Source organism: Streptomyces sp. NPDC059009, assembly GCF_042740175.1.
In the GTDB taxonomy this organism is placed as follows: Bacteria; Actinomycetota; Actinomycetes; order Streptomycetales; family Streptomycetaceae; genus Streptomyces.
The window spans coordinates 112,428-227,770 of the sequence record NZ_JBHYJB010000004.1; the positions used below are offsets into that span (position 1 = coordinate 112,428).

Annotated in this window: 87 protein-coding genes, 2 tRNA genes, 2 pseudogenes and 2 CRISPR repeat arrays (2 of these 93 cut by a window edge); of the genes and pseudogenes, 34 read left to right on the plus strand and 57 right to left on the minus strand. The window is 67.9% G+C overall.

Features of this window, described 5'->3' with window-relative positions; translation table 11 throughout:
• From ACFWYM_RS05685 to ACFWYM_RS05705, 5 genes are all read right to left on the minus strand, one after another.
• A protein-coding gene (locus tag ACFWYM_RS05685) for an ABC transporter substrate-binding protein (protein ID WP_384830440.1) crosses the window boundary here: on the minus strand, nt 1-303 show its 5' end (the start). 909 nt of this gene lie to the left of the window's left edge; 303 of the gene's 1,212 nt are visible here — the first part of the coding sequence; its start codon is at nt 301-303; its stop codon lies beyond the left edge, outside the window.
• A 23-nt stretch (nt 304-326) separates the two neighbouring features.
• Nucleotides 327-1,490, minus strand: a complete 1,164-nt coding sequence (locus ACFWYM_RS05690; protein ID WP_384830443.1) for an ABC transporter ATP-binding protein — start codon at nt 1,488-1,490, stop codon at nt 327-329.
• A 92-nt stretch (nt 1,491-1,582) separates the two neighbouring features.
• Nucleotides 1,583-1,831: a hypothetical protein gene (locus ACFWYM_RS05695; protein WP_384830446.1), complete on the minus strand. Its 249-nt coding sequence runs from the start codon at nt 1,829-1,831 to the stop codon at nt 1,583-1,585.
• Nucleotides 1,832-1,856: 25 nt separating this feature from the next.
• A complete protein-coding gene (locus ACFWYM_RS05700) occupies nt 1,857-4,367 on the minus strand; it encodes an ATP-binding protein (RefSeq protein ID WP_384830449.1) in 2,511 nt (836 codons plus the stop codon).
• A gap of 140 nt (nt 4,368-4,507) precedes the next feature.
• Entirely contained in the window at nt 4,508-5,239 is a 732-nt protein-coding gene (locus ACFWYM_RS05705) for a Crp/Fnr family transcriptional regulator (protein ID WP_384830452.1), read from the minus strand.
• 194 nt (nt 5,240-5,433) lie between these two features.
• Between ACFWYM_RS05705 and ACFWYM_RS05710 the strand changes: the two genes are divergently transcribed.
• Both ACFWYM_RS05710 and ACFWYM_RS05715 read left to right on the plus strand, forming a co-directional pair.
• Complete coding sequence (locus ACFWYM_RS05710) at nt 5,434-6,255, plus strand: hypothetical protein (RefSeq protein ID WP_384830455.1); 822 nt, start codon at nt 5,434-5,436, stop codon at nt 6,253-6,255.
• 10 nt (nt 6,256-6,265) lie between these two features.
• Nucleotides 6,266-6,706, plus strand: a complete 441-nt coding sequence (locus tag ACFWYM_RS05715) for a hypothetical protein (protein ID WP_384830457.1) — start codon at nt 6,266-6,268, stop codon at nt 6,704-6,706.
• A gap of 400 nt (nt 6,707-7,106) precedes the next feature.
• Here the strand turns inward: ACFWYM_RS05715 and ACFWYM_RS05720 are convergent, their stop codons facing one another.
• The 9 genes from ACFWYM_RS05720 to ACFWYM_RS05760 all read right to left on the minus strand — a co-directional run bounded on the left by ACFWYM_RS05720 (nt 7,107) and on the right by ACFWYM_RS05760 (nt 23,461).
• Nucleotides 7,107-9,251 carry a glycosyltransferase gene (locus ACFWYM_RS05720; protein ID WP_384830831.1) on the minus strand — a complete coding sequence of 715 codons (2,145 nt, stop codon included), beginning with the start codon at nt 9,249-9,251 and terminating at the stop codon, nt 7,107-7,109.
• Nucleotides 9,252-9,549: 298 nt separating this feature from the next.
• On the minus strand, nt 9,550-9,891 hold the full coding sequence (locus tag ACFWYM_RS05725) for a hypothetical protein (protein ID WP_384830460.1): 342 nt from the start codon (nt 9,889-9,891) through the stop codon (nt 9,550-9,552).
• On the minus strand, nt 9,884-13,714 hold the full coding sequence (locus tag ACFWYM_RS05730; RefSeq protein WP_384830834.1) for a polymorphic toxin-type HINT domain-containing protein: 3,831 nt from the start codon (nt 13,712-13,714) through the stop codon (nt 9,884-9,886). Before ACFWYM_RS05730 ends, ACFWYM_RS05725 begins: the two co-directional genes overlap by 8 nt.
• Before the next feature lie 158 nt (nt 13,715-13,872).
• Complete coding sequence (locus ACFWYM_RS05735; protein ID WP_384830463.1) at nt 13,873-15,987, minus strand: glycerophosphodiester phosphodiesterase family protein; 2,115 nt, start codon at nt 15,985-15,987, stop codon at nt 13,873-13,875.
• Between the two features lie 122 nt (nt 15,988-16,109).
• On the minus strand, nt 16,110-19,226 hold the full coding sequence (locus ACFWYM_RS05740) for a LamG-like jellyroll fold domain-containing protein (protein ID WP_384830466.1): 3,117 nt from the start codon (nt 19,224-19,226) through the stop codon (nt 16,110-16,112).
• A gap of 886 nt (nt 19,227-20,112) precedes the next feature.
• Nucleotides 20,113-20,778: a DUF2637 domain-containing protein gene (locus ACFWYM_RS05745; protein WP_384830469.1), complete on the minus strand. Its 666-nt coding sequence runs from the start codon at nt 20,776-20,778 to the stop codon at nt 20,113-20,115.
• Between the two features lie 457 nt (nt 20,779-21,235).
• Nucleotides 21,236-22,546 carry a tyrosine recombinase XerC gene (gene xerC / locus ACFWYM_RS05750; RefSeq protein WP_384830470.1) on the minus strand — a complete coding sequence of 437 codons (1,311 nt, stop codon included), beginning with the start codon at nt 22,544-22,546 and terminating at the stop codon, nt 21,236-21,238.
• 19 nt (nt 22,547-22,565) lie between these two features.
• The gene (locus tag ACFWYM_RS05755; protein ID WP_384830473.1) at nt 22,566-22,805 is read right to left on the minus strand and encodes a helix-turn-helix transcriptional regulator; all 240 of its coding nucleotides are present in this window, start codon (nt 22,803-22,805) and stop codon (nt 22,566-22,568) included.
• A complete protein-coding gene (locus tag ACFWYM_RS05760) occupies nt 22,805-23,461 on the minus strand; it encodes a hypothetical protein (protein WP_384830476.1) in 657 nt (218 codons plus the stop codon). The genes ACFWYM_RS05755 and ACFWYM_RS05760 overlap by 1 nt, the downstream gene beginning before the upstream one ends.
• A 312-nt stretch (nt 23,462-23,773) precedes the next feature.
• Between ACFWYM_RS05760 and ACFWYM_RS05765 the strand changes: the two genes are divergently transcribed.
• The 11 genes and pseudogenes from ACFWYM_RS05765 (at nt 23,774) to ACFWYM_RS05815 (ending at nt 37,609) form a co-directional block, all read left to right on the plus strand.
• On the plus strand, nt 23,774-24,736 hold the full coding sequence (locus ACFWYM_RS05765) for a hypothetical protein (RefSeq protein ID WP_384830479.1): 963 nt from the start codon (nt 23,774-23,776) through the stop codon (nt 24,734-24,736).
• Nucleotides 24,737-24,817: 81 nt separating this feature from the next.
• Nucleotides 24,818-25,204: a pilin gene (locus ACFWYM_RS05770; protein ID WP_384830482.1), complete on the plus strand. Its 387-nt coding sequence runs from the start codon at nt 24,818-24,820 to the stop codon at nt 25,202-25,204.
• 56 nt (nt 25,205-25,260) lie between these two features.
• Nucleotides 25,261-27,051, plus strand: a complete 1,791-nt coding sequence (locus tag ACFWYM_RS05775) for a hypothetical protein (RefSeq protein WP_384830485.1) — start codon at nt 25,261-25,263, stop codon at nt 27,049-27,051.
• Entirely contained in the window at nt 27,048-28,148 is a 1,101-nt protein-coding gene (locus ACFWYM_RS05780) for a PrgI family protein (protein ID WP_384830488.1), read from the plus strand. The genes ACFWYM_RS05775 and ACFWYM_RS05780 overlap by 4 nt, the downstream gene beginning before the upstream one ends.
• Before the next feature lie 41 nt (nt 28,149-28,189).
• Nucleotides 28,190-30,061 carry a VirB4 family type IV secretion system protein gene (locus ACFWYM_RS05785; protein ID WP_384830491.1) on the plus strand — a complete coding sequence of 624 codons (1,872 nt, stop codon included), beginning with the start codon at nt 28,190-28,192 and terminating at the stop codon, nt 30,059-30,061.
• A 55-nt stretch (nt 30,062-30,116) separates the two neighbouring features.
• Nucleotides 30,117-32,546: a type IV secretory system conjugative DNA transfer family protein gene (locus tag ACFWYM_RS05790; protein WP_384830494.1), complete on the plus strand. Its 2,430-nt coding sequence runs from the start codon at nt 30,117-30,119 to the stop codon at nt 32,544-32,546.
• Nucleotides 32,543-33,610, plus strand: coding sequence for a replication-relaxation family protein (locus tag ACFWYM_RS05795; RefSeq protein ID WP_384830497.1), 1,068 nt, complete (start codon nt 32,543-32,545; stop codon nt 33,608-33,610). Before ACFWYM_RS05790 ends, ACFWYM_RS05795 begins: the two co-directional genes overlap by 4 nt.
• A 6-nt stretch (nt 33,611-33,616) precedes the next feature.
• Entirely contained in the window at nt 33,617-34,549 is a 933-nt protein-coding gene (locus ACFWYM_RS05800; protein WP_384830500.1) for an NlpC/P60 family protein, read from the plus strand.
• 57 nt (nt 34,550-34,606) lie between these two features.
• Complete coding sequence (locus ACFWYM_RS05805) at nt 34,607-35,128, plus strand: winged helix-turn-helix domain-containing protein (protein WP_384830503.1); 522 nt, start codon at nt 34,607-34,609, stop codon at nt 35,126-35,128.
• A gap of 203 nt (nt 35,129-35,331) precedes the next feature.
• Nucleotides 35,332-35,757: pseudogene (locus tag ACFWYM_RS05810) on the plus strand (transposase); the annotation flags it as partial.
• 502 nt (nt 35,758-36,259) lie between these two features.
• Nucleotides 36,260-37,609 (plus strand): lipase family protein, encoded by a 1,350-nt coding sequence (locus ACFWYM_RS05815; protein ID WP_384830506.1) that lies wholly within the window; start codon nt 36,260-36,262, stop codon nt 37,607-37,609.
• Between the two features lie 49 nt (nt 37,610-37,658).
• Here ACFWYM_RS05815 and ACFWYM_RS05820 read toward each other — a convergent pair whose 3' ends face one another.
• The 11 genes from ACFWYM_RS05820 to ACFWYM_RS05870 form a co-directional block, all read right to left on the minus strand.
• Nucleotides 37,659-38,447, minus strand: coding sequence for a hypothetical protein (locus ACFWYM_RS05820; RefSeq protein ID WP_384830509.1), 789 nt, complete (start codon nt 38,445-38,447; stop codon nt 37,659-37,661).
• Nucleotides 38,448-38,616: 169 nt separating this feature from the next.
• Nucleotides 38,617-39,243, minus strand: coding sequence for a hypothetical protein (locus ACFWYM_RS05825; protein ID WP_384830511.1), 627 nt, complete (start codon nt 39,241-39,243; stop codon nt 38,617-38,619).
• Nucleotides 39,244-39,302: 59 nt separating this feature from the next.
• Entirely contained in the window at nt 39,303-39,782 is a 480-nt protein-coding gene (locus tag ACFWYM_RS05830) for a hypothetical protein (RefSeq protein ID WP_384830514.1), read from the minus strand.
• A gap of 39 nt (nt 39,783-39,821) precedes the next feature.
• Nucleotides 39,822-39,893: transfer RNA gene (locus ACFWYM_RS05835), tRNA-Ile, on the minus strand.
• 61 nt (nt 39,894-39,954) lie between these two features.
• Nucleotides 39,955-41,079, minus strand: coding sequence for a DUF932 domain-containing protein (locus tag ACFWYM_RS05840; RefSeq protein ID WP_384830517.1), 1,125 nt, complete (start codon nt 41,077-41,079; stop codon nt 39,955-39,957).
• Between the two features lie 27 nt (nt 41,080-41,106).
• Nucleotides 41,107-41,180, minus strand: a tRNA-Ile gene (locus tag ACFWYM_RS05845).
• A gap of 96 nt (nt 41,181-41,276) precedes the next feature.
• Nucleotides 41,277-41,522: a hypothetical protein gene (locus ACFWYM_RS05850; protein ID WP_384830520.1), complete on the minus strand. Its 246-nt coding sequence runs from the start codon at nt 41,520-41,522 to the stop codon at nt 41,277-41,279.
• A 154-nt stretch (nt 41,523-41,676) separates the two neighbouring features.
• The gene (locus ACFWYM_RS05855; RefSeq protein ID WP_384830523.1) at nt 41,677-42,240 is read right to left on the minus strand and encodes a hypothetical protein; all 564 of its coding nucleotides are present in this window, start codon (nt 42,238-42,240) and stop codon (nt 41,677-41,679) included.
• Nucleotides 42,241-42,328: 88 nt separating this feature from the next.
• A complete protein-coding gene (locus ACFWYM_RS05860; RefSeq protein WP_384830526.1) occupies nt 42,329-42,523 on the minus strand; it encodes a hypothetical protein in 195 nt (64 codons plus the stop codon).
• A 201-nt stretch (nt 42,524-42,724) separates the two neighbouring features.
• Complete coding sequence (locus tag ACFWYM_RS05865) at nt 42,725-43,327, minus strand: hypothetical protein (protein ID WP_384830529.1); 603 nt, start codon at nt 43,325-43,327, stop codon at nt 42,725-42,727.
• A 668-nt stretch (nt 43,328-43,995) separates the two neighbouring features.
• Entirely contained in the window at nt 43,996-44,856 is an 861-nt protein-coding gene (locus ACFWYM_RS05870) for a hypothetical protein (protein ID WP_384830532.1), read from the minus strand.
• 90 nt (nt 44,857-44,946) lie between these two features.
• Here ACFWYM_RS05870 and ACFWYM_RS05875 point away from each other — a divergent pair, with 90 nt between their 5' ends.
• Complete coding sequence (locus ACFWYM_RS05875) at nt 44,947-46,185, plus strand: MFS transporter (protein WP_384830535.1); 1,239 nt, start codon at nt 44,947-44,949, stop codon at nt 46,183-46,185.
• Between the two features lie 50 nt (nt 46,186-46,235).
• On the opposite strand, the gene ACFWYM_RS05880 is transcribed toward ACFWYM_RS05875, so the two are convergent.
• The 3 genes from ACFWYM_RS05880 to ACFWYM_RS05890 are packed head-to-tail and all read right to left on the minus strand — an operon-like array spanning nt 46,236 to nt 47,766.
• Entirely contained in the window at nt 46,236-46,661 is a 426-nt protein-coding gene (locus ACFWYM_RS05880) for a hypothetical protein (protein ID WP_384830538.1), read from the minus strand.
• Between the two features lie 20 nt (nt 46,662-46,681).
• Nucleotides 46,682-47,374, minus strand: coding sequence for a phytanoyl-CoA dioxygenase family protein (locus ACFWYM_RS05885; protein WP_384830540.1), 693 nt, complete (start codon nt 47,372-47,374; stop codon nt 46,682-46,684).
• Entirely contained in the window at nt 47,371-47,766 is a 396-nt protein-coding gene (locus tag ACFWYM_RS05890) for an ATP-binding protein (RefSeq protein WP_384830543.1), read from the minus strand. Before ACFWYM_RS05890 ends, ACFWYM_RS05885 begins: the two co-directional genes overlap by 4 nt.
• 221 nt (nt 47,767-47,987) lie before the next feature.
• On the opposite strand from ACFWYM_RS05890, the gene ACFWYM_RS05895 reads away from it, so the two are divergent.
• Together ACFWYM_RS05895 and ACFWYM_RS05900 are read left to right on the plus strand one after the other, a co-directional pair.
• Nucleotides 47,988-49,250, plus strand: a complete 1,263-nt coding sequence (locus ACFWYM_RS05895; RefSeq protein ID WP_384830546.1) for a helix-turn-helix domain-containing protein — start codon at nt 47,988-47,990, stop codon at nt 49,248-49,250.
• A gap of 12 nt (nt 49,251-49,262) precedes the next feature.
• A complete protein-coding gene (locus ACFWYM_RS05900) occupies nt 49,263-49,736 on the plus strand; it encodes a hypothetical protein (RefSeq protein WP_384830548.1) in 474 nt (157 codons plus the stop codon).
• An 18-nt stretch (nt 49,737-49,754) separates the two neighbouring features.
• On the opposite strand, the gene ACFWYM_RS05905 is transcribed toward ACFWYM_RS05900, so the two are convergent.
• The 4 genes from ACFWYM_RS05905 to ACFWYM_RS05920 form a co-directional block, all read right to left on the minus strand.
• A complete protein-coding gene (locus ACFWYM_RS05905) occupies nt 49,755-50,333 on the minus strand; it encodes an oxygenase MpaB family protein (protein WP_384830551.1) in 579 nt (192 codons plus the stop codon).
• Between the two features lie 304 nt (nt 50,334-50,637).
• A complete protein-coding gene (locus tag ACFWYM_RS05910) occupies nt 50,638-50,943 on the minus strand; it encodes a hypothetical protein (RefSeq protein ID WP_384830555.1) in 306 nt (101 codons plus the stop codon).
• Nucleotides 50,944-51,736: 793 nt separating this feature from the next.
• Nucleotides 51,737-52,147 (minus strand): hypothetical protein, encoded by a 411-nt coding sequence (locus ACFWYM_RS05915; protein ID WP_384830558.1) that lies wholly within the window; start codon nt 52,145-52,147, stop codon nt 51,737-51,739.
• Nucleotides 52,147-56,616: an RICIN domain-containing protein gene (locus tag ACFWYM_RS05920; protein WP_384830561.1), complete on the minus strand. Its 4,470-nt coding sequence runs from the start codon at nt 56,614-56,616 to the stop codon at nt 52,147-52,149. The genes ACFWYM_RS05915 and ACFWYM_RS05920 overlap by 1 nt, the downstream gene beginning before the upstream one ends.
• A 1,049-nt stretch (nt 56,617-57,665) precedes the next feature.
• On the opposite strand from ACFWYM_RS05920, the gene ACFWYM_RS05925 reads away from it, so the two are divergent.
• From ACFWYM_RS05925 to ACFWYM_RS05940, 4 genes are read left to right on the plus strand one after another with little or no spacing between them, the layout of a single operon-like run.
• Nucleotides 57,666-58,205 (plus strand): helix-turn-helix domain-containing protein, encoded by a 540-nt coding sequence (locus tag ACFWYM_RS05925; protein ID WP_384830564.1) that lies wholly within the window; start codon nt 57,666-57,668, stop codon nt 58,203-58,205.
• Nucleotides 58,206-58,265: 60 nt separating this feature from the next.
• Nucleotides 58,266-58,847 (plus strand): hypothetical protein, encoded by a 582-nt coding sequence (locus ACFWYM_RS05930; RefSeq protein WP_384830566.1) that lies wholly within the window; start codon nt 58,266-58,268, stop codon nt 58,845-58,847.
• Nucleotides 58,835-60,046, plus strand: a complete 1,212-nt coding sequence (locus tag ACFWYM_RS05935) for an MAB_1171c family putative transporter (protein WP_384830569.1) — start codon at nt 58,835-58,837, stop codon at nt 60,044-60,046. Before ACFWYM_RS05930 ends, ACFWYM_RS05935 begins: the two co-directional genes overlap by 13 nt.
• Complete coding sequence (locus ACFWYM_RS05940) at nt 60,018-61,463, plus strand: NAD(P)/FAD-dependent oxidoreductase (RefSeq protein ID WP_384830572.1); 1,446 nt, start codon at nt 60,018-60,020, stop codon at nt 61,461-61,463. Before ACFWYM_RS05935 ends, ACFWYM_RS05940 begins: the two co-directional genes overlap by 29 nt.
• Nucleotides 61,464-62,394: 931 nt before the next feature.
• Here the strand turns inward: ACFWYM_RS05940 and ACFWYM_RS05945 are convergent.
• From ACFWYM_RS05945 to ACFWYM_RS05995, 11 genes are all read right to left on the minus strand, one after another.
• Nucleotides 62,395-64,074 (minus strand): hypothetical protein, encoded by a 1,680-nt coding sequence (locus ACFWYM_RS05945; RefSeq protein ID WP_384830575.1) that lies wholly within the window; start codon nt 64,072-64,074, stop codon nt 62,395-62,397.
• 953 nt (nt 64,075-65,027) lie between these two features.
• Nucleotides 65,028-65,465 (minus strand): pilus assembly protein TadG-related protein, encoded by a 438-nt coding sequence (locus ACFWYM_RS05950; protein WP_384830578.1) that lies wholly within the window; start codon nt 65,463-65,465, stop codon nt 65,028-65,030.
• Nucleotides 65,462-65,896, minus strand: coding sequence for a TadE family protein (locus tag ACFWYM_RS05955; protein ID WP_384830581.1), 435 nt, complete (start codon nt 65,894-65,896; stop codon nt 65,462-65,464). Before ACFWYM_RS05955 ends, ACFWYM_RS05950 begins: the two co-directional genes overlap by 4 nt.
• Entirely contained in the window at nt 65,893-66,414 is a 522-nt protein-coding gene (locus ACFWYM_RS05960; protein ID WP_384830837.1) for a TadE/TadG family type IV pilus assembly protein, read from the minus strand. The genes ACFWYM_RS05955 and ACFWYM_RS05960 overlap by 4 nt, the downstream gene beginning before the upstream one ends.
• Nucleotides 66,321-66,515, minus strand: a complete 195-nt coding sequence (locus ACFWYM_RS05965) for a hypothetical protein (protein WP_384830848.1) — start codon at nt 66,513-66,515, stop codon at nt 66,321-66,323. Before ACFWYM_RS05965 ends, ACFWYM_RS05960 begins: the two co-directional genes overlap by 94 nt.
• A 39-nt stretch (nt 66,516-66,554) precedes the next feature.
• The gene (locus tag ACFWYM_RS05970) at nt 66,555-67,463 is read right to left on the minus strand and encodes a type II secretion system F family protein (protein WP_384830583.1); all 909 of its coding nucleotides are present in this window, start codon (nt 67,461-67,463) and stop codon (nt 66,555-66,557) included.
• A complete protein-coding gene (locus ACFWYM_RS05975; protein ID WP_384830585.1) occupies nt 67,460-68,371 on the minus strand; it encodes a type II secretion system F family protein in 912 nt (303 codons plus the stop codon). Before ACFWYM_RS05975 ends, ACFWYM_RS05970 begins: the two co-directional genes overlap by 4 nt.
• Nucleotides 68,371-69,849 carry a CpaF family protein gene (locus tag ACFWYM_RS05980; RefSeq protein ID WP_384830588.1) on the minus strand — a complete coding sequence of 493 codons (1,479 nt, stop codon included), beginning with the start codon at nt 69,847-69,849 and terminating at the stop codon, nt 68,371-68,373. The genes ACFWYM_RS05975 and ACFWYM_RS05980 overlap by 1 nt, the downstream gene beginning before the upstream one ends.
• Nucleotides 69,846-70,673 carry a MinD/ParA family protein gene (locus ACFWYM_RS05985; protein ID WP_384830590.1) on the minus strand — a complete coding sequence of 276 codons (828 nt, stop codon included), beginning with the start codon at nt 70,671-70,673 and terminating at the stop codon, nt 69,846-69,848. The genes ACFWYM_RS05980 and ACFWYM_RS05985 overlap by 4 nt, the downstream gene beginning before the upstream one ends.
• A complete protein-coding gene (locus tag ACFWYM_RS05990; RefSeq protein ID WP_384830593.1) occupies nt 70,670-71,257 on the minus strand; it encodes an SAF domain-containing protein in 588 nt (195 codons plus the stop codon). The genes ACFWYM_RS05985 and ACFWYM_RS05990 overlap by 4 nt, the downstream gene beginning before the upstream one ends.
• Before the next feature lie 1,188 nt (nt 71,258-72,445).
• Nucleotides 72,446-72,730, minus strand: a complete 285-nt coding sequence (locus ACFWYM_RS05995; RefSeq protein ID WP_384830596.1) for a hypothetical protein — start codon at nt 72,728-72,730, stop codon at nt 72,446-72,448.
• Between the two features lie 923 nt (nt 72,731-73,653).
• Here ACFWYM_RS05995 and ACFWYM_RS06000 point away from each other — a divergent pair.
• Nucleotides 73,654-74,586: a GGDEF domain-containing protein gene (locus ACFWYM_RS06000; RefSeq protein WP_384830839.1), complete on the plus strand. Its 933-nt coding sequence runs from the start codon at nt 73,654-73,656 to the stop codon at nt 74,584-74,586.
• Nucleotides 74,587-75,024: 438 nt separating this feature from the next.
• On the opposite strand, the gene ACFWYM_RS06005 is transcribed toward ACFWYM_RS06000, so the two are convergent.
• The 4 genes from ACFWYM_RS06005 to ACFWYM_RS06020 all read right to left on the minus strand — a co-directional run bounded on the left by ACFWYM_RS06005 (nt 75,025) and on the right by ACFWYM_RS06020 (nt 81,825).
• Nucleotides 75,025-75,441, minus strand: coding sequence for a hypothetical protein (locus ACFWYM_RS06005; protein ID WP_384830599.1), 417 nt, complete (start codon nt 75,439-75,441; stop codon nt 75,025-75,027).
• A 10-nt stretch (nt 75,442-75,451) separates the two neighbouring features.
• Nucleotides 75,452-80,068, minus strand: coding sequence for a putative adhesin (locus tag ACFWYM_RS06010; RefSeq protein WP_384830602.1), 4,617 nt, complete (start codon nt 80,066-80,068; stop codon nt 75,452-75,454).
• Between the two features lie 63 nt (nt 80,069-80,131).
• On the minus strand, nt 80,132-81,178 hold the full coding sequence (locus ACFWYM_RS06015; protein WP_384830605.1) for a hypothetical protein: 1,047 nt from the start codon (nt 81,176-81,178) through the stop codon (nt 80,132-80,134).
• Entirely contained in the window at nt 81,166-81,825 is a 660-nt protein-coding gene (locus ACFWYM_RS06020) for a hypothetical protein (protein ID WP_384830606.1), read from the minus strand. Before ACFWYM_RS06020 ends, ACFWYM_RS06015 begins: the two co-directional genes overlap by 13 nt.
• Nucleotides 81,826-82,694: 869 nt before the next feature.
• On the opposite strand from ACFWYM_RS06020, the gene ACFWYM_RS06025 reads away from it, so the two are divergent.
• The 3 genes from ACFWYM_RS06025 to ACFWYM_RS06035 are packed head-to-tail and all read left to right on the plus strand — an operon-like array spanning nt 82,695 to nt 84,709.
• On the plus strand, nt 82,695-83,186 hold the full coding sequence (locus ACFWYM_RS06025; protein ID WP_384830609.1) for a hypothetical protein: 492 nt from the start codon (nt 82,695-82,697) through the stop codon (nt 83,184-83,186).
• Nucleotides 83,173-84,195 carry a terminase large subunit domain-containing protein gene (locus ACFWYM_RS06030; RefSeq protein ID WP_384830612.1) on the plus strand — a complete coding sequence of 341 codons (1,023 nt, stop codon included), beginning with the start codon at nt 83,173-83,175 and terminating at the stop codon, nt 84,193-84,195. Before ACFWYM_RS06025 ends, ACFWYM_RS06030 begins: the two co-directional genes overlap by 14 nt.
• Nucleotides 84,196-84,202: 7 nt before the next feature.
• Nucleotides 84,203-84,709: a hypothetical protein gene (locus ACFWYM_RS06035; protein WP_384830615.1), complete on the plus strand. Its 507-nt coding sequence runs from the start codon at nt 84,203-84,205 to the stop codon at nt 84,707-84,709.
• 79 nt (nt 84,710-84,788) lie between these two features.
• Nucleotides 84,789-85,241: a CRISPR direct-repeat array (repeat unit 26 nt; unit sequence CGGAACACCCCCGCGTCGGCGGGGAG).
• A 3-nt stretch (nt 85,242-85,244) separates the two neighbouring features.
• On the opposite strand, the pseudogene ACFWYM_RS06040 reads toward ACFWYM_RS06035, so the two are convergent.
• The 7 genes and pseudogenes from ACFWYM_RS06040 to ACFWYM_RS06070 all read right to left on the minus strand — a co-directional run.
• Nucleotides 85,245-85,421 (minus strand): annotated as a pseudogene (locus ACFWYM_RS06040) (IS5/IS1182 family transposase); the annotation flags it as partial.
• Between the two features lie 221 nt (nt 85,422-85,642).
• Entirely contained in the window at nt 85,643-86,308 is a 666-nt protein-coding gene (gene cas6e, locus ACFWYM_RS06045) for a type I-E CRISPR-associated protein Cas6/Cse3/CasE (RefSeq protein ID WP_384830618.1), read from the minus strand.
• Nucleotides 86,305-87,129 carry a type I-E CRISPR-associated protein Cas5/CasD gene (gene cas5e / locus ACFWYM_RS06050; RefSeq protein ID WP_384830621.1) on the minus strand — a complete coding sequence of 275 codons (825 nt, stop codon included), beginning with the start codon at nt 87,127-87,129 and terminating at the stop codon, nt 86,305-86,307. The genes cas6e and cas5e overlap by 4 nt, the downstream gene beginning before the upstream one ends.
• The gene (cas7e, locus tag ACFWYM_RS06055) at nt 87,126-88,301 is read right to left on the minus strand and encodes a type I-E CRISPR-associated protein Cas7/Cse4/CasC (protein WP_384830624.1); all 1,176 of its coding nucleotides are present in this window, start codon (nt 88,299-88,301) and stop codon (nt 87,126-87,128) included. Before cas7e ends, cas5e begins: the two co-directional genes overlap by 4 nt.
• Nucleotides 88,302-88,325: 24 nt before the next feature.
• Entirely contained in the window at nt 88,326-89,000 is a 675-nt protein-coding gene (casB, locus tag ACFWYM_RS06060) for a type I-E CRISPR-associated protein Cse2/CasB (protein ID WP_384830627.1), read from the minus strand.
• Nucleotides 89,001-89,028: 28 nt separating this feature from the next.
• Nucleotides 89,029-90,666: a type I-E CRISPR-associated protein Cse1/CasA gene (gene casA, locus ACFWYM_RS06065; protein ID WP_384830630.1), complete on the minus strand. Its 1,638-nt coding sequence runs from the start codon at nt 90,664-90,666 to the stop codon at nt 89,029-89,031.
• Between the two features lie 36 nt (nt 90,667-90,702).
• On the minus strand, nt 90,703-93,435 hold the full coding sequence (locus ACFWYM_RS06070; RefSeq protein WP_384830633.1) for a CRISPR-associated endonuclease Cas3'': 2,733 nt from the start codon (nt 93,433-93,435) through the stop codon (nt 90,703-90,705).
• A 4,151-nt stretch (nt 93,436-97,586) separates the two neighbouring features.
• Between ACFWYM_RS06070 and ACFWYM_RS06075 the strand changes: the two genes are divergently transcribed.
• The 5 genes from ACFWYM_RS06075 to ACFWYM_RS06095 all read left to right on the plus strand — a co-directional run bounded on the left by ACFWYM_RS06075 (nt 97,587) and on the right by ACFWYM_RS06095 (nt 107,596).
• On the plus strand, nt 97,587-98,807 hold the full coding sequence (locus tag ACFWYM_RS06075; protein ID WP_384830636.1) for an IS701 family transposase: 1,221 nt from the start codon (nt 97,587-97,589) through the stop codon (nt 98,805-98,807).
• A 1,529-nt stretch (nt 98,808-100,336) separates the two neighbouring features.
• Nucleotides 100,337-100,912: direct repeats of the CRISPR family, unit length 26 nt; unit sequence TCTCCCCGCCGACGCGGGGGTGTTCC.
• 32 nt (nt 100,913-100,944) lie between these two features.
• Nucleotides 100,945-101,124, plus strand: coding sequence for a DUF6233 domain-containing protein (locus tag ACFWYM_RS06080; protein WP_384830842.1), 180 nt, complete (start codon nt 100,945-100,947; stop codon nt 101,122-101,124).
• Between the two features lie 3,727 nt (nt 101,125-104,851).
• Nucleotides 104,852-106,171 carry a hypothetical protein gene (locus ACFWYM_RS06085; protein ID WP_384830640.1) on the plus strand — a complete coding sequence of 440 codons (1,320 nt, stop codon included), beginning with the start codon at nt 104,852-104,854 and terminating at the stop codon, nt 106,169-106,171.
• 438 nt (nt 106,172-106,609) lie between these two features.
• Nucleotides 106,610-106,915: a hypothetical protein gene (locus ACFWYM_RS06090; RefSeq protein ID WP_384830643.1), complete on the plus strand. Its 306-nt coding sequence runs from the start codon at nt 106,610-106,612 to the stop codon at nt 106,913-106,915.
• Nucleotides 106,916-107,122: 207 nt separating this feature from the next.
• Nucleotides 107,123-107,596 carry a hypothetical protein gene (locus ACFWYM_RS06095; protein WP_384830646.1) on the plus strand — a complete coding sequence of 158 codons (474 nt, stop codon included), beginning with the start codon at nt 107,123-107,125 and terminating at the stop codon, nt 107,594-107,596.
• Nucleotides 107,597-109,428: 1,832 nt separating this feature from the next.
• Here the strand turns inward: ACFWYM_RS06095 and ACFWYM_RS06100 are convergent.
• Nucleotides 109,429-109,551: a hypothetical protein gene (locus ACFWYM_RS06100; RefSeq protein ID WP_384830649.1), complete on the minus strand. Its 123-nt coding sequence runs from the start codon at nt 109,549-109,551 to the stop codon at nt 109,429-109,431.
• 385 nt (nt 109,552-109,936) lie between these two features.
• Between ACFWYM_RS06100 and ACFWYM_RS06105 the strand changes: the two genes are divergently transcribed.
• The 3 genes from ACFWYM_RS06105 to ACFWYM_RS06115 all read left to right on the plus strand — a co-directional run bounded on the left by ACFWYM_RS06105 (nt 109,937) and on the right by ACFWYM_RS06115 (nt 111,719).
• On the plus strand, nt 109,937-110,245 hold the full coding sequence (locus ACFWYM_RS06105) for a hypothetical protein (RefSeq protein WP_384830652.1): 309 nt from the start codon (nt 109,937-109,939) through the stop codon (nt 110,243-110,245).
• Between the two features lie 248 nt (nt 110,246-110,493).
• Nucleotides 110,494-111,000 (plus strand): two-component system response regulator, encoded by a 507-nt coding sequence (locus tag ACFWYM_RS06110; protein ID WP_384830655.1) that lies wholly within the window; start codon nt 110,494-110,496, stop codon nt 110,998-111,000.
• A 419-nt stretch (nt 111,001-111,419) separates the two neighbouring features.
• Nucleotides 111,420-111,719 carry a YciI family protein gene (locus ACFWYM_RS06115; protein WP_384830657.1) on the plus strand — a complete coding sequence of 100 codons (300 nt, stop codon included), beginning with the start codon at nt 111,420-111,422 and terminating at the stop codon, nt 111,717-111,719.
• 29 nt (nt 111,720-111,748) lie between these two features.
• Here ACFWYM_RS06115 and ACFWYM_RS06120 read toward each other — a convergent pair whose 3' ends face one another.
• The gene (locus tag ACFWYM_RS06120; RefSeq protein WP_384830659.1) at nt 111,749-112,933 is read right to left on the minus strand and encodes a WD40/YVTN/BNR-like repeat-containing protein; all 1,185 of its coding nucleotides are present in this window, start codon (nt 112,931-112,933) and stop codon (nt 111,749-111,751) included.
• A gap of 229 nt (nt 112,934-113,162) precedes the next feature.
• Between ACFWYM_RS06120 and ACFWYM_RS06125 the strand changes: the two genes are divergently transcribed.
• Nucleotides 113,163-113,579, plus strand: coding sequence for an SsgA family sporulation/cell division regulator (locus tag ACFWYM_RS06125; RefSeq protein WP_384830662.1), 417 nt, complete (start codon nt 113,163-113,165; stop codon nt 113,577-113,579).
• Between the two features lie 109 nt (nt 113,580-113,688).
• Here the strand turns inward: ACFWYM_RS06125 and ACFWYM_RS06130 are convergent, their stop codons facing one another.
• The gene (locus ACFWYM_RS06130) at nt 113,689-114,387 is read right to left on the minus strand and encodes a GPP34 family phosphoprotein (protein ID WP_384830665.1); all 699 of its coding nucleotides are present in this window, start codon (nt 114,385-114,387) and stop codon (nt 113,689-113,691) included.
• 301 nt (nt 114,388-114,688) lie between these two features.
• Between ACFWYM_RS06130 and ACFWYM_RS06135 the strand changes: the two genes are divergently transcribed.
• On the plus strand, nt 114,689-115,343 hold the 5' end (the start) of the coding sequence (locus tag ACFWYM_RS06135; protein WP_384830668.1) for an ABC-F family ATP-binding cassette domain-containing protein. It continues 980 nt past the right edge of the window; 655 of the gene's 1,635 nt are visible here — the first part of the coding sequence; its start codon is at nt 114,689-114,691; the stop codon falls past the right edge of the window.

Here is a 115,343-nt window from a genome sequence, read left to right on the forward strand (position 1 = left end):
CATCTCGTCGGAGGTGCCCGCGACCTTGGTGCTGACCTGGCAGCCCGTCTTCTCCTCGAACGGGCTGACCCAGTCCACCTTCGGGTCGTTGGAGCCGTCCTCGGCGTAACCGGCCCAGGCGATGAGATTGACCTTGCCCTCGCCCTTGCCGAGGGACTTCTGGGCCGCGAGCTTCGGCGGCGTGAAGCCCTGCCCGCCGGGCTGCTTGCCACCGCCCCCGTCGTCGGAGGAGCCACAGGCTGCGACGAGGGTCAGGGCGCTCAGCGCCGCCGCGGCCATGAGGGTGGTACGGGTGAGACGCACGTGAACTCCCGAGGGGTGGAGGGTCAGGGCGCTTGCGTCAGTGCGAAGTTGTGCCGCCGGTGCCAGCGGAGTCGTACGCGCGAGCCGCGCAGGGCGGACAGGTCCTCGAAGGAGGTCTCCAGGTTCTGCCGTACGACGGTGAGGCGGGGCCCGGCGTCGAGGTCGACGAGGATGCGGGTGAGGTCGCCCAGGTAGACGGTGTCGGCGACGCTGCCGGTGGCGGTGCAGAGGTCGGGGGCGGCCCCCAGGGGGTCGCTCTCCGCCGCGGCATCGAGGCTGATCTTCTCGGGCCGGACACTGTAGGTGCCGGGCTTGCCGACGATCCGCTCGGCGGCCGCCCCGGTCAGCAGGTTCGAGGTGCCGACGAAGCCCGCGACGAAGGGGGTGGCCGGGCGTTCGTAGATCTCGGCGGGCGTGCCCGTCTGTTCGATGCGGCCCTGGTGGAGGACGGCGATGCGGTCGCTGAGGGTGAGGGCCTCCTCCTGGTCGTGGGTGACGAGGACGAAGGTGATGCCCACCTGCCGCTGGAGCGCGGCGAGTTCGGTCTGCATCTGCTCGCGCAGCTTGAGGTCGAGGGCGCCGAGTGGCTCGTCGAGGAGCAGCACGCGCGGTCGTACGGCGAGAGCGCGGGCGAGGGCGACGCGCTGGCGCTGACCGCCCGAGAGCTCGCCGGGCCGCCGCCCACCGAGCCCTTCGAGCCGGACGGTCCCAAGCAACTCGCCCACCCGCTCGGCCTGTTCACGCCGCGAGACGCGGCGGACGCGCAGCCCGTACGCGATGTTCTGCGCCACGCTGAGGTGCGGGAAGAGCGCGTAGTCCTGGAAGACGGTGGTGACGTCCCGCTCGAACGGGGCGCTCCGGGTGACGTCGCGGCCGCCGAGCGAGACGGTGCCGGCGGTCGGCGGTTCGAAGCCCGCGATCAGCCGCAGGACGGTGGTCTTGCCGGAGCCCGAGGGACCGAGGAGCGAGAAGAACTCACCGCCCGCGATGTCGAGATCGATCCCGTCGACGGCGTCGAGGCCCCCGAAGGTCTTGCGCAACCCCCGTAACGCGATGGCGCTTTCACTCTTGTCGCCACCCGATCTGCCGCCGGCCGACGTGTCGCCGCCCGGCTTGTCGACACCCGACTTCTCGCCACCCGACTCGTCGCCGCCCGGCTCGTCGACATCTGGCTCGGCACGCTCCATGGGCGCCCCCTTCCACCCCGTAGATCATGCACACTTCAAAGTGACCCACAAGACCCCGAGGCAACCCCGACAGGACCCGCCCATGCCGTTCTCTAGTCCCCACCCCCGCCCTCGTTCTCGTCCTTGCCCTGGTCCGAGGCGCCGGAGCCGTCCTGGTGCACGTGCAGATCGCCCTTCATGACGGTGAAGAGGGTGCCGTGGTCCTTGGCCGTGTTGTTCTGCGTCGGCCCGCTCTCGGCCGGTGCGGGCTCGGGTGCCGCGTGATGGATCTCGACGTGGTTGCCGTCACCGGCCACGACCGGGCCCGACGCCTTGCCGATGCGGACGTTGTTGTGACTCATGGGGGCTCCTTCGCGTTCCGGCGGGCTATGACTGGCGGGTCAGGGTGGCCGTCCCGCAGTACTCACACGGCCCCTGGTCGTCGCTGCCGGGCGGCAGCTCGTTGGAGAGCTCGGCGGTGTCCCCTCCGGAGCCGAGCGTGATCGTGACGGTGACCTTGCCGATGAGCGAGCCGCAGGAGCCGCTGCTCAAGTCGTACAAGGGGCCGTCACCGCTGTACGTGCCGTCGCTGCCGGTGAACTCCTCGTTGTAGTCGTTGCCGCAGATGTCCGTGCTGTTCAACGAGTAGGACCCCGTGCCCGTCTCCTTGAACTCGTACGTGCCGCCATTGCTGTCCCGCCACACCCCGGCGAGACCGGTTCCCGAGGACGTCGACCCGTTCGAGTCGCCGGAGTCCTGCGCCTGTTGGACGGCGATTCCGCCGATGACGACGGCGACGATGACCGCTACCACCTTCAGCACCGCGGCGGCCGCGACGGACGTCCCCGCGGCAGCCGTTCCCGCCGCTCCGGCGGTGCCGGTGGCCGCCGCGGCACTCATGTGCGGAGCAGCCGCGTGGGCGGCGGCATGGTGGATACCGGCGGAGTGCGCCGCCGTTCCGGGGTCGACCGGTGTCCCGACACTGTGCACCGCTGTACTCGGATCGACCGGAGACCCGACAGTCTGCGCCGCCGTACCAGGATCGACCGGTGTCCCGACGCTCTGCGCCGCCGTACCAGGATCGACCGGTGTCCCGACGCTCTGCGCCGCCGTACCAGGATCCACAGGTGTGCCTGCGCCGTGTGCCGCCGTACCCGGATCCACCGGCGACCCGACGCTCTGCGCCGCCGTACCAGGATCGACCGGTGTCCCGACGCTCTGCGCCGCCGTACCAGGATCCACCGGCGCGCCTGCGCCGTGTGCCGACCCTGCGTGTGCCGACCCGGCATGCGCCGAAGCCGGGTCGGGTCCTCCCCCCGGGGTCAGACCCTGTGCCGCCCCTCCGTCCGTGTGGGGCGGCGTGGGCGGCGTGGCCCCGGACGGCGGCGGCGCGTACTGCTGGGCGCTCGCCGCGGCATGCGCTCCGTGCAGATCACCGAGCTGGCGCCACAGGACGACGGCCTGCCCGAGCAGGACGGCCGCGATGACCCGGTTGCCGGTGAGCAGCTTGCGGATGCCCTGTTCATGGGTGAAGTACGCCGCGGCCTGCCGGTCACCGGCCCGCTGGGCGGCGGGCAGCCCGAGGTCGAGAAGACGGCCCCAGACACCGAAGCGCAGCGAGCGGGCCAGGGCGGGGGAAGCGGCTCGGACGATCCGTACCGCGAGTTCGGGCCGCCCGGCCTGCTCGGCCAGTTCGGCGATCAGTTCCAGGGCCCGCGCGTGCTGGGCGACCTGGTCGGCCGTCGTGGCGGGACGGGCGATCCACTCGGTGAAGTGGTCGGAGATCCGCTCGAGATCGAAGGGTTCGAGGCCGCGCTCCTGCAGCGCGGGGACGACGTCGGGCACGACGCGGTAGCCCGCCTCCGTGCGCTCGGCCAGGCCGAGTCCGGCGAGCCGGGCGCACACGGCCGCCGCGTCGGGTGCGGCGCTCAGCGCACCGACGTGGTCGGGGTCCAGCACCGCGTCCCGGAAGGTCGCGAGGAGATACAGCGCACGCAGCGGATCGCCGTCGAGCCGGTCGAAGAGCAGCGGAAGCAGGTCCGCGACCTCCCCGGGACGCGGCAGGACCGTCTCGCCCGCCGGGCCGAGCCGGGACAGGGCCGCGGCACGCAGCAGCAACAGCGGGCAGCCGGACGCGGCCTCCCACAGCGCGGCCGCCCTGTCCCGCTCGGCCTCCGGCGCCGGCCCGCGGCCCAACTCCCGCGCCAGCAGCTCGAGCCCGGCCTCCCGGTCGATCCCTGCCAGGCGCAGCGCGCTGCCGTCGCCGAGCAGCGTCCTGCGCCGGCCGCCGAGGACGAAGGTGGCGTCGGGGGCCGCGTCCATCAGGGTGCACAGCCCTTCGGCGGTGAGATCGGCGCTGTCGATGTACGCCGTCACCGTGATCCCGCTCATGAGGTGCCGCAGTTCGGGTCCGGACGGGGCGTAACCCCGTGTCTCGTAGCAGGCCTCGAAGATGTCCTGGGCGAGGTCCTCCGGTTCCCGCCGGGCGGCGTCGAGGAAGAGCACTCCGTCCGGTCCGGGTGTGAGAGTGCGGGCGGCGTGCCGCAGGAGGGCGCTCTTGCCGACGCCCGCAGGACCCCACACCTGCACCACGCCGCCGTCCCGGATACCGGCCGCGAGCTGTTCCAGTTCCGCGTCCCGGCCGAGGGGTGCGGTCTGGCGCCGGGGCAACAGGGCCACTTGGGGGCGGCGCACCGGGCGGGGGCGCTCGCCCTCCACGAGCAGTGTCACCGTCGACCCGCGGTCGGCGTCCACGACCACGTTGTGGTTGCCGGCGATCACCGGGCCCGCGGCGTCTCCGTCGATGTCGATCCGGTTGCCCGAACGTCCTTCACCGGGCGGCGTTTCCCGTTCCTCGTCCGTCGTCGCTGCCGCTCTGTTCTCGTCCTCGTGTGACATCGGGACCCCCCGTCGTGGCGGTCGGGCCGTACGTCCGGCCTCGCGGTGTCACGCTAGCCACGGGCGCGTGCCGGGATTTCATCAAAGTACGGCTTCCGGAATGCTGATGGACCGTCAACACAGCTTCTGCACAAGCGGGTTCACATGTCGAGGTGGGCGGCTGCGTGCAGCAGGGACAGGTCGTCGACCCGGACGCTGCGGTAGCCGGTGGACACGGCGCCGAGGGCACGCAGCCTGCGCAGGGCCTTGTGCACGCTCGGTTCCGCCGCACCGCACAGGGTGGCCAGTTCCGGCTGGGTGATCGGCCAGCGGATCACCGCTCCCGCCCCGGTTCGCTCCCCGTACGTCATCGCCAGGTGGTGCAGTACCCGGGCCAGCCGGGTCGCGACGTCGCATCCGGTGAAGTTGACCCGGTGGGCGTTGGCCGTCCGCAGCTTGGCCACGATGGACCGGTTCACCGCGTCCGAGGCGCGCGGGTCGCGTCGCATGCGGTCGAGGAAGTCCGCGCGGGTCAAGCGGCGGGCCATGACGGGCCCGCAGGTCGTGACCGTGGCGGAACGGGGCCGGGTGTCCACCGCGGCGAACTCGCCCACCAGGTCACCGCCCATCCGGACGGCGAGAAGCGCGTCGCGGCCGTCCTCGGTGCGTCCGGTGGCCTTCACGACCCCGTCGAGCAGGATCAGGACGAAGTCGGTCTCGTCCGCCTCCCGCATGAGGACCCGGTCCGCGGGATAGCGGGCCAACACGCCTGGTTCCCACAGCCGTTCACGGGCGTCCGGGCCGAGCCCGCCGAGCAGACTCGCCGGCGGCCAGGCCCACTCCTGGCGCGGCCGTCGCCCGGCCGGTGCGCGCGCCGCACGTTTCGTGTCCATGGCCGAACCCTCCCTCGCGCAGGCGACACACCCGCTCTCAGTGTGCGCTGCGGCTCCTCGTGCCGCACCGGCTTCACCGGCCTCATTTTCCGCCGGAGCCCGTATTCCTACGGGTTGTGCGCCAAGTGCGTGGTGGACACTGAACTCAGGTCCGGGCTGATCCGGTTGCCCTCCGCCGAGCCGAAGAGGGGCGCATGGAAGCAGAGTTGGAGTACCGAGCGATCCTGGCCGTGGACATCGAGCGGTCGGCGGAGCGCGGCGACGCGGCCCTGATGGAGATCCGCGCGAAGTTGTCGGAGATGCTTCGTGCGGCGTTCCTCGCGAGCGGCATCGACTGGGAGGCGTGCCGACGGCACGACCTGGGTGACGGCCTACGGGTGACGGCGCCGGCCGGTACCCGCAAGGCGGCGCTGATCCACCCCCTGGTCCATGAACTCGCGCTGCGTCTGCGCACGCACAACCGGGGCGCGGCAGCGCGGACGAGGATCCGGGTCCGCATCGCACTGCACGCGGGCGACGTGCACCTCGCACCGTCCGGGGAAGTGGCCGGCAGCACCTTGGAGGCGCTGGCCCGGCTGCTCGACGCTCCGCCCGCGAGGCGGGCTCTGGCCGCCGCGCCCCGGACGGTGCCCGCCGCGCTGCTGCTGTCCCGCCACTTCTACGAGGAGACGGTGCGCAACGGCTGTCACGGCCTGTACGCCGAGGACTTCCGCAAGGTCACCTTCACGGTGAAGGAACACACCGCCGACGCATGGCTCCACCTGCCCGGCCGACCCGTGCCTCAGGAAAGGGAACAGGAACAGGAACCTGCGCAGGAAGCCGCACAAACACCGGCACCGGCACCAGCACCAGCACCAGCACCAGCACCAGCACCAGCACCAGCACCAGCCGGGGAATCCCCCGCGGTCCAGGAGCTGCCCGCCGGCGCAAGGATGATCAACAAGTCGTCGGGCCACGGCGTCATCTACGCGACACAGAACGGCACTCAGCACATCAACATCACCGGCAAGAGGTGAGGGGAAGCCCGTGAGCGACGAATTGGCCATGCTGGCCGAGGCGGGTGCCGCCGCCGTGGTCGCGGCGATGGCCACCGACATGTGGCAGGAGACCCGGAACGCGTTCGTCAGACTGTTCCGCCGGTCCGGTCGCGAACGCCGGGCCGCCCTGGAGACCCAGCTCGACGCCAACGCCGCGCTGGTGCAGGGCTCCGAGACCCCGGAGGACGTACAACGCGCGCTGTTCGCCTACTGGACCCTGGAACTGGCGGAGCTGCTGCGGCACGACCCCGCCGACCGCGAGGCCGTCGCCCGGCTGGCCGCCTCCGTCGACACCGGCCGCGGCCCGGGCCGGGCGCCCGCGCCCACCCAGACGAACGCGGCCCGGGACTCCGCGACCGTGAACGCCGTGCAGTACGGAACCCAGTACGCCTGCGGACCGGCGCATCCCGCGTCGCAGGACCGGGAGTGACCCCGAACCGACCCCGACACGACCCTGACTTCCCCCTGAGATGTGTCAGAACAGTGCAGGCACGCCGTGGAACGGGCCCTGAACTGCGGTCATGGGCAGGACGGCCGCCACCCGTGCACATCGCGTGCACTTCCTGGAGGCCGCGGTGAACCGCGGTGGCACGACCCAGCGCGAGGGACCTGAACCCTTCGTCCGCTCGGACGGCGACGCACCCATCACCAGCTTCGCCTCGTCGACAGCGCGAAGTAGCGGGCGGCTACCGAGTTGTCAGGCTCGTACGGCAAGTTCGCACAGAGCCAGTCCCACTGCAGGGGCTGCACCACCCTCAAGCCGCCGGGCAGCACCGTCTATCCGATGGCCGACTGGCGGCTCCCCCCGGCCGCGCACCGGGCTTCGTGGGTCACACCCCCTCACCCGTGTCCCGCAGGCTCAGGGCCAGGTCGTTGGTGACGGTGAAGAAGGGTTTGGCGCGCGTCTCGCCGCGCACTTCGTGCGGCAGCAGGACAGCAGGAACGACATCGGTCTTCTTGCGGTCGACGATGTCGCCACCGATGCGACCGATCGGAATGGGTGAATTGGTAGGCCCCATCTGGAGGCGCAGGTCCCACAGGTCGTGTGAGCCGCTCCGCAGCGCGAGGGCCCGTGAGTAGGGCAGCCTGAAGGTGAAGTGCTGGGGGGCCTCGGCGAATTGAGTGACGGGGACCGCAAAGTCGTATGCCTCTCCCTGTCGCGAGACCGCGACCACCGTTGCAGCGCCCAGAGAGCCAGGGACTCGGGCCGAGAAGAGCCGTGCGGTGACAGTGGCATGGTCGTCACCGACCAAGATGCTTTCCACTTCCGCGTGTGCGGCGCGCTGCCAGGTACGAAGGGCCAGGAACCCGTCGGTGGTGACATAAGGAAGCCATGCTTTCACCTCACCGTCGGCCATGACGGGGGCCCGGCCGACACTGCGCGACCGTTCTGCCAGCGCACCTACGATGCGCGCCTTCTTGCCCGCCGTCCCGGCGGCGCCCACCACGTAACAATCCCATCGCCCCTCCACCAGGGCATGCTCGGTCGCACTGAGCGTGATGTGGATGTCGCCCGCATGAGGCGCGGTATCGCTGCCGGGGAGGGGAACACGGATGTGCCGGCCCTTGGGGTCACGGCGCAGGCGGGCCAGGAATTCGAGACGCCCAGGCGGCAGGCACGACCGGTCGAGGCGAATACTGATGCCGCCGTCGGCAGCGGCACGGGCGAAGGCGAGGGGACGCGCGCCGGGCTTCTGTTCAGAAGACAGCGCCGGTTCGGCCGACGGCTCGCTCGGCTCGATGGCCCTGCCCGGAAGTGCGGACCGAAGGCGACTCCACAGGAGGCCGGAGCGCGCGGCCTTCGCCCAGCGGCGGCGACGTGGGCCAGCGCATTCCTCAAACAAGCTCTCGTAGCGCCGGGCGATGGCCGCAGGCGCGTAGGCCATGGCCCGCTGACGCCCAGCGGCGCCCAGGCGCGCACGGAGCGACGCGTCGGCCATGAGCCGATCGAGGGCTATGGCATATCCGTCCACCCCGTCTTCCAGAGGCACCAGAACGCCGTTGGTGTCATCGATGATTTCCGCAGGCCCGTGGGGGCAGTTGGTTGCGACCACAGGGACGCCGCAGTGCATGGCCTCGACCATGGTCATGCCGAAGGACTCCATGTCGGAGGAGACGGCGGCGATGGCCCCCTTGGCCCATTCGGTCTCGATCGGGGCGACCGGCCCCATGAGGGATACGCGGTCGTACAGGCCGAGTTCGTCGATCTGGCGTCGCAGCTTGGGTCGCTCCGCTCCACGTCCGTACAGGCGCAGTGTCCAGGTGGGGTGGGCGTGGGCGACTTTCGCGAAGGCGTCGATCAGACGGTCGTAGCGTTTGACGGCGGCAAGCCGGCCTGCGGCAATGATGATGTCCGAACGGTGGTCGGAGGGTTCAACAGCGGGCTCGGGCACGCTGTTTGGAATGCACAGGATCCGGCTCGGCACGTCAGGCAGAGCCTGACGGTACTGCGCGGCGTCGGCTTCGGACACGGTCACGAACGCGTCCAGGCGCGCGACCGCCGCATTCTGATGCGCGCGCAAGACGGGGTTGTGAGCGTCCAGGCTCAGGTGTTCCTGCCCGATGCGCAGGTAGCGGTCCTGGCCGTCACGGGCGAGGTAGCCATTGAGGTCGGGGCGGGTGGCGATCACCACGTCGGCGTCGGTCTCGCGCAGCCACTGTCCGATGCGCTCGTCCTGGAGCGCCGTGTAGGGCAGGCGTGCGGAGATCGCTGCGGCACCGGTGTCGGGGAACATCGTGCACGGTCTGCGGGTCAGCGGGTGATCGCCTTCGTAGGTGGGGCTGTCCTCGCGCATGTCGATCAGCGAGGTCAGCCGTATTCGCTCGTCGAAGCAGAGGTCGGGTTCGTCCTTCAGCCGATGAACGCTCACGACCTCGACGTCGTGCCTTGTCGCCAATGCGCGGGACAGGTTCGTGGTGGCGCGGATTGTGCCGCCGATGCCATAGGCATTGTTGATCAGGAAAGCAATTTTCATTATGGTGCCACGCAAGGAGATTTCTAACTGTTCTTGGGCTTGAGTTCTTTCGCTTCGGACAACGCGAAAGCGCATCGTCCGTGCAGGCATGCCACAGGAGAGCAGATCAATTCGCGCGCTCTCATATCCGGGTTACGTCGCAGCACTGTGAGTGCACGCTCAAGATCCGGCTCAAGGACCTCGGCGCCGCGAAATTCCTCAGCAGTGTCCAGCGCTGCTCCCCGCACGCGGCCTGAGGTTTCCTCAGCGGGAGAGAACCTCAGGCCACGCGCTCAGGACCACCGGGTCGGGCGGACCGCTACTCCGCCGCCAGCCGCAGGAGGTGGGCCATCATCCGGTCCAGCGTCTCGACATAGGTCCGGTACTCCTCCTTGAGCCGCACGTCCCGGTCCGTCGGTACGGGAACCGCGGCCAAAGTGTCTCGGAGAGTGCCGACCTGGCGCGCCAGGGCCTCCAGCTCCGGGATGTCGTGGGCGCGCAGCTCGCCACTGTCGACGCGTTCCGCGTATCCCGCCACATGGGTATCGAGCGAAAGCAACTCGAGACCCCAATCCTGCAGTTTCTCGGTCTGCGGGCGGCCGGGATAAGGCATGGCACGGAAGATGCTGAAGGCACGTTTGAATTCGGAGTCATCAGTCATGCCAGGTCACGATCTTCCCGTCCTTGGTATAGATACCTTCTCCGCTGCGCCAGTCACCGCGGATCTTATAGCCCTTGGTGCCGTCGTTCAGATCCCAGGGAATGCGGTCCTTCGGGTCGGTCTTGTCCCACAGGTCCCTCGCCTCCTTGGTGTATTCGGCGAAGGTCCGGCCCTTGCCATGCTTGCCGAGATGGTAATCGGCGCTCTTCTCCTTGGTCCCGAAAGTGGACGGATACCACTCCTCCATCGCCTCGAGGTCGGCTCCGCACCACTTGCCCGCGTTGTGTACGAGTACCGGACGCTCACCCGCGAGCACGTAGTAGGTGTGCAGGTCGGCGACGGTCAGGTTGTACACACGCTGTCGGGGTGCGGTCCACGTCTCGGTGGCGGCGATCCGGGGGGTGGATCCGTCACTGCCACGCAGCTGCATACCGGGTTTGAGCGCTGCGGCGTCGGTCCAGGATCCGTCGCCGTCGGCCACCCAGAAGGGGTGCTTGTCGGTGGCGACCACCGATGCGCCCGAGTTCGCGACCGTGACGCGTACGAGGTTCTTCCTGCCGTCACCGGTGATGGTGTCCTCGACGGGCTTGGCCTCGGTGCGGCCGGTTCGCGGATCGGTGGCGATCACCCGGTCGCCCACGCGTATGTCCTCGATCGCTTTGGTCCGGTGATTGGCCGTCAGGACGCGCGTGCCGGGCACAAAGCTGTTCTTCTTGCACGGCTTGACCTTCTTCAGCCACTTCACCTTGAGAGCGTTGAGCGCGAGGCCCTTGAGGCACTTCACAGACTTCGTGCGGGCACATGTCTCAATCTCGTCCAGACCGATGTACGCGCCGATCAGTCGGTCGAGGGTGGTGCTTCTGACGCAGCCCATTCCCCCGGCGCCGTCGCCCCCGCACACCAGAATGATCTCGCCGGGCTTGAGGTCGTTGCCGTCTCCGCCCCACACCAGCCCGCGCCGGTACTGGCTGAATCGCTTCTCCAGGGCTGCGCGAAGTTCCTTGTCCGACACCGGCTTGCTGACCTCGCGGATCTCCTTCTTCATCTGGTCCTGCAGCTCGACGACGAGCTTCTCTGCCGCGATGACCAGGGCCTCCGTTTGCGCCTTGGCCGCAGCCACGGAGTCCTTACCCGCGGCCTCGGCGGAGAGCCCCGCCTGGTCGGCGAATGTGCTCGCTCTCGCGGAATAGCCATATGCCCGGTTCGCGGAGCGTTGGGCCTGCTGTGCGGAGACGTCCGCTGCCCGCGCGTCATGCTGGGCGGATGCGGCGGCGCTGCGCGCCTTCTTGGCGGATTGGGCGGCTTGATCGGCGGACTTTGCCGCTCGGTCGGCGGCCTTGTCGGCGCGCTGGGAGTCCTTGGCCGCCCGCTCAGCGGATGCCTTGGCAGCGTTGGCCCACTTGATGGCTTCCTTCGCCTTGTTGCGGGCGTGCGCGGCGGCCTTCTGGGCCTCGGCGGCGTCCTTGTGCGCGAGGGCCGCCGACTTGTCCGCGCCCGCCAGGAGCGCGTCGATCTCGGCGATGTGGGCGGCGGCGTTGCCGTCCCGCTGCTGTGCCTTGTACTGCCCGTACGTGAGGAAAGACCGCAGCCCCGACGCCGGGCCGGACAGAGCTGCCTGAGCTGCCGCCTTGACCTCAGGACCGCCCTTGGCCATGACTTGTGCGGCCGTGACTCGGTCGTCGGCTTCCTGAGCCTTGTACTGGCCCGTTTCCAGGAATTTCTGGAGGTCGGCCGAGGTCCCGTCAAGTGCCTTGTTGGCCGCCTCCTTCACACCTGGTCCGCCCTTGGACATGATCTGCGCGACCGCGACTCGGTCGTCGGATTCCTTGCCCGGATAGGTGCGGGTCCGCAGGAACTCCCGTACCTCCTCGATCGGCTGACCGAGCGCGGCCACGGCGGCCTGCTGCTGGGCGGGCTTGTCGGAACTAGCTGCGATGTGGGCCACACTGGCGCGGTCGTCCTGCTCCAGGGCGAGACCCAGCCGGGTGTCCACGAACTCGACGACGCCATCGTCGGTTCCTGTCAGCGCGGTCTCAGCTGCGGTGCGCACCCAGGTCCCACCGGTGGCAAGAAGGCTGACCGCCAGCTGCTTGCCCTTGGCCGCCTTGACCTTCCGGTCCGTTGCCGCGGTGGCTTCTTCCCGCAGTCCGTTGGCCTCGGTGTTGAGCCGCTGGATCCGTCCTGCTTCCCATTCGGCGACCGCGACTTCGGTGTCCTCGGCCTTCTTGGCCTCCTCGGCCGCGAGGATGTTCTCCTCTTCCTGCTCGGCCAGACGCTCGGCGTCGACCTTGCGGGCCAGCGTCACCACGGACTTGGCGCTGTCGACGGCCTTCTGCGTGTCGTCGGCGGCCTTGGTCGCTGCGTTCGCCGCATCACCGGACGCCTTGGCGGCATCCACGGCCTTGCCTGCCTCGGCGGCGGCCTTGTCCGCCGCCTTGGCCGCTGCCCTGGCGTGCTTGGCGGCGTCCCGGGCGGCGTCCCGCGAGCGGCGTGCGGCCGCGGCGGCCTGGTTGGCATTGGCCTGGGCGGCATTGGCCGCCCGCGTGGCCTGGCCGGCGAGCCTCTTCGCCTGGGCCGCCGCCGCCTTCGCCTCGCTGGCCTTGCCGCCTGCCTCGCCGGCCCATTGACCGGCCTCGACGGCCGCAGCCGCCGCAGCAGCCGCGTTGGCACCGGAGCGGGCCGCCGCACCGGCCGCCACGGCGGCCTGGTCGGAGGCAATGCTGGCCTGATCGGCCGCGTCCGCCGCCTTCTCGGCGCCCTTGGCGACATCCCGTGCCTTCTCCGCGGCCGCCCGTGCCGCCTTGGCCCGGGAAGCGTCGGTTGCCGCGGCAGCGGCAGCGGACTGGGCCGCTGACGCCGCGCCTCCGGCCCGGCTGGCCGCGTAGGCCGCCTGTCCCGCCGCCCCGCCCCCCCGCCGGCCCGCCGGGCCCGCCCCCCCGCCCGCCGCCCCCCCCGCCCGCGCTCCGGGGCCCGCCCTGTGGGCCCCCCGCGGGGCGCCGCGCGCGCCCGCCGATGCCTTGTTGGCCGAGTGCGCCGTCTTCTTGGCCTCCGCCGCCGCGGTCTGCGCGGCCTTCTTGGCCCGGGCCGTGGCCTTCTCCGCCCGGGCGGACTCCTCCTTGGCTTCCTTGGTTAGCTTCTTGGCCCGCTTCTGGGCGTGGTCGGCGAGATCGGCCAACTGAGAGACGCTGAGGGTCTCCTGATCGCGAGCGGCCGCGACCTGCCAGCCGTCGTCGAGGAAGTCCTGGATGTCCTCGGCGGTGCCGTCCAGGGCCTGCTGGGCCGCCTTCTTCACATTGGGGCCGCCCGCGGTCATCAACTGCGAGACCTGGACCCGGTTGTCGTCCTCGTGCGGCTTGAACTGCCCCTCGTTGATGAACTTGCGCCAGTCCTCGGGCGTTTCGTCCAGCACCTTGTTGGCAGCGTCCTTGACGCCAGGACCGCCCGCGGCCATGATCTGCGCGACCTCGACGCGCAGATCCTTGTCGTACGAGGGGACGAACCCTCCGTCCAGGAATGCCTCCAGCTCCGGGACCCCGCCGTCCAGAGCGGTGTTGGCCGCCTCGCGGACCCCCGGCCCGCCGATGGCCATGACCTGCGCGACCTGCACGCGCAGGTCCTGCTCTTCCAGGACCGGCAGGTCCTCGGTCATGAACGTCTGGATGTCGCTGCCCGAGCCAGCCAGTGCCTCCTCAGCCCCCCGCTGCACCCCGGGGCCGGCGTTCCGCCATGCCTCCAGGACATCCGATCTGGTGTATTTCACCTGTGGTTCGTCGACGGCCGCGGCAGGACTGATGTCCAAGCCCGCGACCAGCGCCAGGCCCACGAGCGTGGTGACTGTGCCACGCCAGACCGGCGAGAATCTTGACCTGATGGCCAACTGCTTTTCTCCTTACCGCATTGATGGGCTGGACTTCCGTGCCGTCCAGCCAGGGAAGCCGAGGGAGCTGGAGAGCCGATGCCTGCGCAAGAGCCACGGCGTGCTCACTCGGCGCACCGGGATTCCTTCCAGCGAAGGAACTCGTCCGGGCGATTAGTGATCATCGCGTCGACGCCCCATGACGTCGCGGCCTGCCAGTCGACGTCGCGGTCGACGGTCCAGACGAAGGTCTCGACACCGGCCGCCCTGAGCCGCTTCACCGCGTCGGGTTGGGCCGCGAGCCCCTTGAAGCTCACCGCGTAGGCGCTGAGGGAGAACGCGCGAGCCGTCGCCACAGGGTCCGCGTCGAGCTTGGAACGGAGCAATGCGACCTTGAACTTGTACGGCGAGGCGGCCGCGTACCGCACCACGTCCTCATCGAAGGACTGCACCATCGTGTGTTCGGTCATCCCGGCCTCAGCGACGAGCCTGAGAGCGTGGGCGACGCTCTCAGGCGTCTGCGACCCCTTGATCTCCAGCAGCATCCGAGTGGAACGGACCTTGGGCGAGGCCAGCACCTGCTCCAAAGTGGGAACGTGCCCGCCGCCCTTCACGGTCAGCTTCGCGATCTCCGCAGCGGTGAGCTGATCGATGCGTCCCGTGCCGTCGGTCATCCGGTCCACGGTCGCGTCGTGCATGATGACCGGCCGGCCGTCCTTGGTGATCTGCACATCGGTTTCCACCCACTCCGCACCGCGGTCGATCGCCGCTTCCAGCGAGGCGACCGTGTTCTCCGGGGCGATCGTGGGCGCACCACGGTGCCCGACGGTGACCGTCCTGGAACAGAAGGCGGGAGTGCCTTCCGCCGAGATGCGGATGTCGTCGATGGTCCCGGCGGCGTTCTCGTGCCAGGCGCTCTTGTAGAAGAGGCGGCCGATCTGCAGGCCGCCCTGCGCCCGCCAGGGGGTAGTGAACTTCGTCGTCTGCTGCAGCTTGCCGCCGACGGACAGCGACAGCGACTGCTTGGCCGCGTCGTACGAACCCGTGAGATGAGTCCAAGTCCCGCTTTTCGCCGCGCTCTTGCTCATCGCGCGAACAATTTTCGTGTCGTCCGTATCGGTGGCGTGGCGGTTTAAGACCCACTTGTCGTAGTACTTGGAGTAGTAGAGCTGGAAGCCGCTCGCGTGGTCACCCGCCTGGGACAGGAAGGTGTAGTTGCGGTCCTTGTTGTCCAGCTTGACCCAGGCCGACACCGTGAACGACTTGGTGGTATCGACGACCGGGTCGGCCGTCGCCGCATACGCCGTCGACCCGTTCAGGTGCAACGCGCCGCCCGTCTTTCCGGCGACGCCCAACTTGGCGCCCGAACCGGCCACAGTCGCGACCGGGCCAGCGCCGTTGCCGCCGCTGACGCGCGCGCTGCCAGCCTTCTCATCGAGCGGGAAGGTGGCCAACTCCTGCATATGTGCAGGCATTTCGTTCTTGTGGAGGGCGGAGACATCGGCTGCTGTCGCCGCCGACTGCGCGACCTGGATGCCGTCGATGGTCGCGGCGGCGTTCTCCTGCCAAGTGCTCTTGTAGAAGAGGCGGCCGATCTGGAGTCCGCCCTGGGCCCGCCAGGGAGTGGTGAACTTCGTCGTCTGCTGCAGCTTGCCGCCGACGGACAGCGACAGTGACTGTTTGGCCGCGTCGTACGAACCCGTGAGGTGGGTCCAAGTGCCCGCCTTGGCGGTGTCCTTGCTGACGGCGCGGACGATCTTCGTTCCGTCGGTGTCGGTGGCGTGACGGTTGAACAGCCACTTGTCGTAGTACTTGGAGTAGTAGAGCTGGAAGCCACTCGCGTGGTCGCCCGCCTGGGACAGGAAGGTGTAGTTGCGGTCCTTGTTGTCCAGCTTGACCCAGGCCGACACCGTGAACGACTTCGTCGTGTCCACCACCGGTCCGGTCGTCGCCGCATACGCCGTCGTCCCGTTCAGGTGCAGCGCGCCGCCGGTCTTCCCCGGGTCGCCCAGCTTGGCGCCACCGCCCAGCTTCGCGGCGAACTCTTTGGGAGTTCCTCCCGACACACGCCGCGAACCAGCGGCCTCGTCCAGGGAGAAACTCACCTTCTCGGCAAGTGCGGTTCCCTTGGCTGCGGCGGGCCGCGGAGCGGTGGCCGCCACGGCCTGCGGCGCCGATGCCCACAGGGTCGCCGCCAGCGTCGCTATCAAGGGCAGCGTCAATCTGCCGCGCGGATTCATACTTGGTCCTCACTTGCAAAACAATCAAGCGCACGGAGAAGAGATAAGTGCGCAGCACGAATCAGGGCCCGTCCCGGCGTGTACGTCGGGACGGGCCCGGTGAAGAGGCGACTCAGTGCCTGCTAGTTCTTGACACGGATGCCGTCATTGACGATGTCGTTCGCGCCGACGGCCCGGTCCCAGACGCGGACGTTGTCGATGACCGCGGCGGCGTTCTCCGTCCAGGCGCTCTTGTAGAAGAGGCGGCCGATCTGCAGACCACCCTGGGCACGCCACGGGGTGGTGAAGGCGGTGCTGGCCTGGGACTTGCCGTTGACGAACAGCTCGATCTTCTTGGTCTCGCTGTTGTAGACACCGGCCAGGTGGGTCCACACGCCTGCCTTAGCGGCGTCCTTGCTCATGGCACGGACGATCTTCGTGTCGTCGGTGTCGGTGGCGTGGCGGTTGAACAGCCACTTGTCGAACTGCTTCGAGTAGTAGAGCTGGAAGCCACTCGCGTGGTCGCCCGCCTGGGACAGGAACGTGTAGTTGCGGTCCTTGTTATCCAGCTTGACCCAGGCCGACACCGTGAACGACTTCGTCGTGTCCACCACCGATCCGGCCGACGCGGCGTACGCCGTGGACCCGTCCAGGTGCAGGGCGTTGCCGATCTGGCCGGCCGCGCCCAGCTTGGCGCCGCCACCGGTCACGGTCGCGACCGACCCTGCGGCGTGACCGCCGCTGACGCGCGCGCTGCCCGCCTTCTCGTCCAGGGGGAAGGTGGCCAACTCCTGCAGACGGGAGGGGGTTTCACCGTTCTGGAGGGCGGTGGCGTCGGTGGCCGTGGCCGCGGACTGGACGACGCGGACGTCGTCGATGGTCGCGGCGGCGTTCTCCGTCCAGGCACTCTTGTAGAAGAGGCGGCCGATCTGCAGACCGCCCTGAGCACGCCACGGGGTGGCGACGGCGGCGGTGGCCTGGGACTTGCCGTTGACGAACAGCTCGATCTTCTTGGTCTCGCTGTTGTAGACACCGGCCAGGTGGGTCCACACGCCTGCCTTGGCGGTGTCCTTACTCATGGCCCGGACGATCTTCGTGTCATCCGCGTCGGTGGCGTGGCGGTTGAACAGCCACTTGTCGAAGTACTTCGAGTAGTAAAGCTGGAAACCGCTCGCGTGGTCGCCCGCCTGGGACAGGAACGTGTAGTTGCTGTCCTTGTTATCCAACTTGACCCAGGCCGAGACGGTGAACGACTTCGTCGTGTCCACCACCGGGTCGGCCGTCGCCGCGTACGCCGTGGACCCGTTCAACCCCAGCGCGCCACCGGACTTTCCCGCGGCACCCAGCTTGGCGCCACCGGCCGGCTTCGCGGTGAGCTCCCCGGGAACGCCGCCCGACACCCGCTGCGAACCGGCTGCTTCATCCAGCGGGAAGGAAGCCAACTCCTGCAGGTAGGAAGGCAGTTTGCCCTTGTGGAGGGCGGTGGCGTCAGTGGCCGTGGCCGCGGACTGGACGACGCGGATGTCGTCAATGGTCGCGGCGGCGTTCTCCACCCAGGCACTCTTGTAGAAGAGGCGGCCGATCTGCAGACCGCCCTGAGCACGCCACGGGGTGGCGACGGCGGCGGTGGCCTGAGACTTGCCGTTGACGAACAGCTCGATCCTCTTGGCCGCACTGTCGTAGACACCGGTCAGGTGGGTCCAGGTGCCCGCCTTGGCGACGTCCTTGCTGGCCGCGCGGACAATCTTGGTGTCATCCGCGTCGCTGGCGTGGCGGTTGAACATCCACTTGTCGAAGTACTTCGAGTAGTAGAGCTGGAAACCGCTGGCATGCTCGCCTGCCTGGGACAGGAACGTGTAGTTGCTGTCCTTGTTATCCAGCTTGACCCAGGCCGACACCGTGAACGACTTGGTCGTGTCCACCACCGGGTCGGTTGTCGCCGCGTACGCCGTCGTCCCGTTCAGCCCCAGCGCGCCGCCGGACTTACCGGCGGCACCCAGCTTGGCGCCACCGCCCAGCTCCGCGGAAGCCTCCTTGGCCGGGTGCCCCGAGACCTGCCGTGCACCGGCGGCCTCGTCCAGGGTGAAGCGCTCCTTGCTATTGGAGGAGCTGCCGTCGAGCCAGTTCGTGATGTTGTCGACGCGGGCCGCGCTCGCGCTCTTGCCCTCGCCGGACGCGCCCAGACAGGAGCCGTGGTCGGAGCGGCTCTGCACCGCGGTGATGTTCCCCTTGCCGTCCAGCACCGGGCCACCGGCGTCACCCTTGCAGATCCGACCGCCGGTCAGCCCCACTGTGGTGTCGGTGGACTTGCCCAGGGCCGTCTTGCTGTGGTGCGGGCTGTTGGGCAACCACGCGGTGTCCGTACGGCCATATCCGGCGGCGACCAGCGAGGCCCCGTCGGCGGGTGCGCCGCCCGCGAGCGTGGCCGGGGTGATCTTGGTGACCGGAGCGGCGAGGCGGGCCAGCACCACGTCCCGGTCCGGGCGCGGCGCGATGTAGTCAAGCTTCGTCGGTGCCTGCCCGGCGAAGGTGACCGTGGCACTGCCCTTCGGCGCGCCCTCGGCCGGTGCGGACTTGGCCGGGTTGGCGGTGAAGCAGCTGGCGGCGGTGAGCACCCAGCTCTTGTCGACCAGGGAGGCGCTGCAGCTCCGCCCGCCCTTGAGCCCCGGCTGATTCACGGTGACACGGGCGAGCCACGGGCGGTCGGGATCTCCGGACGGTGCCTTGACCGCCTTGCCCTGACCGACGCTCAGTTCGAGCAGCGTGGAGGAGTTCTTCGGGTCGGAACCCTCGCCCAGCTCCTGCCACTTGCCCGGTTCGAGGTCGACCTTCTCGACCTTCTCGCCCTTGACCTTGGGGCCCGCGCTGCGCACCGTCGCCGTGACGTCGTCACGGGCTTCGGACTTGGCCAGATAGGTCTGCTCGACCTCCATGGACAGATAACCCACCGGCCCGGAGACGGCGAAGCACGTGTTCACGTCCTTGGTGACGCGGCTGTTGATCCGGATCAGATCACCGCCGGACTTGCAGTCCGCCAGGGTGATGTGGCCGTCCCCCGAGAGGAGCTTCAGCCCCTTCTCGGCCAGCAGCTTGTCCCGGTCCGGATACGAGAAGTCCTCGACCACCGAATCCAGTCCGTCACCGGACGCGCCGGACGCGTGCGCCGCACCGGCCAACGGGCCGGTGCACCAGAGCGAGACGCCGAACGCGGCCGTCAGCGTCATGGCCACTGGCCGCCCGAGCGTGCCGTGCCATCTCATACATGAACTCCCGAAATATCTAGTACCACTGGTAGAACGTCAAAGCCCGAGGGCCTCGTCACAGGCATGGCCGAGCGCCCGCGAAAAAGGGGGAGAGCACCCGGCTCCGGACGCACTTCTGAGGACCGCTCACGGACGTCAACTCGGTTGCCTCTGTTGGCGGGTGAGCATCTGAAGGCACTCGCGCTGTCGGCAGCAGAACGGATTACGTCTGCGTACGGAGGCGCCTTCTACATGCCCCACCCCTAAGAACTGGCAACTGAGAAAAGCCCTCAAAAAGTATGAACCGTCTAAGAAACATATGAGGCGAAGGTGAGGAAATCCAGGCGGCAAAATTCACTAACTGCCTATATGGGACATAGCTGTTGTGGGGTGACGCACGGTTGTGCCGCCGGAGATCTCGATCATGCAACGACCGCAGTTGCAAACGTGCAGTGCGAGAGTGATGGAGGGTGAGCCGGAGCTGATGGTGGCTCAACTGTTCAGCTGGGTCCGCAGCCACGCATCGACGTCGCCCCTATGCGCGACCGCCACGGCGCGTGCCGTGTCCGCGGCACGGCACCATGAGGACGCGGGGGAAGCGAGTGCGCTCGAAGGTGTCCTCTTCCTGATAGTCACGCCAAGCCGGCGCGCGGAACGTCCGTGACGACGGGCCCTCCAAGAATCACCGCCACCGTGTCGTTGCCTGCAGCGAAAGCGAGGTCGCGAGGGATGACCTCCTCGGGGTCACCCGGCGTCTGAATGGCAACCAAGTACTCACCGAGGCGCGCCAGTTAATCGGCCGTGATCCGGATGTGGGCAGCGCCGGTCGGCGCACGGTCGGACGAGTTGAACCCCGATCTGCCGCAACCGGCGTAACCCCGCTCTCCCAATGGATCGGATCTGATCAGTACTCAGCGTCCGTGCCTGCTCTGGGAGCATCGACCCCATTGCAACTGGCTCGAACCAGGGCCACCAACTGCCTCGACCGACTCGCGCCGACCCTCAGCTCACGACGCAACGACTCAGCCGACACCGGGCGCTGGTGCAACTCGCGATGCCGAGCATCCACTTGAAGGGCCCGCACTAGCAATGGATCACTGTCGAAATCTCGCTCACCGCCACCAGCTCCACCACGGTCTTCCTGACGTTCAGCGGTGACCCCCGTCCCTGTCACCGGCCGGTGGGCCAGCAACTCGACGGCAAGCAGGAGAGCGACCGGCGGCCACCCCGCCACCAGAACTGGCCTCCAGGCGAGCTCCGGTGCAGCGGCGATATTGGCCGCCAGGGACACGGCAATACCGAGCAGGAAGCTCAGCCACTTCATGACATCGGTCCGTCGCCCACGACTTCCGCCTGGACGCTTCAGCAGACCCGCCGTCGCCAAGAGAAGCAGCCCGTCGACCGACAACGGCCACAGGGTGGCGCTCACCGGATCCGCTCCGCCCTGCCGGGCAAACTCACGCTGATGCACATACGACGCGTACGCCGCCACCCCGGCAACAACCATGCCGCCCGTTCGACGGACCCACACATCGGATTCCGAGGCGTGCCGTAGATTCGGAGCCGTCATGGCCGCCCCCTACTCCATACAACTGGGTACAGGTCGGCGGCCCGACTCAGGCGATCCGGCAGGCAGGCCAGCGCACGTCCAGTGCTCCGCGCGGAAATTTCGGGGAGCCCCTGGACAGACACTGGCAGTTCGGCCTGTCCAGTGATCTCCGCTCTCCGGGGGACACCCGGGTCAGCGAGACACCGCCCAGCACAGCACTCCCCCACAAGGCCCCCGGGCCAACCCCGACAGCATCCCGACCTCCCCGTGAGATACGTCAGAACAGTTCGGGCACTCCGCGAAACGGGGTCTGAACTGCGGTCATGCGCCGGACAGCCGTCATCCCTGCTCATCGGGTGCACTTCCTGGAGGGCGCGGTGAACCGCGGCGGCACGGCCCAGCGCGAGGGACCTGAACCCTTCGTTGATCATGATTTTCGTCCCTCCCTATTCCTCTCCTTCTCCCACCTCGACGGCGCTCAGCGCCGCCCACTCGACCGCTCCCGCTCAGCCCGGGGCACCAGAGCGGCCTCCGGCAGCCCCGGCGGCGCCGGAATGCCGTACAGCTCTTCGAAGGAGGCCGGGGCGTACTCCCAGTCCACCTCCCACACCAAGTAGCCGTAGGTGTCGAGCGTCTCGGACAGGCGGGCGTGCCGCATGCGGGCCTGGACCTTGCGCGGTTCGAGGCCGGAGGCGATCAACACCGCGTCGACGAAGTGCCGCAGATCGTGAAACGTGGTCTCCTGCGGAAGCGCGATCCCTCGCGCCCGAACCTTCTTCTTGGCCAGGTTGAACGCGTAACACAGCGAGCACTCCCGCACCGGCGTCCGGTACTTGGTCACGGTGACCAAGTGGTCGTACTCCTGCGGGTACGGGGCCAGCCCTCGCCGTTCCCGCACCCTGAGCACCTGGCTGGGCAGGGGTGCGCGCCAACGCTCCATGTGGGCCCGGTACTTGTCGAGAAGGAACGAGCCGACCGGGAGCGAAGCCATGCTTGCCGGCGTCTTCAGAGGAACGGCCTCCCCCTCCTGCCGCTGCTCCACCACGGTCTGCCACCCGGGGACGTCCTCCATGTCCGACCGGCGCACGGCAACAGCCTCCATGGAACGCAGTGCCTGCAGCGACCCGTACCAGGTCAGCAGTTCGTAGCGCGGGTAGATCTCCTCGGCCAGGGCGACGACGCACCGCCACGTCAGCCGCGTGGCACGGCTGCTCCCCTGAACCAGGCGGATGCCCAGCACCGGATTGCTGTCCAAGTAGCCGTCTTCGACCGCCATCGACAGCATGACGGACAACGCGCCCTTCACCGCGATCCGGGTGTTGGGCGCCATGCCGTTCAGCCTCAGCTCGGTGAAGAAGTCGCGGTACTCTCCGCGCTTCACGGCGCCCACCGGTCGCTGCCCCAAGGCAGGAACGACGTGGGCCTGGAGGCGGGACCGGTAGACGTTGATCGTCGACTGACGGACCTCATGCCGACCGAGGAACGTCTCCACGTACTCACTGATGGTGGGTGCGTGGGCCTTTCTCCGTTGAAGCCGGTGTGGGAGCGGCTCGCGCGCCTCGTCGACGGCGGAACGCTGACCACGCTGGTAGGCGGCGGCGACCTGCTTCCTGTTGAGCGGAAAGTTCTTGGAACGTTGCCGGCCATCCTTGTCCCGCCATCGCGCCTGCCACCGGTTCGCGCACCCGTGTTCAGCGCTCGGTACCAGGCCGGGGTGGTCCGGGCATTCTGGTTCGCCCTTCTTCGGACGGGATTTGTGCCAGCGGTCGTACGGTTCCTCCTTCGCCATGGGGGACCTCCTCCATCACTCATCTGGGCACAGAGACGTCTTCAAGCTCCTGCTGTCTCGTGGCGACGCACCGGTCGACGTCCGATTCCCGGTAGCGCAGTGCCCGGCCGCCGCTCATGCGGAGCGGTTCCGGACCGCGGTGTTCCACTTCCCACGTGCTCGCCCAGTTGTAGAGCGTCTTCCGTTTGATGCGGAGCCGTTCAGCGGCTTCCTGCGCGGTCAGCCAACGCTCTGGGCGGGACCGCTTCGGCGTCGGCATCAGCCCGGGTCCGTCGCTGCGGGAAGCGGGCGGATGAGAAGCAATAGCCGCGCGTGGATCTCCTCGGGCGCGACGCGTAGATCTCGTTGATCGAATGGAACGAGCCCGGAGCGGTGAGCGATGGACGCTACACGGACAGAGAAGTCCGATGTCCCGCTCTCCCGCACGTGACAGTAAGTGATGAAGGCAAGGAGCCCGCTGGGGGCCAGAAGGGCGCCCCAGGCAATATCGTCAATCCAGTTCGACGACCGCAGGTCCACGCATGCGATGGCCGTGTCGAAGCGATCGGGGAGCGCTTTCGCGGTGCCGGTGTCTTTCCGTACCGCAGCCGTCCTGAGTGCGACTGCCCGAGGTGCGGGGAGCGACGTGCAGGGTCCGGATGCGGACTCCTGCCGGGCTGTTGGGTCGTCGCCGAGATGTGCAAGACGTTGCTCCGGGACGACCGTGCATACGGCAAGAGTCCCGACGAGTCCGGATGCGGACTCAACAACCGTTGGCAGACCCCGGGTTGGTTCGCGTAGCGATTCGATCGGCTCTTCGCCCAGTACGAGGACATGCTCGTTGGTGTTGCAGTAGCGGCGCACGACATCGATCACTGCTGATGCCAGCCATGGGCTGTCGCCGCAGTCTCCCGCCGGATGATGAAGCTGTGGCATCTCTGTTTCCTCTTGTTCCTCGTGTACGAGGTGCTCTGTCACTACAAGAGGCGGGAGTTCGCCACCGCATTCGACATCGTCAGAGGCGCTTCGTAGCCCTCTTGTCGTTGGAAGCCGTGCGGCACTCCTAGATCACTACTAAGGGACCTGGTCGGGAGCTACTACCGCCCCGCTGACGAACTCCCGCAGATCTCACCAGTGCTTCGGCGGTCCGTCGTAGTAGCGCCTTATGCAGCCGCTGGCCTGGGCTTGGCGGCCGCCGTGCTTACTCAACGCCTTACCGCTCGCTCCCACGCGAAGGGAGGCGCCGACATGTCGGCCGGATCAGCGGATGAGCGCCTTGGCAGAGAGGTGAACACGGCGACAGAAGCAGCGGGTGCGATGCCCCTGGACGTCGCACGGAAGTGCTTCATCTGGCTGGTGACGGGGCCGAAGCCACTGACTGTGGACTGTCGGGGCCTGGCAGGGCTCCCCCACCGGGCCGTTCCTCTTGATGAGTTGCTGGAGCGGTTGCTCCACGGAAGGTGCCCCCGCGAGACCAAGGACGCTGTCTGGCGCACTCTGGTGCTGCGTTCGCGGGCCGAGGGGGCGCCCTGGACGCTGGCCTGCATCGGGATGGCGCGGCCGGCGCTCGTCCGCATCGCCAAGCGTCTGGCGGCGCGATGCCCGGGGGAAGGGCTCGACGTACACGCCGAGGTGCTCTCGGGGTTCCTGGGCGCTCTGTCCACCATCGACGTGGACCGTCCTGGGGTGCTCGTCCGGCTGAACTGGGCGGCCTATCGGCGAGGGCTTGCCGCTCTGCGCGAGGTACTGGACGCACCCACTCCGGTCGGATCCAGATTCGAATCCGTGCCCCCGCGGCCGCCGTGGGGGCATCCCGACCTTCTGTTGGCGAACGCGGTCCGTGCCGGAGTCCTGACCCGGACCGAAGCGGACCTCATCGGCAGCACCCGGCTCGACAAGGAGTCCGTCTCCGGCTGGGCTCTCGCCCACGGAAGGACCCGCGCCGGCGTCTACAAGGCCCGGCAACGAGCCGAGCGCCGACTGGTCGACTTCCTCCTGGCCGGTGTCCGCTCGGATGGCGAGGAGGAACCGGTCGCCGATGCCGTACTGACTGGCCTCATGGATTCCGCCTCCGATTCCGGCCGCGCCGGCCCGCCAGAGCGCGAGGCCAGCACTCTCCAACCCTCACCTTCCGTAACCACTACGCGAGTTGAAGGTCGGACGGCACTGCAAGCAATTTCCCCGGCCCCGTGTCCAAAGGCGCGGCGCTAGACCGACTTCTCGGATGTAGGGGCTTCACAGAGAGGTCAACTCTCGCGCCCGCTCAACGCCCGCCATGGGAGGTGCTCCCAGATGCGCCAGAAGTCTCTCTCCGACCGTGCCGTCCGGCGTCACAGGCGTCGTCGGGTGGTGCGGTGGCTGCTGATCGCCCTGCTGTCCGCCGCCGTTCCCATCATCTGTGCCTCCTCGGCCCACGCGGGGGATCCCGAGCAGGTCCTGGCACTGGCCAAGTCCGTGAACGAGGTCCTCGACAACATCCGTAACTGGCTCATGGGCGTCCTTGCGGGGCTTGCCACGGTGTTCCTCACCGTCGGGGGCGTTCGCTATGTGATGGCGGGCGGGGATCCGGGGGAGGTCGAGAAGGCCAAGACCGCATTCAAGAGCGCGGGGTGGGGGTACGGGCTTGCCGCGCTCGCCCCGCTCATCGTGGCCATTCTCAAAGGGCTCGTGGGGGCGTGATGGCAATGGCCCTCGGTGGAGCAGCTTGGCGCCGTGGCCGGTTGCGAGGTGGAGTGGTGATCGGCTGCGTGCTGCTGGTCGCTCTCGCCGGGCTGCATGCCACGGCGGAGGGGGCCCCTTCTCCCCCGCCGCCGGTCGCCATCAGCAGTTCGACGGCCATCAGCGCGACGGATGCGCAGCTTGCACCCTGCACCCCCAGCAGCTGCACGCGGCAGCGCGACGATTCCGTGCTCGCACCGGCTTTCGCTCCCAGCCACCGTACGGAAGCGGCCGCGGGCGACGCTCGAAGCGGCGTGGTCGGCTGGATCGCGAAGGGCGTCACCGCGGCCATCAACGCCTTCTTCACCGGGCTCGTGACCGTCGCCCTCCAGCCCTTGCTGAAGCTCCTCGCTCATACGCTGCTCACCACACCCACCCCCGATTCACTGCCGAGGGTCGGCGAGTTGTGGGCGGATTCGTGGCAGATCACGCTCGCCACGTACTCGCTGCTGATCATGGTGGCCGGGGTGCTGCTGATGGCACACGGGTCCGTCCAGGCCCGGTACTCGCTCAGGGAGCTCGGGCCACGCATTCCGCTGGGGTTCCTTGCGGCGGGGTTCTCGCTGCTGTTCGCCACCAAGGCGGTCGAGCTCGCCAACGCACTGTCCGTGGCGGTGCTGGGCGGAGGACTCGACAAGAACTCGGCGGGCATCGCGCTGCGGGAGTTCGTGCTCAGCAGCTTCGTCGCCGGCGGCAACATCTTCAGGATCTTGTTGTGGGGTGTCGTCGCGGTGGTGTTGGTGGCCTTGTTGGTCACGTACGTGGTGCGGGTGGCGTTGACCATCCTGCTGATCGCCGGGGCTCCGTTGGCGCTGATGTGTCACGCCCTTCCTCTGACGGAGGGGGTCGCCCGCTGGTGGTGGCGGACCTTCGCCGGGCTCTTGGCGATTCAGGTCGCGCAGTCGGCGGCGCTGGTCGTGGGGATTCGCGTCTTCCTCACCCCGGGAAACTTCAGTCCGTTCGGTCCGACACGGGACGGGTTCGTCGCCGTGCTCGTCGTCCTGGCGCTGATGTACATCCTCTTCAAGATCCCCTTCTGGATCCTGAGTTCGGTGCGAGTGAGCCGGGGAAGGTCGTTCGCCGGGCGAATGGTGCGCGCCATGGTCATGTACAAGACCTTTGGGCTGCTGCGCAGCGCCTCGGGGCGGCCTGCGGTCGGCCGTGGGGGGCGCGGGGGCCGCGGCCCGTCAGCCACCAATCCGAGTCCGCCACCTGCTCAGGGGATGCCACCGTTCAGCCCACGGCGCAGGCAGGCAGGAAGAGGCGGGCCTCAGCCAGGTGGCCGGACGGCTTCGGGCTCTCGTCGGCCGCCCGGCCCGCCGCTGTTCCTGTCGCCCAACCAGGCTGCGCAGGGGCCGGGTTCACAAGCACCAGGTCAGCCCATTACGCCCACCGTCGCACCGGCTCCCGGACCGCCACCTCTGCCGCACTTCCAGGAACCGGGAGATGCCCGGTCCCCGGGGGCCGCCACCGCTTCGTCATCGCGCTCTATATCTCAGCCCATCCGAACGGCGGGACCACCCGCCTTCCGCGCTCCGGACCGCCGTGCACCAGGACACGGCTCCTCAACTCCGCGTCGGGGTTTCCCACCCACGCCTCCCGCCCCGACGCGGTTCCAGACCCCGGCCGTAGACCCCTCTCCGCCTCCGCGACGGGCCGTTGGACCACCGGCACGGGCGCCCTTCCGTGAGCCCGTGCACCCCTTGCCGCCTGTACGTCCGCATCCGCCCCGCCGCTTCCCACCGCCGCCACCGTTCTTCAGCTCGCCGCCTCCCCCGGCTCGCCCCGGAGAGGGGAATTCACGATGACCCAGCCGGTACGGATTCCCGCTGACGTCGAGCGTGAGGACGTGGTCCTGGCTCACTTGAACGCCCGTCAGCTACTCATCCTCGCCGTCACAGGGATGCTGCTGTACGGAGCATGGATGGCTCTGCGGGACTTCGTTCCCGTCCTGGTCTTCCTCCTCTTCTCCCTTCCCTTGGCGGGTACCGCGGCCCTGCTGGCCCTCGGCAGTCGTGACGGGCTCTCCTTGGATCGGCTCGCCCTGGCCGCCGTACGCCAGCGCTTGGCTCCGCGCTATCACGTAGCGGCGCCCGAGGGCATCGTCCCGCCGCCGCTCTGGCTCGCCCGGCGTGCTCGCGGCCGGACGGGAGACTCGGTGCCCTCGGCGCTGGCGATGGCCCCCGTGCAGCTGCCCGCCGAGCACGTGTCGGAGACCGGAGTCGTGGATCTCGGGGCGGACGGCGTCGCGGCGATCGCGGTCTGCGGCACGGTGAACTTCGCCCTGCGTACTCCAGCCGAGCAGGAGTCGCTCGTATCCGGGTTCGGGCGCTACCTGCACTCGCTCACCGCTCCTGTAGAGGTCCTCGTCCGGACCGAACGCCTCGATCTGTCCATGCAGATCAGTGAGCTGCGTGCGTATGCGGCTGAGTTGCCGGATCCGGCCCTAGAGACGGCAGCTCGCGAACATGCCGACTATCTGGAGCAGTTGACGCGCGAGAGCGATCTCCTGCAACGCCAAGTACTGCTGGTCCTGCGCGAACCGCTCGGGGGCGCCACGGGATCTACGGCAGTTCTGGACGAGATGTCGCCGCTCACCGGGCTCGGCCGGAGAAGAAGAAACCACGCCGACCTGCCGCCTGCTCATGCGCTGCGGCGCGCGGCCGAGGTGCGGCTGGCGCGACGTCTAGACGAGGCATCTGAGCTGCTCGGCCCGCTGGGCATCACCGTGACGCCGCTGGATGCGGGGCAAGCGACCGCAATCCTTGTGGCGGCCTGTAACCCCGACAGTCTCGTTCCACCGTCCGCGGCGCGTGCCAAGGCCGATGAGGTGATCACTTCAGACAGCTCCCCAGGCCGGGACTGCGCAGCGCAGACCGGGACAGGACGAGGCGAGTCACGGTGAAGTCCCGCGCCGGCAAGCGCTCCATCCGTCGGAAGGAGTCGGTGACCGGGCAAGGCGAAGCCTTCGCTCCCGACACCCTCGTCATCGCGCCGCGGCACCTTGAGGTGGGCGCGGAGTGGGTCGCCTCCTTCGCCGTGACCGGCTACCCCCGCGAAGTCCACCCCGGCTGGCTGCAGCCGCTGCTCACCTACCCCGGTCGCGTGGACGTCGCCCTGCACATCGAGCCCGTCGACCCGGTGACCGCCGCCCACCGGCTGCGGCGGCAACTGGCCCGTCTCGAATCCGGCCGCCGCTACACCCAGGACAGGGGGCGCCTGCTCGACCCGCACGTCGAGGCGGCCACCGAGGACGCATACGACCTGTCCGCCCGCGTAGCCCGGGGCGAGGGCAAGCTCTACCGGCTCGGCCTGTATCTCACCGTGCACGCGGGCGGCCGCGAGGAGTTGGCCGACGAGGTCGCTGCGGTGCGTGCGCTGGCGGCCAGCCTGCTCCTGGACGCCAAGCCCACCACGTACCGCAGTCTGCAGGGCTGGGTCACCTGCCTACCCATGGGCTTGGACGCGGTGAGGATGCGCCGGACCTTCGACACGAGCGCCCTGGCCGCCGCGTTCCCGTTCACGAGCCCGGACCTGCCGCCCGCCGATCCGACGTCGGTGTCCGCGCCCGGCGGGGTGCTATATGGGTACAACGTCGGCAGCCAAGGGCTGGTGCATTGGGACCGTTTCGCCCTGGACAACCACAACTCCGTGGTCCTTGGCCGCTCCGGCGCGGGCAAGTCGTACCTGGTCAAGCTGGAGTTGCTGCGGTCGCTGTATCGGGGCATCGAGGTCCACGTCATCGATCCGGAGGACGAGTACGCCCGCCTGGCAGCCGCAGTCGGTGGCACCTATGTGCACTTGGGCGGCGAGGCGGTGCGGCTCAATCCGTTCGACCTTCCCCTCCACACCCGGCCCGACGGACGGCTCGGCGCGCCGAGAGACGCGCTGGTGCGCCGCTCGCTGTTCCTGCACACCGTCATCGGTGTGCTGTTGGGGGCGCCGCTCAGCGCTCCTCGGCGGGCCGCCCTGGACCGGGCGTTGGTCGGGACGTACCAACGGGCCGGGATCACTGCCGATCCCCGCACATGGACCCGCCCGGCCCCGTTGCTGCACGATCTGGCCGACGTTCTCTCGCACGGTGATGACGCTGCCGCGAGGGAGTTGTCCGCCCGGCTGCACCCCTATGTGCATGGCGCGTTCTCCAACCTCTTCGACGCCCCGACCACCAGCCGGCCGGAAGGGCATCTGGTCGTGTTCTCACTGCGCGATCTGCCCGACGAACTCAAGCCGATCGGCACCCTGTTGACCCTGGACGCGGTCTGGCGCCATGTCTCCAACCCCGCGTTGCGCACGCCTCGGCTGGTCGTCGTCGACGAGGCATGGCTGCTGATGCGTGAGCGGGCCGGGGCGGACTTCCTCTTCCGCATGGCCAAGGCCAGCCGGAAGCACTGGGCGGGGCTGACCGTGGCCACGCAGGACACCGCCGATGTCCTCGGCACCGACCTGGGCAAGGCGGTGATCGCCAACGCGGCGACGCAGATCCTGCTGCGGCAGGCTCCCCAGGCCATCGACGAGATCACGCACACCTTCAACTTGTCCGACGGTGAACGGCAGTTCCTGCTGACCGCCGAGCGCGGACAAGGGCTGCTGTCCACCGGCACTCAGCGGGTGGCGTTCCACAGCGTGGCCTCGCCCGTCGAACACCGCTTGGTGACCAGCGACCCGGCGGAGCTCGCCGCCTACGCCGCGGACGAAACACCGGCACTGGAGGCCGACGCCCGTGCGCTCGTGCGTCTCGACATGGACGACGACGGTGCCCCGCTGCCCGACCTGGAGGTCGATTCCTATGGACAGATCTCTCTGGACCCCGCGTGATCCGTCACGGAACACACCCCGCGAAGGGAATCAACCCTCCCCGCTGGAGCGGTACTTGCAGGACCCGTACGGGAGTCTCGGCGGAGCTCTCGCTCGAATCGACGAGTTCCTGCACACCTGGGGCCCACTTGTCCTCGGCGTACTGCTCCTCGCGGCAGCAGGCGTGCTCGGGGCCCGCCGACGATGGCGCCGACGATGTCATCGACTCCTGCAACGCGACGCGCGGATCACCCAGATACTCCCCCCACCGACCAGCGATCCGACCGGTGCCACGGCCTTCTGGGCCAACCTGGTCGGCCTCCTTCGGCCACCCTGGCGCCGCCTGCTCGCCGGGCAGCCCCACCTGGCCTGGGAGTACGTCTTCGACCACGACACCGTCGGCATCCAACTCTGGGTCCCCGGCACGGTGCCGCCCGGCATGGTGGAACACGCCGTGGAGGCGGCCTGGCCCGGCGCCCAGACACGCACCCGCCCAGCCACACCCCCCACGCCGGATCAGCGCACAGGGACACCGGCCGCCACCGGAGAACTTCGGCTGGCACGCAGTGAGGCCCTGCCCGTGCGCAGCGACTTTCCGGCGGATCCGTTGCGTGCCTTGCTCGGCGCCCCCGCTGGTCTTGGCGCGCAGGAGCGGGCAGTGGTGCAGGTCCTGGCCCGGCCGGTGACCGGCCACCGGGTGAAGAAGGCACGTCGCGCGGCCCGACGCATGCGCACCAAAGGGTCTGCCCGACCGACGGGACGGCTCCTGGACGCGCTCACCCCCGGCCACCACAGAGCCGCGCGGGCGACGACACTCCGGTCACACGATCCTCAGCGAGTACTGCAGGCATCGGCCGAGGACAGATCGATCGTCGCCAAACAGCGCGGCGCGCAGTACGAGACCCGCATCCGCTACGCCGTGACGTCCCTCGTCTCCGAGGGCACGAGCCCGCCGAAGGAAGCCTCGCTCACTCGCGCACGGCTACGCGGCCAAGCACACGCGATCGCCAGCGCCTACGCCACGTACACCGAACACAACTTCTACGTCCGCGCCCGCCTCCGCCTCGCCCTGCCGTCTCTTGCCGAGCGCCGCTTCAACAAGGGCGATCTGCTGTCGCTCCCGGAACTCGCGGCAGTCGCCCACCTTCCCTGGGACAGCACCATCCCCGGTCTGCAGCGCGCGGGCGCTCGCGCCGTGCCGCCCCCGCCGGGGATTGCCGTCGCCGGGCCAGCGGTCAGGCCCATCGGTCTGACCGACACCGGAGTCCCCCGCCTCGTCGGCCTCCGTGTCCGCGACGCCCGCCACCATCTCCACATCCTCGGCGCCACCGGCTCCGGCAAGTCGGAGCTGATGGCCCACATGATCCTCGCCGACGCCACGTCCGGTCGCGGACAAGTAGTCATCGACCCGAAGGGCGACCTGGTCACGGATGTTCTCGCACGGCTGCCCGAGGGCCTGGGCGACAAGGTCGTTCTCTTCGACGCCGACAGCACGTCCCACCCTCCAATCCTCAATCCCCTCGAGGGTGAGGATTCCGCGCGGGCCGTCGACAACCTCGTTTCGATCTTCTCCCGCGTCTACGCCGCATCTTGGGGCCCCCGCACTGACGACATACTCCGCGCCGGGCTCCTCACGCTGCGCGCCCTGCCGGGCACGCCCACGCTCACCGACCTGCCGAAGCTGCTCTCCGTACCCAGTTTCCGGCGGCGCGCGGTGGGCCAGATCCACGACGACGTGTTGCGCGGCTTCTGGACTTGGTACGACGACCTGTCCTCCCCCTCCCGTGCCCAGGTCACGGCGCCGCTCATGAACAAGCTCCGCGGCTTCCTGCTGCGCCCGTTCGTCCGCGAGGCACTGGCCGGAGGTGCCTCAACGGTCGACATGGATCACGTACTCGACGAGGGCGGGATCTGCCTCGTCCGCATCGCCCGCGACGCCCTCGGTGCGGAGACCGCCCACCTCATCGGGTCCATCGTCGTCGCCCGCACCTGGCAGGCCGCCACCCGCCGAGCCCGCACCCCGCAGAATCGCCGCCATGACGCCTCCCTCTACATGGATGAGGCGCACCACTTCCTCCATCTCCCCTACGCGCTGGAGGACATGCTCGCCGAGGCCCGTGGCTACCGCCTCTCGATGACGCTGGCCCACCAGTACCTGCGGCAGCTCCCCAAGGAGCTCGAAGAGGGCATCAGCACCAACGCCCGCACCAAGATCTTCTTCAACGCATCCCCCGAGGACGCCCATCACCTCGCGCGCCACACCGAACCGCGCGTGGGCGCTCACGACCTCTCGAACCTCGACGCCTTCCACGCCGTCGTCCGCCCGGTCCTCAACGGCGCCGAAGCCCCTGCTTTCACCGTGCTCACCAAGAAGCTTCCGCCGCCGCTGGCCGGCCGGGCGCGGACGATCCGCGCCGCAGCCCACCACAACGCGCGCCCCGTGACGGCGCGCCCCTCCCTGCGCAAGCCTCCACAGCATCCCTCTGACCCACGCCGCACCGCGTGACCCGCACTCCCCTGGAGGTCAACCCAGCCATGATCACCAACCCCGGCCCGCAACGCTCCCTCCGCGGCCACCGCCCCAAGCGCCTCAGCGGCCGAACCGCTGCCACGGGCGACTACCTGGCCCGGCTCGCACCCCGCCTCACGCCGCGTGACCGCTGGCTGGCCCGCCTCGTGTACGAACATCGAGTCCTCACCACTCCACAGCTGGCCCAACTCGCCTGGCCCACCCTCCGAGCCGCCAATCAGCGCCTCCTCCAGCTCTACAGGTGGCGCGTCCTCGACCGCTTCCAGCCGTTCGTCACGTACGGCTCCGCGCCCATGCACTACGTCCTGGACGTGGCCGGCGCCAGCGTCCTAGCCCGCGAAGACGGCATGGACATACAGGACTTGGGCTACCGCCACGACCACGCTCTCGGGATCGCCCACTCTCTGCGCCTGAACCACATCGTCGGCACCAACGGCTTCTTCACCTCGCTCATCGCCCACTCCCGCGCCAGCAACGCGCAGTTGACCGCTTGGTGGTCCGAGGCCCGATGCCACGAGCACTTCGGCGACGTCGTACGCCCCGACGCCTACGGCCGCTGGCGCGAGGACGGCAGGGAGTTCGAGTGGTTCCTGGAACACGACTGCGGCACCGAGCGTCCCGCCGACCGCGTCGGAGCCAAACTGCCCCACTACGCCAAGCTCGCCGAGAGCACCGGCATCACGACGCCCGTCCTGGTCTGGACGCCGACCGCACAGCGCGAGGCCCGCATCCGGCACGCCGTGACCGAAGCGCTGGTCGCCCTGACCGAGCCCGCATCCGTACCGCTGGCCACGACGTCCGCGGAGTCGAGCACGGCAACGGACCCGAGCGGCCCCGCAGACACCCGCTGGCTCCCCCTCACACCCAACAGCCGCACGGACCGGCGCCTCGCCCTCGCTGAACTCCCCAGCGCCTGGCCCTACTTGAACCCCCTCGCCACGCCTCCCAGCCCCACCGCCGACAGCCCCGCCACGAACCAGATCCTGCCGCCGCTCCACCCCCAGGCAACGCCGATACGGAACGGCGCCCACCAGAGGTAGATCCCCATGGCCAAGATGCTCACCGCCACCGCAGCAGCGCTCCTCCTGATCATCGTGACGGTCGCGGCAGGCGCGGGCAGCCTCCTCTCCTCTTTCATAGGCGGAGGCTCACAGCCCAGCGCCACGGCCCTCTCCGACATCCCCGTCCGCTACCTCACCCTCTACCGGCAGGCGGCCGCCACCTGCCCGGGCCTCGATTGGTCCACACTCGCCGCCATCGGCAAGATCGAAACCGATCACGGCCGCTCCGCACTCCCCGGCGTCCACCACGGCTCCAACTACGCGGGCGCGCAAGGGCCGATGCAGTTTCTGCGTCCCACCTTCACCCACGTCATAGCCAGACACCCGCTCCCTGAAGGCGGCGCGGTCCCGCCCTCCCCCTACAACCCCCGTGACGCGATCCACGCCGCCGCGGCCTACCTCTGTGACTCAGGAGCGCGGAACAACTCCGACCCGCGGAAGGCGATCTACACGTACAACAACGCGAACTGGTACGTGTCCAAGGTCCTCGCCCAGGCTCAGCGCTACCGCGGCGACCAGGCCCTCGACTCCTCTGCCGCCGCCCTCCAAGCGATCGACTACGCCCAGCGGCAACTGGGGCTCCCCTATACCTGGGGCGGCAACGGACCTGCCGTGGGCGATCTGGGCTTCGACTGTTCAGGACTCACCCAGGCCGCGTACGCGGCCGCAGGCATCGCCCTGCCCCGCACCGCTCAGCAACAATACGCAGCGGGCCGGCGCCTACCAGGGGGCCAGCCCCCGCGCCCCGGTGACCTCGTCTTCTACGGTCACCCTCGGGGAGGCATTCATCATGTCGGCCTGTACATCGGGAACGGACGGATGATCGACGCTCCGGGCCGAACCCAGAAGATCAGAATCAGCCCCTACCGCTACGCCGGTGATGACTACGCCGGGGCAACACGGCCACACCCCTACTAAGCGATCTTGGTGATTTGTGGTGCGGCTTGGGTAGACGACCTGGCGGGAGGGGTTGCCATGGTGATGACGCCGCTGCGGGTGGAGTTTTCGCCAGCCCAAGTCGCCGAGTTGCGGCGGCGGTTGAGGTGTCGGGAGCTCGTGCCCAACAAGCGGATGCAACTGGAATGTGTACGGCTCGCGGCCCAGGGCCGCACGGCGCCCGAGATCGCGCTGGTCCTCGAGAAGCACCTAGTCACGGTACGAGGGGCATTGCATCGCTTCCTCGACGGCGGGTTCGAGGCCCTGGCCGATGCGCCGCGACCGGAGCGGCCGCCCCGGTGGAAGCGTGAGGACCTGGACGCGCTGGAGGACATGCTGGATGCCTCCGCCGCCAAGGGGCGGATCTGGACGCTGCCGGCGCTGGCCGAGTGGCTGCGCCGTGAGCGCGGCGTCGACCTGGATTCCTCCTGGCTGTCGGTGCTGTTGCACCGGGACGGGTTCCGCTGGAAACGCACCCGCGACAGCATCCGGTACCAGGCCAATCCGGCCCTCCAGGCCGCAGCATGGGAGCGGCTGGAGGGTTTACGGCTGTACGGCTGAGGTTCCAAGCAGGTGTCGAGGGCCTGTACTACCTCGACGAGTGCAGGTTCTCGCCGACCCTGCCCACCGGCTACACCTGGGCCCGCACCGGGACCCGGATGGTGGTGAAACGGAAGGACACCAAGAACCGCCGCGTCAACGTGCTCGGCGCGCTGAACGACACCGACCCCCGGCCCGAGCTCGTGTGAACCACTGTCGAGGGGGAGATCGACGCGGAACTGGTCCTCGACTTCGTCTGCACCCACATCGCCCAGCTGCCCGGCGGCGCCGACAACCTCGGCAAAGTGCCCGGCTTCCAGCGGCACCGCCCCTGCACCATCGTGCTGGACAACGCCCCCATCCACCACGCCCAGCTCTTCAAGGGACGCCGCGAAGAACTCGCGGACATCGGAGTCTATCTGTTCTACCTCCCTCCCAGATCACCGGAGTTGAACCGCATCGAATGCGCGTGGCGCTCGGTCAAGTACCAGGACACGCCCGTCCGCGCCTATACCAGCACCCCCGAACTGCACACCGCCATCGACACCGCCCTGACGCGGCGAGCAGCCACAATGGCCCCACACGCAACTCAAATACCCAAGGCCGCTCAGTGTTGTGAAGCGTCTTCGCAGGTAGGAAGACACTGCTAAGTACAGGCAAGTAAGGCATGTAGTGAGGGCGGACACGGGCACAGAGGCTGGGAAGGCCCGACCGGACTATGCCTGGCCCTGGTCGCCGGGCAGTTGGCTGTGGCTCGCACAGTAACTCCTCGCGACAGCGGTCCAAGAGCCGGCATTCCGCGCAGGCATCCCGCCTCTGCAGCTTGCGGAAACACGCGAGGACGCTGTGCGCGTCGCGATCCGCATGGCCGTGGAGCACTGCGCAAGTATCGAGGGCTCGCGCTCGTGGCATGACGCGCTCGGTCGGTGGCCAGGGCCCCGGCACTGCACCGTTCCGACCGGTCGGCGGCACAAGGGAATTGGCGGAGCAGGGTCACTGACTCAGCCGCCGTTCGTCCCGTGAAGACTCTGGCGCACCCTGGTCAACTGCCGTGCGCCTTTGTTAGGTTGCGCCGGAACCGATCTTCGGCAACTCCCCCCTTCGGGCCGTAGCGGTCATCTCTCTGATCCGCTTACACCGTTTGGGAGAGTCATGCGCACATGCAGAGTGCGGTACGCCGCGATCACGGGCGTCGTCGCCCTCGCCGTCGCCGCCGTGCCCGCTGACGCGTCCGGCGTTCAGGAACAGTCCTCGTCGACGACTGCCGGGAGCGACGCGTTCTACACCTACAACGGCAGCAAGCCGCTGTCCTCGTACAGTCCCGGGGACGTGCTCAAGGTCCGGACGCTGCCGTACCACGTCCTGGGTATCGCGACCCCCCTCCAGGCGACACAGCTGCTCTACCGCACCACCGACGCGCAGGGCCACCCGTCCGCAGGCGTGACCTCCGTGCTGCGCAGCCCTGGCGGCGACGGCCGCAAGGTCGTGTCGTACCAGTCGTTCTACGACTCACTCGACCCCGAAGACGGTCCGTCCCGGGCGGTCGCGGGCAACGTCAAGCTGCCCGGCGGCTTGATCGCGAACGGCGAGTCCACGCTCGTGGCGCCGCTCCTGCTGTCCGGCTACGACGTCGTCCTCCCTGACACCGAGGGGCAGGCCGCCCACCTCACGGCCTCCCGCGAGTACGGGTACAACACGCTGGACTCCCTGCGTGCCGCTTCCAGCGCGGCGTCAAGGACCGGCATCAGCCCCGACGCGCGCGTCGGCCTCATGGGCTACTCCGGCGGCGCCGTCGCGACCAACTGGGCCGCCTCCCTCGCGCCCAAGTACGCCCCTGACGTCAACAAGCGCCTGGTGGGATACGCCGAGGGCGGGGTGCTCGTGAAGCCCTCGCACATCCTCAGGTACATCGAAGGCAGTCAGGTGTGGTCCGGGCTCATCCCGGAGTTGCTCATCGGGCAAGCGCGTTCGTACGACATCGACCTCAAGAAGTACCTGAACGACTACGGCAAGCAGCTGGTCGACAAGCACCAGCACTCCTCGATCGCCGACGCGCTGGGCCACTACCCCGGTCTGACGTGGAAGAAGATGGCGAAGCCGGAGTACGCGAACCCGAACTCCGTACCCGAGCTCGTCGAGGCGGTCAACAAGTCCAACCTCGGCCTGGCACCGACCCCGACCGTCCCCGGCTACATCGGCCAGGGCAACGCCGGCTCCCTCGAGGGAACCACGAGCAACATCGCGGGCATCGGCTCGGGCGACGGCATCACGGTCGCCGGGGACACACGGGCGCTGGCGCGGAAGTACTGCGCCGAGGGCGACGCCGCGGTCTGGTACAAGCAGTACGACGCCCTCAGCCACCTGACCGCGCCCACAGCCACGGTGCCCACCGCGCTCGCCTGGCTGCGCGCCCGGTTCGCCGGCAAGGAGGCCCCGTCCTCCTGCGGCAGCATCGCCGAGGGCAACTCACTTGCGGGTGACGAGACGGTCCCCGCCGGATGAGGACCTGACGGGAGCCGCAGCGAACTTCACCAAGACCGCTTAGCTGCCCCTAGAGACCAGGGAGCTCAAGGCAGTGAAGGAGCCGCCTCCCGGGCAGCTTGTCGCCGGGCCGCAGGGCAACGGTGAACACCTCGGGCTCCCCGAAAGCCGCCACCGCTCCGTCGGGCCGGCGGCCGTAGGGAACCAGTCCGTAGTCAACTCCGTCGCGCCGATCACAGCTCACCCATAGGACGGCCTCCCGCTCTCCCTCGCGCAGCGGGTGATTCGACACCGCCCGTGCGGCCATTGCGCTGCCCGCCAAAACCAGCACCTGGGGGACGGCGAAGACCCAGCGGACAGCATGAACTGCCCTTACCTGGACAGCAGCCCGCTCCTCGAACGCGTCAGCCGTCGGCTCATCGCGCAGGTAGTCGTAGTCGGACAGCATGAGGGTGCGATCCCCCTGCACGGCCACCATCGCCGGGCAGTCACGGTCACGAATCGCCCGCTCCATGCGGGCGACGACATCACGCAGCAATTCCTCGGTGTGCTGGTTCACCGAAGCCCCTGTCTCTCGTCGGGTTCGGTTGCTGGTCTGAGAGATAGAGCAACTGCCGCGTGATGTCGACCCGCTTGCGCTGCGGCCTTTCCAGACCACCCGTGTTCCTGGGCGGCCTATGCCGCAGCACGTCCCAGCACTGCACTTATCCAGGTGGTCGACGCCGCCGGAAATCGCTTGGAGCATGTTGCGCTCCGCCCGGGCCACGCTGCGTGCCATCTGTTCGTGGTGGGTGAAGGTGCTGATGGCCTGGACGATGCCGTACGCGGTGTGCTGCCAGGGGCACCACGCGCCCGTCATGCCGTCACAGTGTCATAGACGATGTTGGTGACGGTCCGTTCGAAGGTCGTCGCAAGCGAGCCGTCGTAGCTCGTCGCGCCGAACAAGTGCGGCCCGAACTCCATGCCTTCAGGGGGCGAATGCGGTGCTCTGTGGCACCGCCCGCCTCTCCCAAGGAGTCCCGGCTCATTCACCAGATCCGGAAGCCGCCGCGATGCCGGGCACGTTCCAGATACGTGATCCACTGGTGCCAGTAGTCCAGTTCATCCTCGCCGACGAGGACTCTCACCTCGTCGTTGTCGTGCGTGCGATAGCTCTCCAGCGCGGCTGTGATCTCTTCGGGGGTGACCAGCCATCCGTCGTTGCTGCAGCACTTGTGGAGAGCGATGCCGAAGACCGGCTCTGGATGCCAACTCAGGTGAGATTCCACCTGCTTGAGGTAGCTGTGCACCTCGGGCCGGATGGCAGCTCCCGGCGCCGCCGTGGCCGCCTCGTCGACTTCTTCGTCGGTGAGGTCGTCGGGTACGTGCGGCCAGGGCGGGGGGTCGTAGTCGCAGACGACCATGCCGAACTGGTCCATGAGTTCGCGGTAGCGGCCCATGCCCCAGATGTTGAGCCGGAAGTAGGAGGTGTCGGCGGTGAGCATCGCGTCGTAGGCACGTTCTACGGCGGCCTGTGCCGTGAGAGCGTCAGGGTGGTCCGGGGGCAGGTCGAGCCGGTCGCGCTCTTGGGCGGCCGTGTAGAACGCCGCCTTCGCTTCCTGGGTGCTTACGGCCTCATCCTCGGGCGTGTTCTCGATCGTCATGTCGTAGCCCATGTCGGGCTCCTTCGGTCGTGCGAGTGTTGGGGCCCGGCAGCGAGGCCGGGCCGGTGTGGCTACCAGACGCGGAAGCCGCCCAGATCGCGCGCCCGCCTGAGGAAGCCGACGAGGCAGGGCCACCACTCCAGAGCGCCGGTGACCTTCTGGCGCAGTCCGGGATCGGCCGCAGCCCACCACCCCAGGGCTGCCGCGATCTCGCGGGGCGTGACGAGCCAGCCCTGGTTGCTCGACAGCTTGTAGCAGGGGATGCCGTCGGGGTGGTCAGCTTCCGCCTCGGCGACCTTCGCCAGCGCGTCGTTGAACGCGCGTACTGGCCTCGGCATGGATGCGGGTGGATCGGCGATGTAGCGCTCCATGTCCTCGTCTGTGATGCCGAAGTCCTCAGGCTCGGGCCAGTCGGGCAGTGTGGCGCTGTGGCTGGTCATGCCAAGCTCGTGCAGGGCGCGATGAGCGGCGCTCATGGCGTCGACAGCGAGGCACAGGCGGGTGCCCGTCTCATGTGCTGGCAGCTCTTCGAAGCAGAGCTCGAAGACCATGGGGTCCCCCTTGCTCGTGGTGTCCGCGGTGAACTTCCGTGCCTGCGGCGGGGATCGAACCCGCGACCACCGGGTTATAAGGCCGGTGCTCTACCGCTGAGCTACGCAGGCGGGCGGTGCGCGCCCTACGTCGGGCGTGGGAAGGAAGGCGTGGGGCGCGGCCGTGGGGGCGTCAGGTGGTCCGGACGGCCCTCAGGTTCATGAGCCGCTTGTGCGCCGTGGACTTGAGGTCGTCGTCCGAGCCCTCCAGGACGGCAGTGGCGCGGGCGATCTCCTCGCTCATGGTCTTGCCGGGGCGGCGCGGAGCGATGTGATCGAGGTAGTCGGTCACGACGCGCTCGGCCGCATAGGCGGTGTGGCCCAGCTGCTCGGACTCGTCGCGGAACATCACGTCGAGCCGGTCACGACGCCGCTCCGCGATCCGCCGGGCGCGAGGCGCGGCCTCGTCGTCAAGGGGCCACAGTTCCGCGATCAGTTTGTGGAAGTCGTTGATGGCGAGATCCGTGCGGGCAAGCGCCGTTTCTTCGGCCTCGAATGCCTGCGCGTACCTCACGCTCAGGCCGAGAGTGCGGCGGGCCTCTGCCAGGTTCTGCAGGGCGCCGGAAGTGTGGCGAAGCGACCAGCGGGAGACCGCGTCGCGCAGTGCGAACCGCTCCGTGTTGCCGCAGACCACGCGCCAGGGGGTGGCGACCGCCTCGGCACCGGATGTGCCGTCGTGCGAGTTGATGACGACGATGAAGAGGATCACCTCGTCGTCGAGCCCGCCCCGGTCGATCACGACGGATTCGGGGACCCGCAGAGTGATGAAGACCTTGCGACCCTCGCGCAATGCGCCCGCCGACTCCCAGATCACGTCGTGTTCGGCCACGAGGTCTTGGAGGAAGGTGAAGATCTCCAGCTGTTGGAAGATCTGGTAGCGGGCGCCGACGGTTCCCAGGGCGGCGCCGGTGTCCATGCGGACGGTCACCCAGCGATCCGCCATGGCGCGCAGGGCCCCGTCCACCTCGTATTGAACGCGCCGCTTCTCCACGCGAAAGGCGATGCCGCCCAGGTCGAGCACGGAGTTGATGTCCGAGATACCGCCCGGGATCACACAGCCCAGGCCATGCCAGGCAGGGACGGCGGAGTAGAGCGCGGCCCGGCCGAGCGAGGTGTCCAGACCGTCACGGCCAATCACCTCGCCCCGGTCATAGCCGACCGTGGCGGCGTACGTCCCGTCCTCGCGCCGGACACCGCCGGTCGCGGCGATCAAGGCCGAACGCTGAGCGCGGAAGCGCTCGTTGATGTCAGTGGACATGCTCTGCCTCCTTCAACAGGTGAGGAGTGGACCCGACCGGATTCGAACCGGCGCTGACATTCGGGTATAAGCCGACCGCTCTGCCGCTGAGCTACGGGCCCGAAAAGGCGAAGGGTGACCCGGTAGCCGCGATCGGGGACACACGGCCACCGGGCCGTGCCGCACCCGTCACGGGCCGGGCGCGGCGCCGGGGAAACTCAGACACAGGCCGACGAGCGAGTGATCGACTCGCGGCGTACGTGGTGCGGGCCGGACAGCTCGCCCCACGGATCGATCAACATGAAGCGGCAATCGGGGACGCCGAGTTCGTCGGCGCGTGCGCAGTTGAGGCACAGACAGGGCAGAGCGAGCCAGAGGCCGTGATGGGACCCGATCGAGCCGTGATAGACCACGAGGGCGCCCGGCTCGATGACGTCGAGCGAACGAAACAGGGCGTCGGACACGGCAGCCTCCTCAGGCAGCCGGGACAAGAAGTTGAGCGGTGCGTGGGTAGAGCTCCCATGCGGCGGCAGGCAGTACCGAGAGGGCCAGACCAGATCAACGACCGCACCTGCCGCTCCTGCGCACGCATCTCCGAGCCAGGTCACTGCGGCCAGTTCAGCGGTCGCAGCTATACGCAAGATCGGGAGCGCCAAGGAGGCTCGCCGGTCCGACGAACTCCTCCTCCGGATGGCTGTCTTCAGCCTCTGCCAGCTCCGCGCGCATGCGCGCGGCGACGTCCTGTGCGCGCGGCACAGACACAAGGTCCGCGATACCGCTCGACGCATCGACATGGCACATGACGCACAGTTCGCAGATGGGCCGGGGACATTGCCCGGACCCGCAGTTGTGATACTCCGTCGCTTGGAAGTGATCCTGAAAGCCCCGGATGCCTCGGTACGTGGCAAGGCAGGTTCGCACGGTCGCCGACGGATACGCGAAGAAGATCCTGGCGAGAACGTCTCGGTAAGCGTGCCAACAGGCGTATGGTCCATGCCGTCCCGACGCTGCGGTACGCGCGCCCAGACCGTGCGAATCCATCACCCGGAGCCTCGCCACTATGGCGTGCGCACCCGTGCGGTGCGCACCGCGCGCAACGATCACGTTGCCGCCGTAGCAATCATCCGAGACCTGGGCGGTCAGTTCGTTTAGGGCACTGAGCGAAACTCCCTTGATGTACATGGGTGTTGCTCCCTTCTTGCCAGCAAGGTGGAGCCCCCTGTCAAGGCAGCGGCGTGCTGCTCGCGCGTATCCGGCATCGACGCGTGACTCAGCGGTTCGTGTCGGCCCGCGCGTTCCAGTCACTCGGCAGGAAGCCGCCACGGCGCAGCCATTGATCCAGCGCGTCGAAGTGTTCGAGGACGTCGATCAGCTCGCCGCTCCAGTCCTCCTCCGGGCTCGCAGCGACGACCTCTATACGGTCGACGGCCCGGCGCAGGCGCATGAGTGTGGCATTGGGATCCATCAAAAATTCCCTCCCCTGCGGCACCTGCCGCTCTCGCTGGGCAGTTTTCCAACCTCGCTTATATACGTGCGGGAAACAGCCCCAATTACCGATCTCTCATAATTCTTCGCATGATTCACTACTCTATCGATTGCGTACACGCGCAGACACATAGAAAGAGGGATCTGGAATGCACCCCAGATCCCTCTTTCTCCGTTTCGGCTATTCTCCCCTGCGCTCTCGCGCGCCACGGTAGACGTATTCTTCCCGCGCCTGGTCGAGTCGGGCGGTCAGGTCGCGCCATTCCTTGACGGCGGCATCCCGAGTACGTTGGACCTTGGATGAAGAGTTCTTCGGGCCGCCATGCAGAACCTGCGCCGCCTGGCCCAGGATTCCAGCACGCCCCAAGTCGTCAGCACCGCCCGCCAAGTGGAGGATCGTGCCCAAGGTCGGGTAGTCACGCCCGTCTCCCCATGCCGTGCGGAAGATGGCCCCACTGTGCGCCGCCAGGCACGGGGCCACCGCAAGGGCTGGCAGCACGTCCGCGTGCGGGAGCCCGCGTGTCACCTGAGCACCGGGAACGGCGTCGATGGCGTCAGGCTTGACGTCCAATCGGTACCCGTTGCCCGCAGCGGCGTCCCGAACTGCCCAGTACCGCACGGTCGCACGGTCGACGACGAGCGTCGTACCGTCCCTGCGCACGTACTGCCAGGCGACGATCGCCCGCGAAGCGACGCACACCGCGGCGGCTTCGCATGTCTCGGCAATCGCGCCGAGCCGCTTGGCGAATCGCAGCACAGCATCCTGCGTGACGTCGTCGCTCACATCGTCCGTCCCGTAAGGCGCATACCCGTTGCGCACTACGGTCGCACTCCCGTCCATTCGCTTGCGGGATCGGGTGCCGTCAACGGCACGACAGTATCGTCGCGCCAAGCATTGAATCTCTGAGAAGTCTTCCGAAGTCACTTGCGCCATCTCTAAGGCGGTGACTTCCGGGATTGAATTGCTCACGATCACCCTCCGATCGCTCGCCGCGTCCGCATTACGCGCAACGCATCCACAATTCGATTATCTCGCAATTTCGGCGCTATTCAATAGGCGGGGAGTGATTTATTCGAGAACTCTGAAGCGTGTCACATCATCGAATCCATAGCCCCGCAATCTCGCCGTCAATCCATATTCTGAATCCATGTCACCCAAAAGGCAAGACGCATCCCTAATGAAGCAAAAAGAATTCAGTCCGCGGATCACAGATTCAAGAATTCTCCCAAAGGGCGAAATCCTCGGTCACTGAATGTGAATTCCCCACGTCCTCTTCCGTCTGTTCACGCCCTTCGGGGACAACGAGTTGCAGGTGGCGTCCGCAGGGGGTTCGGCGCGGGTGACCTGCGCCGATGCCAGACGAAGGGGCTTCCTCTCTAGCAGGTAGGGGCACTGGCAGACCGAGCGGTTGGGTGATTGGTGCAGCGGATGGGCGAGGCTCTTCGCGGCCATCACAGAAGCTTCCGTGCGAGCTCGGCTGCAGTGAGCCGCCGCTCGGCAGGCTTAGTGAGGACTTCACGCAGGACGTCTTGAACATCGGGCCAGACTTGTGGGCCTCGAAGAGGAATCCTCTGGGTACCGATGATCTGGCGAAGCACGGCCGGCGTGAGGTTGTCGGGGTCGACGCCGATCCGGGCATAGTCGAGCGGCCAGGTTCCGGTGATGGCGGTCCACAGGCTGGCGGCGAGGGCATAGACCTCGGCCGGTTGTAGCGGGGCCACGGGCCGTACACCCTCGTGGATGGAGCGGGCCAGCTCCGGGGCCAGGAAGTGGGGGCGGCCCCCGCGGAACAACCCGGAGGGTAGGAGCATGGTGGGGTGCCAGGCCCAGGAGCAGTCGATGAGCCTCACACCCTCACCTGTGTGAATGGCATGCTGGGGCTGGAGGTCGGCGTGTACCCAGCCCGCGGCGTGCAGTTGGGCCACGGCCTTGCACAAGTCGCTCGCGTGGGCGCGGGCGGCCTCCCACCGTCCTGTGCTAGCTCTGACTTCGCGGAAGATCTCCCAGGTTGACGGCCCGTCGTACCAGGGCGTCAACATCCACGCCGCGGCCTGGCCGCTGCCGAATCCGCGCCCGCGCCCCAGCAGCGAGTGGCCCGCTCCCATCTCGATGAGGACCTTCGTCTCCCGTGCGGTGATCTCCGCTCCGTCGGGTCCCACGCCCACCTTGAGTGCGACGGCGCGAAGGCGGCCCGAGCACTGCCAGACGGAACTGCCACGTCTTCTGCTGATCAGCTTCAAAACCGTGTCCTCACCGCATACGGCCTCGACGGCGGCGAGCGCCTCAACAGGACAGAGGATTTCTGCGCTCATGAGAACTCTGCTCTCTTCTGTGCCATAGGGTGTCTGCCGTCCCGGCGGGCTCATGTGTCGGGACTTCGCGCTTTCAGGGCGGGAGTGATCTTGGGATATCTGCGACTGTTGCGCCGCCGTCGTGTACTCGCCTTGTGGGGTGCTCAGGCGCTGTCCGTCTTCGGGGACCGGCTCTATGCCATGGCGATCATGTGGATCGCATGGAAGGAGTCCGGGGCGGCGGCCATGGGGTGGGTCGCGGTGGCCGAGTCGGTGCCCTACATCGTCTTCGGCACCCTGGGCCGCCAGCTCGTCGCGCGCTTCACGTCGCTCCGGGCGCTGGCCGTCGTCGACGTGACGCGTGCCGCCCTCGTTGCCCTGCTCCCGCTGGTGTGGGGGCAGTGGGGCACGCCGGGTCTGTTGGCCATGGCGCTGCTGCTGGGCACCGGCGGTGCCCTGTTCGACCCCAACCTGGGGGCGCTGGTTCCCGAGCTGGTCGGGGGACGGGACGTCCAGGCCGTCAACGGACTCATGGACCTGTCCGGGCGCCTGGCCCGGGTCGCAGGGCCCGGTGCGGCCGGGGTGCTGCTGGCCGTCATTTCGCAGGCGGCCCTGATGTGGGTGGACGCGGTCACGTTCGCTGTCTCCGCCCTGGCCCTGGTGCTGCTCGCCGCGCGTACCCGACTTGGCTCGCCGCTTCGAGCCCCGGCAGCGGAGTCGGCCACCCGGCCGCAAGCCCGCGTTCTCCTGCGCGCCCACCCAGATACGGCCGTGGCCCTCGCGGTGCACGGCCTCGGTATCGGCGCCGGGTCTGTCGCCCTTGCCCTCCCCGCTCTCCTGGACGAGCGGCTCGGCGCGGGCGCCGGCGCCTACGGCACGGCTCTTGCCTGCATGGGAGTGGGGGCGTTGGCGGCGAACGCGGTCGCGGGCAACGTGCGGGTGCCCGGTTCGGCGCCGGTCGCCTACTGTCTGGCCTGGCTGGCGGCCGGGGTGCTGCTGGCCGCGAATGCTCCCGCCTTCTCTCTGCCCTACCTGCTGATGGTGTCCGCCCTTTCCGGGGCCGTGTCGCCGTTCCTTCAGATCACGCTGGCCACGCACTTGTCCCAATTCCCTCCGGCGGCGCGGCTGCGGCTGATGACCGTGGATCTCGCGGTCATCCGGACGGCCGGGACGCTCTCCATGCTGTTCGTGCCCGCCCTCGCCGCCGCGGACCCGGGCTGGGGCTTCGCGGCAGGTGGGGCGTTGACTGTGGTGGCGGCCGCCCTGGGGACAGCCGCCACCTGGTGGTGGACCCGCTCCCGCACCCAGCTTCCTGCCGAAGAGGTAGTACGGGAGCTGGCCAGGGAGTAACCGGTCCAGGGGTCAGGGGCGGTGCAGCCGGTCCTCCCTGCTCAGGGCAACTAGCTGATCAGCTGCCAGTGGGTGACGTCGATGTTCTCCAGCGGGATGCCGAGGTCCCCGTAGATCCGCCGGTGCATGGCGCCGAACCAGGCGTCTTTGCGGTCGTCGAAGAAGGCGCGGTCGTACCAGGCGACGCCGAGAATCACGGTGCCGCCGCCCTGGGGATTGTCCTGCTCCGCTTCGAAGTAGGTCGCCTGCCAGTCCCACAGCATCAGCTCCTCGGGGCGCTCGCGCAGCCGCTTGTCCGACTCTTCCAGGGCGTCGATGCAGCGGCGGGCGGTCGACTCGTCGGGGCAGTAGTACGTGCACTCACTGCGCAGGACGGGTTTCTTGTCACCGCGCCGGTCGGCGTCGGTGTCCTCGCCGCTCAGGACGCGCACGCGGGTGGGTGCGTCGAGGTCCAGGAAGTCCTTGAGGATGGTCACGGTGATCTCTCCTCTTTCCCTCAGTGGGGGTTGGGTTGCCAGCCGGTGCCGCAGATCGGCACCAGGCTGGGGCTTGAGTCGTCGCGCATCGTGACCGCGTCGGGCGCGACGTAGCGGATGTTCAGACCCACGCGCGGGGTCTGGCTGTGGTTGGTGTGGGAGCAGTGGAGGAGGCGGGTGTCCATCAAGAGCCCCTGGCCCGCTTCCACCGGAACGGGTACACCGACCGTGCCGTCGGCCACCTTGGCTCCCAAGGCCCGGCCGCGCGCCGCGCCGGTGTTCTGTTCGACGTCATAGGCCAGGTATCCGGCCCGCTGCGATCCGGGGACCACGTGGAGGCAGCCGCTGTCCAGGGGCGCGTCGGTGAGCGCGAGCCACGCCGCCACCGACCGACCGGGGGCTAGGCGCAGTCGATCGTTGATGCCGTCCTGGTGCCAGGGAACTTCGAAGGCACGGCCGGGCCATTTGATGACCAGGAAGGAGTTCTCGACCGCGATGTCCGGGCCGAGCATGTCCCGTACGGGATTCACGAGCAGTGGCGCACGCACGATCGCCTGCGCCCACTCCTGCGTGTGGTGCGGATTGTGCACGACCTCGGCATGCGTCGGCTGGTACCGGGCGATCAGCTCGGCGGCGTAGCCGCGAGCGGCCGGTGTCCTGCACCAGCGGTCCAACAGCCGGTGACCTGCCTCGCCCAGCAGCCCGGCGCTCATCGCTGAACCTCGGGAAGTACAGGCAGGTGAGCGCGCACGGTCTTCCCGCCCTCCTGCCTCAAGAACCACGAGACCTCCGCCCCGAGGGCGCAGACGAGGAAGAGCCCTCGTCCCTGCTCGTCCTCTCTCTCAGCGGCGATCAACACGTCGGAGCGCGGGAACTCAGCGACGGGGTCCGACACATCGACGAGCAGCCCGCGATCCTCGAGCAAGGCGAGACGCAGCTCGAGGAGGTGACCGGCGATGTGACCGTGCCTGATGGCGTTCGTGACCAGCTCGGTGCCGACGAGCACGGCATTCTCGATGTCGCCCGACCAGCGCCACATGCAAAGTTGACGCCGAACATGGACTCGTATCAGCGGCACCGAGTCGTGCACCATCGCGTAGGCCATGGCCCACTCCCGTACAACGGGCTTACAGATGACGGGTCTTACCAGGATCACGATCACAGCTCCCCCTCTGTGGCGGTCAGTTACTGGAGGACCGCCGTCGGGCTAAGTGGAGTCCAGGAGAGCGCTTCCGATAGACGATCTCCACGAGCTATTCGCCGAGCGAATCCGAATATTCGCTGTGCGCATACCGGAGCCACGGGTGGAGTGGGATCCTGCCTAACGTGGAGACACAGGACATCGACTGGGCCTCGTTCGGAGACCTCAAGGACGCTGCGCGCACCAGGGACTTCGGATTCGTGATCCACCGGGCAAGAAAGATCGCCGGAGTCACCCAAGGCCAACTCGGCACGGCATGCGGCCTCTCGCAAGCTGCGATCTCGCGGCTGGAGAACCACGGTGTCGGTGCCTACAACATGGACACCCTGGCGAAAGCCGCCACAGCTCTCGGACTCCCATTCGGGCTGGTCGGCCTCGCCAACCAGCAAGCGAATGGAACCTCGTCTGTGGAGCGGCGCAAATTCCTCGGAGCGGCCATCGTCGCCGCTGCTGAACCGATCAGCATGGGCAGCGCAGCAACGCCCGAATGGGACAACTCGCAAGCGGCAACGCTACGGATCGCCACCAGTTCGTTCCGACGCCTGGATTCGACCGTCGCGTCCAGAGACCTCTCCGAGGCAGTGCAGTCACACCTCCGCCTCATCCAGACGGTTGCCCGTGAAGCACCGGACGACTCGCACCGGTCACGTATGGCCTCAGTGGGATCCGAAGCCGCTTCGTTCGCCGCATGGTTGGCGTGGGACATGGCCGATCACGGGTCCGCTCGCCGCTGGTACGGTTCCTCGGTCAAAGCCGCATACAGTTCCGGCAACCCACTCCTGACTGCGTACCAGACCGGCAGCCTTGCCTCGTTCGAAGCTGAGACCGGTAATCCTCACGTAGCGCTCCGGCTGGTCACTCAAGCACGTCACCAACTGGGCCCGGCTCTCTCACCTCTCGCCTCCGCTTGGCTCTCCGCCATCGAGGCCGTAGCTCATGCGACTGCACGCCAACAACGCGCCTGTGAAAGGGCATTGAAGGCATCTGAACAGAACGCGGCGCTGATCCCGGACGCCGACCCCGTCGCATGGCCCTGGATCTTCGCTTTCGACGAACGCAAGATCACAGCCTGCCGCATCACCTGTACCGCCCGACTCGGTCAGCCTCTCCATACTCGGCTCAGCGAGCCGGAAGTAGCCACTGCTTTGAGTGGCAGCCACGACAAACAACGGGCTCTCTTGACCCTCGATGTAGCCACTGGATATATCACGACCAAGGAAATCGACACAGCATTCGCCCTGGCCAAACGCGCCTTGTGTGAAGGTATCCGGCTGCGCTCCGGCAAGATCGCAGAACGGGCCCGCCAGTTTCGCCGGGCCTACGTCTCCCCCCGGCCGTCGACTGTCGTGCGCGAATTCGATGACCAGCTCCACACCGCTTACCTCTAGGAGAACTTGCTCATGCGCGTCGGCATCACGGGACACCGAGGGCTGCCCGAACCAGTCGAGGCCCGAGTCCGTGCACTGCTCCTTGAGCACGTCGCGACGTACGACAACCGCGATCTCGTCGGCATCAGCTGCATCGCCGACGGTCCCGACACGTGGTGGGCACAGGCCGTCCTCTCCGTGGGCGCACGCATTGAAGTGGTAGTGCCGGCGGCTGAGTACCGGGACGGTCTACCCGACTGGCACCACCCTGACTACGACGACCTCCTGAAGCGGGCCAGCGACGTGCACAGCACCGGTCTCAAGCAGTCAACCCCCGAGGCCCACCAGGCGGGGAGTGAGATCCTCGTGGGCTTCTCGGACCACCTCGTCGCCGTCTGGGACGGTCTCCCTGCGCGTGGCTACGGCGGGACCGCCGATGTTGTCGCCTACGCGGAACGTGTCGGTGTGCCCGTGACGGTCCTGTGGCCCGACGGAGCATCTCGATAGCCCTACACGGAAATGGGCTTACACAGAATCACGTACGGAGGGTGGCAGGACCGGGCGATAGTCGGGGCGGCTGTGGGCCCGTCGTATGCGCTGCGCCCGCAGCCTCATACCGGAGGCGACCAGAGTCCGTACTACTCGGGGTGTTCTCCGGGCCCCGCATGCCTGGCGCAGCGGTTCGTCGAGCAGCGCATCGGCGGCAGTGCGGATGAGCGGGGCGAGAGGGGATGGGAAGCGGTTGACGAGCAGGCATCTGGTCGCAGCCCATACTTCACCAGCCTCCGAGGTGGCGGCGAATCGGCTCTGCTCGAAGTGGTCCGTCCAGCGCGCGAACTCACCCCATGTAGGTGGGACATCGCGAATGTCCATGCGCTCGGCGAGACCGAGGTAGAAGACGTGCGACGCTTCCTTCTCCGCCTCCGTGACGGGCCGCCAGGCATAGGTGTCGCACCACCGCATCGGGGCGATGCCAAAGCAGGCGAGTACGTAGCGGAAGGCATCGCTGGAGACGCGCCAACGGGAATGAATGTGGTTGAGGGCGGCCATCGTGCTGGCGCCCGCTTCGCTGTCCAGGCCGTAACGGAAAAGCCGATACATCATCTGGCCGGGAGCGCGATCCTGGTGGGCCTGGTCGACGAGTTGCTGGCCGTTTGGGACGGGAAGCCGGCATGGGCGTACGGCGGAACGGCTGACGTGGTGACCTATGCGGAGGGCATCGAAATCCCGGTGCGAGTGGTGTGGCCGGAGGGTGCCAAACGGTGACCGGGCGCGCAACGGCGCCTCTCTCAGAAGGGGTTGTCGGAAGTCCGGCACCGGTAGCGAGGAACCGGCCGGGCCCTGCTAGATAGCACGGCGCTGGTGGAGTGCCGGGTTGAAGACAGTAGCTTCCCGGCACTATGGTTGCTCATTTCGTTTCATTATGTTGGTGATTGCTGGATGGTGGTGGGGTCCAGCGTTCTTGCGGGTCCCCGACGAAGTAGAGGTACCCAAATGAGGCGATGGCGAATTCCGCTGCTGCGATCAGCTTCCGTACTGTGCTGTTTTTCTTCTCTGCGGGCAGGCGGTTCAACTCTTCCACGAACCGCTTCAACTGCATTGCGTTGAACATGGTGTCGCCATAGCGGTTCACGGCACGCAGAATGCTCCCCTCGGGGGACGCCTCACACAGGGCCAGAAAGGTCTCCTTGCGGTCTTCGTGGGTTGCGGCCATGCGCCTGTGCATTCGATCTTCTACGTACACGGGGAGAGGCATGCGAGATGCCATTCTGTCCAGTGTTCTTCATGTCGATCGAGGTGGGGCGAAAACGCTGTCCGCCCCGCCCCACTTCAGGTTTCTTGGTCCCCAGAGATGAACAGGAAACCGTGACAGGAAACCGTTTGCTGAGCCATCTCCGTGACGTGCCGGATCGCGTCCGTCTACTTCTTTTCGGGAGCTGTTTTAACTCGTCCAGGAGTGGCTTCAGTTGAATCTTGTTTCACATGGTGTCGCCGATCGACTGATCCCCTGTGTGACGTTCTCCCGTGGCGCTCCCAAGCGCGCTGCGATGAAGGTACCTTCGAGGCCATCACTGACTTGCCCTATGCGTTCGTGCTCTCGGCTATCCAGATGGATTCCAACCGCCATTGGGTTCCCCTTCCCGAACTGGCCTAGAGATCGACCAAACAGTGGTCCACGCGATGCCTTCGGTCAGGTCAGATGGCGGTGCACTGCTGGAGTACCAAGCTGGAGTCAGCGGCTTCTCGGCGCGGTGAATGTAGGTCTCAATGCGGGGGGGGCAGGTCGGACATGGTCCCGAACACCAGGACGCGCTCCGGGTTCATATTGTCATTGTCCGGCGTTGCGATGATCCCCGATGACAACATGATCTGGATCAACGCGTTCTGCATGTGGAGACTCACCGTCCCGGGGGGTGTGGTGGGCATCGCTACGACACCCATCACCCAGCAAGGGTGTGCCCCCGCTCGAAAGCGGGGGCACACTCAACGGATTCCGTCTTGCCGATTTAGATCAGCGGTGGTGTAAACGGCCCCGCAACCCTCTCGAATGCTTCGATGGTGATCTCGGGGACGAAGACGGAATCGCCCTCCATGCCTTCGGGTAGGTGCGGCCGCATGTCCTCACGGCACAAAAACGTGCCGTCAGGGATAAGGACCGCCCCGCTGGCACGGTCGGCCAGCTCGATGATGATTTTCCAGACAGCCCCGGGCTGCGGACGCTCGATTCCGATGACACAGTCAACGACATCGACCTCGACCTCGCTGCCATCTGCCGCCCGGATCCAGAACTCTGTACTGTCCCCTGTCGTCTTCTCAGGCGCTGCATCGTAGGGCGCAAGAATCGCCCGCACCTGGTCCCTGTCCGGTGGGACAGGGACACCGTTCTGGAACTTGTAGAGGCTCAGGCTGTAGCTCACTACACCTGCCCTGCCCTGAACACGAACTTGATCCCCTTGACGTCGTTGTCGAGCGCCCATTGCTGCAAGGCGTATCGGGTTTTCTCGTCAGACATATACCACACGACGGGCGTCCCCTTTGCTGCCTTGACCTGCTTCACCATGGTAGTGGTCTCCTTGGTGGGGAACTTCAGCTTTCCGTCCGCTGTGAGCATGGAGGCGGAGTAGTGCTGGTTCTTGGCATCGATGAGGGTTCCGTTCTGGTACCCGTCGAATTTGACGAAGCCGCTCGGGGTGTCGGCGGGAACCTTGTACGAAATGCCAGATGGGACGCCTTCTGTCACCAACTGCTCATAGGCGCGGTCGGCTGGTGACATGCTCTCCGTCTCCGGCATCCACTTGCCGGGGCCGCCCATCTCCAGCCACTTGCAGTAGCCTCCGCCTCCATTCGCGGCACGGACGAGGGCGCGGGTGGCACGGACGCGTGACTTGGCGCACGTGTTCTCCATGTCCGTGAGGGCTCTCTGACTGATTCCGGCGACTGCGTCGTCGCTCAGCCCGGCTCCCCTGACGCTGTTCCAGGCGTCGGCGATGTCGTCGCCTGATCTGAGGGCCCGGTCCAGTCCCTTGATGGCTTGGACGGCGTCTTCGATCTTCTTGCCGGGGATGAAGTTGGCGGCTGCCCACCCGCACCCTGAGACGCTGCCGTGCCAGCAGTCGACGAAGTCCTGGACCAGGATGTCCCAGGCGAGTTTGGCGATCACCTTGACGATGTCCTGGGCAATCTCCAGCTTGGTGAAGTAGCGGGTGACGTCCTTGGTCAGGCCCTTGAAGGTCTGGGTTCCCAGGAAGACGGTGTCGCTCTTCGGGCAGCCGGACTCCGAGGCCGGGACCTCGGGATTGGTGCACAGGTAGAAGCTGACATCGGCGTTGAACGTCAGAGTGAACGTCACCGTGCAGCCGCCGAACCCGATATCCAGCTCGCAGGGGTTCTTCTGTTTCGGGTCGCCGGCCAGGTCGATGCTGTCGACGACGTAGAAGGTGCCGCCGATGCCGGTGCCCGCGCCCGTGGAGACCTGCTTGTTGGCCTGCTTGCGCTGCGCTGACTCGTGGGCTTCCTGTGCTTCCTTGGCGTACTTCCTGGCGTCCTTGGCGTACTGCTCGGCCTCGGTGGCGGCCTCGTCGGCGCGTTTGGCCGCGGCGCGTGCGTCGCTGGCGGCCTGCTCGGCTTCGGCTGCCGCGTCACGTGCAGCCTGGGCGTCCAGGGCGGCCTGGTCGGCGGAGTCGCGAGCCTGCTTGGCATAGCCCTCGGCCCGGCCTGCCGCCCTGTCGGCTGCGGCGGCGTCTTCGGTGGCCTGCTTGTCGTACTCGATCGTGCGGGCCAGGGATTTCGCTGCCTTCGCGGCCGCCTTGGAGGCGTCTGCCGCATAGCCGAGGGCCTGTTTCGCGTAGCCACGCGCGGTTGCCGCGTATCCGGCGGCGTTGGCGGCGTGCTGGTAGGCGGCCTTCGCATCGCCCTGTGCCTGTGCGGCGATGTCCTTGGCTGCTTGGGCCTCGGCGCCGGCGTTGTTGGCGTGGGCGTCGGCGACGGCCTGCTGCTGTTCGGCGATCGTCTTCGAGCTCTGTCCCGTCAGCACCACCAGGGAGGCGGCGTTGTCGGTGTCGGTGTAGGGAGAGCCGATCTGGATCGCGTCGTTGGCGGGTTTGGCGACTTGGGCGGCGGCGTTACCGGCGTCCACCGCGGCCTGGGCGGTGGTGTGGGCGTATCCGGCGGCCTTCGCGGACGCGGCGAGTGCCGTACCGGCCTGCTTTTTCGCCTCGTCCGCATGGCTCTTGGCGCTCTTGGCCAGCTTCTCCGCCTTGTTGGCCTCCTTGACCGCTTCACCCGCCTCGTAGGCGGCGTCCTTGGCGGCCTGGATGGCGTCGGCCGCTGCACTGGTCGCGGTCTTGACCGCCGCGTCGGCCTTGAGCTTCGCGGCCTCGGCGGCGTCGGCGTTCGAGCGCGCCCGCTTGGCAGCTGCTTCGGCTCGGGTTGCCGCGGCATCCGCATCCGCGGCGGCCTCTGTCGCCGCGTCGGCTTCCGATCGGGCCTTTGTCGCCGCGGTTTCGGCGTCCGTTGCATGCTTGTCCGCCGCGTCGGCCGCCTTACGGGCTTCGGTTGCGGCATCGCCGGCCTCGAGGGACTGTGCGTAGGCTTCCTTGGCGTCGGCCTTGGTCCGGGCCGTGTCGGCCTTCTGCTCGGCGTCCCACGCGTCGTCGCGCAGGTCGCGGGCCTTGTCGCTGGCCTTCTTCGCCGTGTTCCTCTGGGAGACCGCGGTCGATTCGGAGTCTTCGGCCTTCTCCTTGGCCTCCTTGGCCTTGCCCGCTTCGGTCTGCGCGTTGGTCTTGTGCCGTGCCGCTTCGGCCTGTTTGGCCTCGGCGGTCTCCTTCTCCTCTTTCGCGGTGGCTTCCTCGGCCTCGGCGGCGAGCCGCTTGGCGTGCGCCGTCGAGGCGGCGGCCTTCGCGTCCGCCTCCGCCTGCTCGGTCTCGGCGAGCTTGGCCTCGGCAGTCTCCTTGTCCTTCTTGGCGTTGTCCCGGTGTTCCTTGGCCGACTCGGACGCGGCCTTCGCCTGCAACTCCGCGATATGAGCTGCTTCCTTGCGGAATTCGGCCTTGGACTGCGCCGCCTGTGCCAGGGCTCGCTGAGCGATGGTCTGGCTGTCCCCGCCCGAGGCGCGGGTGGCGGCCTCGGCGGTCTCGCCGGCCTTGACCATCGCCTCAAGCGCGGCCGCCGCGCCTTGGGTTACCTGGGATTTCTGCTGGCCTACCAGCAGACCACGCCCACGAGGAGCCCCGTTGTCGTCGGCGACCTTGTAGGCGGCCTGTTCGGCACTGACCGTCGTGGTTGCGGCCTTCTTCGCCGCCGCGGCCTGCGCCTTCAGAGCAGCAAGCTGCGTCTTCGCCCCGGTCCGTGCCGCCGCGATGCCCTTGGTGGCCTGGTCGAACTGGGCCTTGGGCGGGACAACGCCGTCGTGCCCGGTGGGCTTGATGGTGAACTTCTGCGGGTCGGTGCCGTTGCACGAATACAGCCACGAGTTGTAGCCGTCCTCGTACGTGTGCAGGTCCAGGCACTTGCCCGTCCCCACGTTCTTCAGCGCCGTGGTCGCACGCAGGTCGTACTCCCACGTCTGTGCGGGGCTGCTGTTGCACGCCCAGATCTGGATCCTCGTGCCATTCGCCGGATTGTTGTTCTCAACGTCCAGGCACTTTTGGGAGTTGGTGTTCTGCAGGTGCAGCCCGCGGTCGTCGCCGTAGACCCGCCACTTCTGCGCCGGGCTGCCGTTGCAGGGCCAGATCTGCACCGGAGCGCCGTCGTTCTTGCCCGCGCTCTGCACGTCCAGGCACCGGCCCTGGGCGGCGTGCACCTCGATGATGGCCGGCTTGTCGCCGATCCACCCCGCGCCACCCGGCGTCCAGTAGTCCTGCCAGCGCGCGAGATGGTCGGCGATCCATGACTGACCCAGCAATTCGCCCAACGCCTTGGAGCCGTTGGTGAGAGCGGTGGTGGCGTCCTTGTTCGCGTTGAGGATCTGATTGCGCTGCTCCGCCTGCGAGGCGATCTCCTGCTGCCATTCCTTGGCCGCAGTGCCAGAGACCTCGCCCAGGACCCTGCTCGGGTCCATCGCATCGCGCCACGCACAGGCGGCGAAGCGGGTCTTCATGTCCTCGACCGCGATACGGAATTCCGCGGTGTCCGGCTCCGGAGCGGTGCGGGGAAAGCCACCGGAGGCGAGGAAGATCCGCGCGTTGTCCGCGCCCATCGGCTCCAGGGCAAAGTCCGACAGGCGCTGGAAGGCGTCCTGTTCGGCGAGCGCACGCTCCCGCTCCGCCGGCGGCAGGCCGGGGGCAGGGTCCGTGCCGTAGAGAGGAGCGCCGAGGTCCTTGACGGCCTTGACCGTCTTCTCGTCGGCCCGCGGAGTGGGATCCTCGTAGAAGTCGTCGTCCTGCTTCCAGAACCGGTCACTGACCCACTTCGACAGGCCGGTCTGAGCGTGGAAGGACTCGCCATCATCCCCGGAGCTGCCAGGCGGCAAGTGAAAACCGCCCTCAGTGAACCCGGCCGGAGTAGTCAGACCGTCCAGCGGCTTCTGCCAGCCCTTACGGGCCGCACTCAGCGAGTCCTCTTCCTTGCCGTACGCCTTGCGATCGCTGTCGTACGCCGTCGCGAGCGGAGTGCGCTGCCAATGCTCCCGATCAGCCAGCGAATGGAGCTTGTCCGGCTCCTGGTTGAGACCGTCCTGCGCGATGCCCGCCATGGCAGGCCCACCCAGGCGCAGCACATCCGACATCAAGCACTGGTCCTGCCGCAGCTGTTCAGCGGCCGTGTCCTGGCTCCAGTCGTACGAACCGTCGCTGGACCGGGTACTACCGGCCCCGGCGAGATGGTTCATCAGCTCCGGGCGCACGGCGAGCGTGACCAGCACGGCGAGCGCGGTGAAGAGCAGAGCCATCCGAGGAACTAACGCGGACCGCCCCGGTCTTGGTCTGAGAAGACTTGGTGCTCTGGAACGCAAGAGCGCATCCCTTCATCGTGAGGAACGCGACCGGAAGCCCACCAACGGGGTCCAGGCGGCATCAACAACGCCCGGAGCGCGCCGACATCAGTACCTCGGACAACAGACACTGCGGCATGGCGATGCCGCTCTCCCCCGCAGCGGCGCTGGCCCCCCGGCCGCTCATTGACATGCGTGGAGGAATCGTCGAACCCTGCCAACGCGACGGTCACAGTAGGTACAGACCAGAAGTGGAACAAGGGTCGCTTTCGGGTACCTCTGCGCGCTGCGACGCAAAAGCACCCCAGAGGACAAGCCGCACAGGACGCCCAACTCCCTTGCCCACGCCGTGCGTTGACTGTGTGCATCACGTGAAGGAAGGGAGGGGGTGCAGTCACATTTCATCCGCGAATTGGCCGAGAGTCACCACAGCCCCTGAGCGTTGGGGTGACACCGCCAGCACAGAGCCCCGCGTCCCATCGGAATCGTCTGGCGCCTTGATCCACAGCAAGCACCCGGTGCCCCACTGAGTGAAGAGGGCATACCGCGCTTCCCTGCGGAACCGCGGCAACTGGCATGGCGCCCCTGCCGACCCATGGCACGGCCGTTGCAGGGAGGTGCCGATCGCGTACCAGGGCAATGCCCAGGAAAGAGCGAGGCCCGGCAGTAGCTGGTCCGCGAGACGGCCGGACGGCTGCGTAAGCAGATCGCGCTCCTCACCGAAGAGCTCACCGTCGCCGAATGCACCCTGGAACGTCAGGGCATCATCCGCGCGACGATGCTGGGCCCGGCCGCCCCAGACTCCAACTCACCCTGAGATACGACAAAACATCGCAGAAAACTCGCTGAGAGATCGCGCTTTCCGACTCAGGCGGCCGACGCCACACAACTATTGTTGAGCGTTGCAGCTCATCTCTCCCGGTGCCCATGCACAGCGGCATCCCGGGCACAACAATTATTGAGTTTTCCCTACCGAAGCCGAGACATCAGCCCTAACATCTGGGGCCATGTCCCCTTCTTCACGAACGGGCTCATCCGATGACTCGTCGCGCGCTGAAGCAGTCCGCTTCGGCGCCCGGCTGCAACGCCTGATCGACGTCGGCTACCCCGAAGGCGATCGGCGCTACACCGATGCAGAGATCGCCACAAGTGTCGGAGTCAGTGCGCAGTACATCGCCAACCTCCGTCATGCCAAGTCGCTGCCGCGGCTGGAGAAGGCGGTCAAGCTGGCCGCCTTCTTCGGCCTCGACAGCTGGGACTACTTCGTCAAACCTGACGACGATCCTGCCGTACTCGCCGTGGACCGGCGGGCCCGCACGCTCGACGCACAACGCCGTGGGCAACACGTGCCTGCCAGCGACGACGCCGGGCACGAGACCCCTGACATTGCCGAGCTGTGGACCCACCTCAAGAACAATCGGGACGTTCAGAGGATCGCCAGCCGCGCCACGCAACTGTCGCCAGAGGGACTGGCCGCCGTCCTGGGCGTGGTGGACCAGATCCTGGGAGCCACACCCCCGCCTACGACGCCATCGGACGAGTCGTGACCGCCGAAGCCGACTCCTGCACCTGACCGACTGCCCCGTCCATGTCTCCAGGGAAGACCCGTGGACCAAAAGAAGATGCGCCGCCTGTGCGCGCACCTGCTTGACGACCAGAACTTACTGAACTTATCGGTTCCCGCTGACCCGACCGATCTGTTCGCCGCGCTGTGCACCGGCATGAGTAAGCGTCATAAACATCCCTTCGAACACCGGTTAGTCAACTTCCCCGCCAACACAGTCAGCGGCTTATGGGTGGCAACCACAGATCGGCACTTCATGCTGGTCGAAGCCGACACCCCGCCCGAGCACCAACTAGTCATTCTGGGACATGAGTTCTGGCATGTGGAGATCGACGCCGGCAAGACCGAGCCTCTCGCAGCACACGAGGCCAACGCTCTACTTGCCCCCGACATCGACACCAACACCGTGCACAACCTTGCAACCCGCGTGGCCGCCCGAAGCAGCTGCGGTCAACAAGAGGAAGTAGCCTGCGAGTTGTTCGGCTCCCTGCTCGGCAGTCGGGCCCGGCGCTGGCTCGAGGAGGAGGACGGCAGCGTGCCGGCGAGCTCGGCCGAGTACGTTCATCGCCTCAACGCCGCCCTGGGCAGCGCCTCCCGCTCCGGAGGGTCCCGGTGGATGGCTTAGGGTTTTGGCTCTTCTCCGGCATCACTCTCATCGCCTTCTGTGTGAAGGCCCCTGGGCTGCGCGACACCCGTAGTCCCCTCTACGCGTCCGTGTGCGGGGTGCTGCTCTTGAGCGGCCTGCTGTATGGCTGCTCCAACCCAGATGTCATCGGATTCCTCAATGACGTCACCGGTGTCCCCAATTTCGCGGCCCCTCTGGTGTACGGGCTGCTGACCGCCGTGAGCGCACTGGTCCTCACCTTGCTCATCTACTGGCGCGGGGGCCCGCCTGAGCAGGCACGGCGCACCGCCCTGTGGTGGCTCATCATCTACGGCCTGGTCATCGTCGCCGAGATCGTCATGTTCGTTCTCGGAGACGCTTCTGTCGAACGCCGCGTCGACCTGGACACCTACTACGCCCGCACCCCCTTCATCCGCGAGATGATCCTTCTCTACCTGCTGGCCCACACCAGCGCCGCCATCATGGCCGCCAGCCTTTGTTGGCGCTGGGTGGCGGAAGTGAAGGACCCGCCCTGGCTACGACGCGGGCTACGCGTTCTGATCTGTGGCTTCTTCCTCAACCTGTGTTTGGACGCGTCGAAACTCACCGCCATCGGAGCGCGCTGGACCGGTACGGATTGGGACTTCCTTAACACCAAAGTCGCCGTGTTGTTCGAGGGGTTGTGTCTGATCGTCACCTCGATCGGCTTTGTGGTTCCCCACGTTGGCCCGAGGCTCGGGAGCGTGTACAGCACAGTGACGGCCCACCGGGCGCTGCGCCCTCTGTGGCAGCTTCTGCACCGCGCCACGCCCACCATCGCTCGCTCCTTGCCGCTGCGTTGGTGGAACATCGACCTGCGCCTGACACGGCGTATCGCCGAGATCCATGACGGTCGTCTTGCCCTGCGCCCCTTTCGCGATGCGCGGGTCGCTGCCTTCGCGACCGCCCAGGCCCGGGAACTCGGCCTGACGCCCGACGACACTGCCGCTGTGGTGGAGGCCGCTGTGCTCGTCGCCGCAGCACGCAGCAAAGCCATCCATACACATCCACCCGCGGGCATCGGCGATACACCGGTAGGCGACGACTCCCCCTTGCAACGCGCGGCGTTGGTACGCGCGTCCCGCATGCTGCGCAACTCCCCCATCGTCAGTGCCGCACGCGCATACGCCCGGGAACAGGAGGCATCCACCCATGGATCAGCCACTCGCCAGGACCGCTGACAGAGGTCGCCGCGCCGTGGTCATCGGCGCGAGCATGGCCGGGCTGCTGGCCGCCACGGCTTTGGCCGACGAAGCCGACGAGGTGCTTCTCGTCGACCGGGACACCCTGCCGGACGAACCTGTACCGCGCACCGGCCTGCCCCAAGCTCGCCACGCCCATCTGCTGTGGTCCGGCGGAGCCCACGTCATCGAACAGCTCGCCCCCGGATTACAGGATCGATGGCTGGCGGCCGGCGCGCGCCGCGTGACGGTGCCCACCGACTTCATCATCCTGACCCCACATGGCTGGATGCGCCGCACACCTGCCTTCCCTCACTACCAGATCCTCTGCTCCCGCGATCTGCTGGACGCAGTGGCGCGAAAGCACCTGCTCACGCATCCCCGTATCACTGTATGCACCGGCATCCACGCCGAATCTCTCATCGGCGATCGCCACCGCGCTCACGGTGTCCGGCTGCGCGAATTGTCCAGCCAGACACTACGAACCGTCACAGCGGACCTGGTCGTCGACGCCACCGGACGCGGCTCCCGTGCGCCGCACTGGCTGGCCGGACTGGGCTTGCCCCCGGTCCGCGAGATTCGTGTGGACGCCGGGCTCGTCTATGCGACCCGCATCTTCCGCGCTCCGCCGGGCGGTGACGCCTGCCCAGTGATCGCTCTGCAGGCCGACCCCGCCCAGTCCACCCCTGGCCGTATCGCTTCCCTCATCCCGATCGAGGGCGGTCGCTGGCTGGTCACACTGGCGGGTACGTTCGGGGGCCAACCCACCGCGGATTCCGCTGAGTTCGAGCCATTCGCCCGCTCCGCCCCGCACCCCATCGTCGCCGACCTCATCTCCGCTGCCGAACCCCTGACTAACGTCAGCCTCACCCGTTCCTGCAGCAACCAGCGCCGCTTCTACGAACGCCTGCGTCCATGGCCCTCTGGGTTCGTCGTGCTCGGCGACGCTGTGGCCGCCTACAACCCCATCTATGGCCAAGGTATGTCCGTGGCCGCCCACAGCGTGGGCGCGCTGCGCCGGGCCGTACGCCGCCACGGCCTGGCCTCCCCGCGCCTGGCCCGGGCGGCACAGCGCGCCATCGGCCGCATCGTCGCCAACCCGTGGGAGATCACCGTCAACCAGGACATCCGCTTTCCCGGAGCCCGTGGCAGGCGGCCCTCCGTAGCCGCGCGCCTGAGCCACGGCTACGTCGACCGGCTCAGCCGCACCGCAACCGACCAAAGCTCCGTCGCCTGCGCCCTGTTCGACCTGATGTCCCTGAGCTCGCCACCGAACGTTCTCTTCCACCCCCGTACCGTTCTGAAGGTGCTTCGCGGCCCCCGCCGCTCGCCCCTCGCAGACCCCCCGCTCACCCCAGCCGAGCAAGCGCTGCGTCACAGCCCTTCGACGCCCGCCCCGCCGACCACCTGTGCGTGACACCGCACACGCAGGTGCACCATTCGGCCGTCGTCCCACCACCACAAAAGAAATCCATCAAGGGGACATCTATGCCTGGCGCTGACGATGATTTACAAGGTAGTGCTTCTGGCCCCGCCAGATGGTGCCGCCGTTTCAACCCACACCTGCCTGTATTCCGCCGACAGACGCAGACAGGGCTACCGCCGGAGGACGAGCGATATCTACAGCGAATCCACGACTTCCTGCATCTGTTGGGCGGCGAATGGCATTGGGATGTTCTGGTCGCTTTGAATGAAGGACCCTTGCAGTACACGGAGCTCTTGAACAAGGCGCGTGCTCAGGCCCCAGTGAACAACTGGCCCGGAAGAACCCACCGCTACCTTCAAGACGGCGCCCTGAGCCGCACCCTACAGCGCCTTGTACAAGCGGAACTCATCGAACGCGAACGGGCCACGTGCTTCCCGTTCGCTGCGACGTATCAGCTGGCATCGCCTGCCCGAGAGGTTCTGATCGCTATGGGGCCTGCCGCGGAATGGGTGGATACTCACTCTGGACTGCTGGCGCGGGCTCAACAACGACGACATCAAACGTGGATCGAGTGAGGCACATCGCCACTGCTCACCGACTACTCGATCTGGGACTGTATTCCCTCGGAGTAGATGAGCGTCGGTGTCTCCAAGTCGGTCGATGTCGAGTGCGCAGGACTCGTACTCCGCTCGCGAAGGCCGCGGCCTCGATCATGGCTGCCTGTTCGTGCACATCCCGACCGTCCCGTGCCACCGCACGGCGACGGGTCGCCTCGACGGCTTACGCTGAGACCCACGGGCGCACGGCCAGCTGTCCGTCCCGGATACCCACTCCGATTTGCTGATACGAGCTCAGCCCCATCGGCATGGTGCGCCCGACAGGTGGGAGATACTCATTCCTCCCAATTCGTTGTGCGTCTCATTCAGCTACCTCCCTGGTGATGGCTGTTCTTCTGTTCCGCGTAGTTCTGCAGTCTCTCGAAGAGGTCCACCGTCGCACGGCTCGGGACTTCATCCAGTTCCGCCAAGGTTCGCCTGAGCAAGTCGAAGGTGCGCGGCACGGCGTCGTACTCCTCAAGCCGCGTCTGCATGCGGGCAATGTCCCGATAGAGGGCCTCGTTATACCGGTCGAGCTCACGGGCCCGCTCAAGCAGAACAAGTGCCTGGCGGGGGTCGGTATCTCGGACCGAGAGAACCAGCTCGCTCACGGCGTCCAGGTACTCGCGACGCAGTGCTTCACGGGGCGCTTCGGCCCACTCGGCCGTGACGTCGTCCGCGAAATCTCCACTGTAGAGGTCCACGGCCCCACGCAGCGCCTCTTGGCGTCTGCTCTCGTCCCGGACACTCCCCCGGGCAGCCTTTAACCGTTCTCGGAACTCCCATAGATCCACGTTGACTCGGCTCACATCAAGGCCGTAACGGGCGTCGCTGTGGCAGGTGATGTCAGTTACCACACTGTCCGTGGCGAGTCGGAGAGCTCGGCGCAGCTCGCTCAACGCAGCGTGGAAGCTGTTGGTTGGACGCTCGCGAGGGGCGTCCGGCCAGAGGGTGGCCGTCAGGGTCTCTCGTCGGACGCCATCACGGTGCAAAGCGAGGTATGCCAGCAGTTCACGCGGCTTCGGGGGTAAGGCCACTGCTCCATTGGACAGTTGGCTCGTTCCGTGTGGGCGGCAGGTCAGCTGGGTTCGGCCAAGCACGGAAACCCGCAAGGCATAAGCGGAGACCTTGGGGTCGTCGGCCTCGTCGGTGCCTCCCGCTGGCGGCGTGCCACTCTGTAGCGCCTCGGCACTGCCGCCCTCCGCCGATGTCGGGCGGCCCGGAGCCGCCTCAGCGAGCAAGTCAAGAAGGTCCTGGGCCTCAAGAGGCGGCAATGTGAACAGGCGCGCGCCGGAGAATGCCTCTCCGAGGGGCGGGCTGGCCGCAGCGACCGTGCCGTCCTGCCGTACGCGCAAGGTGCCGCCTGCCCGCCACTGGCCGAGCAGTACTCCGCTCAGGCCGAGCGTCGATCCGTTGTCCAGGATCATCTGCAGGCGTCGCTCCTCGGGGTGCGCTTCGTCGGCCGAGGCGACGAGAACCATCTCGGGTCTGATCGGGACGTCCGCATCGGCGCTCAAGCTGCCGTCTTCGGAGCGCATGCGGGTCAGAAGCTCCGCCTCCATCAGTGACAGTGCTTCGGCCACGCTGGCCACGACATGCAGTCCCGGCACGGGCGTTGTGGTGCTACTGATCCTCTGCAGGAGCAGCCGGGCGGCCCGCTCGGGGAGAACAATCTCCACTTGGGGTCGCTTCGCTCGGTACTGGCCGGAGAGAAGGCTGACCAACAACGCTCGAATGGCGTTGGTCGCGCCTGGGCCGACGAGACCCAGGCCGTGGCCTCGAGCAAGGTCCCACGCCAACGCATGACCGCCCTCCACCCCGACGACGTGTTTGTTGAGTCCTTGGGTTTCGGTGGAGTCGTCCTCAACTACCGCGGGTTCCACGGCCTGTTCATGTTCTCGTCGCAGTGCCCGGACGACCGGTGCGATCGGAATGTCACCACGGGCACCGCTGCCCGGCCGATAGCGGATCTGACGCTTCCGGCGTACGACGATGGAAGCCGCCACGATCGCCGCAGCAAGTCCCACTCCTACGAATACGTCGCCGGGCAGTTCAAATCCCCCGTCGCCCGGCGCCCTTGGTGAGGGGTTGTCCGGACTCTGGGGCGTCGGAGTTGCATGTGGCGGATGCTTTGGGCGGCTATCAGGCCCTGGCCCCTCTCTCGGAGGCGGTTCCGTGGCGGGGATACGGAGAACCCAACCGGGTCGGATTAGCTGGGGGTTGGTCAGTGCGTGACCGTCGGCTTGCCCGCGGCCTCGGTTGATCGCGTAGATCTCCGGCCACCGGTTTCCATCTCCCAGGCGGCGGGCGGCGATGCGCCACAGGCTGTCGTGGATGCCGTCGTGCGGTGCGCGCACCACCACCGTTGTATCCGTGTCCGAGGGTGGCTGGGCCGAGGCTCGCCCGACACCGGCCTGTGGGCGTTCGGGCAGAGTGGCCTGCCGCGGAGCACAGGTCGCCGTCGGCCGCTTCTGCGCGGCGAGGTGCAGCTGCGGGTCCCGGCTCGGAAGGAGTGTCAGAACCACGGCCCCCACCAAGGCGGCCGCCAGTGCGTGCACGGGTCCAGTTGCGTGTGGCGGCCGTGAAGGCCATGTCGCTGTTCGTGCTCCGTCAGCAATCGCCCGGAGAACGTCGGCCACGAAGATCGTCCAAGCTGTCCAGAGAACACAGGCGAGGATCTTGAGTAGGAAGGTCGTGCGGAGCGGTGAGGTCAGGGCGGTCGCGATGGCATCCAGGTCGGGCACGTGATGAGGCAGCGGCCAGCCGACGTAGCGCCAGAGCCCCCACGGAATGCCGCCCGCCAGTGCGACCAGGAGCGCGAAGACGAGGATGCCACGCATCAACCGGCCTGCTTGCGACGCAAGTTGTGCCCACGGATGCCCACGCGGGCGACGCTGCGTGAATGATTTCGCTGGTGGATGGCGTACGGCCATGGCGGCAGCCTGTCCTGTCTGCCCGTCTACGTTTCCGGACCATCGATGCCACGTACGGGGTGGGCGCTCCCCTTGGCGGTGACGGTCAGGGTGTGCAGACCCACGAGGCCGAGGAGTTGGGTGTGCTGGTGCACGGTGACGTTCACGGTGACGCTGTCCTCGGTGGCCGTCACGGTGCCGGAGTCAGACGTGGCGGCGAGGTAGGTGTGCGCTCGACGGCGGGACTCGTCGGGGATCAGGTGCAGGGTGCCGTCCTTGCGGTAGGCGACGAGATCGATGGCCTGGGCCCCTGAGCGGGCGGCTTCCTGTGCTTCGCCGATGGCGCGGACCTTGGCTGCCACGGCGAGCCCGCCGTCGAGGGCAAGGCCGGCGAACATCACCACAACGAAGGCGAGGAGGACGACGAAGACGGTGATCTGCCCGTCGTCGCGGCGAGTGGCTCCGATCTCGCACTTCCACGTCATGGAGTCTCACCGGTCCCGCGAAATTCGTCGACCGGCGCGGAGGCGGTGGCGCTCAGTGTTGTCGAGCCGGGTACCTGGAGGAGTGCCATGTCGTGGAGCCCGACACGACAGGTGACCAAGGCCGTCACGGTCCCGCCCGCGCGGATGCTGCCGCTCGTGGTGGCATCGAGCGACTGGCAGGTGACTCCCGCGTCGTGGAGCGCCGCGCGGGCCGTGGCACGCGCCTGGCCGGCAGCGGCGGAGGAGGTGCGCTCCAGACTCGCGGCGCGGGCCGCCTGATGCGCCGCGTCTTCTACGCGCAGGCGAGCGTCAGCCATGCGCCCACAGAAGACCAGGAACCACAGCATCGAGATCAACGCGGGGACGACCAGGACCAGTTCAAGAGCGGCAGAGCCGCTTTCGGAGTCGGCACCAGGCCGGCGTGCACTCATGGCTCCCCCTCCCCAGCCACGTCGGAACCGGTGAGCGCGCCATGCGGATCGGACCTGAACTTCTCGACCGGTCCCGCGGTGCGCGCCCGCACCGAAAGACGCAGGAAGGGAAGCACGCTGGTCGCCGTCCCCTCGATCCGGACCTCGGCGTGCTCGGCGTCCCGGTCCACCTCGATGTGGATGTCACGCAGTGGTCCGCGGCCGAGTTGGCTGAGGACGCGATGCGCCTCCACCTGTCCGGCGCCCGCGCTGCCGTCCTCGATCCGCGTGGCCGACAAGGCGTGAGCGGCGGCGGCCTGCGCGATGTGTGCGGCATGGGCGTACAGCGCGGCCTGGGCGAGGAGGAGTACGAGGGTCAGCAGCAGCGGCATGACGATCACCATCTCCGTTGTGCTGGAGCCGCCATCACCATCCGACGGCCGCTCTACTGGAACTTGACGTTGCGGGCGGCGGCCACGATCTGCGGGCCGAACAATGCGGTGACGGTCAAGGCCAGCGCCGCGAGGAAGGCGATCCAGATGACTTGTTCCGTGGTCACGCCGCGGTCGTCGTCGGCGACCTCGCGGAGAGTGGTGCTGATGTGGGTCCATAGCGGCCGGAGCGGGCTGTGCGACGACATGATCGGTCTCCTCTCGGCTTCGTTGCCTTCGTCGCGCTGTCATAGCGAGGCGGTGATCTGGGTGAGTGCGGGAAAGAACACGAAGAGGACGAAGCCGAAGGCCATGAGGACGCCGGGCAGCGCCATCCGCTCTGTAGCCGCGTTGGCGTCGCCTTCGGCCTCCGCCGCGTCTCGCGTGCGCATGGCGGCGGCCTTGGCCGCCAGCGAGGCCCGGATCTTGGAGCCCTCCGCGCCGGCCAGGGAGAGTGCGGCAGCCAACTCTGTCAGCTCACTGATGTCCAGTTCCTCGCCGAGCTGCCCGAGCGTGGTCCACGGTGACCTGCGTGTGAGCCGCGCGGTGTTGAGACTGTGGCGCAGCTGGCGGAACGCCCACCCGTGTCCGGTGGCAGCGGCGTCGTGCAGGGCGGCGTCCACGCCGGCACCTCCGGCGAGCAGGATGTGGATGAGGTTCAGGTAGGAACTGAGTGCGTGGCGGAAGGCGGCGCGGCGGCGGCGCGCTTCTTCTCGTAGGACCAGACCGGGCAGCAGAAGGCCGCCCACCGCGAGACCGAGGGAGAGGGCCACAGGTAGGGCCCACGGGAGCGGTCGTCCACCGATGACGAGCACCGACTCGACGGTCACGGGCAGGATCAGGCCGATCAGGGCCAGTGCTGCCTGCTCCGCGAGGTGTGTGTCGGCCGACCGCTCGGTGATGGCCAGGTCCTTCTCGACGCCTTGGTGCGGTAGTCCGAAGGAGCGCAGCAGGGAAGTGAAGGGGGCACCAACGCGGGCCGCCCACTTGCCTGCGCTGTCTTTCCCGGGCGGGATCATCAGGGGTTGGGGCTGCGGTGGGGCGTTCACCAGCCTGTCGAGGAGCTCGGACAGCGGCGGACGTGGCGGTACGAGCCACATGGCAAGGGCCCACAGCCCCAGACCGACACCGATGGCGAGCAGCACGATCGCCGTCACGGAGACACCTCCTGTCGTACCGCCGCTGCAGGGCCCCGAGCACCGGGGTCCTCATCGCATCGCAGGAAACGTTCTGGACCCTCCACCCGGGCCAGCCGCCGCAGCCAGGCGAAGGCGCAGGTGAACAGCGCGCCGATGAGCAGAAGGACGAGTTGGCCGGTGAGGGAGTCATAGGGGCTGAGGAAGTCCGGGTTGAGCAGCATGAGGCCGCCCGCGAAGGACAGCGTGGTGGTGACGACGACGCGCACGGTCGTGCGGGTGCGGGCCCGGGCGGCGTCGATGCGCTGTCGCAAGGCGACCTGGGTGCGCGCGGTGGTCGCGAGTTCGCCGAGCAGTGGGGCGAGGTGGCGGGCCTGGTGCTGCGAGGCCAGGATGAGCGCGACCACGACGAGATCGGCTGTCGGATCGTCCAGGTCGCCCGCCAGTCTCCGCAGTGCGGGCGTAAGGCGTTCGCCGCGTTCCAGGCGGGCTGCGAGCGCCTGAATCTGGGGACGTATGGCCTTCGGCGCGGCACGCGCGGTGGCCATGACGGCCTGCTCCAGACCCGCGGCCGCGGACAGGGTGTCCCTCAGCATCTCACTCCACCCGGCGACCCCTTCGATGCGGGAAACGTGCTGCCGCTCGAGCGTTCCCATGCCAAGCAGCCCCGGCAGGCACCAGGTCGCCATCGCGGCGAGCAGCCCTCCCACGGCCCAGCCGGTGAACAACCCGACGAGCAGGCCCGCGGTCCCCGAGCCCATCAGCCAGCGGCGCGCGTGCTCCCGCCGTGCCCGCCGCCACCGGTTGTCGCGCGCAGACGACGGCGCCGTCGGTCCCGTCAGTCCTCCGTGCCAACCCCTCACGACGAGAAGGAGCCCGGCCGCCAGGCCCAGCCCACACAACGCAGACAGCAGCGTGTACGCGTTCATCAGGGGCCCCCTTGGTCACTGTGACCCGAGCCGGTACGCGCCCAGCGCTCCGGATCGAAGCCCGCGATCACCAGGTCGTCCAAGGTCTCGGCACGCAGCGGCACTCCGGGGACCGCCCGCAGGTCCGTCCCTGGCCGGTACACCTCGTTGGAGACGATCTGCTGCCCGTCGGCGTCGATCACTTCCCGCACGGAGGACACGACACGCTTGCCGGGCTCGCCGCGCGGCCGCTCCAGGTGGACGACGAAGTCCAAGGCCGAGGCGACGAGGAGGTTCGTGGCGTCCAGCGGGAGTCGTTCGGGCCCCTGGACGGCGTATGCGGCGAGCCGGGTGAACGCGCCCCGGCTGGTGGAGGCGTGCAGGGTGCCCATGGAGCCGTCGTTGCCTTGGCTCATCGCATTGCACATCGGAATCACTTCGGGCCCGCGGACCTCGCCGACGATGACCCGGTCCGGCGACATGCGCAGCGCCCACCGCACCAACTCGGCCTGGCTGATGGCGCCTTGGCCCTCGATGTTGGCCTCGCGGGCCTGCATCGCCACCACATCGGGATGGACGTCGATGTCGGCGTCCAGGCCGAGCTCGAAGACATCCTCGATGGTGATCAGGCGTTCCCAAGGTGGGATCTCGCTGGCCAGCGCACGCAGCAGGGTGGTCTTGCCGATCGCAGTGCCTCCGGTGACAAGAACGTTCTTACGAGCCTTGACGGTCGCGCCGAGGAACGCCTCCAGCTCGCGGTCGAAGGTGCCCAGCCTGCGCAGCTCGGCGAGTGAGACGCTCTTGTATCGGTGGCGACGGATCGACACCGACGGGCGGGCGGTGACGGCCATGGCCGCGAAGACCCGCTCTCCACCCGGTAGTTGGAAGCTGACGCCGGGGCTCCCTCGATCGAAGCGGCGCTCCTCCACTCCCGAGCGCGCGGCGAGGTCCCTGATGAGTTGGACTAGCTCGGCGTCCGACGCCACGACGGCGGGCAGCCGCTCGCGGCGCCCGTCCGAGCGCCGGACGAAGACGCGGTCGCCATTGATGTTGATGTTCTCGATGTCCGGGTCCCGCAGCAGCGGCTCGAGTCCGGCCAGGCCGAAGACCTCGTCCAGCACCGCCGCGATCACCTGCTGCTCGACGTGGGGCGGCACGACGTGGCCACCGCTCGCCAGCTGCTCCCTGGCGTGTTCCTCTGCGGCATCGGCGAGGATCGCCGATGCTTCGGCACGTCGCTCGTCCTCGGTCCAAGAGACTTTCCCTGCAGCCTCGTTGGCGCGGATGTGCTCGGCGAGGCGTGTCGACAGCTCGTGGCGCAGGCGTCGTCGGAGCCGCCCGGTTCGGGCGTCCTCGTACGACCCTGCTCTCAGACCCGGTACGAGAGAGTGCCCGCGATCGCCCGGGGCACCGGCGACCGCGGGCACTCCGTCAAGGGGGCGGGCCGGGGCCGCGACGGGGTCGGGAGACGGGGAGGTTCCCTCCGAACGTCCCGTCATCGTGCTGCCCCGTTGCCGTGCCCTGCGGAGCCCTCACGCGCTGGCAGCTTCAAGTGGCCTTTGCGGGCGGCGGGTCCAGTAGATGCGCTGGGTTCTGCGGACCCTCCGCCCCCGTTGTCGGCGAGCTGCGACGCCAGCACCGTCAACGCCTTGCCGAGCGCCGAGCGCGCGGGCGTGGCGCGCCGCCGGCCCACCCCTCTCAGAGCGGCCGCGCCGAAGGGGTCCTCGGGAAGCCTGGCCAGCACCTCGATGCCCAGTTCACGGGCCACGTCGTGCGACCGGTAGCCGTCACCGACCAGCACGAAGCGCGGCTCGGGCGACCACTCCTGCACTGCGTCCACCATCGAGGCCACGCGCGCGACGGCGTCGTCTCGGGCCCGTGCGAGGAGCAGCAGGACATCGGCCTGGCGCAGCACCCGCATCGCCGGAGCGGACGCGTCGATGCGGCCGCAGTCCGCGAGGACCACCGCACCCTTCTGGTCCGCGGCCCGCCTGAACGTCGTCGTCTCGCTGCTGGTGAGTTGGGCCAGCGCGGCTCGCGCCTGCTCGGCCGCGGGCGGCCCGGCCACCACTGCCAGCCCTCCGGGGAGTTTCTGGATGTGCCGCCACACCAATCCGGGCTCCGTGTCACGTCGCGCTGCGGCGGCAAGACTCACCAGTCCTGGAGAGAGCGAGAGACGGAAGCGGGCGAGCAGGTCCCCGCCCGCCGGATCACACTCCACGACCACAGGCTGATGTCCGGTCGGCCAGTGCTCGGCGAGGCCCAGCGCCGTCGTCGTCACCCCGGGCGAGCCCTTCAGGCTGCACAGCGCCAGCAAGGTCATCGCCCGCCACCTCCGTGCACTGCGAGAATACGGACCGCTCCGTCAGGAACGGCGGCCAGCTGGCGGGCGTCGCGCTCGCCCAACAGAAGCGTGAGCACGGTCAGTTGGTCTTCCTGCGCAGGTCGTACGTCGACGACCGTCGCGCTCCAAGACGCCCTCTCCCCTGTGTCTTCTCCCGCCGATCGGCCGCCCGCGGCATCGGGGTCCGGGACTTCGACAACGTTGACGCGCAGGCCGGGCTGTAGCCCTGTAGGGAACTGCCCCGCCCTCAAGCCCACGGCGGCGTTGGCCTGTCCGCGCGGAGGAGTCTTCGGACTGCCCAGCACACGCTCGGTCAGCAACGCCCCGGCGGGCAGGCTGTAGGCCATGACCCGCCCGCGCACCGCATCGAGCGACCGAGCGGACACCGCTTCGAGCCCACTGTCCGTCGACAGGCTGACCTCCCGCAGATCGCGGGCTTCAAGCCGCTGCCCCGCGGAAACCGGCCGGGCGAGCTCCAGGACGCTCTCCCGGTCCCCCAGCCGTGCCGCGACCAGCACTCCACCCGTAACGCAGCCGAGCACCAGCAGCGTCCCGACCAACAAGTACGGAATCCGTCGCCGCCGGGCCGCACTGCCTACGCGGACGGGCGAGCGCGGGCCACTTCGTCCCGCCCCACGAGGGGTCTCCGCCTTCCCTCCGGCCCCCTCGCGGGGACGTACGCGTGTACTCATCCCCAGCCGCCCCTCTCCATGTCCCTTTTCACCGCCCGTTGTGGTTCAGTGCCTGGCTCTCGGCCACCTGCAACGCGCCCTCGACGGTCGTGGTCAGCGCCGGCAGCGTCCCGCTCTCCCCGCCCCCGGACCACGAGACCGACCAACGCACCGTCACCGAGACCGTGTAGGAGCTCCCCTGCCGCCCGGCGGATGGAGCCCGATAGGTGTGCCCGCAGTCGGGCGACGGCTGCCTCGGATGCGCCGTGGCCACGTACGGAGCCCCTGGCCCTTTGCACGTCACCGAACTGCCGTCTCCCAACGCCCAGATGGCCTTCTTCGGCCGCGCCACGGCCGTCACCGAAACGCCCGGTACTGAGGCTGTTGCCGTTCTCGGCTGCCAGGCCCCGCGGTCGAGCCACAGCCACGTGGGGAGGTTCACCAGTTGCACCCCGGGTGGGTTTGTCTCGATGTCCGGTGTGGGCAACCGCAGTTGGTCTCGCGCCCGCTCCGCCACCTCAGTCGGAGCCGGAGCAGGCGCCGCACCACCCCCACCACGGCCTTGCGGCGCATCAGGCATCCACACCGGAGGGCGGTAGAACGCGTCCCGGACGCCGTTGCCCGAACACTTGTAGAGGTACCAGGCCCCCTTCTCCCCGGGCTCGGGATCGGCCGCCGGCGCCGCGCCTCCGGGCCCAAGCCGCCCGGCGAATACGGCGGGCACCACCAGCGCGCCCGCCCTCCCCTCCTGTCCGCGGTACGCGGCGTCGACCACCGGGGCGGGCGGCTCGTAGTCGCTGCGCTTGTACGCACACTGTGGAGACTTCGGATCAGACCGCGCAGTGCGGCCTCCCCCTCCGCGCCCCGGGCCTCTGTCACCAGACTCCGGCGGCCTCGCCTCGCGCCCGCCACCGCGAGGAGCGCGGTCCGCACCGCCGCCGCCCTTCCCGGCCCCCACATCGCATCCCGGGGCGGGATCCTGCTCACAGTCCAGGAAGTACCAGCCGTCGTCCGCCAGGGCGGGAACCGTTCCGCTCCCCACGGCCGCGCACGTGATCACAACGACAAGTGCCGCACGCCTCAGCATGACCCAAGCCCCTTCACGGCGAACCGGCTGACGCGCCAGGAACCATCGGTCTGCCGCTTCACTTCAGCAGTGATCGCGCGCCGGCCGCCCGGCTTCTCATTGGCCAACTCCCCGCTCGTTCCGCGGTACTTCAGCCAGTGCGTCGAGTCGCCGCAATCCTTGATCAGGATCACCGTTGGGGCGGACGGCGGATCCAGTACGGCGACCCTGGGATGGTTCTCCGGTCGGCCCTTGCTGACGAGCCCGTTGTAATGATCGGCGTACAGGCTGCGGGACATCGCACTCAGGGCCCCACCAGTGGCGTACCGGGCAAGCCGCGGGGACTTCCAGTTCGAGGTGGTGGCAGCCTGGGCCATCTCGCGCCACATTCCCAGGTACGCCGCGGTGGCGCGCTGTCGTGCGGCGTCAGCACGCGACGTTGACCCGACGGCCGAGGAATGCGCGGTGCGCGAGCTGTCAGCCGCGTCCGCTCCCTCACCTCGAGGCGAGGACGACGCGCTGCACCCGGCCAACGCAAGGAGCAGCGCAGCGCACACTCCACTCCACGCGACAGACAGCGCGCCATACTCCCGCCTTGCTACGAACATCGCGGCCACGCCCCCTCATGAACGGTGCTGGACCTCAGCCGACGCCTCCGAGCGCGTCGACGCGTCCATCACTACTCCCGCTCCTCACCCTCAGCGCAAGATGGGCAGTCGGTCCAACTTCCGTGGCAGTACAGGAAGTTGGCCGATTCCTCGACGAGCGCATTCCGATGCGGGGCCCGCTTCCATGAGGGACGCCGTTCGCAGCAAGCCCAGCACCCCGGTGGTGGCTTCGACCGGAAGTGCCACAGCGATCACCCTCCAACCGCCTGGCACGTCGGAGTCCAGGCATCAGCTGCTCAGCCTGGGCTTACTGCCCCACTTGAGCCGATCCCGCCCCAGGCACACGAAGCGCTATCGCCACCGCACGTCTCCACACGCTCAGTAAAAAATCGGCCAGTTCACGTACTGCCAGTGAAGTTGGACCGACTGCCCACCTTGCGCTGAGAGTGAGGGACGGGAGTAGTGGTACATGCGCCGGCGCACTCCGACGCGCCGCTCATGGTTCAGCACCGCACGCATGCGCCTCGACTGCGCCCGCGGCACCCCTTGGACCGCGCGCCCGAATTCATGAGGGGACGTTGAGCATGACACTGCAACCGCCCTTCCCCAGCCCCATGCAGCGGGTCCTGCCCGCACCAGCAAGCTCCCTGCTCCAGGAACCCGGTCGAAGCCCTGTCCAACTCCCCCACGGTGAGGCCGGACCTCCTGGAGCAGGGTCCCCCGCGCATAGCGCCGCAAGCCCCCACACCAGAGCTGCTACGACCTGTACCACCTGCGGTGGATCATTCACCGACGCGGTAACAGGGACTCTCTATCGACGGATCTGGGACCAGCGGGCCACACACGTCCTCACCCAGGCGTGCCGCGCCCGGCAGTCTCTCGCTCTGATCCTCGCCGACGTCGACCGCTTCAAGAGCGTCAACGACTGCTACGGGCACCCGGCCGGCGACGCGGTTCTCCACGCCATCGCCTCGGTGATCCGCCACGAGAGCGGCCCCACCGGCCTCGTGGGACGCTACGGGGGCTGCGCCGGCGACGAGTTCCTCATCCTCTTGCCCGACGCCGACCTCAACCAAGCCCTCGTCGCCGCCCAGAGCATGCGCGACCAGGTACGCCGCCTCTCCATCCGGGCGCGCACGCAGCGAGACGCCACGGTCACCCTCACCGGCCAGACGATCTCCATGGGCCTCGCCGCCTCCACCTGCTTAGCCTCCGATGCGCTGTCCGAGCTCCTCCTCGACTCTGACGGAGCACTACGTCAGGCCAAGCAGAACGGGGGCGACCAAATTCGCGTCGCCATGCCGTACGCGCACGAAGTCCCTCAAGATGCCAGCAGCCCCGCCCTCGACCGGCAGGATGTCGGCGTCCGCATTCTGCTCGCCCCTCACCATTGCCTGCCCCGAAAGGCCGAGCACGAGTTGGCGCTGTCCCCGCTCGGTGTGGAGCACGTCCACACGATCCTGTCGACCCTGCTCAACCGATGCACCGCGCCCCTCAACACAACGGGGCAGCCGCCGCACCAGGGCCTCGGGCATCCTTCTCCCTGAGCGGCGCCTCCCCCGCATCGGCACTGGCGATTCCTGACTGAGCGTTTAGCTTGCTGTTCGCATCAGATCCCGATATGCCAAGTACCGCGCCAGTGCAGGGTCGCTCACCGGTGACGCTACAGACCAGGAGGGCAATCATCGCGATTGGGGTCACGGCTGCGGATCGGTGCGGGTGTTACTCACAGTCGCAGGCGAGACGGCGGTGGTACATGAGCCAACCGATGCTGCGGTCGATGATCCTTCTTCTCGGAGTAGCCATGGGCTCCTGGACGCCAGGTGAGCGTTGCACCGGATGGGCGTCACCTTGCGTCCGACCACCCCGATCACCGGGGCCTATCCACCGCTGGCCGCGTCTCCCACAGCCAGAGATTCTCCTCTCAGGAGACAGGACCCACTTAAAGTCAGGCCCGCATGACCACCGTCATCTTCACGCATAGCTCATCGCGACTGGACTCTCTCGGACAGGACCGCCTCGATGAACTCTTCAGGCGGAAGGTAGTTATGATCCTTCACATAGTGATAAACCAGATCAGGCGCACTTAGCAGCTTCCCTTCTGGGGTGTATACCCTCACTTCCGCCCCTCCCAAAGCGATATGCACATCAGCCAACCGCACCCTATATGGGTAAGCGGCTTCATCATTCTCGTGCGGAAGTGAACACCTGTGCCACCCACGCATCTTGGCCGCGGGGTAATCTCGCGTCACGCGAAGCAACGATTCCAAGAACCCCGCCGGAGTTTCCCCCACCTGAAACGCCGTATCGCGCTCCAGCCATCCGACGTTAAGCGCAACGGTTCCGGAGGGGACGGTATCCGGGGCATACTGGTAGGTGGACATGTCGTCGTAGGCAGTCATCGTTCCTCTTTTAGCTGACGGACCTGCAGGCGGCCCAGTGAACGGTTCCCATGTTCGGCCTAAGAAGCTCCGAAAGCCGAGTCGGCTGCGTCACGGTGAGGTTCCTCGGCATTCCTTGAATATTTAGACCATCAGGCGGGTGTAGTTCGTAATCAGGCACTTGCGATCCGGGGCCGTGCACGGCCACCGGATTCGGTGAACCTGTCTCTATTCGATTCCCCAGCGCGTCACTAATAGGCTCTCCGTGGTTACTGTAAAATGAGAGGCACGTCCCTTCGGGGATTGTAGCTACCGATGTATCACCTGGCGCGATTCCGCCGTGTCCACTGAGTACGAAGTCGCCGTCAGGGCGCCCCAAGCCTCGGACGTCCTGAACATTCCCTGCCCCATCCACCACGAAGCTCGGTGCACCACCTGGCGATCCCGCCGGCATTGCATCATACGGAGCCAGACCGTACGGATCACAGGTTACTTGGGGGCGTGCGACGTAGGTGGAGGGGTTCGGGGTGGGCGCCAGGCCCAAGGGATCGGGCGTAACGTAGCGGGCCGACTCTGGATCATAGTGACGGAAGTAGTTGTAGTGCAGGCCCGTTTCCGGGTCGAAGTACTGCCCCGGAAAGCGAAGGGGAGTATACGCTGTGGCTGATGAATTCCAAGCAGTTTTTCCCCACAAGGTTGATCGAGTCCGCCATGCTATTTCCCCCTCTTCACCGACCAGCTCCGTCGGTGTTCCGACGAGGTCAGTGACGATAGCGAAGAATCGTGAATCGATCTCTTCCTGCGGGGCATCTACGGTGGCGACTCGCTCCAATTGAGCGATGGGGTGCAGCCCTTGGTGATCCCAGGTGAGGGTCACGCATTCTTGGCGGCCTGGTGACCAGGTGGTCTGCTCACAGAGCGTGGACCCTGACCACACGAAGTCTGTTTGCTCGACGACCGACTGTCGATCTTCCCCGAGCCTCTGCTTGGCTATGCGCCGCCCGGTTGGGTCATAGAGGTATCGCCACTTAGTCCCGTCGGGCGTCTGTACAGATGTCAGGCGGTCATCTGCATCCCACTCATAACGCCATGTGTCCGGCCGACGCGAGAGTCGAACCTTCCGTCGAACTACGACTCGCCCTTGAGCATCGTGCTCGTATCGAACACTACCCGCGCGCGTAATTTGCGTTCCCGCGTAAGTTCGGGGTCCAACCGCTTCCTGCCCATCTAGCGCAGTAGGCCAAGCAGCGTCAGTCTGGTTGCCTTCTTCGTCGTAGGCATAGCGTTCAGTCCAGTTTGATGCACGGACTTCAGTTACTCGCCCTGCTTCGTCGAGGTCGAAATGACTCGTGCCGGCCAACAGATCGCTGCAGCTGGTGAGGCTGCCGTCGGCGCGATAATTGTAGGAGCGATGCTGAACAGTCTGTCCATTATGCAGGGTGTGGACGGACTGGTTTGTGCGTCGTCCCGATTCGTCGAAGGAGTGTGACAGAGTCAGGTTGCCCGCATAGCAGCGGGCTAGCTCTCTTCCAACGGGGTCCAGCTCGAATGTGATGGAGCGGTCGGAGAGCGATAGCCCGGTGCGACGTCCTGCCGTGTCATAGTTCCACTCGCTGACCGCACCGGTCGGTGTGACTCGCTTGGTGAGGCGCCCTACCGCGTCGTATTCGTACTGGACACTTCTGCCGTTGGTGGTCTCGACGACAGGAGCACCACTTACGTTCCGTTCGATGGTCAGAACCGCGTCGGCCCCGCGAGCCTCAAGTAGGTTTCCGAAGCTGTCGTATGAGAAGGAACTGACTGTGCCATCTGCGGCCTGACGGGTTATCCGACCTAGAGAGTCGCGCGCGTATTCGGTTACCTGCCCCAGAGCGTTGTAGCGTGCTGACAAACGGCCTGCTGCATCGTACTCGTAGCTCAGAGTTCGATCGTCGAAGTCAGTCTCTTCAATGAGGCGTCCCGCTCGGTCGTACGTGTAATTCCACGTCAGTCCAAGAGAGTTGACGACCTCGCGGAGTCTCAGCTGGCTGTCATGCTTGAACTCGTACCGTACGCCACTAGGCTCGATGCGGGCCGACAGAAGATCGAAGTGAGTGTATTCATAGCGGGTGACAGCACCAGAGGCATTTGTGTAGGTAAGACGGTTACCTTCGCCGTCAAAGGTCCATGATTCCGTTTCACCGTCAGCTGCTTGCCGTGAGGCAAGCTGCCCTTCAGCCGTCCAGCGAAGGTGAGTTACCTGCTCCGAGGCATCGGTGAACGACACAGGTCGACCAAAGCCATCCCTGTCGAAGGTAGCGGTGACTCCCTGCGGATCAGTCGTTGCGACAGCAAGTCCTGCTGGATCGCACCGCACTTGCGTGGTATTTCCTAGGCCATCGGTAACAGCAGTGAGGTGGCCGGAGTGCGAGTACTCAAATCGTGTCGTGGATCCGGTCGGGCTGGTTGTAGCTGTGCAGTTGCCTCGTTCGTCGTATGCGTACCGCCAAGAGGCACCGTTCGGCAGTTGGACTGCGGTGGCCAGGTTGAGCTCGTTGTACTCGTAGCGAACGACGTCTCCGTCAGGCCGGATCACTTCCAGCGGTTGACCCAATTCATTGGTCTCAACATGCGTGGTGTATCCGAGTTGATCCGACAGGGAAGCCACGTGCTCGTTGTCGTCATAGAGCGTGGTGAGAGTGCCTCCTACGGGATCAACTTCGGCTACGACCAGGCAGCGATTGTCGATGACGAAGCGCGAAGTTGCGCCTTCGCCCGTCGTAACCTCGGTGATACGGCAGTCGGGCCAGGCGGGGGCGATGACATCGTAGGTGAAAGTGTTCGCCAAGTGTCCCGCCATGCCGCTCTGGCTGATACACCGATCTTGGTCGTCATACGAATATTCATAGCGGCTGCGATTGCTATCTTCCCAAGATGAAATACGAAGTCGCTCATCGTATTCAAACCGCAGGGTCTGACCCGACGAGTTGATGACCGCAGTGAGATTTCCTTCGGTATAGCCGAATCGCTTAACCGTAACGTCGGAGCCATCGTCAGCAGCACCGGCGAGAACCAAGGACGTGACCAGACCACCGTCAACTGACACTGCTATGCGGTATCCGCCCGAGTGGCAGATGGACAGCGGAGCGCCATCGCTATCGTATTCGAAGTCGATAGCGTTCTGATTCCGATCGGTAATGCGTGTCAGAAACGCCAACTCTCCTATTGGTGCCGAGAATTGGCGGCTGTGGCCACTGATCGGTTCCGTGATGCGGTACCCACCGTTGTCCAGCCGAGTAAGCGGCCAACGAGGGCCCGACTCCGGGAAGACCTGGTCATCTGGACCTGTCGGATGGGGGTACGCAAGGAGCATGCCGTCTTCGGTGACGAAGACGACTCCCTCCTCATCGACCTCCAGCCGCTGGTCGAGAGTCGATGCCCAGGTAGGGCCAAACCACGAGCCAGTGCGGTATCCCGATGCCATACGCCTCGTGAAAGTGAACGGCAGTGTGCCAGGCAATGAAATATCGGTGGCTTCCAGGAACATCTGTCCCGTAGCGGGGTCTACGGGCTCTCCGCTGGGCCTGATCTTGTTCTTGAGGCGGTTGAATGCGCCCTTGAGGCTGTCCTTTAGAGCACCCCGGGCCGACTTGCCCAGCCCACGCACTCCATTGGCCATGGCTTTGAGACCCTTGAGGCCCTTCAAGCCCTTCATGCCCTTGGCGAGACCACGCAGGGACGTCATACCCTTCATGCCAGGGATGCAGTCCAAGGCCGCGAAGCCCACATCCCAGAGGGACGCCTGCCCGTTGGCGTATTTGTTGAGAGTGTCCGCGAGCACGACCAGGGCGGCGACCAGGACGATCGTGCCCAGGATCGGCCCGCCGATGATCATCGCGACGATGCCGAGGACGGCGACGACGACCTTGCACGCAGCGACGATGGTGTCCCAGTTGTCGGAGACCCAGTCCCCGATCTCCTCCCACCACTTGCGGTTGTGGATACCCGCGTCGGAGGCTTCATCGATCTTCTTCTTCGCGACCCCAGCAGCCTCTTCGCGCATCTTGCGCGCGTCCTCGGCCATCTTCTTGGCGGCATCGAGGGCGTTCTGCGCATCGGTCACGTCCGACTTCGCGGCCGACTGAGCCTTATCGGCGGCGTGGGCGTTGCGGGTGGCAGCCTTGACCTTGTCCTCGTCAGGCTTGGGGACGTCGCCCTTGTCCCCACGGTCCTTGTCCGTGTACTTCTTGGCTTCCTTGCCCGCCCGCTCGACCCAGGAGTCGGCAGAGGAGAGCTTAGACTTCGCTGAGGACAAGTCCCCTTGTGCTTCACGGCCTTTGGCGAGGGCCTTGTCGGCCAGGGCCTGGGCACGCTCCAGCTTCGGCCAGTAGTCCGCGAGAGCGTCGCCGGCCATCTCGTAGGACTTCTTGAGCTTCTTCAGCTTACCGGGGGCATCCTCGAACTCAGCGGTGAAGGAATCCGCCGTCTTGCCCGCCCAGGTCAGGATCGCGTCATCGCCCGCCATCCCCTTGATGTCCCGCAGCACCCCGGCGACATCGTCCGCGAAGTCGTGGAGATTCTTTGCCAGCTTCCGAACCCGTTGCGGATCACCGGGCGTTGGGTCCTTGTCGAGGTCGAGCACGTGCCAGTCAGCTGGACGGTGCGACATGAATCGATCCCCCGTGGTGCTCGTGCTAGCGGTGTTCCTTGAATACCGGTATCTGGCGCTGGGTCACCGGTTGATGGCTTGGACCTCTTCAACCACGACGTTCTGCTCGGCTCCGAACGCTCCGTTCGGCATGGGCTGCGCCCCGTCAACCCCGGTGCCGGTCCAACTGACTTCCCACATGATGGTCGCCTTCAGCTTGTACGGCGCCCCGCTAGAGGCGCGCAGATACCGGACTCCGCAAGGAGGCTCCTGGTTCCCCTTGCCCCGAGCCCATGGCTCTCCAATGGAGTCGTCCGCGTTGATGACACATTCGCCGGAGGCCGGGTAGGTCTCGGCGTCCTTCGTGCCCGGCTCCAGCCTGAGCGATACCGGCTTGGCGGTGGTGGTTGCCTCGATGTTGACGCCCTGAGCATGCAGAGCTGCAGTCACAGAGACCTTCTTGAACTTCGCCTTGTCCAGCCAGGCCCAGGTCGGCAGATTGACCTTGGTCGTGTTCTTGGGCGCCAGGGTCACCTCGGTGTCGGGCAACTTGATCTTGTTGTAGGCGAGTTCGGCGAGGATCTCCGGGTTCACAGCGTTCGGATCATCGGCCGGCTCGCCGTTCTTGACCCAGAACGGCTGCTTGTTGCACTTCTGGGCCGCGTCCTCCATCCAGCGGTCCTCGTCCCGCCGGGCCACCCACCAACTACCCTCGTCGGCCTTGCCCTTGTTGTAGTTCTTGTACTTGCCGTCCTTATAGATGTTCCGGAACTCGTAGACGGACCGGCGGGCGTAGCTCGGCTGCTTGGGATCGTTGGCGACCAGGTCGTACCCGCGCTCAGTGTCCGTCGCGAACTCGTCCGCGGAGTAGGGCTCATACCAGCAGGCGGGCGGGCTCCAGTTACCCACCGGCACCATGCGCCCGGACTTGCCGCCGGAGCCCTGCGTCGCACCCTTGAAGGTGATGCGGGAAGCGAGGGTCTTCCCCTCACGCTTGTTCTCCTGCTTGACCCCACCGTTGGAGCCACCTGGCTTGCCCCATTCGGCCATCGCCGTGTTGGGCATGAGCGCGCAGATACTCGTGATGGCTCCGACAACGAGCCATCTTCTGGCCGCCGTTACGGTGTGCATGTCTTGTCCCCCCGCTTTGATGCGAGCTTGGTGGTCTGCCAGACGCCCTTTGCGTTCTTGTCCAGGCGGGTGCTGTAGGTCACGTAGGAGTTCTTGGTGACCGGGGTTTTGGTGACCTTGTTCGTCTTGCGGTTCTTGTTGAACGCCTTGCTCTCGTCGGAGCAGTAGACGACCGAGGCAGCCTCCTTGCCGAGCATCGAGACCTTGGGCGCGTAGTAGCGCACCGTGCCGGAGTAGGTCGCCCCGGAGTCGATGATCGACTTGACCCACTGTGCACTGCCCACGAGCGCGTCGCCGTCCTGGTAGAAGCCCAAGGCTGGCTCGTCTGCGTTGCCCTTCGTGATGGCATAGGTGACGGCCGTCTGTGCATGCCCGGCGTCCGCGAGCACCGCGTCCTTTGTCGCGTCGCCTGTCTTCCAGCTGGCGAAGGTCTCCTTGACGTCCTTCGGGAGGCGCATCTCGGGCCGCTTGATCGCGTCAGAGGAGCTCGCAGTTGGCGACGCCGACTTCTTCCCCCCACTGTCACCAGCCCCAGCGATCTTGTCCTTGTCACTGGACTTGTCATCGCTACCGCCGCCGCACGCGGTCAGGGCGAGGGCTGCGGCCACGATGCCAGCGGCAACGATCGTCGACTTTCGGCGCTTCACGGTCGGCTCCCGGTGGGGCGAGGGTTTACTTGAGCAACAGAAGCTACCCGTGTGCCTGTAGCTGACACCAGGGTGGCTTCCGCCAAAACCGGCCATGCACTAGGCCAGTCTGGTCGTCACAGCCAACAAAGAAACCGGCGCCAATATCAACGAGTGCGAACAGAACGGACTCGAGCGCTGGTTCGCGCAGTACTCAGGTTGAATCCGAGATGTCCGATGCCTCGATCAGACCGTGAAGGACGAGGTCGGCAGTGTCTGGCAAACCTGGAGCCTCAGCGAGGGCCGAGGCACAAAAGTGCCGACCGTGACAGGGGGAGGGCGGTAGCAGTGCTGACGTCCACAGCGTGCATGTTCCGCACGTCTGCGGCTCTCATCGCGGGCCGGGGCGGTGCTGGTGTCCGCGTACTTGGTTTGTGGCCCCGGCAAGATTTCCGTGATGCAGGGGTGCGCCACTGTGCACCGGTGACACTCCGTCACGGACAGCGGCAGTGTCAGCGAGTGCGACGACCTCCGACGAACTGTGCCTCCGCACCTGGATGTGGTGCGGGTGGAACGGGTGTGGTCGGCGGGCGACGTGGTCCACATCGCTGCCCATATGAGGCAGGAGCGATGTGCAGCAACGCGCTCCTCCACGAACTACCCGCAGATTCATCCACAAACGAAACCCGTCGGCGACTTGTTGGGCATCAGGCGCCCCAGCTGTCGCTCCCTTCGCATAGACCCCGGCACGGTCACGGCACACGACCTCGACCCCGGGGTGCGCGCGCCGCTTCGGTGCGGGGCATGGAGAGTGGGTGCGGGTCCAGGGAGTTGTGTCATGGGCCGCCCCAACCCGGCTACTCGGGCTGCCATCACCCAGCGCCGTGCTAATGCGATCGACCATCAAGTTGGCCGGCGTCGACTGGCTGACGATCGGCCGCAACCTCGCCGCCGACCCCGCCATCAACTCCGATGGCATCGCCTACCCGCAGGGTTACGGCATCGACAAGTACAAACGCGGCCAAGAGCCCCCGGGTGACAAGCGGCTGCTCGAGCTCGCCTGCAAGGACGTCTCCAAGGCCCTCACCGAGCGCACCACCGCTCTCGATGACAGCGCCGACGAGCTGCGCCATCCCATGGCGGAGCGCCTGGAGCGGCTCTTCTTCGGCGTCTACCGGGCCGCGATCCGCAACGGCGGCTACCAGGCCGTCGACCGCGCGGTACGCATCATCGAGCGCAGCAGCCGCCTCCTGGGCCTGGACCGGCCCGTGCGCACGGAGCTGTCCGGCCCGGACGGTGGCGCCGTCCAGGTCGAGACCGCGGGCCTGGAGGAGCTGGAACGCCTGATCCACCTGGCCGGCGGCGAGGGTGGGAAGGGCTGACGAAGCGGCGGTCCTCGACCTCTACCGGACGCTTCCCGCCCAGCGTCGCCGTGAGATAGCCGCCGCCTCCAACCCGCAACTCGGCACTCGACTCATCAGGATCGAGCGGGAGTTGGCGATGGACCGATCGCCGGGCGCGATGGCCGCAGTCCTCACGGACGGCCGGGAGATGCAGGCTCCACACCTGGGGCTGATCGACGCCGCCTTCGAACAAGTCGCCGCGGGCAAGCCGACCCGGCTGCTGCTCACGATGCCGCCCCGGCACGGCGAGAGCCGCCGTGCGGCGAGATGGGCGCCACTCTGGTACCTGCGGCGCCGCCCTGAGTACCGGGTGATGATCGCCAGCTACTCATCCGACCTCGCTGACGATCACGGCCGCTGGATCCGCGACGCGATCCTCAACTACCACTCCCAGCTGGGCATCAGCCTGCGCCCCGGCTCATCCGCAGCCAACCGCTTCGACCTCACCGGCACCGCGGGCGGTGCGGTCATGGCCGGTGTCGGCGGCGGCCTCACCGGCAAGGGCGCGCACCTGGCGGTGGTCGATGACCCGATCAAGGACGCGGCCGAAGCCTCCTCCCCCACGATGCGGAAACGGCTGTGGGAGCGGTGGCAGGCCGTTCTGCTGACCCGTATCGAACCGGGCGGCTCGGTCATCCTGATCCAGACCCGCTGGGACGAGGATGACCTCGCCGGCCGAGTTCTGGCCGATGGGGGCGATCGGTGGACCGTCATCGACCTGCCCGCCCTCGCCCTGTCGGACGACGATGCCCTCGGCCGTCCGGTCGGCGCGCCTCTGTGGCCCGAACGGTACGACACTGACGCACTCGCTGAGATCCGCCGCTCGGTGGGCGAACGCGTGTGGTGGTCGCTGTACATGCAGCAGCCGCGCCCACAGGACGGCGGCGTGTGGCAGTGGCCGTGGATCACCAACAAGCGTGTCACCGCGGCCCAGTTCCGCGGCATCGACCTGACCGGATCGTTGTCGCCGTCGACCCTGCGGCGGTGAGTCCGCCGTGGGCGACGAGACCGGCATCGTGGCTGCCGCGCGCGACCGCGATGGTCGCCTCTATGTCCTGGACGACCGCTCCGGAAACCGGGGCGCCGACGCCTGGGGCCGCGAAGCGTGCCTGCTCGCCATCGAACTTCGCGCCGACGCTATCGTCGTCGAGTCGAACTTCGGCGGCGACATGAGCAGCCAGATCCTCCACCAGGCATGGCAAGAACTCGCCCGCGAGCAGCGCACCGAGAACATGCTCATGCCTGCCATCCTGCCCGTGACCGCCAAGAGCGGCAAGAGACTCCGGGCCGAGCCGATCGCCCAGCTCTACGAGCAGGGGCGCGTGCACCACGTTGGTGAGTGGCCCATCCTCGAACAGCAGATGGTGACCTGGATTGCTGGTATGGGCTCACCGGACCGCATGGACGCCGCGGTGCATGCACTCACACAGCTCGCTGACCCCACAGCCTCCGGGACCTCACCAATCTCGTACGGAGATCATCGGCTATCCGGTCGCCGGTAGTCCGCCGCCGAAACTGGAGCGGAAACACCCACGCATCGGCAAGGAACCAGGATTGCCCGATATGCGGCCGCATCGGCACCAGCTCACCCCCGCGTCGACGGGGAGCACGTCACCGTGCCGCTCGTCGCCTCCGATACGGCCGGAACACCCCCGCGCCGACGGGGAGAACGTCCCCCGCTGCGCCGCACGCATCCGCGAGCACGGAACACCCCCGCGTCGGCGGGGAGCACACGGTGGTGGTGGACGGCAGGCGCCGGAAGGTCGGAACACCCCCGCATCGGCGGGGAGGACTAGCCGTCGCGGTCGATGTCGCAGACGGTGACCGGAACACCCCCGCGTCGGCGGGCAGCACTTGGCGCGGCTGTCGCCCATCGTGGAAACGAGCGGAACACCCCCGCGTCGGCGGGGAGCACCTCCCCGCGGCAGTGCTGGTTGCCCTGTTCGGCGGAACACCCCCGCGTCGGCGGGGAGCACGGATCCAGTTCGGCGCTGCGGGTCTTCGCCCGCGGAACACCCCCGCGTCGGCAGGGCGGACGCGCCAGTACGTAGCCACCAGCAACACCCGGTCTTCCAGCGGCAATCGCCACGGCCAACCCCGTTGGATGTCACCACCCCGCCGCACCAGCGCGACGATCCGGTTGAACTGCACCGGGCTCAGCTCGACGAACCGTTCGACCCACTTCGGATCATCTGCTGAAATCACCCCACTCATGACCGGCAAGACCCCAATGCCTGCCAGTAACGGGACAACATCTAAAGCCTGTTACACAACGGCGATCACGCTCGGATCCGGTCATGAGTGGCAAGATCGAGTGCCCGATTACGCCCTCGTTTCACCCGGTTCGAGAGACGCTACGAGGCGAGTCTCGGAAGATCGTTCGGCCATTGTGCAACAGGCTTTAGCCGAATACTGGGCAGCGCGCTCGTATGGACTCATCGAGCGGGAGCAATGCTGAGGAGCCCGCATCCGTATGCCTTGCCTCGCCCGATACCTGCAGTGAGCTTCTCGCGAAGAAGATCGCCGTCATTGACGCGGGCCGTTCCGTCGAATTGTGTACGGGCATGCTGGATGCGCTGCCTTGCGGTAGAACCATTGGAACCGCGATAGCCGCGTACCGTGGCGAGCGGGTGGGCGTTGATGTGCATGGGTTCCAAACCAGCTGCGGTGGACTGGCGTTCCCACCATTCAACAGCGGCATCGCCGCTCAAGGCCACGACCGGCGGGAGCCTGTACGCCTTCCGAGAGGTGGCCCCGGGCTTGCGCACGGGATTGGCCACACATCGGTAGTTGACGACCATCCCCTTGTGCAGGTTCGACAACAAGGTGTCAAGGGATCGCGTTTCGACGTTGCCGTAGTCGTCTGGCAGGCGTGAGGAGTCGGGTTCCATGCGGCTCTGCAGGAGGATCTGCGGTCCACGTGGGGTTTCCTCGGCACGGAACAAGACTCCGAAGGCGGCCCGGGCCGGGCCTTCGACTCCGTCGGGGAACATCTGCAGCATGCGCTGGTGCAGTCGGATTCCTTGGTCACTGCCTCCGAGGTCCCGGCGGGCCTCGCGAGAACTGGGCGAGGGCACGATGCGGGTCAGCCACAAAGTCACCGGGTGCTCCTCTCCGGCTCGGCGATATGGGTTTCGATGTAGCTTTGGAGCTTTTCCAGGTAGCCGGTGCCGAAGCCTTCGTACGTGGCATGCGGAAGGTGCAGGGCGCGCCGGTACAGCGGCCGGGGACGATACTGGCGCTCCAGCGGTGCGAACGACAGCGGTTCGTCGGTGACTTCGCCGCTGGGGTGGTCACCATCGCCCCTGTCTGCGGCGTCAGGGTCCACGGGGAGTGCTCCGAGCGGTCTGTCGGCGTAGAACTCGATCGGCTGCGGGCCGCTGCGTGGCCTCTTGGCTGCTAGGGGCATCCGTTCCAGGTGGTGCAGTGGATCTTCCGTGGTTCCCAGCAGGATCGGGCCTTCCGGCGGGCAGGATCGGCGGCCGAGAAAGAGGGGCCAGTGCGGGTCGCGCAGGGCTGCCGCGCAGGCGTGCAGCAGCCCTTCGTCGTCGGACGTGAGGGCGAGGGTGAAAGCAGCATCGGCGAGGTACTGGCGCCTGGTCACCAGGGTGCCCTTGCCCTCGGTCCGGCGTTTTCCGTCGACGGTGATTACTGTCTCATCGGCGGGCAGGCCACCGCCTACGGTGTGGAAGTCGGACAGCACGACGCCGGGTCGGTCGACACGTACCGTCATCGAGAGCGCCGCGATGTCGTCCACGGGTGCCTCGCGTCCCCGCCCGAGACCTGCGGCGAGCATCCCCACGACGCCGGACCGGGTGGGGAATCGGGCTGTGTCACGCCGCAGGTACTTGCTGTGTGTGCCCCAGGACTGGAGTGGGCCTGCCAGGCGCAACAGCAGCCCCCGGGCGGGAGTTTCGGTCACTGCGGGGCCTCGGCAAGAGCAGCATCGACGGCGGCGGTGATGAGGGCTTCGAAGGACGCCTGCCGCTCGCCGAGGTGCTCCAGCTTGTCGGCATGGAGGGATGCATGCGCTGCATGCAGGACGCGGTCGGGGCCGAGAAGAGTGTTCGCGGCCTTGGAGTAGGCGTCGATGCCTTGCACGGAGCGTGCGACGAAGCCGCCGTGTGCGGCTGCCCTTACGGGTTCCTCGAAGGCTGCGGCGAAGGACAGCGGACGGTCGGAGCGGACGGCCACGTGGACCAGGTGCGGGAGGGTATGGGGGGCCGTGGAATTCTTCTTCGCCTGCGGCAACGCCTCGATGAAAGAGAGCAGGAACTGGCCGGCGAGCTCGCGGGCGGCCTCGAGACCGGTGTCGCTGTCGTCGCTCAGATTCTTGATGAGTTCCTTGAGGTCAACCGTGGCGAACCGGTAGAAGGTTCCGGTGCTGAACTCGGCAGTGCCCATGTGGCCGCTGCCGGTTTCATCGCCCTTTGCCTCGGTGACATCGTCGACGGCTGCGAAGTAGTCGAGTTCGACCTCGGTCGTGTGCGTGGTGAAGGCGTGCGCGACCTGAACGGCACCGTCAACGTCGGCCTGGTCGACCTCGGCGAGCATGCGGCCGAAGAGGTTGATGACACCGTTCTTCTTCACAAGAATCTTGTCGATCTTCCCTTTCAGGGCGCTCTCGGGCTTCTTCGATCCCTTGCCGGTGAAGTCGGTCGTGAGCGCATCCTTGTGGGCTTCGGCGATGTCAGCCAGTTCCTCGACAGCGTCTTGGGGGAGGTAGACGAGCGCGTTGGTCAGGACCTTGTTCGTGATGGGCTGCTTGTCCTTGCCCTTGGCCACCTCCCATTTGATGCTGCTCCCCGCCGCAACATGAGCACCAGCGCGTTCGGCAAGCTCCTGCTCCCACCCACGGCCTCGGAGCGCTTCGGCGACCCGCTCGCCGATGCGGCGTGTGCGCAGCGCGCTGTCGCCGAGCGTGTCCTGGAAGTGTTCGCGGATGGCGCGCTTCCAGGACTGGCTGGAGATGCGGGTACGCAGGGCGTCGCCGTAGAGCATGGTTTTCACCGAGTTGGTGTCGTCCCGATTCAGGTTTGCGTAGGGAACGGGTTGGACGACGTGGATGTCGAGGAAGCGGGGCTTGCGTTCCATCAGGGATCTCCTGTGGGTGAGGGGTCAGTCGTGGTCGGCGCCGGCGGTGATCCGGTAGAAGTCCTGCAGCCAGCGGCGGCTGATGCGCCCGGACTGGTAGGGCCAGGAGACGAGGTCTGCCAGCAGTTGCCCCCAGTCGATGGAGGTTCCGGTGGCCCGCACCTGATTCACCGCGGCAGGCAGGTGCAGGTGGATGCCGCGCAGGCTCTGCCGTGTCAGGAGGTTGATGCGGCTGTCTGCGGCGCTCATCCGCATGGAGGCGCCCTTCGCGGTGACGGCATGGCCCAGAGCGGCACCGAACGAGGTGCCGTACGGCGTGGGATCGGGCGGGGTGGCGTCCTCGTCTGATTCTCCGTCCTCCTGAAAAGCCTGTTTGTTCACTGCCCCTTGTTCGTCTGCGGTGTCTTCGTCGTCTTCCTGGTCGGGCGCGAAGGCGTGTCGGGGCTGGGCCGCGATCAGGGAGGCCACCGTGTAATGGGCCTGCGCTGTCTTGTCGTCGCACCCGTCCGGCAGTCGCGGTGTCAGCAGCCGGTGCATGGGACGGGCGCGCGGGTGGTCCAGATCGCGGCGCAGCCCCGCGCGCAGCGCCGCACGGGCACCGGGGTCTGTGCGGCACAGGCGTTCAATGTGCGCGGTGAATGCGGCATACGAAGCGCGATTCCTCTGGCGCTTGTTCGCTTCAGGGGCTTGGAAGGTCACGGCGTGTCCTCGGGTCGGCGGGCGACGGTCACGACTTCTTGGCCGCCCGTTTCGTCTTCGTTTGCTCCATCGCCTTGTGCGGGTCTTTCAGGGCGGCCAGGATGATCGCCTTCGCTCGGGTGACGGCCTTCGCTCCTCGTGGGGTGCGCGTCACGGAGTCGGTCACCTGCTCGTACGCGTCGAGCGCGTGCCGGCCGAAAGCCCGGTATGCGGCCTCGAAGTCGAAGCCGGAGTCCGCAGCGCCGTCGGAGCGTGTCAACTGCCGGAACCGCGACCAGAACTCGTCCTCCGCCGACGGCCAGTACCGTGCCGCGGCCGCGTCCAGCCAGACCCCCGGATCATTCTTCTTGTCATCCGTGTACTTCAGCCAGGCTTCCTTTGTGGCCTGCTCCAGCCGGTCCCCGAACAGCTCGCCGAGTTCCCGTAGCTGGCGTACGGGCCACTCGGAACTCACCACGTCCTGCTCTACTCGGGAAAGGAGTACCGGGGTTGAGGAGTCGACGTATTGGTGGTTTGCCGCCTGGCTGGCGTCCTGTTCAAAGCCGAGGGCCCGTACCCGCAGGTACTCGCTGACGTCGAAGGCATGGTCCATGACCTTGGGCTGGATGGGGCTCGAGTCGTCCATCTGCTTGAGCAGAAGGGCGTCGATGTCGCGCCACAAGGAACGGGAGGAGCGTGCAGGCCGTGGGTAGGTGTTCCCGTCCTTGTCGATGTCCCAGATCAGGTAGTCGTCTTCCGGCCGGATCCGCTCGGCGTCGTACGCCCAGGTGATGTACGCATCAGCCGTATGCGCGCCGTCCTCGGCTGGGACGAGAAGGAGCGCGTGCTGCGAACAGGCGGTGAGCCGTGAGCAGGGGCCCAGCGGCTCGGGCATCGGCTTGAGCGGGTCCGGTAAGTCGTCCCGCTCCCAGGGGCACAGGTCGGTCTGGCGGTCTACGTCACCATCGGGTGGGGTCAGGCCGGCCAGCAAGGTCTGGAAGAGGTTGTCGCACTCCGGGTGATACGACAGTGCGGCGCGCAGCGGTGATGCCTTGGCATAGTGGTGACTCACATCCCGGACTGCACGCCTCGAGAGGGCGCCGGGGGCTCCCCAGTAGTGCCAGGTCAGCAGCGACAGTGCCGCCTGCGAAAGGCCGGGGGGTAAGGGGTTCGCATGGCTCCAGTGCGCGAACCAGGAGTGGTTGTTGCCCGCCGCCCGGCTCATGACCAGCTTGTGGACCCCGGCCGTGCTGTTCTGGTCGCACTGGTCAGAAAGGCGGGGGTCCTGGAGCCAGGGACGATAGTGATCGAACAGATCGAAGCGGTGGCTCCACTGCTGGAAGTAGCCGTCGACGCCGGCCTTGCGGCCGTCAGAGAGTTCCATGCTCTGCGCAAAGAGACCCTGCTCGAGGACTTCCTCCCGCCGATCGCCCCAGCTGCCGGGCCCGGCCTCGTCCAGAGCGGTGATCCGGGCGGTGAGCGCGTACAGCAAGCGCAGCAGCGCGGAGTGAGCCGGAGCTTCCGGGATCAGCAGGGTGCGAATGTCTCGGGCGTGCAGGAACAGGTCCCTCAGACCCACTTTTGGTGGTCCTGACTTTCCCTCCACCCAGGCGACCGGAATCCATGGCTGGTCGATCAGATTGGACACAGGCGTGGTCACGCCCCTCCCCCGTGGTCGAACGTCCATCGAATCGTAGAAGGAGAAGCGGAGCGGTGTGGGCCGTTACGGCAACTGATCAATCGTCAGGCCGAGTTCACTCAGGTGGAATCGATGCGTCGCGCTGGTGTGCACCCACGTGCCGTCCCTCTCGACCAGGTTCAGCCGAAGGACGTTCCTGAGAGCGGGCATGTCACGCCACGCTTTGTTGGCATCGCCCTCCACGCCCTCGACCAGTCGCTTCGGCACCGGGATCAGGTAAGGGACCAGCTGGCCCGGCCGCCTTGGTCTCCCGCCCTTGGAACGCTCAAGCCTCTGCTCAAGGACGCCGTCCTCGAGCAGATGGCCGACCGTGCGCCCCTGCTCGTTCCGCTCGGGGTACAGGCACACCACATGCACCATCTCCTCGCCGAGCACGCAAGAAACCAGCTCTGCCTCCATGCCGGGGTGGTCGCGGCTGAGCAGGCCGAGGTCGCCATCGAGCTCTCGCGGTCCGGGAACGCAGAGCCAGCCCGCCGTCCCGCCGGCTCTGCGTTCCCGGACCGTGCGCAGGTTGTCGAGCTGCTGGAGCTCACGCGCCGCAGACTCGTCCAGCCTCTCGACGAGCTCGTCGCCGTACACCTCATCCAGCAGCAGGGGCAGTTCTCCGGGCAGAGAAACCGTCCTGCCCGCCCCGACGAGCATGTCGGTGCGCCGCACCAGTGCGGCGTCGTCCAGTTGGGACGTAGTGTCCGCGCGCAGCACCACGAGCCGCGGCCGGTCCCCTGTGCTCTGCGCCGCACGGGCCAGCAGGTCCGCCAGCGGTGCGAGCCCGGACAGGACGAGGTCGAAATGCAGGCCCCGGACGTGTTCCAGCATCGGCGTCGTCACCAGCACCGCGGGGCCGGGAGCTCCACCGTCGTGGGAGAAGGCGCTGCTGCAGGCTGCCAGACGCTGCCACCGGTCCTTGTTGCGCATCTGTTCATGGATCAGCATCACCTCCATGCCGGGCAGGTCCTGGGTGAGCTGCCGGAACGTGCAGATGGCTTCCGCAGGTGTCGACCGGTAGACGACGGCCCGTCCCTTGCCGGCCGCGGCCATGGGGGCGAGAGCCGCCTGGATCTCGTCGACCGGCGCACCGTCGACGACCGTAATGCTGAGCGTGCTGGCCCGAACGGCCCCGGCAGGCTGCTCGGGCAGATACCTGTCTCCGGACCGGGCGTCCACGAACGACCACCCCGGCAGCCGGCGCGGCTGCACCACCGGCGCCTTTCCCCCTCCTGCGCCACGGCGGTATGCCGCCAGCATCGCGTCCACCGACCGGTCCGCAGCCATCGCGGCCAGGACCACGGGAATGCGCAGCGCGGCGGCCCACTCCAGGAACCGGAGCATCAGCTTCTGCCCCCAGGCGCCGCGGGCATGGGCTTCATCCACCACAACGACCTTGCCGGAAAAGGCAAAGAGCCTCATCACGTTGAACTTCACCGGCATCACAGCCTGCAGAAGTTCATCCACCGTCCCCGTACCGAGCGCAGCCAGGAGCGCGCGGTGATGGGAGTTGAGCCAGCTGTTCGCCGTCGGGGCCCACTCCTCACCCACCTCCGCACTGACCGTGTCGGCCGCATGGGCCCGCGCCCACTCCTCCACGGCTTCCGCCGGCTTCAACCGGGAGGAGCTGTGGAGCAGCAGAGAGCGCCAGGGACCGCTCAGTGCCTGCTCGGCGAAAGCATGCACCTGCGCCAAGTGACTGTCCGCCGCTGACCCGGTCGGCAGCGCATAAAAGATGCCTCGCGCGTTCGCTGCCTGCCCAAGAACAGCTGCGGCACAAAGGGCCGCATCCGTGCGCTCCTTTGACGGCGGAGCCGTCACGACCACCATGCCCGGCCCGTGCTCCGTCACCAGAACCGGCAACTGGCATGCAATACCCGCCGCAAGACCAGCCCCGCCCGTGCCCTGAATCAGCTTCGGCGACTGGACAAAGCCCGTCCCGAGCAGGTCCGTCTGCGCCAACAGATGCGGAGCTGCCGTGCGGGCGATCTGCCAGTAGGAGTCCAGGTCTTCAGGAGAGCCGGCCCATCCGTCTTCCCTCAGCCGGGTCCGGATCTCGCCTTCGAGACTGGCCAGCCAGTCCGACAAGACCACCAACCCCGACAGGACCACAGCCGCTCCCGGCGTCATCCGCCCCTGCGCAACCGGCTTCGCCCCGGTCACTCTGCGCACTTCGTCACAGTGGATCCGCCGCTGCTCCTCCCAACTGCCCGCACCCATACCGGGGTGACGCGCCGCAGGGCACCTCACGTCCTTGCCGTAGACCACCGGGTGGAAACGGCCACCGTGCCCACCGAGCAGCTGGGCCACCGCATGACTGAGCTGGGACTGCGGACGCCGCTGCGACGACGGATAGCCGATCTCCCCAAAGATCCCTGCCAGCCACCAGTGCGCCACTGCCTCGTGTGATGGCCTGTCATGCGCGGCGCCGGCACCAAACCCGTACCCCGGCTCACCGCTCAGCACCTGCGCCAGCAGCTTCCCGTCCTCGTCCTTCGGTCCATCCCGGTGCAGTTGGAACGGCACACTGATCTTCCCGATGTCGTGCAGACCCGCCCAGAAGGCCGCGAGCGCCCGCCCCTGCTCATCCGAAACCTGCAGCGCCGCCACCACCATGCTCCGCTGGTGCACGGTCAGCAGCTGGTCCCAGACGACCTCAGCGACGGCCGCCGTGTCCAGCAGGTGACAGATCAAAGGATGCGTGTGGTGTGCACCGCGGGCGTTCTTCCCCAGCCGGGCAGCCTTGCCCCACAGGCGGGAGTCCAGCGACATGATGCTCCTCGTCACGGGTTCGGTGCAGGTGCGCTTCAGCAGAACGCAGCACAAAGAGCCCGGCCTGCAACGCCCAGTCGCCTCGCGTCGCCGCATCCCGTTGACCGGCGGACGAGGATTCGGTCAACCGCAGGCACACCAACTTGGTCTCCCCGTAGACTACTTACTGCTGCACGCCTCTCTGGGAGGTGCGCGGAACCTCATTGACTCTCCAGCCCACGGCACGTCGAGATGAACGCACGACCCTCCCGAGGGACGTGGCGCAACCTCGGCTTTGTACCGCGCTCTGGAGAAACAGTGTCCCGGTTCCTGCGGAAGTTCGTCCTGCGACGCGAGGTCCTCCTCGAGGTCTCACGCATGACGGTCAGCGCGGTACTCCGTGCCCTGATCAACGAACTCGTCAGCTGGCTCTGCTGAGCCAACGGTGACGGATCCCAGAGGTCCGTCACCTCTCAGACCTCGCCAGCGTCCTACGGAAATCGTCGGCTTCCGGCCGCGGTTGATCCGTCGTCGGCGTCCCCGTACGCAACCGCTGGATCGACAATCACGCCCCCCACCCACCATCCTCATGGCACGGCATCGGCCCCCTCGCCGACATCCGGCTCCTCCCACACACCGGCACACCAGCCAGCTACCGCAGCGGAAGTCGGATACATAGGCCCCTGAGGCGCTTACCTCACGTGAGCGACACCGATAGATTCTCCCTGCCTGACGGCTTTGCACCTTGAATCAAAAATAAGCAAGCCCTACACCGTGCAGAACCGCAGCCGCATGAGCGACTCCCTAAGGAGAGTTCTGGCTCTCTGCTAACCTGCATGGTTTTCCCCGCCGACGCGGGAGTGTTCCGCCGCTGACCTCACTGGGGCTGAACCCCGACCCGTTCTCCCCGCCGACGCGCGGTGTTCTGCTGAACCACGCCGTGACCGTGATCGGCACCGCGTTCTCCCCGCCGACGCGGGGGTGCTCCGATCTTCCTTGCCATACGGGAAATGCCGCTTCCGTTCTCTCTGCCGACGCAGGGGTGTTCCGGACGTTGGCTGGGACTCCGAGGACTGGCGTCAGTTCTCCCCGCCAACGCGGGGTGTTCCTCCTCCCGGATCAGCACGGTGAGACAAGGCGGAGCCTTCCCCGCCGACGCGGGTGTGTTCCGGCGTACGCGAACCTGAACTGGTACGGCCCCTTGTTCTCCCTGCCAGCGCGGGGCTGTTCTGGCTCCGGCGGTCTCGCCGCCCTGCCGTACAGCGTTCACCCCGCGGACGCGGGGGTGTTCCATTCGAGTTGGCGGGGGCCGCTTCGCTTCACTCGTTCTCCCCGCCGACGCGGGGGTGTTCCGTTCCCTACCTGGCCGGGCTGTTCGGTGTCCGGGTTTTCCCCGCTGACGCGGGGGTGTTCCGGTCGCGAAGACCAGGCGGAGCGGGCCGGACAGGTTCTCCCCGTCGACGCGGGGGTGTAACGACTCCCACCTCACCCTCGACATCCGAGACGGCGTTCTTCCCGCCGACGCGGGGTGTTCCGGACAAGGACCGGCCGTGCAAGTACGGTGCCTGGTTCTTCCCGCCGACGCGGGGGTGTTCCGGCAAAGAGCGTGACCATGAGCTGTGCCATGGGGTTCTCCCCGCCGACGCGGGGGTGCTCCGCTGACGGGGGGCGGGACGAACGCGACCGACCCGTTCTCCCCCGCTGACGCGGGGGTGTTCCGCAGCCCGTCGACGGCGGCGTCCCCGAGCCCGTGTTCTCCCCACCGAAGTGGGGGTGTTCCGACCTCTCCCCCGCCCTGGACGAGGCCCGCATCGTTCTTCCCGCCGACGCGGGGGTGTTCCTTTGTGCTTCCGCGTATCGCTCCACGGGATACCGTTCTCCCCGCCGACGCGCGGGTGTTCCGCCAGCAGAGGTGCTCACGAACTCGTTGCGCAGGTCCTCCCGCGGGCGCGGGCGTGCTCCGTTCGCGGAGCCGCGCGAGGTGACGTGGGAGACGGTCTCCCCGCCGATGTGGGGGTGTTCCGATGATGCGCGACCTGTCGCTGATCCAGCCGCCGTTCTCCCCGCCGACGCGGGGGTGTTCCGGAGGGCGAAAAGACGGGGCACTTCCAGATCTAGTTCTCCCCACCGACGTGGGGGTGTTCCGGGAATTAAGGCGGTCTGGGACAAGGTCGCTCGGTGGTCCCCGCCGACGCGGGGGTGTTCCGGAGCACGAGTCCATCTTGTGAGGCCAGCACGGGTTCTCCCCGCCGACGCGGGGGTCTTCCGGCCGGATAGCTGGTCAGCCCCGCCCGTCTCGTGTTCTCCCCGCCGACGCGGGGGCCTTCCGCCTGCGGAGGGGCAGCGGCCCGGAGGCTACACGTTCTCCTCGCCGACGCCAGGGTGTTCCGTTCGTGTCATCGTGGAAAGCGACACCTACGAGTTCTCCCCACCGACGTGGGGATGTTCCGGCATCTCCCAGGCCGAAGGCTTCGATCTCGTCGGCCTCTCCACCGGCGTGGGGCGCTACGGCGTCGCAGGAGTTCTTGGCGGCCTCGCGGGCATTCTCCCCGCCGACGTGAGGGTGTGCCGGCGTAGTGCTCCTCAATGCCGGGGGGCTTGTGGTTCTCCCTGCCGACGCGGGGCTGTTCTGCCGAGCTCGTACAGCCGCGGCGGCTCGACCGCGTTCTCCCCGCCGACGCGGGGGTGTTCCGGCGCTGTCCAACGTCCGCGCGGTGACCGGCGCGTTCTCCCCGCCGACACGGGGGTGTTTCGACGTACGTCTCCTCCATCTCCTCCGGGTAGCCGACCTTCCCGCCGACGCGGGGATGTTCCGATGTGGCGGCGCATGAGGGACAAAGGAACCCGGTTCTCCCCGCCGACGCGGGGATGTTCCGACTTCGTTGGTCGCCGAGCGGCCGTTCTCTCCGTTCTCTCCCCACCGAAGTGGGGGTGTTCCGAAGTACGGGCCCCGGTACTGCGTGTCGGCCGCGTTCTCCCCGCCGACGCGGGGGTCTTCCGGAGCGGCTGGCGACTCTGGAGGGCGAGCCGCAGTTCTTCTCGCCGACGCGGGGGTGTCCCGGTGGGTTCCGCCTTCATTGACTTGCAGGCGTGGCTCTCCCCGCCAACGCGGGGGTGTTCCGGTGGAGCGCCCGCACCGCAGGCGCGTTCGTGAGTTCTCCCCGCCGACGCGGGGGTGTTCCGGTCAGGTTGGGGGCGTGACGGATGTGGTCGCGGTTCTCCCCGCCGACGCGGGGGGGCGTCCTCTGGGTCCACGTACGGGACCTGGATCCGGTTCTCTCCGCCGACAGGGGTGCTCCGTGGTCGGCGTCGTGCATGCGATTGATCATGCGGTGCTCCGCGCCGATGTGGGGGTGTTCCGGAGGTGGGCGCGGTTGCTGGCCGCGACGTGGTTCTCCCCGCCGACGCGGGCGTGTTCCGCGGCCTGCCGCCGGGTCAACGACCCTTCCCTGGTTCTCCCCGCCGATGCGAGGGTGTTCCGCCGCGGCTGCGCGTGATCGAAGGCGAGGCCGCGTTCTCCCCGCCGACGCAGGGGTGTTCCATCGCCGCAGTACAGCAGTACCGTCGGCCTCCGGTTCTCCCCGCCGACGCGGGGGTGGTCCGTGGATTGCCCCGGCATAGGGGGCCCGGGAAGCGTTCTCCCCGCCGACGCGGGGGTGTTCCGCTCAGCTCCGCAGTGCGTATGTCGGTGGCGATGTTCTCCCCACCGACACGGGGGTGTTCCGGGCAGCGCGGGCGCCCTCGTCACCGCCCTGTCGTTCTCCCCGCCGACGCGGAGGTGTTCCGCTCACGTCGACGGGTGCGGGCGCTGTGAACGCGTTCTCCCCGGTGACACGGGGGTGTTCCGAAGCTCGGGCGCTGCCTGGAGTGCTTCGACGGGTTCTCCCCGCCGCCGCGGGGGTGGTCCGATGGAGGGCCTGACTCTCCCAAAGTCAGGCGTGTTCTCCCCGCCGACGCGGGGGTGTTCCGCGGATCGTCGGGCCGAGCCGGAACCGTACGGGGTTCTCCCCGCCGACGCGGGGGTGTTCCGCTAGGAGATTAGTACTCCAGTGGCACTTCACCATTCCCGCTGGTCAGAGGCGGTCCTTCGAGCCTAGTGGGCTGACGTTGCCTCAGGGGCCGGTTCGAGGAAGCTGACGTGGACGGCTGTCTGAGTCGGGCAGGGTCGGGGCATGATGGCGGACTTCGTCACAGGACGTTGGAGTGCCGAGCTTGAGGACCTGTTCTTGCGGGTGAGTGGACGGTTCGGCCGGGTTGAGGTGCGGCGCCGGATGCGGGATTACGTGCGGGGCCTGCTGGGCCCGGTCGGCCGCAAGAACAGCTGGCAGTTGGCCGAATACGCCGGTCACAACGGGCCGTACGGGCTGCAGCACCTGCTCTCGCGCAGCAGATGGGACCCGGACGAGATCCGGGACGACGTGCAGGAGTACGTGGCCCAGCGCCTCGGTGCCCCGGACGGCGTTCTGATCGTGGACGACACCGGGTTCCTCAAGAAGGGCGTCGTCTCCGCCGGGGTACAACGGCAGTACTCCGGCACGGCCGGGCGGACCGAGAACTGCCAGATCGGCGTCTTCGCCGCCTACGCCTCCGGCCGGGGGCGGGCGCTGGTGGACCGGGAGTTGTATCTGCCCAAGTCCTGGACGAGTGACGAAGACCGCTGCCGAGCCGCCCGCATCCCCGCCGACCGCGGCTTCGCCACCAAGGGCGAACTCGCCCACACCCTGGTCCTGCGGATCGCCTGGGTGACCGCGGACAGTCTCTACGGGCAGGAGTGGCGCTTTCGCCACCTGCTCGAACAGGCCCAGGTCGGCTATGTGCTCGCGGTGCCCAAGTCCCAGCAGATCAAGTCGCTATTGGGGGTCTGGCGCATCGACCAGCTCATCGATGATGCCCCCGCCGATGCCTGGCAGCAGCTGTCGGCCGGTGACGGTGCTAAGGGCCCGCGTGTCTATGACTGGGCCGCGGCGAGGCCGCCCGTGAACATCGTCTTCGACCCCGATCCGCCCACGCACGAGCGGTGGGTGCTGGCCCGCCGCAGCCTCAAGCGTCCCGATGAGATCGCCTACTACCTGGCCTACGCGCCCGTCGGCACCACGGTCGCGAAGCTGGTGGCCGTCGCCGGCTCGCGCTGGGCGATCGAGGAATGCTTCCAGGCCGCCAAGGGCCAGTGCGGCCTCGACGAGTACGAGGTGCGACGTTATCCGGGCTGGTATCGGCACATCACCCTGGCCATGCTCGCGCATGCCTTTCTAGCCGCCATGACCGCGGACGCCGTCGAAAAGGGGGCGGCAGAAACGACGCAGCCGACCTGGCCCCGCTCACCGTGGCGGAGGTCCGGCGCCTGCTGGCAGTTGTCGGCCCCCGCCCCTCGCACCTCGGTGTCGGCGCACTGACCTGGTCGCGCTGGCGCAGACGCCACCAGGCCGTCGCCCGCGCCTGCCACTACCGCAGACGCACCCGCGCCTGAAACAGCTTCCTCGAACCAGCCCCTGAGGCAACGTCAGCCCACTAGGCTCGAAAGACCGCCTCTGACCAGCGGGAATGGTGAAGTGCCACTGGAGTACCTAGGTGCCCTGACCTCATCCCGCGTTCTCCCCACCGACGCGGGGGTGCTCCGCAACACCGCCAGCGCCCACCCAACGACTTCCCGTTCTCCCTGCCGGCGCGGGGGTGTTCTGCCTCCGGCGGTCTCGCCGCCCTGCCGTACAGCGTTCACCCCGCGGACGCGGGGGTGTTCCGGCAGGCGAGGACTACATTTTCTGGCTGGACGCGTTCGCCCCGTCGACGCGCAGGTGTTCCGCCATCGGAGGTGCTCACGAACTCGTTGCGCAGGTCCTCCCGCGGACGCAGGCGTGCTCCGTTCGCGGAGCCGCGCGAGGTGACGTGGGAGACGGTCTCCCCACCGATGTGGGGGTATTCCGGAGCTCGCCCTCGGATGCGTTGTCCGGGTCGTTCTCCCCGCCGACGCAGGGAAGTTCCGCTCCGCGCGAGCGTTGATGGGGGTGGTGTGGCCTTCTCCCCACCAACGCAAGGGTGTTCCGAGCCGTGAGAGAGCCTGGTTCAGGGAGCTGGCGTTCTCCCCGCCGGCGCGGGAGTGTTCCGACGGCCGCTTCCTATACCGGCATCGTCGCCTCGTTCTCCCCGGCGACGCGGAGGTCTACTGGCAGCGTTCAGATCGTTGTGTCCGTGCCCAGGGTTCTCCCCGCCCGGGGTGCCGCCGAGCGGCGACGGCGCCGTCCTGCCCGTGGGGTTCTCCTCGCCGACGCGAGGGTGTTCCGTCGGGTTCGCCGTCCAGTGCCTGGACCAGGGCGTTCTCCCCGCCGACGCGGGGGTGTTCCGATGAGCAGGTGGTGGGTCGAGCCGAGAATGGGGTTCTCCCTGCCGACGCGGGGGTGCTCCGCGGATCAGCCTCGACCGCACCATGGGCGAGGCGTTCTACCCGCCGACGCGGGGGTGTTCCGCGTCGGGGGCCGAGGCGGAGGCGGTGGTGGGTGTTCTCCCCGCTGACGCGGGGGTGTTCCGGCCGCCGCGTACACGATCGCTGCGGTGGGCTTGTTCTCCCCGCTGACGCGGGGGAGTTCCGCCGGTGTAGGCAGCGTGGGCGGCCTGCATGGAGTTCTCCCCGCCTACGCGGGGGTGTTCCGGCGCCTTGGTGGTCGCGGAAGTCCACGTCGAAGTTCTCCCCGCCGAGGTGGGGGTGTTCCGGTTCGCGGCACGGCCCCGGCGGAACTGTGGGAGTTCTCCCCCGCCGACGCGGGAGTGTTCCGGCCACGGTCGCGCCAGTCAGCAACCACGCGATGTTCTCTCTGCCGACGCGGGGGTGTTCCATGGGAGGCGAGGCGCTCGGCGCCGTCGATGGTGTTCTCCCCACCGTGGTCGGGGTGTTCCGCTGATGACGCGGCTCGTCGCCGAACTCGGAGAGTTCTCCCTGCCCGGCGCGGTGGCGTCCCGCAGGTCATCACCCTGGAAGACGCCACGTTCGAGTTGTCCCCGCCGACGCGGGGGTGCTCCGGTCAGCCCGTGCGCGTCGACCTCGCGGTCGAAGTTCTCCACGCCGACGGGGGGTGTTCCGAGCACCTCAGCGACGAGGCCCGAGTTGCCGCCGTTCTCCCCGCCGACGCGGGGGTGTTCCGTACGGCCTGGAGATCTGGCTGCCGGACCAGGAGTTCTCCTCGCCGACGCGGGGGTGTTCCCAGTACCCGGTGATGGGCCACAAGGACTGCACCGTTCTCCCCGCCGACGCGGGGGTGTTCCCAGCGGCAGCGCGGGGGTGCCGAGCACTACTTCGTTCTCCCCGCCGACGCGGGGGTGTTCCGCTCCGCGTAGCGCTTCGCGAGACTCGCATCCGGTTCTCCCCGCCGACGCGGGGGTGTTCCGTTGGCCTCGGACGCGGTCCCGACCGTCACCTAGTTCTCCCCGCCGACGCGGGGGTGTTCCGACGACGACGGCCTGCGCGCCGCTGCTCGTCTGGTTCTCCCCGCCGACGCGGGGGTGTTCCGCCCCGTCGCCCCGCCGCCTGCCCCGGACTGGCTGCCCGAGGTCGGTACCGGCGTCGACAAACTGCCCGTGACCGTGGACATCGGTGGCTGCCACATGACCGGACAGCGTGTGAAGGGCATCAGCCCTGACCAGGCCGTGCGGGCGCTCACCGAAGGCATCGAAGCCTGCACGCACTGCCGACCAGACAGCGAGCTCGGTGTGCTGGACTAGCCAGCCCTCCCAGGGCGGCGGCGTATCCGGTACGTCACCCAGGCCCCGAGGCCGATGACAGGAAAGAGGACCATGCCGACCTGAACGATGGCGAAGATCCCTGCTATCAGGAACGCGAGGACCAGTTCCCATATCGACGGATCCTGATCCACGTCTCGCCCTCCTGGAGAACACGGCACGCCTGTGCCAGTCCAGACGCTCGCGCGCCCGCGCCGGTTCCTCGGCATGCTGGAACTACCAATCGGCAGCACCCTAGAGAGATGAGTCTCCCCGCCGACGCGGGGTGTTCCGGACGTGGTGGTGGCGACCTTGATGTGGTCGGGGTTCACCCCGCCGACACGGGGGTGTTCCGGGCATCGAGACCGGCAGCGGCCTGCGGATGAGGTTCTCTCCAACGACGCGGGGGTGTTCCGTCGCTGCCGTGGGAGACGGTCACGTGGGTGCTGTTCTCCCCGCCGACGCGGGGGGGTGTTCCGCGCGCGCCTCGCGACTGCCCGACCTGCCGAGCGTTCTCCCCGCCGACGCGGGGGTGTTCCGGTGTCTCGGGAGACCGTAACGCGTTCCAGCCGGTTCTCCCCGCCGACGCGGGGGTGTTCCGGTGCTGGGGGACCCGGACATGACCAAGAGCGTGTTCTCCCCGCCGACGCGGGGGTGTTCCGTTGTTGGTCACGTCCGGTGGCGCGGCCTTCTTGTTCTCCCCGCCGAACGCGGGGGTGTTCCGTTGCCGAGCAACGCGGTCTTGCCCGCGCCCATGTTCTCCCCGCCGACGCAGGGGTGTTCCGCTCAACACCGGGGCAGGGAGCGCCGTTCTGGCGTTCCCCCCGCCGACGCGGGGGGGGTGTTCCGACAGCCTCCTCCTGGTCCTCGTCCTCCTCCTGGTTCTCCCCGCCGGCGCGGGGGTGTTCCGCTCATCGGCTCTCTCGACCCGGTCGTGGCGAAGTTCTCCCCGCCGACGCGGGGGTGTTCCGCTCGCCGACGCGAAGGCGCGACTCAACCTGCCGTTCTCCCCGCCGACGCGGGGGTGTTCCGCAGCTGGTCGACCTGCGCACGGTCGTGGCGAAGTTCTCCCCGCCGATGTGGGGGTGTTCCGACGACCAACTGGTGCCCGTGGTCGGTGATCTCGTTCTACCCGCCGACGCGGGGGTGTTCCCAAGGGCTCGATCGTCGCCGCAAGCGCCGCGCTGTCTCCCCGCCGACGGGGGGTGTTCCGATCCGCCACCCGCTTGGGAGGATCACCCGTGCGTTCTCCCCGCCAACGCGGGGGTGTTCCGCGGCCTGCCGCCGGGTCAACGATCCTTCCCTGGTTCTCCCCGCCGATGCGAGGGTGTTCCGAACACGATGCTGCCGCTCCAGAGCCTCTTTACGTTCTCCCCGTCGACGCGGGGGTGTACCGGCCCGGGACGGCCATCCCGAGCCCTTCGCAGCGTTCTCCCCGCCGACGCGGGGGTGGTCCGGTGGGCCAGCGATGGGCCCGCTTGAGCACGTCGCTCTCCCCGCCGATGCGGGGTGCTCTGGCAAAGCCCGGGGCGCCGTCCAGGGCAAAGGCATCCTCCCCACCACTGCAGGGGTGCTCCGAACGTCGTCAACATCATCAACATGTTCGGGATGTTCTCCCCGCCCACGCGGGGGTGCTCCGTACCAGGGGATGCCGCCATATCCGGAGACTCAGTTCTCCCCGTCGGCGCGGGGGTGCTCTGACGCAGGACGGCAAGGCGCCCGCACTCGAACTGTTCATCCCGCCGACGCGGGAGTCTTCCGTCGGATTCGCCGTCCAGTCCCTGGACCAGGCGTTCTCCCCACCGAAGCGGGGATGTCCCTGCCCAGCGCGGCGCCATCTTCGGGACCACAGGGCTGCCCCGCCATTGCGGGGATGTTCCGGTAAAAGGGGAAGGACTCCGAGTCGTCCTCACGTTCTCCCCAACGCAGGGAGCTCCGGTGATCAGCCCCCGCTCGGAGTTGTGCGCGCTACTTTCCCCGCCAACGCGGGCATGTTCCGTCGAGCCGCTGGTACTTGGGCCAGCCCTGGTCGTTCTCCCTGCCGACGCGGGGGTGTTCCGCCGCCGGGCTGCGGCTTGCCCGAAGCTGCGTGGTTCTCCCCACTGACGCGGGGCTGTTCCGTGGCAGCACCCCGTTGTGCTGCCCGAGCCGGGGTTCTCCCCGCCGACGCAGGGGTGTTCCGCCGATGAGGTCGCCGGGCTTGAGGTCCTTGCGGTTCTCCCCATTGGCGCGGGGGTGTTCCGCTGAGACTGCGCACCGCGTCCGTGCTGACGTCGTTCTCCCCGCCGACGCGGGGGGGGGTCCGATCCACACGGTGGTGGCCGGGTCGTAGTAGTCGTTCTTCCCGCCGACGCGGGGGTCTTCCGCAGGTGGCGTCATGAGCACTCCCGGGATGGTCGTTCTCCCCGCCGACGCGGGGGTGTTCCGTGGGGCGTGTTCATCTCCAGCCCTGAGGGCGGGTTCTCCCCGCCGACGCGGGGGTGTTCCGTAGTCGGCGCCGCCGGACCCCTTGACCTCACCGTTCTCCCCGCCGACGCGGGGGTATTCCGGTCCGTAATCCTCCGTGGCCTGCCGCGTGCGCGTTCTCCCCACCGACGCGGGGGTGTTCCGCGAGCCTCTGCGGCCCGCTGCGAGCGGGGCGGGTTCTCCCCGCCGACGCGGGGGTGTTCCGATCGGCCACCGGGGGTCATCGCGCTTGCCCTCGTTCTCCCCGCCGACGCGGGGGTGTTCCGGTGATCGGAGTTGGCGAGCGGCTCTTCATGCCGTTCTCCCCGCCGACGCGGGGGGTGTTCCGCCCGCGAGCAGGCCCTCACCGCGCACGACGCGGTTCTCCCCGCCGACGCGGGGGTGTTCCGGTCCAGGAACCCGTCATCGCCCTGCGGGTCCGGTTCTCCCCGCCGACGCGGGGGTGTTCCGTTGGTACAGCGTGCGGAACTGCACCGCAGGCGGTTCTCCCCGCCGACGCGGGGGTGTTCCGTGGGATGTGGCCTATGCCCCGCCGCACGGCCAGTTCTCCCCGCCGACGCGGGGGTGTTCCGCCAACTGGGGCGAGCGTCATGTACGGGAAGGCGTTCTCCCCGCCGACGCGGGGGTGTTCCGGCGCCGTTGCGGCCCAGGTCACTCAGCACGTCGTTTCCCCCGCCGACGTGGGGGTTTTCCGCCGTCCTGGTGCCTCACCGGCAAGACCCGCATGTTTGCCCCACCAATGTGGGGGTGTTCCGTCGTACCAAGTGATCTCGGCAACCGGCTCGGTGTTCTCCCCACCGACGTGGGGGTGCTCCGGAAGAGGTTACGGCGGGGAAGGCTCGGGGGATGGGCCACCCGGTGGTGGACGTGCTCGCCTGGGATGACCTCAAGCAGCCCCTCCCGATCAAATCCGTCAGCCTGCACTCCTGCTTCAATGCCTCGCTCCATGGATGGCGCAGCTGGGCGGACAACGTGGGCTACGACATCGACTGGAATAATCCCGAACGCCCCCTGCGGGCCCCTGCAACCGTGCGACCGCCGGGCGGGCGGCGTGTTCCGTCGCCTCATCGATCCACGCCTCCCCGGAAAACGGCCTGTTGCCCGCCCCGGCCGCTGGGCGGCGGCCCGGCCGGGGACCGACCCTATGATCCCGCCACCTCACTGCCCAGCATGTGGCCGGAACCCTCGTTCTCCGCTGGCTGCGGCACGCCGGACACTACCGTGATCGTTTTGACGGGACATCGACGAGCGGGGACCAAACGGCATGAGGAGCACCCAAGTACTGGGCAGGACAGCGCGGTTGGCGGCAACGGCCCTGGCGGCGGTGAGCATGGTGACCGCCTGCGGTGGCGGTGGAGACGATGCCGCCGACAAGACGCCGCCGAAGACCACCCAGGACAAGCGCGCTCCGCGCCCGGTGCACGACCCCCCGCGTAAGTTCGCCATGAAGGCTGGCACGGTGATACCGAAGGAGGCGACGACGGGCCGGCTGACCGGCGGCCGCCTGGATGAGGACCTGCCGGTGGCCCTGTACCGGCAGACGGCGTTCGTGGCCGCGCCGGACGCCGTGCTCGCGGTGGACACCGTCACCGGAAAGACCGTCAAACGCCTCACCCCCAAGGGCGCTCCCTTCCAGGACGAGGCCGAGAAGCTGGCCAACACCACCCCGGCCGCTGCTCCCTTGGTCGTGCAGGACGGCAAGCAGAGCGCGGTGGTCGCCCCGTTCCTGGTCAAGGTGACGGGGAGCGGCACGCAGGCCAGCCACACGGCCGCCGAGGTCACCGGAGTCGATGCCACCTCGGCCCGGCGGCTGTGGAGCATGCCCATCCGGCTGCCGAAGTGGGTCAGCGAAACCACGAGCCAGGTGACCGCGGCCGTGGTGGGATCGGTCGACGGCACGGTCGTGGTGAGCGTCGCCGCCAGCGACCAGGCGGTGTCGTACGGTCTCGACATGGACGCCCGCCGCCTGCTGTGGACGAAGCCCGACTACCGGGCGAAGACGGTCGCCGGGCGCACGATGGTGGGCGAGTCCATCACGGACGTCGGCACCCACCGGCGGGCCGTTGGCTACGACGCCGTCTCAGGACGGGACCTGTGGAAGGGCGTTGACAGCGACTCCCTGGAGATCCAGGGCGCCGGGCCGCACCTGGTCACCGCGTACGGCAGCGAGTACGACAGCGGGGACCGCTATGCGCAGCTCCTGGACGCCCGCAACGGCTCGGTCAAGGCCAAGCTGACCGACGGCCCGTCCAGCCGGACGTGCCGGTATGACGCGAAGGACACGCTCGTGTGCGGCGGCCTCGGGACCACCCAGCAGGAGGCGACGGCACTGGACGCGCGCACCGGCAAGACCCTGTGGCGGCTCCCGGATCAGAGCGCCGACCGGATCGCCCCGAAAGTCACCGCCGTCTGGCACGGCTGCGTCTACGGAACGACGGACAGCGGCGCCGTCGTGCTCAACGCCCGCAGCGGTGAAGACGTCTCCGCGCGCGCCGGAGCCGCGCCCGTGCTGGTGAACGAGTCCGTGGGCCTCGCCCTGGACAAGCGCGGCGACCAGCTGATGGCGTACCCGACCACCGGATAGCCCCCAGCAGCCCGACGCGGAGGTGTTCCGCAGAACCTGTTCGCCCCGCCGACGCGAGGGTGTTCCGCACAAGAGCACTGCGCGCGGGATTGCCTCCAAGTTCTCCCCGCCAACGTGGGGGTGTTCCGAAGGGCGCGATCGTCGCCGCGAGCGCCGCGCTGTCTCCCTGCCGATGCGGGGATGTTCCGATGTTCTGGCTGCCGGAGACGGATGCCAGGCTGTCTTCCCCGCCGACGCGGGGGTGTTCCGTGAGCAGGCTGAGGCAGCCGTGACCGACCGGACACCAAGCCGCCTGACGACCCTGTGAACTATGCCGAGCTCGAGCAAGTCCGCGCCCCACTCCGCCGATATAGCGCCAACCGGGCAACGGGAAGGGGCACTGAGGGTGCGCCGTCGGCTACTGTCACCGGCAGCGGATCACAGGGGCCGGGGGGAGACATGATCAGAAGCTGGTACACAGCACTCGGCGTCAACGTACTCCTCGGCGTTCCCGGCATCATCCCAATCTGGATGCTCTACTGGATGGTCATGACGGTGGGCGAGTCGCCTTCTGAGGAATTCGGCGACGACCCCTCAGCCACGCTCGTCTTCCTTGGCCCCATGGTCGCCGCCTGTGCCGTCCTCTGGGGGATCGCCAACCTTCCACTCGCACGCCGCAGTCAACTCATTGGCTTCTGCTACTGGCTCCTCGCCCTCACCGGCACACTCCTCCCAGCCGCCATCACCATGGCCATCTGGTTGTAACCGCACCCCCACCCAAGTGGGCAGGGGCCGCGCTATCGTCGGAGGCGAGATCGCACCCGCGGAGGTCGCCGTGGGTTAGATCCGCCGACAGCACATCCCCGCCATCGAAGGCGACTCGGACCTGTCCGATCGCCCTCCGAGGGAACGGCGTCTGACACCTGTGAATCTCGATGCCGAAGGTATCGCCAAGTGAGGTAGAAGGGCGGCATGGATACCGCCGTACTTGAACAGATGCTGAACGAGGCAGTCGATCACGCCGTCGTGTACCACGGATACACCAACTACATGCGCGACTACGAGGTCATCGTCGATACGACGGCCGCTCCCCGTGCCGATATCACGCCGTCCCACCTGCGGTATCTCTTCAGATACTGCGTTGAGACACGGTGCAAGACGTCAGTGCCGGCGGAGACCTGGCGGGGCTCTTTGGACGACCGGCTCATCGAGCACGAAACTGGTGACGGCCTCGACGGATACGTCTGGGGCGTGAAGTGGCACTGCCTATACCCAGGAGCCAAGCTCCTTCCCGAGTCGGAGGCGACGCGGCGCTGGTCGAAGGCTCTCGGGATCGACTTCCACGAGGTAAGCGTTGAGACCAACGCGCACAATCTGACCTTGCTCTTCTCTGACCTTCAGGTGAGCGAAGTGCCGGTTGGATATGCGCCGTTCGTCGCGGAGTAGGCATCAGAGGCCGTGTGATCTTGCGACTGGTACGCGTCCGGGTCGTTCTTCCTGTCATGGGGCGGGGTGATCTGAGTGATGCGGAGTGGGGCGTTCTCCCCGCCGACGCGGGGGTGCTCCTACCGCGGGCCGCTCGGGGAAGCTCGACCTCCTGTTCTCCCCGCTGACGCGGGGGTGTTCCGATCCCGCCGACCACGGTGGCGGGGTGTGACAGGTTCAACCTGCCGACGCGGGGTGTTCCGCAGCACGACGTCACCGACTGGGCGGGCCTCAAGTTCTCCCCGCCGACGCGGGGTGTTCCGTGTGCGCAGGCGCTCGCTGAGCTCTCTCTGGCGTGTTCTCCCCGCTGATGCGGGGTGTTCCGTTCCGCGTCAAGTGGTGGGCCGGCGAGTACCTGCTCTCCCCGCCGACGCGGGGGTGCTCCGTTGCCGAGGTCCCTCTCCATCTCCAGGCCGGGGTTCTCCCCACCGACGCGGGGGTGCTCCGACATGCGAGTTGTGCCGGTGTCCCATCTCACGGTTCTCTCCGCCGACGCGGGGGTTCCGCGGCTCCGTGTAGTCGTCGACGTGGGGGTGTTCCGATCTGGGAGATGGGCCAGTTCCCCACAGGCGTCTTCTCCCCATCGACGTGGGGGTGTGCCGCGGCGATCCGGCCCGGTGAACTCGACGACGGTGCACTCCCCGTCAACGTGGGGATCCGCTGTCGGTCCTCTCCGGCAATCTGGCAGTGGCGCGCTCCCCACCGACATGGGGGTGTTCCGAACACGTAGCGCCGCTCCTGGAGATACTGCAATTCTACCCACCGATGCGGGGTACTCCGGTCTTGCCCTGGTACACAGACACCCACCGGTCGTTCTCCCCGTCGACGTGGGAGCCCGGCTCAATGCCAAGCCCGGAGTTCACTCCCCCGGTCCTCTCCGCCCACGCGCGGGTGTTCCGCCGCGGCAGGTGTCGCCGCTGCGCCGGTTCGCGTTCTCCCCGCCGACACGGGGGTGTTCCGGTCGCCGGACGATCTTTCATCGTCCAACATCTGTTCTCCCCGCCGATGCGAGGGTTCCTCTGTCGGCGTTGGGCCCGAATTGGTCCTGGTCGTTCTTCCCGCCGATGCGGGGGTGCTCCACACTGGACGATCCGGGAGGGCCAATGGACCGAGTTCTCCTCGCCGAAGCGGGGGTGCTCCGCGGCTGCACCTGGAGTTGTCCGCGAAGTACCGGTTCTCCCTGCCGATGCGGGGGTGTTCCGGTCGGCCGGTGCCCGAACGGCCCGGACCAGTAGTTCTCCCCACCGACGCGGGGGTGTTCCGACGCGGTCTCCGGCCACCGTCCACGGAGTGCCGTTCTCCCCGCCGAGGCGGGGGGGTCCATAGTCCGATCCAAGCGCGACCTCGGCGCTTCCGCTCTCCCCGCCGACGCGGGGTGCTCCGACGTTCGCGTTGTGGTCGTGGATGGGGCCGGTGTTCTCCCCGCCGACGCGGGGGTGTTCCGACCACGAAGGCCGCGGCGGTCCTGCGCAACATGTTCTCCCCACCAACGTGGGGGGGGCCGTCCACCTTCGCCGCCCGCTACCCATACAGGCTGCTTCTCCCCGCTGAGGCGGGGGTGTTACGCAGCTCGCGCGCTACTGGCGAGTGCTCTCCGTCGACGCGGGGGTGTTCCGTCCAGCGGATGCCAAGGCAACGGATGGCGGCAGTTCTCCCCGCCGACGCAGGGGTGTTCCGGACGCCTGGTGGATTGCGCTGTGTGCCGCCGCGTTCTCCCTGCCGACGCGGAGGTGTTCAGGAGCTGGCCGCGCGGTGGCGACCGCGAGCGGTGCTTTCCCCGCCGACTGACGGTGTCACAAGAGCAAGGCGACCGGGGGCCAGCCCGCCACCAGCACCGGCTTCCACGCAAGCTTCGGCGCCGCAGCGACGTTGGCCGCCACGGACACGGCGATACCGAGCAGGAAGGTCAGCCACACCACCAAGTCCTTCCGCCGCCCACGACTTCCGTCCGCGTCACACCGTGCACTCCCCCACGTTGCTGGGTGTGCGTCGACGGCCCAGGGCAGGCGGTCCGGCAGGCCCACCAGTGCACATCCCGTGCACACTTGCGCGGGAATTCCCGGGAACTTCCGGGCAGGCGCGGGAAGTCCAGCCGGACCTGCGTTCTTCACGTCGGAAGGGATGCCCAGGTCAGCGAGGTGCGGCCGACCACGGCAGTCATCTGCAGGACCCCCGAGACAACCCCGACAGGACCCTGACTTCCCCCTGAGATGTGTCAGGTTTCTTTGACAGGGCCCGCGCGGGAGCTGTCAGCTATTCATGACAGGTAAGCGAACGGAGCGGGCAGGAGGCTGCGGCGACGTGACTGAAGAGATGGTGACGGTGGCCGCCGGGGGCGCCGAGGACCTGGTGGGGGCCGTCGGGGCGGGCGGGTTCTTCCTGCTGTCGATCGTGGTCGTGTGGCAGATCGCCGCCACCTGGCGGGCCCGGCTGCTCGCGGCGCGCGAGGAGCAGTACAAGAAGCTCGCCCTCAAGTACGCCCAACTCCTGGAGGACAACGTGGAGTTGCACCGGCGCTCGGTCGAGGACCTCAAGCAGACCCGCGAGGAGCTGGCGCGAACCCGGCACTCGGTGGGCGCGATGGAGAAGATGATGCGGGAAATCGACTAGGGGTTGCCCGGCGGGTCACACCCGGCCCGACGCCGGTCACGCCTGGCCGGACCCCCGGTCACACCCGGCCGGTCTCCCGGTCACACCCGGCCGGACCCCCGTCACGCTTGGCCGCGCACCGGTCACACGGCCGGAACCTCTCCCCTTAACTCGTCCGGCAGGGCTCTTGCCTCTGGCCCATGCCTGCGGTGAAGTGGTCGTGGCGGGAGCGGGAGAAAACGGGGCGGGAGGGAGGAGGCGGGGCCGACGTGTCCGACGCCAGAATCCTCATCGTCGACGATCACGAGGACAACCTCTTCGCCCTGGAGAGCACCCTCGCGCCGCTCGGCTGCCGCATGGAGCGGGCGAGCAGCGGCGACCAGGCCCTCAAGGCGGTGCTCCGGGGCGGGCTGCAGCTCGTCCTGCTCGACGTGGTGATGCCCCAGGTCAGCGGCCTGGACGTGGTGCGCTACATGAACCGACTGGAGCAGACCCAGGACATCCCGGTCATTCTGCTCACCGGTCTCGGCCATGACATCGGCCTGGCCGTGACCGCCCATGACCTCGGCGTGGCCGACTTCATCGTGAAGCCGATCGACCCGTGGCTGCTGCGCACGAAGGTGCGGTACCTGCTGCGCGTCCAGGAGCGGTTGCGGCACCTGGAGGGCCAGTTGCTCGCCCTGCGCTCGGACACCGCCGCGCAGCACGAGCACCACGTGCCCGAGCAGCGCCCCCGCGTGTGCCGCCCCCGGCGCCCGGAGGAGACACCTACGTAAGCGGTGTGAGTGGCGGCCGCCGCCGGGGGAGAACCCACCGCCGACGACGGCCGCGGGCGCGTGGCCGCGGTTCCCCTTCACGCGGCCCTCGCGCACACCGTCCCCTCCGGCACTCGAGGCTGCGGGAGTGCCCCGATGACCAGGCCGGGAGGACGAAGGGCCGGAGCCGTGCCGTCGGCGTATTCACGACTCCGGCCGCCCGGAAGCCGGGCTGCCTCGTCGGCCCGGGGTCCGGGGGCCGCGTCCGCGTCCCGCGCCTGCCCCGCGCGGAATCGCGTCAACTACGTTTGCTGTCAGCCAGGTTCACTACGGTCCTGTGTTCGAAGAGTACGGCCTGGCGGGAGCGGGTGAAAGACCGTGCGTTCCGGCCACGGTGGCCTGCGCCCGCCGCTCCGTGGCCGGGCGGTAGCCTCGCGCTCATGTTCGTAATGGAATTGACCTACACCGCACCCGTCGAGCGCGTGGACGCCGCGCTCGCCGCCCATGTCGCCTGGCTCGACGAGCTCTACGCGGACGGGACCGTCATCGCCTCCGGCCGCAAGAACCCCCGCGACGGCGGGATCATCCTCGCCGTCGGGGACGACCGCGCCGCCATCGAGAAGATCGCCGCGAGCGACCCCTTCGTGACCGCCGGGGTCTGCGAGTACCGCATCACGGAGTTCATCGCGACGAAGACCGCCCCCGAACTGGCCGGATACCGGCAGCAGTTGCCCGCGTAGGGCAACCCCTGCTGGAGGGCGAGGCGGGATCAGCGCGTGCCGTCGGTCTCCAGGCGCGCGACCCGGCCCTTCTCGCCGGCCGCCCAGCAGCCCCGCCCGCCCGGGCCCGCGCAGTCCACCGTGTCGTACGAGCCGGTGTCGACGGTCCGCCAGCTGCGGCCGCCGTCGGTGGTGACGTCGGTCCCGGTCGGCCCGACCGCGAGGGCCGTGGCCCGGGTGCCGGGGAGCCAGACGACGCCGGAGCGGTAGGCGGGCGGCGGGTGCGCGGCCGTGGTCCAGGTGCGGCCGCCGTCCCGGCTGAGCGCCGCCGCGTCCGGGGACGCCTGGTCGGGCCGGTAGTCGCCGCCGACCGCGAGCCCCTCGACGGCACGACCGGCGTGGCCCCGCTCGCGGAAGGCGAGGGCGAAGACGCCGCGGGCCGGGTCGCCCGCCGGGACCGGCGCCTCGGCGGCGCTCCAGGTCAGGCCCCGGTCGGCGGAGTGCAACACGCGCGCGTGTGCGGCTCCCCCGGTGGCCAGCCAGACGTCCCGCGGTCCGGAGCTGACCAGGCACTGGCCGCTCGCCGCGAAGCTCGCCTCGCCCTCCTGCGCGGCCGGCATGCCCTTGTTCGGCAGCACCTTCCAGGAGCGGCCGCCGTCCACGGTGGACAGGATGCGGTACTTGCCGTCGACGGGATCGCTCATCGCCAGGCCGTGGCGGCGGTCGAAGAAGGTCATGCAGTCGTAGAACGCCTTCGGGTCGGCGTTGCGGAAGGACTCCGTCCAGGTCTTGCCGCCGTCCGCGGTGCGGTAGATCCGGGACGCCTCGCCCTCGCCGATCGACAGGGCCACCGCGCGGTGCGCGTCGTACGCCTCGATGTCGCGGAATTCCACGTTCGAGGCACCCGGGGGCGACACATCACGCCAGTTGGCGCCGCCGTCCGCGGTCCGCAGGACCGTGCCCTTCGTCCCGGCGACCCACGCCGTGGAGCGGCCCACCGCGGCCAGCCCGCGGAAGCGGGCGTCGGTGCCGGTCTTCTTGAGGGCCCAGTGCGCCCCGTGGTGTCCGTGGGCGGACCCCTGGTGTTCCTGGGCGGGCCCCCGCGCCTCCCCCGGCCCACCGGCCGCGCCCGGCGCCGCCTGCGCGGGGAGCGCCGCCGCCAGGGCCACCGCCCCGAACGCCGCCGCCCACAGCCCCACCCGTACCTTGCGTCGCGTCTTCCCCAAGCCCCTCATGGCGCGCGAAGCTAGCCCACCCGGCGGGCCGCGTCCAGATGGCCGGATGGCACCCGGGGGCGAACCGTCCGGCCCCTGTCGGCGTCTCCCGGTGTGTGCCCGGGGGATGGGTGCGGCAGCACTGTTTCACCATCGGTGACACAGGTCACTCGGTTCTCGCGTGCACGGATTCCGCTTTTCCTACGTCTATGAAAGTGCCAGGTCCAGCCGTCACCTAAGGGAGCAGGCGTTGTCCACCGTCATTGAGCAAGCCGTTGAGGCCCGCCTGGTCGCCGCCGCGCCACGGATGCCCACTATTCCCGCGACCCTGCACTACGCGCAGTCGGACCCGTACGCGGTCCGGATGAGCTTCCCCGCTCCCGCCACCCTCGAGGGCATCGAGGTGTACTGGACCTTCGCCCGCGAACTGCTCGTCCACGGGGTGGAGCAGCCGGTCGGCGACGGGGACGTGCGCGTGCGCCCGTACGGATTCGACCGCACGGTCGTGGAGTTCCACGCCCCCGAGGGCACGGCCATCGTGCACATCCGCACCGGCGACCTGCGCCGCTTCCTGCACCGCACCCTGGCCCTCGTGCCGGTGGGCCAGGAGCATCTGCACGTGGACCTGGACGGGCACCTGGCCGACCTGATGCGGGACGCGTGCTGAGGCGCACCCGGCCGACGACCCAGCACGACCTCTGAGGCACACCCGACCGACAGCCGCCCACGCACGACCGCCGAGGCACGGCTGACACACGGCACCCGCCCCGCGGGGGTCAGCCGCCCCCTCCGCCACCGGAGTCCCGCGCCGCCGACCGCGCCGCCAGCGCCCGCTTCAGCGCCTTGCGCAGATGCGCCAGCGCCTCCGGCAGCCCGGCCCGCTCCGCGCCCGCGCGGGCGGTGAGCTCCTCGAGCCGCTCCTTGTACCGCCAGTGGTCCAGGCCCCGCACGAGCGTCCGGACCGCCCCCGTGGACGCGATGACCACGAGTGCCGCGTCGTCGACCGGCACCGCGTCGGCCCCTTCGGAGTCCTCATCGGACCGGCGCAGGACGGCGAGCGCCTCGCCCTGCAGCAGTTCCACATAGCCCGCCCGCTCCAGTTCGTGGCGGCGCCCGGGGAAGACGCCGAGCCGCCTCACCCGCACCACCCGCAGATATCCCCCGGCCACCAGTCCCTCGCGGACCGCCGCCAGCGTCGCCCGGGACCGATGGGTCATCCAGGGCCGCCAGCCCTTAGGGCGTGACTCCTCGATCAGCTCCATCAGCTCGTCGAGCACCGGGTCTCCCGTACGGGCGCCGAGGACCGGCGTGACGATGCCGTTCACCTCCGCTATGAAGCCTCGCTGGGCGAGCTCCGCGAGAGCACAGGCGCGCACCACCACGTCGAGGTCCATGCCCGCGCTGACTCTCCCCTTCGCCGGGTTCGCGGCGAGCAGATAGAGCCGCGCGGGCAGTGAGAGCGAGCCGTAAGGCATGGGGCCTCCTCCGTGGGCCGGACCGGCGGCCACACTATTGCGTTGACGGCGACGGCCGGTCCCCCTACGCTGTACAGCGGTTCTGTTGCCGTCGATAGGAGAAGGACGTTGCTCGTCTGAGGTCAGTGGACACCGCGTTGCGCAGCTCTCTCGCTGTGTGCGTTGCGTGTGACCTCGGCATTCGAGCCGTCCCCCGGCGCAGGGCCTTCTTTCTTTTCCCCGGGTCCCCGGTTCCCCGGCCCCTGCCCGCGGTGTCCCCACGCGTTGCCCTTGATCGCACCGACGCAACCGCGAGGCCCGTATGTCTACCCACCCCACCTCCCTCTCCTGCACGTCGCTCGACTTCTCCTGGCCGGACGGCACCCCCGTCTTCGAGGGGCTGCAGGTCGCCTTCGGTCCCGGCAGGACCGGTCTCATCGGCGTCAACGGCTCAGGGAAATCAACCCTGTTGAAGCTGCTCGCCGGGGAGCTCGTGCCCGCCGAGGGCGCCGTGAAGGCCATCGGCGAGGTCGGCTACCTGCCGCAGAACGTCACGCTCGACACGGCCGTACGCGTGGACGAGGCGCTCGGCATCGCCGGGGCCCGCGCCGCGCTGCACGCCATCGAGGCGGGCGACGCGAGCGAGGAGAACTTCACCGCCGTCGGCGACGACTGGGACGTCGAGGAGCGCGCGCTCGCGACCCTCGGCGAACTCGGCCTCGGCGCCCTGGATCTGGACCGCACCATCGGCGAGGTCTCGGGCGGCGAGTCGGTGCTGCTCCGCCTGGCCGCGCTGCTGCTGCGGCGGCCCGACGTGCTCCTGCTCGACGAGCCGACCAACAACCTCGACCTGTACGCCCGCCGGCACCTGTACGCCGCCGTCGACGCCTTCCCGGGCATCCTGGTCGTGGTCAGCCACGACCGTGAACTCCTGGACCGGGTCGACCACATCGCCGATCTCCGCGACGGCGAGGTCA

Bases quoted from the DNA above. Each gene is read 5' to 3' on its own strand.
- ACFWYM_RS05690 (WP_384830443.1), bottom strand. From the start codon at position 1,490: ATGGAGCGTGCCGAGCCAGATGTCGACGAGCCGGGCGGCGACGAGTCG.
- ACFWYM_RS05695 (WP_384830446.1), bottom strand. From the start codon at position 1,831: ATGAGTCACAACAACGTCCGCATCGGCAAGGCGTCGGGCCCGGTCGTG.
- ACFWYM_RS05700 (WP_384830449.1), bottom strand. From the start codon at position 4,367: ATGTCACACGAGGACGAGAACAGAGCGGCAGCGACGACGGACGAGGAA.
- ACFWYM_RS05705 (WP_384830452.1), bottom strand. From the start codon at position 5,239: ATGGACACGAAACGTGCGGCGCGCGCACCGGCCGGGCGACGGCCGCGC.
- ACFWYM_RS05710 (WP_384830455.1), top strand. From the start codon at position 5,434: ATGGAAGCAGAGTTGGAGTACCGAGCGATCCTGGCCGTGGACATCGAG.
- ACFWYM_RS05720 (WP_384830831.1), bottom strand. From the start codon at position 9,251: ATGAAAATTGCTTTCCTGATCAACAATGCCTATGGCATCGGCGGCACA.
- ACFWYM_RS05725 (WP_384830460.1), bottom strand. From the start codon at position 9,891: ATGACTGATGACTCCGAATTCAAACGTGCCTTCAGCATCTTCCGTGCC.
- ACFWYM_RS05735 (WP_384830463.1), bottom strand. From the start codon at position 15,987: ATGAATCCGCGCGGCAGATTGACGCTGCCCTTGATAGCGACGCTGGCG.
- ACFWYM_RS05740 (WP_384830466.1), bottom strand. From the start codon at position 19,226: ATGAGATGGCACGGCACGCTCGGGCGGCCAGTGGCCATGACGCTGACG.
- ACFWYM_RS05745 (WP_384830469.1), bottom strand. From the start codon at position 20,778: ATGACGGCTCCGAATCTACGGCACGCCTCGGAATCCGATGTGTGGGTC.
- xerC (WP_384830470.1), bottom strand. From the start codon at position 22,546: ATGGCGAAGGAGGAACCGTACGACCGCTGGCACAAATCCCGTCCGAAG.
- ACFWYM_RS05755 (WP_384830473.1), bottom strand. From the start codon at position 22,805: ATGCCGACGCCGAAGCGGTCCCGCCCAGAGCGTTGGCTGACCGCGCAG.
- ACFWYM_RS05760 (WP_384830476.1), bottom strand. From the start codon at position 23,461: ATGCCACAGCTTCATCATCCGGCGGGAGACTGCGGCGACAGCCCATGG.
- ACFWYM_RS05765 (WP_384830479.1), top strand. From the start codon at position 23,774: ATGTCGGCCGGATCAGCGGATGAGCGCCTTGGCAGAGAGGTGAACACG.
- ACFWYM_RS05770 (WP_384830482.1), top strand. From the start codon at position 24,818: ATGCGCCAGAAGTCTCTCTCCGACCGTGCCGTCCGGCGTCACAGGCGT.
- ACFWYM_RS05780 (WP_384830488.1), top strand. From the start codon at position 27,048: ATGACCCAGCCGGTACGGATTCCCGCTGACGTCGAGCGTGAGGACGTG.
- ACFWYM_RS05800 (WP_384830500.1), top strand. From the start codon at position 33,617: ATGGCCAAGATGCTCACCGCCACCGCAGCAGCGCTCCTCCTGATCATC.
- ACFWYM_RS05805 (WP_384830503.1), top strand. From the start codon at position 34,607: ATGGTGATGACGCCGCTGCGGGTGGAGTTTTCGCCAGCCCAAGTCGCC.
- ACFWYM_RS05815 (WP_384830506.1), top strand. From the start codon at position 36,260: ATGCGCACATGCAGAGTGCGGTACGCCGCGATCACGGGCGTCGTCGCC.
- ACFWYM_RS05820 (WP_384830509.1), bottom strand. From the start codon at position 38,447: ATGACGGGCGCGTGGTGCCCCTGGCAGCACACCGCGTACGGCATCGTC.
- ACFWYM_RS05825 (WP_384830511.1), bottom strand. From the start codon at position 39,243: ATGGGCTACGACATGACGATCGAGAACACGCCCGAGGATGAGGCCGTA.
- ACFWYM_RS05830 (WP_384830514.1), bottom strand. From the start codon at position 39,782: ATGGTCTTCGAGCTCTGCTTCGAAGAGCTGCCAGCACATGAGACGGGC.
- ACFWYM_RS05840 (WP_384830517.1), bottom strand. From the start codon at position 41,079: ATGTCCACTGACATCAACGAGCGCTTCCGCGCTCAGCGTTCGGCCTTG.
- ACFWYM_RS05855 (WP_384830523.1), bottom strand. From the start codon at position 42,240: ATGTACATCAAGGGAGTTTCGCTCAGTGCCCTAAACGAACTGACCGCC.
- ACFWYM_RS05860 (WP_384830526.1), bottom strand. From the start codon at position 42,523: ATGGATCCCAATGCCACACTCATGCGCCTGCGCCGGGCCGTCGACCGT.
- ACFWYM_RS05870 (WP_384830532.1), bottom strand. From the start codon at position 44,856: ATGAGCGCAGAAATCCTCTGTCCTGTTGAGGCGCTCGCCGCCGTCGAG.
- ACFWYM_RS05885 (WP_384830540.1), bottom strand. From the start codon at position 47,374: ATGAGCGCCGGGCTGCTGGGCGAGGCAGGTCACCGGCTGTTGGACCGC.
- ACFWYM_RS05890 (WP_384830543.1), bottom strand. From the start codon at position 47,766: ATGGCCTACGCGATGGTGCACGACTCGGTGCCGCTGATACGAGTCCAT.
- ACFWYM_RS05900 (WP_384830548.1), top strand. From the start codon at position 49,263: ATGCGCGTCGGCATCACGGGACACCGAGGGCTGCCCGAACCAGTCGAG.
- ACFWYM_RS05905 (WP_384830551.1), bottom strand. From the start codon at position 50,333: ATGATGTATCGGCTTTTCCGTTACGGCCTGGACAGCGAAGCGGGCGCC.
- ACFWYM_RS05910 (WP_384830555.1), bottom strand. From the start codon at position 50,943: ATGGCCGCAACCCACGAAGACCGCAAGGAGACCTTTCTGGCCCTGTGT.
- ACFWYM_RS05920 (WP_384830561.1), bottom strand. From the start codon at position 56,616: ATGGCTCTGCTCTTCACCGCGCTCGCCGTGCTGGTCACGCTCGCCGTG.
- ACFWYM_RS05925 (WP_384830564.1), top strand. From the start codon at position 57,666: ATGTCCCCTTCTTCACGAACGGGCTCATCCGATGACTCGTCGCGCGCT.
- ACFWYM_RS05940 (WP_384830572.1), top strand. From the start codon at position 60,018: ATGGATCAGCCACTCGCCAGGACCGCTGACAGAGGTCGCCGCGCCGTG.
- ACFWYM_RS05950 (WP_384830578.1), bottom strand. From the start codon at position 65,465: ATGACGTGGAAGTGCGAGATCGGAGCCACTCGCCGCGACGACGGGCAG.
- ACFWYM_RS05955 (WP_384830581.1), bottom strand. From the start codon at position 65,896: ATGAGTGCACGCCGGCCTGGTGCCGACTCCGAAAGCGGCTCTGCCGCT.
- ACFWYM_RS05965 (WP_384830848.1), bottom strand. From the start codon at position 66,515: ATGTCGTCGCACAGCCCGCTCCGGCCGCTATGGACCCACATCAGCACC.
- ACFWYM_RS05975 (WP_384830585.1), bottom strand. From the start codon at position 68,371: ATGAACGCGTACACGCTGCTGTCTGCGTTGTGTGGGCTGGGCCTGGCG.
- ACFWYM_RS05980 (WP_384830588.1), bottom strand. From the start codon at position 69,849: ATGACGGGACGTTCGGAGGGAACCTCCCCGTCTCCCGACCCCGTCGCG.
- ACFWYM_RS05985 (WP_384830590.1), bottom strand. From the start codon at position 70,673: ATGACCTTGCTGGCGCTGTGCAGCCTGAAGGGCTCGCCCGGGGTGACG.
- ACFWYM_RS05995 (WP_384830596.1), bottom strand. From the start codon at position 72,730: ATGTCCCGCAGCCTGTACGCCGATCATTACAACGGGCTCGTCAGCAAG.
- ACFWYM_RS06000 (WP_384830839.1), top strand. From the start codon at position 73,654: ATGCAGCGGGTCCTGCCCGCACCAGCAAGCTCCCTGCTCCAGGAACCC.
- ACFWYM_RS06005 (WP_384830599.1), bottom strand. From the start codon at position 75,441: ATGACTGCCTACGACGACATGTCCACCTACCAGTATGCCCCGGATACC.
- ACFWYM_RS06010 (WP_384830602.1), bottom strand. From the start codon at position 80,068: ATGTCGCACCGTCCAGCTGACTGGCACGTGCTCGACCTCGACAAGGAC.
- ACFWYM_RS06015 (WP_384830605.1), bottom strand. From the start codon at position 81,178: ATGCACACCGTAACGGCGGCCAGAAGATGGCTCGTTGTCGGAGCCATC.
- ACFWYM_RS06025 (WP_384830609.1), top strand. From the start codon at position 82,695: ATGCGATCGACCATCAAGTTGGCCGGCGTCGACTGGCTGACGATCGGC.
- cas7e (WP_384830624.1), bottom strand. From the start codon at position 88,301: ATGGAACGCAAGCCCCGCTTCCTCGACATCCACGTCGTCCAACCCGTT.
- casA (WP_384830630.1), bottom strand. From the start codon at position 90,666: ATGGACGTTCGACCACGGGGGAGGGGCGTGACCACGCCTGTGTCCAAT.
- ACFWYM_RS06070 (WP_384830633.1), bottom strand. From the start codon at position 93,435: ATGTCGCTGGACTCCCGCCTGTGGGGCAAGGCTGCCCGGCTGGGGAAG.
- ACFWYM_RS06075 (WP_384830636.1), top strand. From the start codon at position 97,587: ATGATGGCGGACTTCGTCACAGGACGTTGGAGTGCCGAGCTTGAGGAC.
- ACFWYM_RS06085 (WP_384830640.1), top strand. From the start codon at position 104,852: ATGAGGAGCACCCAAGTACTGGGCAGGACAGCGCGGTTGGCGGCAACG.
- ACFWYM_RS06090 (WP_384830643.1), top strand. From the start codon at position 106,610: ATGATCAGAAGCTGGTACACAGCACTCGGCGTCAACGTACTCCTCGGC.
- ACFWYM_RS06095 (WP_384830646.1), top strand. From the start codon at position 107,123: ATGGATACCGCCGTACTTGAACAGATGCTGAACGAGGCAGTCGATCAC.
- ACFWYM_RS06115 (WP_384830657.1), top strand. From the start codon at position 111,420: ATGTTCGTAATGGAATTGACCTACACCGCACCCGTCGAGCGCGTGGAC.
- ACFWYM_RS06120 (WP_384830659.1), bottom strand. From the start codon at position 112,933: ATGAGGGGCTTGGGGAAGACGCGACGCAAGGTACGGGTGGGGCTGTGG.
- ACFWYM_RS06130 (WP_384830665.1), bottom strand. From the start codon at position 114,387: ATGCCTTACGGCTCGCTCTCACTGCCCGCGCGGCTCTATCTGCTCGCC.